At 59.4% G+C, this 112,421-nt stretch carries 105 protein-coding genes and 11 pseudogenes (1 of these 116 running past the window's edge); 37 read left to right on the forward strand and 79 right to left on the reverse strand.

Annotated features, from left to right (window positions below):
- Positions 1 to 183, forward strand: a 183-nt coding sequence (locus AC1Q7Q_RS30665; RefSeq protein WP_492371587.1) for a hypothetical protein, incomplete at its 5' end; no start/stop codon positions are given.
- On the opposite strand, the gene AC1Q7Q_RS30670 is transcribed toward AC1Q7Q_RS30665, so the two are convergent.
- From AC1Q7Q_RS30670 to AC1Q7Q_RS30695, 6 genes are read right to left on the reverse strand one after another with little or no spacing between them, the layout of a single operon-like run.
- The gene (locus tag AC1Q7Q_RS30670) at positions 178 to 639 is read right to left on the reverse strand and encodes a RidA family protein (RefSeq protein WP_492371586.1); all 462 of its coding nucleotides are present in this window, start codon (positions 637 to 639) and stop codon (positions 178 to 180) included. The genes AC1Q7Q_RS30665 and AC1Q7Q_RS30670 overlap by 6 nt on opposite strands.
- A 15-nt stretch (positions 640 to 654) precedes the next feature.
- On the reverse strand, positions 655 to 1,629 hold the full coding sequence (locus tag AC1Q7Q_RS30675) for a threonine ammonia-lyase (RefSeq protein ID WP_492371585.1): 975 nt from the start codon (positions 1,627 to 1,629) through the stop codon (positions 655 to 657).
- Positions 1,630 to 1,687: 58 nt separating this feature from the next.
- Positions 1,688 to 2,416 (reverse strand): amino acid ABC transporter ATP-binding protein, encoded by a 729-nt coding sequence (locus tag AC1Q7Q_RS30680; RefSeq protein ID WP_492371599.1) that lies wholly within the window; start codon positions 2,414 to 2,416, stop codon positions 1,688 to 1,690.
- A 56-nt stretch (positions 2,417 to 2,472) separates the two neighbouring features.
- Entirely contained in the window at positions 2,473 to 3,213 is a 741-nt protein-coding gene (locus AC1Q7Q_RS30685; protein ID WP_492371598.1) for an amino acid ABC transporter permease, read from the reverse strand.
- Between the two features lie 12 nt (positions 3,214 to 3,225).
- The gene (locus AC1Q7Q_RS30690; protein WP_492371584.1) at positions 3,226 to 3,918 is read right to left on the reverse strand and encodes an amino acid ABC transporter permease; all 693 of its coding nucleotides are present in this window, start codon (positions 3,916 to 3,918) and stop codon (positions 3,226 to 3,228) included.
- Positions 3,919 to 3,975: 57 nt separating this feature from the next.
- The gene (locus AC1Q7Q_RS30695; RefSeq protein WP_492371583.1) at positions 3,976 to 4,794 is read right to left on the reverse strand and encodes an ABC transporter substrate-binding protein; all 819 of its coding nucleotides are present in this window, start codon (positions 4,792 to 4,794) and stop codon (positions 3,976 to 3,978) included.
- 352 nt (positions 4,795 to 5,146) lie between these two features.
- Between AC1Q7Q_RS30695 and AC1Q7Q_RS30700 the strand changes: the two genes are divergently transcribed.
- Positions 5,147 to 6,043 (forward strand): LysR family transcriptional regulator, encoded by an 897-nt coding sequence (locus AC1Q7Q_RS30700; RefSeq protein ID WP_492371582.1) that lies wholly within the window; start codon positions 5,147 to 5,149, stop codon positions 6,041 to 6,043.
- A 46-nt stretch (positions 6,044 to 6,089) separates the two neighbouring features.
- Here AC1Q7Q_RS30700 and AC1Q7Q_RS30705 read toward each other — a convergent pair whose 3' ends face one another.
- The 5 genes from AC1Q7Q_RS30705 to AC1Q7Q_RS30725 form a co-directional block, all read right to left on the reverse strand.
- Positions 6,090 to 6,740, reverse strand: a complete 651-nt coding sequence (locus AC1Q7Q_RS30705) for an alpha/beta hydrolase (protein WP_492371581.1) — start codon at positions 6,738 to 6,740, stop codon at positions 6,090 to 6,092.
- Positions 6,741 to 6,827: 87 nt separating this feature from the next.
- Positions 6,828 to 7,922: a succinylglutamate desuccinylase/aspartoacylase family protein gene (locus tag AC1Q7Q_RS30710; RefSeq protein WP_492371580.1), complete on the reverse strand. Its 1,095-nt coding sequence runs from the start codon at positions 7,920 to 7,922 to the stop codon at positions 6,828 to 6,830.
- 3 nt (positions 7,923 to 7,925) lie between these two features.
- The gene (locus AC1Q7Q_RS30715) at positions 7,926 to 9,395 is read right to left on the reverse strand and encodes an aldehyde dehydrogenase (protein WP_492371579.1); all 1,470 of its coding nucleotides are present in this window, start codon (positions 9,393 to 9,395) and stop codon (positions 7,926 to 7,928) included.
- 30 nt (positions 9,396 to 9,425) lie between these two features.
- Positions 9,426 to 10,022, reverse strand: a complete 597-nt coding sequence (locus AC1Q7Q_RS30720; protein WP_492371578.1) for a thiamine pyrophosphate-dependent enzyme — start codon at positions 10,020 to 10,022, stop codon at positions 9,426 to 9,428.
- A gap of 2 nt (positions 10,023 to 10,024) precedes the next feature.
- Positions 10,025 to 10,558 (reverse strand): phosphonopyruvate decarboxylase, encoded by a 534-nt coding sequence (locus AC1Q7Q_RS30725; protein ID WP_459376764.1) that lies wholly within the window; start codon positions 10,556 to 10,558, stop codon positions 10,025 to 10,027.
- Between the two features lie 124 nt (positions 10,559 to 10,682).
- On the opposite strand from AC1Q7Q_RS30725, the gene AC1Q7Q_RS30730 reads away from it, so the two are divergent.
- Positions 10,683 to 11,612 (forward strand): LysR family transcriptional regulator, encoded by a 930-nt coding sequence (locus tag AC1Q7Q_RS30730; RefSeq protein WP_492371577.1) that lies wholly within the window; start codon positions 10,683 to 10,685, stop codon positions 11,610 to 11,612.
- 20 nt (positions 11,613 to 11,632) lie between these two features.
- Here the strand turns inward: AC1Q7Q_RS30730 and AC1Q7Q_RS30735 are convergent, their stop codons facing one another.
- From AC1Q7Q_RS30735 to AC1Q7Q_RS30750, 4 genes are all read right to left on the reverse strand, one after another.
- Positions 11,633 to 12,595: a tripartite tricarboxylate transporter substrate binding protein gene (locus AC1Q7Q_RS30735; RefSeq protein ID WP_492371576.1), complete on the reverse strand. Its 963-nt coding sequence runs from the start codon at positions 12,593 to 12,595 to the stop codon at positions 11,633 to 11,635.
- A gap of 594 nt (positions 12,596 to 13,189) precedes the next feature.
- Complete coding sequence (locus AC1Q7Q_RS30740; RefSeq protein ID WP_492371575.1) at positions 13,190 to 13,828, reverse strand: 4-carboxy-4-hydroxy-2-oxoadipate aldolase/oxaloacetate decarboxylase; 639 nt, start codon at positions 13,826 to 13,828, stop codon at positions 13,190 to 13,192.
- Between the two features lie 106 nt (positions 13,829 to 13,934).
- Positions 13,935 to 14,609, reverse strand: coding sequence for an RraA family protein (locus AC1Q7Q_RS30745; protein ID WP_492371574.1), 675 nt, complete (start codon positions 14,607 to 14,609; stop codon positions 13,935 to 13,937).
- A 113-nt stretch (positions 14,610 to 14,722) separates the two neighbouring features.
- Positions 14,723 to 16,030, reverse strand: a complete 1,308-nt coding sequence (locus AC1Q7Q_RS30750; protein ID WP_492371573.1) for an MFS transporter — start codon at positions 16,028 to 16,030, stop codon at positions 14,723 to 14,725.
- Between the two features lie 506 nt (positions 16,031 to 16,536).
- Here AC1Q7Q_RS30750 and AC1Q7Q_RS30755 point away from each other — a divergent pair.
- Positions 16,537 to 17,430, forward strand: a complete 894-nt coding sequence (locus AC1Q7Q_RS30755; RefSeq protein WP_459376758.1) for a LysR family transcriptional regulator — start codon at positions 16,537 to 16,539, stop codon at positions 17,428 to 17,430.
- Between the two features lie 156 nt (positions 17,431 to 17,586).
- On the opposite strand, the gene AC1Q7Q_RS30760 is transcribed toward AC1Q7Q_RS30755, so the two are convergent.
- Positions 17,587 to 18,510, reverse strand: coding sequence for a LysR substrate-binding domain-containing protein (locus tag AC1Q7Q_RS30760; protein ID WP_492371572.1), 924 nt, complete (start codon positions 18,508 to 18,510; stop codon positions 17,587 to 17,589).
- 204 nt (positions 18,511 to 18,714) lie between these two features.
- Here AC1Q7Q_RS30760 and AC1Q7Q_RS30765 point away from each other — a divergent pair, with 204 nt between their 5' ends.
- From AC1Q7Q_RS30765 to AC1Q7Q_RS30780, 4 genes are all read left to right on the forward strand, one after another.
- A complete protein-coding gene (locus AC1Q7Q_RS30765) occupies positions 18,715 to 19,698 on the forward strand; it encodes a tripartite tricarboxylate transporter substrate binding protein (RefSeq protein WP_492371571.1) in 984 nt (327 codons plus the stop codon).
- Positions 19,695 to 20,474, forward strand: a complete 780-nt coding sequence (locus AC1Q7Q_RS30770) for a class II aldolase/adducin family protein (RefSeq protein ID WP_492371570.1) — start codon at positions 19,695 to 19,697, stop codon at positions 20,472 to 20,474. The genes AC1Q7Q_RS30765 and AC1Q7Q_RS30770 overlap by 4 nt, the downstream gene beginning before the upstream one ends.
- A 181-nt stretch (positions 20,475 to 20,655) precedes the next feature.
- Complete coding sequence (locus tag AC1Q7Q_RS30775) at positions 20,656 to 21,567, forward strand: amidohydrolase family protein (protein ID WP_492387249.1); 912 nt, start codon at positions 20,656 to 20,658, stop codon at positions 21,565 to 21,567.
- 136 nt (positions 21,568 to 21,703) lie between these two features.
- On the forward strand, positions 21,704 to 22,933 hold the full coding sequence (locus tag AC1Q7Q_RS30780) for an MFS transporter (protein WP_492371597.1): 1,230 nt from the start codon (positions 21,704 to 21,706) through the stop codon (positions 22,931 to 22,933).
- Between the two features lie 517 nt (positions 22,934 to 23,450).
- On the opposite strand, the gene AC1Q7Q_RS30785 is transcribed toward AC1Q7Q_RS30780, so the two are convergent.
- The 9 genes from AC1Q7Q_RS30785 to AC1Q7Q_RS30825 form a co-directional block, all read right to left on the reverse strand.
- A complete protein-coding gene (locus AC1Q7Q_RS30785) occupies positions 23,451 to 24,752 on the reverse strand; it encodes an amidohydrolase family protein (protein ID WP_492371568.1) in 1,302 nt (433 codons plus the stop codon).
- Positions 24,753 to 24,924: 172 nt separating this feature from the next.
- Positions 24,925 to 25,647 (reverse strand): carbonate dehydratase, encoded by a 723-nt coding sequence (gene can, locus AC1Q7Q_RS30790; protein WP_492371567.1) that lies wholly within the window; start codon positions 25,645 to 25,647, stop codon positions 24,925 to 24,927.
- On the reverse strand, positions 25,634 to 26,065 hold the full coding sequence (locus tag AC1Q7Q_RS30795) for an acetyl-CoA carboxylase biotin carboxyl carrier protein (RefSeq protein WP_492387250.1): 432 nt from the start codon (positions 26,063 to 26,065) through the stop codon (positions 25,634 to 25,636). Before AC1Q7Q_RS30795 ends, can begins: the two co-directional genes overlap by 14 nt.
- Complete coding sequence (gene accC / locus AC1Q7Q_RS30800; RefSeq protein ID WP_492371595.1) at positions 26,062 to 27,429, reverse strand: acetyl-CoA carboxylase biotin carboxylase subunit; 1,368 nt, start codon at positions 27,427 to 27,429, stop codon at positions 26,062 to 26,064. Before accC ends, AC1Q7Q_RS30795 begins: the two co-directional genes overlap by 4 nt.
- Complete coding sequence (gene accB / locus AC1Q7Q_RS30805) at positions 27,422 to 27,901, reverse strand: acetyl-CoA carboxylase biotin carboxyl carrier protein (protein ID WP_492371566.1); 480 nt, start codon at positions 27,899 to 27,901, stop codon at positions 27,422 to 27,424. Before accB ends, accC begins: the two co-directional genes overlap by 8 nt.
- On the reverse strand, positions 27,898 to 28,683 hold the full coding sequence (locus tag AC1Q7Q_RS30810) for a LamB/YcsF family protein (RefSeq protein WP_492371565.1): 786 nt from the start codon (positions 28,681 to 28,683) through the stop codon (positions 27,898 to 27,900). The genes accB and AC1Q7Q_RS30810 overlap by 4 nt, the downstream gene beginning before the upstream one ends.
- 34 nt (positions 28,684 to 28,717) lie before the next feature.
- Complete coding sequence (locus AC1Q7Q_RS30815) at positions 28,718 to 29,695, reverse strand: 5-oxoprolinase subunit C family protein (RefSeq protein ID WP_492371564.1); 978 nt, start codon at positions 29,693 to 29,695, stop codon at positions 28,718 to 28,720.
- Complete coding sequence (gene pxpB / locus AC1Q7Q_RS30820) at positions 29,692 to 30,402, reverse strand: 5-oxoprolinase subunit PxpB (protein ID WP_492371563.1); 711 nt, start codon at positions 30,400 to 30,402, stop codon at positions 29,692 to 29,694. Before pxpB ends, AC1Q7Q_RS30815 begins: the two co-directional genes overlap by 4 nt.
- 50 nt (positions 30,403 to 30,452) lie before the next feature.
- Positions 30,453 to 31,427, reverse strand: coding sequence for a Bug family tripartite tricarboxylate transporter substrate binding protein (locus AC1Q7Q_RS30825; protein ID WP_492371562.1), 975 nt, complete (start codon positions 31,425 to 31,427; stop codon positions 30,453 to 30,455).
- Between the two features lie 1,065 nt (positions 31,428 to 32,492).
- Between AC1Q7Q_RS30825 and AC1Q7Q_RS30830 the strand changes: the two genes are divergently transcribed.
- The 3 genes from AC1Q7Q_RS30830 to AC1Q7Q_RS30840 all read left to right on the forward strand — a co-directional run bounded on the left by AC1Q7Q_RS30830 (position 32,493) and on the right by AC1Q7Q_RS30840 (position 33,630).
- Positions 32,493 to 32,858: an aldehyde dehydrogenase family protein gene (locus tag AC1Q7Q_RS30830; RefSeq protein WP_492371561.1), complete on the forward strand. Its 366-nt coding sequence runs from the start codon at positions 32,493 to 32,495 to the stop codon at positions 32,856 to 32,858.
- A gap of 459 nt (positions 32,859 to 33,317) precedes the next feature.
- Complete coding sequence (locus tag AC1Q7Q_RS30835) at positions 33,318 to 33,494, forward strand: hypothetical protein (RefSeq protein ID WP_492371560.1); 177 nt, start codon at positions 33,318 to 33,320, stop codon at positions 33,492 to 33,494.
- Between the two features lie 22 nt (positions 33,495 to 33,516).
- Entirely contained in the window at positions 33,517 to 33,630 is a 114-nt protein-coding gene (locus AC1Q7Q_RS30840; protein ID WP_492387254.1) for a hypothetical protein, read from the forward strand.
- A gap of 187 nt (positions 33,631 to 33,817) precedes the next feature.
- Here the strand turns inward: AC1Q7Q_RS30840 and AC1Q7Q_RS30845 are convergent, their stop codons facing one another.
- The 5 genes from AC1Q7Q_RS30845 to AC1Q7Q_RS30865 all read right to left on the reverse strand — a co-directional run bounded on the left by AC1Q7Q_RS30845 (position 33,818) and on the right by AC1Q7Q_RS30865 (position 38,800).
- The gene (locus tag AC1Q7Q_RS30845; protein ID WP_492371558.1) at positions 33,818 to 34,807 is read right to left on the reverse strand and encodes a Bug family tripartite tricarboxylate transporter substrate binding protein; all 990 of its coding nucleotides are present in this window, start codon (positions 34,805 to 34,807) and stop codon (positions 33,818 to 33,820) included.
- Positions 34,792 to 35,802, reverse strand: a complete 1,011-nt coding sequence (locus AC1Q7Q_RS30850; protein ID WP_492371557.1) for a tripartite tricarboxylate transporter substrate binding protein — start codon at positions 35,800 to 35,802, stop codon at positions 34,792 to 34,794. Before AC1Q7Q_RS30850 ends, AC1Q7Q_RS30845 begins: the two co-directional genes overlap by 16 nt.
- 39 nt (positions 35,803 to 35,841) lie before the next feature.
- On the reverse strand, positions 35,842 to 36,924 hold the full coding sequence (locus AC1Q7Q_RS30855) for a hydroxyacid dehydrogenase (RefSeq protein ID WP_492371556.1): 1,083 nt from the start codon (positions 36,922 to 36,924) through the stop codon (positions 35,842 to 35,844).
- The gene (locus AC1Q7Q_RS30860) at positions 36,921 to 37,598 is read right to left on the reverse strand and encodes an RraA family protein (protein WP_492371555.1); all 678 of its coding nucleotides are present in this window, start codon (positions 37,596 to 37,598) and stop codon (positions 36,921 to 36,923) included. Before AC1Q7Q_RS30860 ends, AC1Q7Q_RS30855 begins: the two co-directional genes overlap by 4 nt.
- Positions 37,599 to 37,660: 62 nt before the next feature.
- Entirely contained in the window at positions 37,661 to 38,800 is a 1,140-nt protein-coding gene (locus tag AC1Q7Q_RS30865) for an alpha-hydroxy acid oxidase (protein ID WP_492371594.1), read from the reverse strand.
- A gap of 259 nt (positions 38,801 to 39,059) precedes the next feature.
- Here AC1Q7Q_RS30865 and AC1Q7Q_RS30870 point away from each other — a divergent pair, with 259 nt between their 5' ends.
- Positions 39,060 to 39,962 (forward strand): LysR family transcriptional regulator, encoded by a 903-nt coding sequence (locus AC1Q7Q_RS30870; RefSeq protein WP_492371554.1) that lies wholly within the window; start codon positions 39,060 to 39,062, stop codon positions 39,960 to 39,962.
- 268 nt (positions 39,963 to 40,230) lie between these two features.
- Here the strand turns inward: AC1Q7Q_RS30870 and AC1Q7Q_RS30875 are convergent, their stop codons facing one another.
- Both AC1Q7Q_RS30875 and AC1Q7Q_RS30880 read right to left on the reverse strand, forming a co-directional pair.
- Complete coding sequence (locus AC1Q7Q_RS30875; protein ID WP_492387251.1) at positions 40,231 to 40,998, reverse strand: LysR family transcriptional regulator; 768 nt, start codon at positions 40,996 to 40,998, stop codon at positions 40,231 to 40,233.
- 223 nt (positions 40,999 to 41,221) lie between these two features.
- A complete protein-coding gene (locus AC1Q7Q_RS30880; RefSeq protein WP_492371553.1) occupies positions 41,222 to 42,382 on the reverse strand; it encodes a hypothetical protein in 1,161 nt (386 codons plus the stop codon).
- Between the two features lie 507 nt (positions 42,383 to 42,889).
- Between AC1Q7Q_RS30880 and AC1Q7Q_RS30885 the strand changes: the two genes are divergently transcribed.
- From AC1Q7Q_RS30885 to AC1Q7Q_RS30895, 3 genes and pseudogenes are all read left to right on the forward strand, one after another.
- Complete coding sequence (locus AC1Q7Q_RS30885; protein WP_492371552.1) at positions 42,890 to 43,207, forward strand: H-NS histone family protein; 318 nt, start codon at positions 42,890 to 42,892, stop codon at positions 43,205 to 43,207.
- A 388-nt stretch (positions 43,208 to 43,595) separates the two neighbouring features.
- Positions 43,596 to 43,840, forward strand: a pseudogene (locus tag AC1Q7Q_RS30890) (aldehyde dehydrogenase family protein); the annotation flags it as partial.
- A 146-nt stretch (positions 43,841 to 43,986) separates the two neighbouring features.
- Positions 43,987 to 44,349 carry a transposase gene (locus AC1Q7Q_RS30895; RefSeq protein WP_492371592.1) on the forward strand — a complete coding sequence of 121 codons (363 nt, stop codon included), beginning with the start codon at positions 43,987 to 43,989 and terminating at the stop codon, positions 44,347 to 44,349.
- On the opposite strand, the pseudogene AC1Q7Q_RS30900 reads toward AC1Q7Q_RS30895, so the two are convergent.
- Positions 44,291 to 44,466: pseudogene (locus AC1Q7Q_RS30900) on the reverse strand (aldehyde dehydrogenase family protein); the annotation flags it as partial. The gene AC1Q7Q_RS30895 and the pseudogene AC1Q7Q_RS30900 sit on opposite strands and share 59 nt — an antisense overlap.
- Positions 44,467 to 45,018: 552 nt before the next feature.
- On the opposite strand from AC1Q7Q_RS30900, the pseudogene AC1Q7Q_RS30905 reads away from it, so the two are divergent.
- A pseudogene (locus AC1Q7Q_RS30905) lies at positions 45,019 to 45,183 on the forward strand (transposase); the annotation flags it as partial.
- 113 nt (positions 45,184 to 45,296) lie between these two features.
- Here AC1Q7Q_RS30905 and AC1Q7Q_RS30910 read toward each other — a convergent pair.
- Entirely contained in the window at positions 45,297 to 46,271 is a 975-nt protein-coding gene (locus tag AC1Q7Q_RS30910; RefSeq protein WP_492371551.1) for a DMT family transporter, read from the reverse strand.
- Positions 46,272 to 46,355: 84 nt separating this feature from the next.
- Complete coding sequence (locus AC1Q7Q_RS30915; protein WP_492371550.1) at positions 46,356 to 46,985, reverse strand: TetR/AcrR family transcriptional regulator; 630 nt, start codon at positions 46,983 to 46,985, stop codon at positions 46,356 to 46,358.
- Between the two features lie 432 nt (positions 46,986 to 47,417).
- Between AC1Q7Q_RS30915 and AC1Q7Q_RS30920 the strand changes: the two genes are divergently transcribed.
- The gene (locus tag AC1Q7Q_RS30920; protein WP_492371549.1) at positions 47,418 to 48,128 is read left to right on the forward strand and encodes a Y-family DNA polymerase; all 711 of its coding nucleotides are present in this window, start codon (positions 47,418 to 47,420) and stop codon (positions 48,126 to 48,128) included.
- A gap of 106 nt (positions 48,129 to 48,234) precedes the next feature.
- Here AC1Q7Q_RS30920 and AC1Q7Q_RS30925 read toward each other — a convergent pair whose 3' ends face one another.
- Positions 48,235 to 48,507: a TIR domain-containing protein gene (locus AC1Q7Q_RS30925; RefSeq protein ID WP_492371548.1), complete on the reverse strand. Its 273-nt coding sequence runs from the start codon at positions 48,505 to 48,507 to the stop codon at positions 48,235 to 48,237.
- A 271-nt stretch (positions 48,508 to 48,778) separates the two neighbouring features.
- Here AC1Q7Q_RS30925 and AC1Q7Q_RS30930 point away from each other — a divergent pair, with 271 nt between their 5' ends.
- Both AC1Q7Q_RS30930 and AC1Q7Q_RS30935 read left to right on the forward strand, forming a co-directional pair.
- Positions 48,779 to 50,476: a hypothetical protein gene (locus AC1Q7Q_RS30930; RefSeq protein WP_492371547.1), complete on the forward strand. Its 1,698-nt coding sequence runs from the start codon at positions 48,779 to 48,781 to the stop codon at positions 50,474 to 50,476.
- A 392-nt stretch (positions 50,477 to 50,868) separates the two neighbouring features.
- Positions 50,869 to 51,336: pseudogene (locus AC1Q7Q_RS30935) on the forward strand (transposase); the annotation flags it as partial.
- A 207-nt stretch (positions 51,337 to 51,543) separates the two neighbouring features.
- Here AC1Q7Q_RS30935 and AC1Q7Q_RS30940 read toward each other — a convergent pair.
- From AC1Q7Q_RS30940 to AC1Q7Q_RS30950, 3 genes are all read right to left on the reverse strand, one after another.
- A complete protein-coding gene (locus tag AC1Q7Q_RS30940; protein ID WP_492371546.1) occupies positions 51,544 to 51,762 on the reverse strand; it encodes a hypothetical protein in 219 nt (72 codons plus the stop codon).
- Between the two features lie 65 nt (positions 51,763 to 51,827).
- A complete protein-coding gene (locus AC1Q7Q_RS30945) occupies positions 51,828 to 53,252 on the reverse strand; it encodes a hypothetical protein (protein WP_492371545.1) in 1,425 nt (474 codons plus the stop codon).
- 104 nt (positions 53,253 to 53,356) lie between these two features.
- On the reverse strand, positions 53,357 to 55,093 hold the full coding sequence (locus AC1Q7Q_RS30950; RefSeq protein WP_492371544.1) for an amidohydrolase family protein: 1,737 nt from the start codon (positions 55,091 to 55,093) through the stop codon (positions 53,357 to 53,359).
- Positions 55,094 to 56,425: 1,332 nt separating this feature from the next.
- Between AC1Q7Q_RS30950 and AC1Q7Q_RS30955 the strand changes: the two genes are divergently transcribed.
- Together AC1Q7Q_RS30955 and AC1Q7Q_RS30960 are read left to right on the forward strand one after the other, a co-directional pair.
- Positions 56,426 to 57,052: a hypothetical protein gene (locus AC1Q7Q_RS30955; RefSeq protein WP_492371542.1), complete on the forward strand. Its 627-nt coding sequence runs from the start codon at positions 56,426 to 56,428 to the stop codon at positions 57,050 to 57,052.
- 480 nt (positions 57,053 to 57,532) lie between these two features.
- Positions 57,533 to 58,336 (forward strand): glycoside hydrolase family 75 protein, encoded by an 804-nt coding sequence (locus tag AC1Q7Q_RS30960; protein WP_492371541.1) that lies wholly within the window; start codon positions 57,533 to 57,535, stop codon positions 58,334 to 58,336.
- Here AC1Q7Q_RS30960 and AC1Q7Q_RS30965 read toward each other — a convergent pair.
- The 3 genes and pseudogenes from AC1Q7Q_RS30965 to AC1Q7Q_RS30975 all read right to left on the reverse strand — a co-directional run.
- A pseudogene (locus tag AC1Q7Q_RS30965) lies at positions 58,326 to 58,469 on the reverse strand (H-NS family nucleoid-associated regulatory protein); the annotation flags it as partial. The gene AC1Q7Q_RS30960 and the pseudogene AC1Q7Q_RS30965 overlap by 11 nt on opposite strands.
- Positions 58,470 to 58,851: 382 nt before the next feature.
- Entirely contained in the window at positions 58,852 to 59,136 is a 285-nt protein-coding gene (locus AC1Q7Q_RS30970) for an H-NS family nucleoid-associated regulatory protein (protein WP_492371540.1), read from the reverse strand.
- Positions 59,137 to 59,401: 265 nt separating this feature from the next.
- Positions 59,402 to 60,145: a hypothetical protein gene (locus AC1Q7Q_RS30975; RefSeq protein ID WP_492371539.1), complete on the reverse strand. Its 744-nt coding sequence runs from the start codon at positions 60,143 to 60,145 to the stop codon at positions 59,402 to 59,404.
- Between the two features lie 453 nt (positions 60,146 to 60,598).
- Between AC1Q7Q_RS30975 and AC1Q7Q_RS30980 the strand changes: the two genes are divergently transcribed.
- Positions 60,599 to 64,246 (forward strand): hypothetical protein, encoded by a 3,648-nt coding sequence (locus tag AC1Q7Q_RS30980; RefSeq protein ID WP_492371538.1) that lies wholly within the window; start codon positions 60,599 to 60,601, stop codon positions 64,244 to 64,246.
- Between the two features lie 517 nt (positions 64,247 to 64,763).
- On the opposite strand, the gene tnpC is transcribed toward AC1Q7Q_RS30980, so the two are convergent.
- The 11 genes and pseudogenes from tnpC to AC1Q7Q_RS31035 form a co-directional block, all read right to left on the reverse strand.
- On the reverse strand, positions 64,764 to 66,290 hold the full coding sequence (gene tnpC, locus AC1Q7Q_RS30985; RefSeq protein WP_492371537.1) for an IS66 family transposase: 1,527 nt from the start codon (positions 66,288 to 66,290) through the stop codon (positions 64,764 to 64,766).
- Between the two features lie 30 nt (positions 66,291 to 66,320).
- On the reverse strand, positions 66,321 to 66,668 hold the full coding sequence (gene tnpB / locus AC1Q7Q_RS30990; RefSeq protein ID WP_492371536.1) for an IS66 family insertion sequence element accessory protein TnpB: 348 nt from the start codon (positions 66,666 to 66,668) through the stop codon (positions 66,321 to 66,323).
- Entirely contained in the window at positions 66,665 to 67,045 is a 381-nt protein-coding gene (gene tnpA, locus AC1Q7Q_RS30995) for an IS66-like element accessory protein TnpA (protein WP_492371535.1), read from the reverse strand. Before tnpA ends, tnpB begins: the two co-directional genes overlap by 4 nt.
- Before the next feature lie 220 nt (positions 67,046 to 67,265).
- The gene (locus tag AC1Q7Q_RS31000) at positions 67,266 to 68,213 is read right to left on the reverse strand and encodes a toll/interleukin-1 receptor domain-containing protein (protein WP_492371534.1); all 948 of its coding nucleotides are present in this window, start codon (positions 68,211 to 68,213) and stop codon (positions 67,266 to 67,268) included.
- 111 nt (positions 68,214 to 68,324) lie between these two features.
- Positions 68,325 to 68,594 (reverse strand): hypothetical protein, encoded by a 270-nt coding sequence (locus tag AC1Q7Q_RS31005; protein ID WP_492371533.1) that lies wholly within the window; start codon positions 68,592 to 68,594, stop codon positions 68,325 to 68,327.
- Entirely contained in the window at positions 68,591 to 69,352 is a 762-nt protein-coding gene (locus AC1Q7Q_RS31010) for a DUF5677 domain-containing protein (RefSeq protein ID WP_492371532.1), read from the reverse strand. The genes AC1Q7Q_RS31005 and AC1Q7Q_RS31010 overlap by 4 nt, the downstream gene beginning before the upstream one ends.
- Entirely contained in the window at positions 69,349 to 69,594 is a 246-nt protein-coding gene (locus AC1Q7Q_RS31015) for a hypothetical protein (RefSeq protein ID WP_492371531.1), read from the reverse strand. The genes AC1Q7Q_RS31010 and AC1Q7Q_RS31015 overlap by 4 nt, the downstream gene beginning before the upstream one ends.
- Positions 69,591 to 69,905, reverse strand: a complete 315-nt coding sequence (locus AC1Q7Q_RS31020) for a hypothetical protein (protein WP_492371530.1) — start codon at positions 69,903 to 69,905, stop codon at positions 69,591 to 69,593. The genes AC1Q7Q_RS31015 and AC1Q7Q_RS31020 overlap by 4 nt, the downstream gene beginning before the upstream one ends.
- Complete coding sequence (locus AC1Q7Q_RS31025) at positions 69,902 to 70,942, reverse strand: HNH endonuclease (RefSeq protein ID WP_492371529.1); 1,041 nt, start codon at positions 70,940 to 70,942, stop codon at positions 69,902 to 69,904. The genes AC1Q7Q_RS31020 and AC1Q7Q_RS31025 overlap by 4 nt, the downstream gene beginning before the upstream one ends.
- Positions 70,943 to 71,570: 628 nt before the next feature.
- A complete protein-coding gene (locus AC1Q7Q_RS31030) occupies positions 71,571 to 71,726 on the reverse strand; it encodes a hypothetical protein (protein ID WP_492371528.1) in 156 nt (51 codons plus the stop codon).
- A gap of 120 nt (positions 71,727 to 71,846) precedes the next feature.
- Positions 71,847 to 71,942: pseudogene (locus AC1Q7Q_RS31035) on the reverse strand (IS6 family transposase); the annotation flags it as partial.
- On the opposite strand from AC1Q7Q_RS31035, the pseudogene AC1Q7Q_RS31040 reads away from it, so the two are divergent.
- Positions 71,939 to 72,439 (forward strand): annotated as a pseudogene (locus AC1Q7Q_RS31040) (DDE-type integrase/transposase/recombinase); the annotation flags it as partial. The pseudogenes AC1Q7Q_RS31035 and AC1Q7Q_RS31040 overlap by 4 nt on opposite strands.
- A 139-nt stretch (positions 72,440 to 72,578) precedes the next feature.
- On the opposite strand, the gene AC1Q7Q_RS31045 reads toward AC1Q7Q_RS31040, so the two are convergent.
- Complete coding sequence (locus tag AC1Q7Q_RS31045; RefSeq protein ID WP_492371527.1) at positions 72,579 to 73,019, reverse strand: hypothetical protein; 441 nt, start codon at positions 73,017 to 73,019, stop codon at positions 72,579 to 72,581.
- Between the two features lie 179 nt (positions 73,020 to 73,198).
- Between AC1Q7Q_RS31045 and AC1Q7Q_RS31050 the strand changes: the two genes are divergently transcribed.
- Complete coding sequence (locus tag AC1Q7Q_RS31050; RefSeq protein WP_492371526.1) at positions 73,199 to 74,146, forward strand: hypothetical protein; 948 nt, start codon at positions 73,199 to 73,201, stop codon at positions 74,144 to 74,146.
- A 158-nt stretch (positions 74,147 to 74,304) separates the two neighbouring features.
- On the opposite strand, the gene AC1Q7Q_RS31055 is transcribed toward AC1Q7Q_RS31050, so the two are convergent.
- The 6 genes from AC1Q7Q_RS31055 to AC1Q7Q_RS31080 all read right to left on the reverse strand — a co-directional run bounded on the left by AC1Q7Q_RS31055 (position 74,305) and on the right by AC1Q7Q_RS31080 (position 78,732).
- Positions 74,305 to 75,357, reverse strand: a complete 1,053-nt coding sequence (locus AC1Q7Q_RS31055) for a hypothetical protein (RefSeq protein ID WP_492371525.1) — start codon at positions 75,355 to 75,357, stop codon at positions 74,305 to 74,307.
- 102 nt (positions 75,358 to 75,459) lie between these two features.
- Entirely contained in the window at positions 75,460 to 75,993 is a 534-nt protein-coding gene (locus AC1Q7Q_RS31060) for a hypothetical protein (protein ID WP_492371524.1), read from the reverse strand.
- On the reverse strand, positions 75,990 to 76,445 hold the full coding sequence (locus AC1Q7Q_RS31065; RefSeq protein ID WP_492371523.1) for a helix-turn-helix domain-containing protein: 456 nt from the start codon (positions 76,443 to 76,445) through the stop codon (positions 75,990 to 75,992). Before AC1Q7Q_RS31065 ends, AC1Q7Q_RS31060 begins: the two co-directional genes overlap by 4 nt.
- Positions 76,435 to 76,797, reverse strand: a complete 363-nt coding sequence (locus AC1Q7Q_RS31070) for a type II toxin-antitoxin system RelE/ParE family toxin (protein ID WP_492371522.1) — start codon at positions 76,795 to 76,797, stop codon at positions 76,435 to 76,437. The genes AC1Q7Q_RS31065 and AC1Q7Q_RS31070 overlap by 11 nt, the downstream gene beginning before the upstream one ends.
- A 400-nt stretch (positions 76,798 to 77,197) precedes the next feature.
- On the reverse strand, positions 77,198 to 77,503 hold the full coding sequence (locus AC1Q7Q_RS31075) for an H-NS histone family protein (RefSeq protein ID WP_492371521.1): 306 nt from the start codon (positions 77,501 to 77,503) through the stop codon (positions 77,198 to 77,200).
- A gap of 167 nt (positions 77,504 to 77,670) precedes the next feature.
- A complete protein-coding gene (locus AC1Q7Q_RS31080; protein ID WP_492371520.1) occupies positions 77,671 to 78,732 on the reverse strand; it encodes a DNA-binding protein in 1,062 nt (353 codons plus the stop codon).
- 144 nt (positions 78,733 to 78,876) lie between these two features.
- Between AC1Q7Q_RS31080 and AC1Q7Q_RS31085 the strand changes: the two genes are divergently transcribed.
- Positions 78,877 to 80,103, forward strand: a complete 1,227-nt coding sequence (locus AC1Q7Q_RS31085) for a tyrosine-type recombinase/integrase (protein ID WP_492371519.1) — start codon at positions 78,877 to 78,879, stop codon at positions 80,101 to 80,103.
- 274 nt (positions 80,104 to 80,377) lie between these two features.
- On the forward strand, positions 80,378 to 81,424 hold the full coding sequence (locus AC1Q7Q_RS31090) for a GGDEF domain-containing protein (protein WP_492371518.1): 1,047 nt from the start codon (positions 80,378 to 80,380) through the stop codon (positions 81,422 to 81,424).
- Between the two features lie 117 nt (positions 81,425 to 81,541).
- Here AC1Q7Q_RS31090 and AC1Q7Q_RS31095 read toward each other — a convergent pair.
- Both AC1Q7Q_RS31095 and AC1Q7Q_RS31100 read right to left on the reverse strand, forming a co-directional pair.
- Positions 81,542 to 81,850 (reverse strand): annotated as a pseudogene (locus tag AC1Q7Q_RS31095) (LysR family transcriptional regulator); the annotation flags it as partial.
- A gap of 120 nt (positions 81,851 to 81,970) precedes the next feature.
- On the reverse strand, positions 81,971 to 82,777 hold the full coding sequence (locus AC1Q7Q_RS31100) for a crotonase/enoyl-CoA hydratase family protein (RefSeq protein WP_492371517.1): 807 nt from the start codon (positions 82,775 to 82,777) through the stop codon (positions 81,971 to 81,973).
- Positions 82,778 to 83,009: 232 nt separating this feature from the next.
- On the opposite strand from AC1Q7Q_RS31100, the pseudogene AC1Q7Q_RS31105 reads away from it, so the two are divergent.
- Positions 83,010 to 83,123 (forward strand): annotated as a pseudogene (locus tag AC1Q7Q_RS31105) (CoA transferase); the annotation flags it as partial.
- 450 nt (positions 83,124 to 83,573) lie between these two features.
- Here AC1Q7Q_RS31105 and AC1Q7Q_RS31110 read toward each other — a convergent pair.
- From AC1Q7Q_RS31110 to AC1Q7Q_RS31145, 8 genes are all read right to left on the reverse strand, one after another.
- On the reverse strand, positions 83,574 to 84,611 hold the full coding sequence (locus AC1Q7Q_RS31110) for a 2-dehydropantoate 2-reductase (protein WP_492371516.1): 1,038 nt from the start codon (positions 84,609 to 84,611) through the stop codon (positions 83,574 to 83,576).
- A gap of 12 nt (positions 84,612 to 84,623) precedes the next feature.
- Positions 84,624 to 85,400 (reverse strand): class II aldolase/adducin family protein, encoded by a 777-nt coding sequence (locus tag AC1Q7Q_RS31115; protein WP_492371515.1) that lies wholly within the window; start codon positions 85,398 to 85,400, stop codon positions 84,624 to 84,626.
- A gap of 51 nt (positions 85,401 to 85,451) precedes the next feature.
- On the reverse strand, positions 85,452 to 86,417 hold the full coding sequence (locus AC1Q7Q_RS31120) for a tripartite tricarboxylate transporter substrate-binding protein (RefSeq protein ID WP_492371514.1): 966 nt from the start codon (positions 86,415 to 86,417) through the stop codon (positions 85,452 to 85,454).
- A gap of 176 nt (positions 86,418 to 86,593) precedes the next feature.
- Entirely contained in the window at positions 86,594 to 87,934 is a 1,341-nt protein-coding gene (locus tag AC1Q7Q_RS31125) for an MFS transporter (protein ID WP_492371513.1), read from the reverse strand.
- Between the two features lie 486 nt (positions 87,935 to 88,420).
- Entirely contained in the window at positions 88,421 to 89,872 is a 1,452-nt protein-coding gene (locus AC1Q7Q_RS31130) for an NAD-dependent succinate-semialdehyde dehydrogenase (protein ID WP_492371512.1), read from the reverse strand.
- Between the two features lie 192 nt (positions 89,873 to 90,064).
- Positions 90,065 to 90,850: an alpha/beta fold hydrolase gene (locus tag AC1Q7Q_RS31135; protein ID WP_492371511.1), complete on the reverse strand. Its 786-nt coding sequence runs from the start codon at positions 90,848 to 90,850 to the stop codon at positions 90,065 to 90,067.
- Complete coding sequence (locus tag AC1Q7Q_RS31140; protein WP_492371510.1) at positions 90,850 to 91,935, reverse strand: aromatic ring-hydroxylating dioxygenase subunit alpha; 1,086 nt, start codon at positions 91,933 to 91,935, stop codon at positions 90,850 to 90,852. The genes AC1Q7Q_RS31135 and AC1Q7Q_RS31140 overlap by 1 nt, the downstream gene beginning before the upstream one ends.
- 177 nt (positions 91,936 to 92,112) lie before the next feature.
- Complete coding sequence (locus AC1Q7Q_RS31145; RefSeq protein WP_492371509.1) at positions 92,113 to 93,024, reverse strand: LysR family transcriptional regulator; 912 nt, start codon at positions 93,022 to 93,024, stop codon at positions 92,113 to 92,115.
- Between the two features lie 274 nt (positions 93,025 to 93,298).
- Between AC1Q7Q_RS31145 and AC1Q7Q_RS31150 the strand changes: the two genes are divergently transcribed.
- From AC1Q7Q_RS31150 to hpaI, 8 genes and pseudogenes are all read left to right on the forward strand, one after another.
- Entirely contained in the window at positions 93,299 to 94,252 is a 954-nt protein-coding gene (locus tag AC1Q7Q_RS31150; RefSeq protein WP_492371508.1) for a PDR/VanB family oxidoreductase, read from the forward strand.
- A gap of 101 nt (positions 94,253 to 94,353) precedes the next feature.
- Entirely contained in the window at positions 94,354 to 95,112 is a 759-nt protein-coding gene (locus tag AC1Q7Q_RS31155; protein WP_492371507.1) for a fumarylacetoacetate hydrolase family protein, read from the forward strand.
- Positions 95,112 to 95,870 (forward strand): fumarylacetoacetate hydrolase family protein, encoded by a 759-nt coding sequence (locus AC1Q7Q_RS31160; protein ID WP_492371506.1) that lies wholly within the window; start codon positions 95,112 to 95,114, stop codon positions 95,868 to 95,870. The genes AC1Q7Q_RS31155 and AC1Q7Q_RS31160 overlap by 1 nt, the downstream gene beginning before the upstream one ends.
- A 17-nt stretch (positions 95,871 to 95,887) precedes the next feature.
- A complete protein-coding gene (gene hpaE, locus AC1Q7Q_RS31165; protein ID WP_492371505.1) occupies positions 95,888 to 97,345 on the forward strand; it encodes a 5-carboxymethyl-2-hydroxymuconate semialdehyde dehydrogenase in 1,458 nt (485 codons plus the stop codon).
- Between the two features lie 41 nt (positions 97,346 to 97,386).
- A complete protein-coding gene (hpaD, locus tag AC1Q7Q_RS31170) occupies positions 97,387 to 98,250 on the forward strand; it encodes a 3,4-dihydroxyphenylacetate 2,3-dioxygenase (protein ID WP_492371504.1) in 864 nt (287 codons plus the stop codon).
- A gap of 15 nt (positions 98,251 to 98,265) precedes the next feature.
- Positions 98,266 to 98,660, forward strand: a pseudogene (locus AC1Q7Q_RS31175) (5-carboxymethyl-2-hydroxymuconate Delta-isomerase).
- Between the two features lie 32 nt (positions 98,661 to 98,692).
- Positions 98,693 to 99,501: pseudogene (gene hpaH, locus AC1Q7Q_RS31180) on the forward strand (2-oxo-hept-4-ene-1,7-dioate hydratase).
- A 23-nt stretch (positions 99,502 to 99,524) separates the two neighbouring features.
- Entirely contained in the window at positions 99,525 to 100,328 is an 804-nt protein-coding gene (hpaI, locus tag AC1Q7Q_RS31185) for a 4-hydroxy-2-oxoheptanedioate aldolase (RefSeq protein WP_492371503.1), read from the forward strand.
- A gap of 282 nt (positions 100,329 to 100,610) precedes the next feature.
- Here hpaI and AC1Q7Q_RS31190 read toward each other — a convergent pair whose 3' ends face one another.
- The gene (locus tag AC1Q7Q_RS31190) at positions 100,611 to 101,135 is read right to left on the reverse strand and encodes a 2,4'-dihydroxyacetophenone dioxygenase family protein (RefSeq protein WP_492371502.1); all 525 of its coding nucleotides are present in this window, start codon (positions 101,133 to 101,135) and stop codon (positions 100,611 to 100,613) included.
- 45 nt (positions 101,136 to 101,180) lie between these two features.
- A complete protein-coding gene (locus AC1Q7Q_RS31195) occupies positions 101,181 to 101,972 on the reverse strand; it encodes an SDR family NAD(P)-dependent oxidoreductase (RefSeq protein ID WP_492371501.1) in 792 nt (263 codons plus the stop codon).
- A gap of 223 nt (positions 101,973 to 102,195) precedes the next feature.
- On the opposite strand from AC1Q7Q_RS31195, the gene AC1Q7Q_RS31200 reads away from it, so the two are divergent.
- Positions 102,196 to 103,098 carry a helix-turn-helix domain-containing protein gene (locus AC1Q7Q_RS31200; RefSeq protein ID WP_492371500.1) on the forward strand — a complete coding sequence of 301 codons (903 nt, stop codon included), beginning with the start codon at positions 102,196 to 102,198 and terminating at the stop codon, positions 103,096 to 103,098.
- A 224-nt stretch (positions 103,099 to 103,322) separates the two neighbouring features.
- Here the strand turns inward: AC1Q7Q_RS31200 and AC1Q7Q_RS31205 are convergent, their stop codons facing one another.
- The 5 genes from AC1Q7Q_RS31205 to AC1Q7Q_RS31225 all read right to left on the reverse strand — a co-directional run bounded on the left by AC1Q7Q_RS31205 (position 103,323) and on the right by AC1Q7Q_RS31225 (position 107,770).
- Complete coding sequence (locus tag AC1Q7Q_RS31205) at positions 103,323 to 104,252, reverse strand: alpha/beta hydrolase (RefSeq protein ID WP_492371499.1); 930 nt, start codon at positions 104,250 to 104,252, stop codon at positions 103,323 to 103,325.
- A gap of 63 nt (positions 104,253 to 104,315) precedes the next feature.
- On the reverse strand, positions 104,316 to 104,525 hold the full coding sequence (locus tag AC1Q7Q_RS31210; protein WP_492371498.1) for a hypothetical protein: 210 nt from the start codon (positions 104,523 to 104,525) through the stop codon (positions 104,316 to 104,318).
- Between the two features lie 4 nt (positions 104,526 to 104,529).
- Complete coding sequence (locus tag AC1Q7Q_RS31215; RefSeq protein WP_492371591.1) at positions 104,530 to 105,774, reverse strand: acyl-CoA dehydrogenase family protein; 1,245 nt, start codon at positions 105,772 to 105,774, stop codon at positions 104,530 to 104,532.
- 39 nt (positions 105,775 to 105,813) lie between these two features.
- On the reverse strand, positions 105,814 to 106,539 hold the full coding sequence (locus AC1Q7Q_RS31220; protein WP_492371497.1) for an NAD(P)H-dependent oxidoreductase: 726 nt from the start codon (positions 106,537 to 106,539) through the stop codon (positions 105,814 to 105,816).
- 43 nt (positions 106,540 to 106,582) lie between these two features.
- Positions 106,583 to 107,770 (reverse strand): acetyl-CoA C-acyltransferase family protein, encoded by a 1,188-nt coding sequence (locus tag AC1Q7Q_RS31225; RefSeq protein ID WP_492371496.1) that lies wholly within the window; start codon positions 107,768 to 107,770, stop codon positions 106,583 to 106,585.
- 152 nt (positions 107,771 to 107,922) lie between these two features.
- Here AC1Q7Q_RS31225 and AC1Q7Q_RS31230 point away from each other — a divergent pair, with 152 nt between their 5' ends.
- Positions 107,923 to 108,933, forward strand: coding sequence for a GlxA family transcriptional regulator (locus tag AC1Q7Q_RS31230; RefSeq protein WP_492371495.1), 1,011 nt, complete (start codon positions 107,923 to 107,925; stop codon positions 108,931 to 108,933).
- Positions 108,934 to 109,002: 69 nt separating this feature from the next.
- On the opposite strand, the gene AC1Q7Q_RS31235 is transcribed toward AC1Q7Q_RS31230, so the two are convergent.
- Both AC1Q7Q_RS31235 and AC1Q7Q_RS31240 read right to left on the reverse strand, forming a co-directional pair.
- Positions 109,003 to 111,780: a winged helix-turn-helix domain-containing protein gene (locus AC1Q7Q_RS31235; RefSeq protein ID WP_492371494.1), complete on the reverse strand. Its 2,778-nt coding sequence runs from the start codon at positions 111,778 to 111,780 to the stop codon at positions 109,003 to 109,005.
- 90 nt (positions 111,781 to 111,870) lie between these two features.
- Positions 111,871 to 112,421 carry the 3' portion of a LysR family transcriptional regulator gene (locus AC1Q7Q_RS31240; RefSeq protein ID WP_492371493.1) on the reverse strand. The gene runs 355 nt beyond the window's last position, so the window shows 551 of its 906 coding nt (coding positions 356-906); its start codon lies off the right edge, out of view; it ends in the stop codon at positions 111,871 to 111,873.

The following is a 112,421-nucleotide window of genomic DNA, read 5'->3' on the forward strand; positions in this document are numbered from 1 at the left end:
CTGACGAACAGGGTGTTCAAGGCGAAGGAGCCTGAGGCAGTCATGGCGCCAGGCGGGATCGGAGTGGCGGAACTGGCGGCCGAGAATGAGAGAATGCGCAAGGAACTGGCCCAAACGAAGCTGGTGCGCATATATGCGACCGAGTACTTCGCCAGGGAATCACTGCCCGGTATGCGTTCATGACGCAATCTGGATGATTGCCTCGATTTCAACCGTCATCCCATGGGGAAGTGAACTCATGCCAACTGCCGAGCGGGCGTGCAAGCCCCTCTGCCCAAAGACGCTCACCAGAAGGTCCGAGCACCCATCAATGACGCGGGAGTGATTCTTGAAGTCCGGAGTGGCATGCACCATGCCCAGTAGCTTGACTATCGCCTCCACGCGACTCAGGTTCCCAACAGCTTGCTTGATGCTCGCCAGCATATTCAAGCCCGTAAGTCGCGCATCCTCGTATGCCCCCAACGCCTGCTCCGGCGAATCAAGTCGTCCTAGCCGATAGGTGTTATTCGGCAGGCGAGGTCCGTGACCGGAGAGGTAGAGCATGTTCCCGGCCAAACGATAGGGGACGTACGTGCCATTGGGAGGAAAGGCCATCGGGAGTTCCAGCCCCAACTCCGATAGCTTTTCTTCAGGATGCATGAATGGCGCTCCCCATTACCCAGCGATAGCCCGCGCGTACACGCTGGCATCGACATTTCCGCCGGAGCAGATAACAACAACGTTCTTCCCTGTCATGTCCGCCTTTTTCTCCAACAGGGCTGCCAGGCCAGCTGCACCGCCAGGCTCGACCGCGAGCTTCAGCAGACGGAATGCCGTGGCTACTGCGCGCAGTGCCTCTTCGTCGTTCACGCTCAGTGCCTTCACATCGTGACGCAAGAGGACGTTGAGCGGTTTGCTGCCCGCAACGGGCCCAGCAATGGCATCCATGACAGTCTTGGGAACGGAGTTGCTCCTCTCTGGAACCCCACTCACCAATGACCGTGCCATCTTATCAAATCCGGTCGGCTCCACAATATACGCCTGGACATTCGGCCACGTTGCCTTCATCGCCGTGATTACCCCAGATGAGAGACCGCCGCCACTGCAGTTGACCAGCACGGCATCCGGCACAACCCCGCGTGCCTCCAACTGCTCGCAAATCTCCAATCCGGCCGTACCTTGGCCCGCCATGACGTCATAGTCATCGAACGGCGAAATAAAGGCCAGTCCTCGCTCCGTCATGATCTGGCGTGTTACGACTTCGCGGTCCTCCGTCTGCGGGTCATATAAAACAATCTCAGCTCCCCACCAGCGGCAGCTCGCAATCTTGATATCAGCTGCGGTCGTCGGCAGCACTATGACCGCTGGGCAGCCAATAAACTTGGCGCCAGCGGCAACGCCCTGACCGTGGTTGCCAGCAGAAAATGTGATTACGCCTCTGCTAAGTTCCTCCGCATCCAGGGAGAGCATCTTGTTCAACGCCCCCCTTAGCTTGAAGGAACCTGTACGCTGGAGCGGCTCGGCTTTCACGTATACGTTGCAACCGCACGCCTCATCCAGCATGGGCGAGTCGATGATAGGGGTCCGAATGATGTATCCAGACAAACGTTCTGCGGCAGCCCGTATGGCTGCGATATCAAATTGTTCCATGCCACATGATCAGATAGTTCAGCGAGATATGCGTAAAGCGCCACGCCGAGAGGGTGGATTAATGGGTCCGTAGGTCGCTTAAAAATTTCTTGGCACGGTCGCTCTGCGGGTTGGAAAAAAACGCCTCTGGTTTACCACTTTCGACCAGGCAACCGTTGTCCATAAACCAAACTCGATCAGCCACTTCGCGTGCAAAGTTCATTTCGTGCGTGACACACATCATCGTCATCCCATCGCGAGCAAGGCTCTTCATCACCTGCAACACTTCGCCCACCATTTCAGGGTCCAGTGCACTAGTGGGTTCATCGAACAGCATGGCGGGTGGGTCCATGGCAAGCGCACGCGCAATGGCAACGCGCTGCTGCTGCCCCCCGGAAAGTTGCCCGGGATAGGCGTCCGCCTTACTCGCCAAGCCGACGCGATCCAGCAATTGCGCCGCGCGTTGCCTGGCATCCGATTTCTTTTTCTTCAGAACAGACATCGGGGCAAGCATGATGTTTTCCGCCACGGATAAGTGGGGAAACAAATTGAAGCTCTGAAAGACAAAGCCAACGTGGCTGCGGAACTTGTTGATGTCAAGTGCGGGCGAATTGACATCTTGGCCACCGAACTCAATCGCTCCCTTCTGGATGTCCTCCAGACGGTTTACCGTTCGAATCAGCGTCGATTTCCCCGAACCGGACGGGCCGCATACGACTATCACCTCCCCCCGCGCAACCTCGGAAGTCACGTCATTAAGGGCGTGATAGCTTCCGTACCACTTGTTAACGCGTTTGAAATTAATCATGGGCATCTGAGATGCTGCACCGCTTTTCATTGAAAATACCTCCAATGGCCATTCGATTAGTCAACGGCGACCGCCGGCGACACCACTGATAAGCCTGCAGCATCTCGACGGACGCCCGCACGCTTGTTGGTGATGCGGCGCTCGACATAGCGCGCCAGAGATGTAAGAGCGAAACCGAGAATGAAATAGACTGCGGCAAGGATGAGGAACACCTCGAACGGCTTGGTGAGAAGTATGCTGTTCACCTGGTTGGCAGCAAAAGTCAGCTCGTTGACGCTGATGACATAGGCAAGTGATGTGTCCTTGATAATCGATACAAACTGGCTGATCATCGAAGGAATCATGTTGTACAGTGCCTGCGGAAGGACCACCTTCGCCATTGTCTGCATATAGGACAGGCCGACTGCACGCGCAGCCTCGGTCTGTCCCTTTGGCAGACCTTCCATGCCAGCACGAATGATTTCGGATATGTAAACGCCCTCGTAGATGACCAGCGTCACCAGCATCGTCGTGAATCCGCTCACTGTTCGTCCAATCAAGATAGGTACAAAGAAGTACACCCAAAAGATGAACATGAGCAGTGGAACGCCGCGGACGAGATATACAAGACTGACTGCAGGTTTGTTCAACCAACTTACGGGCGACACACGGGCAAGCGCAACGAAAATCCCCAGCGGAAACGCCAGCAGAAGACCAAAGAGAGAAAGGATCAGGGTAATAGCCAGCCCCCCGAGGGGACCGTTCGGATATTGCCCCACGAGCAGCATTTCGCCGTTTTCGCGAAGAATTGAAATAATGGATTCCACGGCCTACCTCGTCCTCAGTCGATAGTGGCGCTCAAGGGAAGCCCCGCCAGCCATGATTAGCAGTGAGACGCCGAGATAAGCGAACGTTGTGAACAGATAGACCTCGACAGTGCGGAATGTCGCGCTCTCGATCTCTCTTGTCACATACGTCAGCTCCATCACCCCAATCGTCATCGCCAGACTCGTGTTCTTGACGAGCAGCACCGTGTGGCTGATCATCGGGGGCAACGCGATTCGGGCGGCCTGTGGAAGGATCACCTTGCGGCACGCCTGGAGATAGGTCATTCCTAAAGCGCGGGACGCTTCTAGCTGAGCTTTGGGGATCGAGCGGATCCCGCCACGAAGATCCTCCGACATGTATGCGGCCATGCAAAGACCGATGGCGATGAAGGCGAAGACGAACTCGCTATGATTCTTGTTGAACCACATCTGGACCGACTCTGGAAGCAGTGTCGGAAGACCAAAGTACCAAAGGAACACCTGCACCAAGATTGGCACACTTTGGTGATACTCGACATAGGCGGCTACCGCCGCTTGACCCCAACGATTGTTGCTCAACCGGACGACCGCCAGAACAGTTCCGAGCACCATCGCGAGCAACCAGGATAGTGCGGCTAGCTCTAGCCACGTCGCGACGCCGCCTACTATCAGGCGTGGATACTCGCCCTGCAAGAGTATTGAGAAATCCAACTTCATAGGTAATACGCCAAATGGGTGTTCTTGAGGGGCCGGCTTATGCCGGCCTACATGTCGTTAGCCCTTGATCGGCTCAACTTTGAAGTCACGGCGCATCTTGTACGGCGTGCCGCTGCCCAGCCACTTGTCGAAGATACGTGACGCTTCGCCTGACTTTTCCATCGATTGCAGCACGCCATTCACGTGCCCCGCGAAGCCGGATTCCCCTTTGCGCATCCCAAGCCCCCAGTATTCGTGCATGACCGCCGGCTCGAGGATATCAATGGGCGTCGTCGCATCTGCCTGCATCTTCAGCTTGACCAGCATCATCTCGCCGAGTGCCAAACCGTCCACTTTCCCCTGCTGAAGCGCCAGGAAGGCAGCCGGCGCGTCCTGGTAAGTCACTGTTGTCGCCGTTGGTACTGTCTTCTTGACTGCCATCTCCGACGTAGACCCCTTGTTCGCACTCACGCGCTTTCCAGCGAGATCAGCCGTAGTCTTCAGTCCTTCCGAGCGCTTCACGGCCACTTTGGTCAGACTCACAAAGTACTGGTCGCTATAGGCAATCTGCTCGGCCCGTTCCGGCGTCCATCCAAGTGCGGCGGCGAGAATGTCCACTCGACCCTGTTGCAGCTCCGGAATCCGCGCCGCGGTCGCAATCAGTTTGAGTTCCAGTTTGACACCCAGGCTCTTGGCGATCGCGCTACAGAAATCGACGTCGTACCCTTGGACCTCCCTGGTCTGGGCATTGGTGAAGCTGAACGGCTCAATGGTGCCCAGCACGCCGCAAACCAGTGCACCTCGTTGCTTGATGTCTGCCAGTTGGTCCGCGAAAGCACTGACTGTGGTTAGCGAGAGGCTCACGGCTGCCATGGCGATTACCGACAACTTACGCATGAAATTCATCCTTTCAGGTCTTGGGGATTGAAGGCCTCAGCAAGCACTGAGGCTCAGAACAGCGGCGCACGCGCACGGAAAACGGACGTGTGGGGGGTGCGGGAGTCGCTAGCCTTGCTACCACCTTCCTACGGACATCCGGCACTTGAACGGAGAACGGTCGCATTCTCCAAAGGCCCTCCGCTGCCACATTCGACTCCTCAGGTTACGGCGGTCTTTTTTGTCGCCTCGAGGGGAGGATTTGTTGGATGGATTTTGATCCCATAATACAATTACAACAAACGAGTTTTATCGATGCGATTCGATGAACATAAGTAATGTGTTTTAGTGGTTATCCCTATCAAGGTGCACTATGGTTACTTTTAAACAACTTGAGGCAATATTCTGGGTCGTGCAATCCGGCGGATTCGCACAGGCCGCCATGAAATTGCACACAACCCAGTCAGCAGTATCCAAAAGGGTGCAGGAACTGGAACAACTCTTCAACACGCAATTGTTTGACCGCGGCACGCGAACTGCCAGACTGACGGAAAAAGGGGAGGAGATGTTCTTGTTGGCCAAGAAGCTCCTGACTGAGCGCGATGCTGCGATGGAGCAATTTACCCAACCTGATATGATGCAACGTCGGGTTCGCATCGGGATCACCGAGCTTTCTGCCATGACGTGGTTACCTCGCCTCGTCAATCAAATTAACGATCACTATCCGCGAGTTGTCATCGAGCCCGAAGTGGATATGAGCATCAATCTGCGGGACAAACTCTTGACGGACGAGCTTGATTTGATTGTGGTGCCTGATGCCTATACAGATTCGCGTTTTGCATCAAAGGTAGTGGGCAAAGTGGCGAACGCCTGGATGTGCAAGCCCGGCCTGCTTGACGCTCAACGGGCAATCCAGATACACGAGCTTGCCGCACGACGCATACTGGTTGACAAGTCTGGCACAGGGATTATTTACGATAGCTGGTTCAAGTCGATCGGGTTTCGTCCTGCCAACGTCATCGTTAGCAATAGCATCGTGGCATTGATAGCCCTTACCGTATCTGGATTTGGTGTGAGCTACTTCCCGAAAGATTGCCTTGGCCAGATGCAAAGCGCTGGACTTCTCGATGTGCTAGAAGTCAAGCCGCCGCTGCCGGATGCCACTTACGTGGCGATGTACAAGTCGGACCAACGAAGCACGCTGATCGCAGCTATCGTCATGCTCGCGCAGGAGTGCTGCGATTTTTCAACGATTTTCCAGACTGAGTGATGAATGTTAATCGGCCGTTACTCCAGCTGGGTTGGCTGTAGGCCAGTTATGGCGACTGGTCAAGATATGCGCCCACCACCCGCTCCACGATGGCCAATTTTCCAGTAAAGAAGTGGTTGGCGTTCGGTACGACAACGATAGGCAAGCCTTGTGGACGCGCCCAGTCGAACACGGCTTTGAGCTCTACGCGCAGGTCCTTCTCTCCGTGAATCGCCAGCGTGGTGGATGGCACGGGAGGCGTCTCGTAGGTGCGCTGGCCTTCGATCGTTCCCCATGGCGTGCCAGCGAGTACGATGTGCGTGCAATTGACCGCCCGTTCGTGTAGCACCATCGCTGTTCGTGCAATCACGTACGCCCCAAAGGAGAATCCTGCCAAAACAAGAGGCAAGGCTGGATAGGTTCGTCGCAAGTGTTCAATGACCAATAGCACATCGAGAGTCTCTCCGTTGCCAGAGTCATGCACACCTTCCGAATTGCCGACGCCCCGAAAATTGGGGCGCACCGCAACGTACCCACGGGACGCCAGTATCTTCGCAAACAGATTTGGAACCTTGTGCTCTGCGGTGCCCCCCTGCAGCGGATGAGGGTGTGCGATGACCGCGATGCCGCGAATCGGTCCCACTGGCACATTCACCAACAGCTCTATGTCACCAACGTTTCCACGTATCAAGACCCTCTCGGTTGCAGAAAAAGTCATCGTGCCCCTCTCATTGCGGCCAATTCTGCCAGACCCTGTTCGTACCGGCGGGCGTCTCTTGCGATCCGGGTTCGCGCTCTTAGCGGGCTAGATAGTCTTCCCCAAGTGGAGGAGACAGTCTCCTAGTTCGCACATCGCCATGGCTCGTTCGCAGACTACGACACCGCTTGCCGAGAAATACACAGCCTCAGGGACTCGGAGCGGGCTCTCAGGGAAATAGACATAGCCTGCGAGGTCACCCTCCTTCACACTATCGCCAAGCATAACGCTAGCTTCAAACAGGCCATTTGCCGGCGCATAGACAAAACAATCCTTGTCAACAGAAAGAAACCTGACCTCGGGCGGCGGAGCGAGCCCCTCGGAGCCAATCACGCCAAGTCGAGCCAATATGCGCCGTACCCCTGACTCGCACATCTCGCGGTAGGCAGTGTGAACCCACGCGCGTCCGCCCAGTTCAGTGCCCAGACGAGGTATGCCGTTGCGCGCCGCCGCTTCAGAAGAGCTGCCACTGCCTGGTGCACTCGAGAACATTAATCCGTATGGCGCTCCGAATGTGGACATCAAGGCTCGACGCTCCTCATCAGACGCAGATCCCGTTGATGAAACGGATGTCGTCGCGGGCAAATAGTTGAGCGATGAACCGCCGCTATGGAGGTCGAAGACGAAGTCCGCGCGGCTCATCAGTTCGCTCTCGATGAAATGGGCAATCATCTCGGAGGGTGAGCCGCCTGGATTTCCGGGATAGAGACGATTCAGGTTTCCCTCATCTATGGGCGATACGCGATGCCCTACTTTTGCCGCTGGGTAGTTCGCCATCGGCAAGATGATGAGATGGCCTTGAACGTCTTCCGCCTGCAGTTGCCGAGCCAACCGCGTCAGTGTCACTTGCCCTTCGAATTCGTCGCCATGGGTTCCGGACAACAGCAGCACTGTCTTACCCGTTCCGTTCCTTATGCTCACTACCGGGATGGGAAGCCAGCCGTACGCCGAGCGATTCACCGAATAAGGAAGCCTTGCATAGCCGGCGTGCTTGCCCGGCTTAGCCAAATCGAAGTCCAGTGAAATTCTGCTCTTTGTCATCTCGTCTTTTGTCAACACTGCACCTTTTCGCCCCGGTGCAGTTGAAGGCAGATAGCCAACCGCTGAAAGCGCAGCCGAGGCGTAAGCACTTTCGGGGGCCATGAATCACCGGATGGTGAACGGATTCCCCGAACCGGCACCAGTGTTGATCCATACGCTCTTTGTCTGAAGGTACGCGCGGATGGCATCAATTCCGTTTTCCCGACCCAGGCCTGAGTCCTTGTAGCCGCCAAAGGGGGACATGAAGCTGACCGCTCGATAGGTGTTCACCCACACGGTGCCGGACTGAATCCGTTCCGACATCCGGAATGCCCTACCGATATCTGCTGTCCACACCCCGGCGCCAAGCCCATAGCAACTGTCGTTGGCTATCTTGATAGCGTCGTTCTCGTCCTTGAACTTCAGAATCGAGAGCACCGGACCAAACACTTCCTCCCGAGCGATGCGCATCTGCGGCGTCACATTGGAGAAGATCGTGGGCTCAACAAACCAGCCATCTCCGCAGGAGGCAGGCTGACCGCCCAGAATAAGGCTGGCACCTTCGTCGTTCGCAATCTTGATGTACGAGAGAACCTTCTCGTACTGTGCCGGCGTTGTGATGGGGCCAACTTGCGTCGACGCGTTCATTGGGTTGCCGAGCTTTGCCGTCTTCGCCAGCGTCACGAGCTTCTCGACGAACTCATCGTGTATATCTTCCTGCAGGAGCAGACGCGACCCTGCAATGCAGGTTTGTCCGCTGGCCGCGAAGATCCCCGAAACAGCGCCGTTGACCGCATCCTCCATGTTGGCATCGTTGAACACGATGTTAGGTGATTTGCCACCCAGCTCCAGACTCACGTGCTTGAACTGTGCTGCGCATTGCTGGTTGATAGCGCGGCCGGTGGCGTCGGAACCCGTGAACGTTACCTTCTTGACAAGTGGATGCTTGACTAGCGGGGACCCAACCTCGGCTCCGAAACCCGTCACAACGTTGAACACCCCTGCCGGGAAGCCAGCCTCCTCGAAAAGCAGAGCAAGCTCCAAGGCGGAGACCGAAGTGAATTCGGACGGCTTTACGACTACTGTGCACCCAGAGGCCAGCGCTGGCGCAATTTTCCACGCCAACAGCATCAGCGGGGAATTCCAGGGGGTAATGGCGGCCACGACGCCCACAGGCTCATTCCGGGTGTAGTTGAAGTAGCCCTTCTTGTCGAGCGGAATGACTGTTCCCTCGATTTTGTCGGCAAGGCCACCGAAATAGTAGAACCACTGCGGCAGATACTTGACCTGCGCGCTCATCTCAGCGAGCAACTTGCCGTTGTCCTGGACTTCGAACTCGGCCAGGCGTTCGGCATCTCTCGCGATCAGATCTCCTAGCTTTCGCAGCAAAGCGCCACGCTGGGTAGCAGTCATTTCCGCCCACGGGCCAGCACGGAACGCATGATCGGCTGCGTTGACCGCACGGTCGACGTCCACCTCCGTGCCGCGAGCGACTTGGGCCCAGGCTTTACCGGTGAAGGGATTCTGGGTTTCGAACCAACGACCATCGCTCGCATTCACGAAGGCCCCGTCGATGAACATTTGATACTGCTTCATGGCGCAATGCTGTCCGGATAGGTTAGAAGACTAGAACGGCGAAAATCCCAAGTGCTGACGGAAGCGGTTCTTGACAAAAACCCCGTCGCGCGGGGGCAATGCCCGCTGATGCTCTTCCGCGGCGATGTACACCTGAGCCACGGTCATGCCATCGGCATTCTTGATTGCCTGAGTCAGCTTTTCGACTTCCGCAATATCGGAGATCTCAAGCGTCGAACGAACACCGCAGGCACTCGCGACCTTTGCGAGGTTGGTGCCGAGGCTGGTGTGGCTTTGCTGCATGCCGGTCTCACCGAAGTGGCCGTTGTCCAGAATCACTACGGCGAGGTTCCTCGGGTTTTGCGCTGCAGCGGTGGAAAGACTGCCGATTCCCATCAACTGCTCGCCGTCGCCGGTAATGGCAATGACCCGCTTTTCAGGTTGCGCCAGGGCCAGGCCAAGAGCTACCGAGGTAGACCCTCCCATCGCGCCCCAGAGATAAAAATTGCTGGGACGGTCGCCAGCAGCAAAGACGTCGTAGGAAGGCGAGCCGAGACCAGTCACGACAAGCGCGTCGGGAAACTGCTTCAGCAGCGCGGCAACGAAATCGCGGCGGTTGATCGCCGACTTGGAGGTCGAGGTAGTCATGTTCAGCGCACCCACTTTTTGCGGCCGATGAGGCTTTGAGAGAGAAGAATCGCGACGCGTTGCCCGGCGTCGAAGGCGGAGACGAGTCCCGCATCAACGAGCTCGGCAGCATCTTCCGGGGAGTCCACGCGATACACGGTAATGCCCATCAGTTCGAGCGCCTTGGCGGTGGCCAGGCCCATTGGAGCCTGCCAGGGATTGAACTCGGCGTACTCGCCGCGCATGGTCACGATGGTGAAGAACGGGAAACGGCAGCTGTCCAGCAGCGAGAACATGTTCACGCAGTTGCCAACACCACTGCTCTGCATGAGCAAGACCGCGCGCTCGCCGCCCAGCCACGCGCCGCTCACAACGCCGACACCTTCTTCTTCGGTGGTGAGAACCACGTCGCGAATTTCCGGGTCCGCCTTGGCACGCTTGATGACATGAGAATGGCCGGCGTCGGGTACATACGCGACTTGACGAACCCCGTTTTGTTTGAGGACTTGGAAAATATCCTCTTGCCAGGCAAGAGGCTCAGAATTTGGATGGGTCATGGAAGGTAGTCTCGGTGGGGATGACATCTGCTATCATAGAATTGACTGAATAAGATTATGAAATACAAAAAAGTGATTCCACCCATCAGTAATTTGGATAGCTAGAAAGAGACGCAATAGACCTATGGATATCAAGCAACTGCGGGCACTGCTGGCCATCGCCGAGACCGGGAGCGCTACCAAGGCCGCCGAACTTCTTCGCATCGTCCAACCTGCCGTTTCCCGGCACGTGAGGCTGCTTGAGGAGGAACTCGGCGCAGAGCTTTTTGAGCGCGAGCGGCACGGCATGGTCCTGACGGACGCAGGACGAACACTGGTTGAGTACGGCAGACGCGCGTTGCGCGAACTGGACCGAGCGAAGGCCGAGATTCAGCCGGTGAAAGGGGTTATTTCTGGCACCGCCGTCATTGGTTTGCTGCCGAGTACGTGCGAGTTACTGGCAGCGGAACTTGTGGCCACGGTGAAAGGCAAGCATCCCCAATTGGTCGTTCGGCTCAACGTGGGCTACGCGGGCAACCTCCTACAGTGGCTTGAAGCGGGCGACGTTGAAGTGGCACTGTTGTACGACATCAAGGCTTCGGCGGGCCTACATGTAGAGGCTCTGCTCGACGAGCAGCTCTATCTTGTCGGCCCTCCTGGCACGATTGCGCGCGGCAATGGCCACACCATCGAGAGTCTTCGAGACCTTCCGCTTGTACTTCCAAACTCGCCTCACGGCCTTCGCACAGTGGTCGAGCATGCGTGCGCTGTCGCAGGAATCAAGCCAACCGTCGCGGTCGAGACCAATTCCTTAAATGTCCAGAAATCCCTGGTCGCAAAAGGTTTTGGATACACGGTTCTACCCAGTTCGGCGGTATCCGAAGAGTTGGAAAAAGGCATATTGGCGGCAGCATCAATTACTGCTCCCAACCTCTCTAGGCGAATCGTGCTGGCGCATACGGCTACTCGCCGAATGTCCCCGGCCGCGAGCTTTGTTTCGGCGGAGCTAGTGACCCTGGCAAAACGGCTGGTGCTTGACGGGACTTGGCCAGGCGCCGCGTGGGTCGGCTCGTAGCATCATCCGTTGACGAATGGTTAGTCCGGCTGGATATTGCCCGCCTTGATCACCTCCGCCCATCGTCGCGTCTCGGTCTGAACGTATTTCCCCGCTTTATCGGGTGTGGAATCCAAGATGGGCTCTACTCCAATCTTGGCGAGCCGCTCGCGGACTTCCGGGTCCTGGACTGTCTGCAGCAGGGCGGCGCTTAACTTGTCGATGACAGGGGCTGGCGTGCCTCGAGGCACCATCACCATGTTCCAGATGGATGTCTCGTAGTTGGGGAAACCAGCTTCCTTCATGGTCGGCACATTCGGCAGCACACTGGACCGTGTGCCCGTCGTCACAGCAAGCGGCTTCAGTCGACCGGCCTTAATCATCGGCGCGGCAGTGGTGACCGCATCGGTGATGAACTGAAGGTCGCCGGAAATCACCGACTGAACTGCCTGGCTAGCGCCCCGAAATGGCGCGTGAACGATGTCGAGATGCTCCTGGTACTTGAGCAACTCAACGGCCATGTGCAATGCACTGCCCTTTCCTGCTGAACCGTAGCTGTATTTCCCGGGATTCTTCTTGATGTCGTCGACCAGTTCCCTGGCCGTGTTCGCCTTGACGGAGGGATTCACGGCGAGAACCATGGGCACTGCTGCCACCACCGCAACTGGCACTACCGTGCTGGGGTCATACGGCAATGTCTTGTACAAGGAAGTGTTGATGGCATAGGAACTGGTGCCAAAAAGCAGCGTGTAGCCATCCGCCTTGCTCTTGGCGACAGCGTCTGTGGCAATCGTGCCTCCCGCGCCCGCCTTGTTCTCCACGACGACAGATTGCCCTAGAATTGCGCCCACCTTGTTGCCCACGATACGTGCCACGAGGTCAGTGCTTCCACCGGCGGCGAAGCCCACAATCATGCGAATCGGATGGTCGGGGTATGTCGGCTGAGCATGTGCGCTAAAGGATACGAGCGCACCTATTCCAACTTGAACGAACAAGCATTTCATGTCTCTTCCAGGTTGTTATATTTGGCGGGGCGGCGTGCTTCGATACCCGTTGCAACGATGGTATCCAGTGCAGTGGTCGATGGTGAAATAGAAAATTACGCTGCTACCATCAATAAACTGCATGCCTGTTTAGCAGGCCCACCCATGTAGTGCTGACTACCTGGCGATGGAACAGAGGAATGGCTACGCCGAAAGCGAATGCGCCAATTGAGGAGTGCCCGGCGATACGGGGCGACTACCAGGATTTGGTCGGTGTATGCGCGCAATCCGGATCGGAACCTAATTGATATCCCGGAGATTGCGCAATGGGCGCCCGCGCCTCGCGGGTCATCCACTGTAGCCCGAAGCGCAAGGTTTGGTGGATGAAGAGGTACGCCATGGCCCCTGCAACGGGCAGCGCCCATTGCTCAGAGCGGTCGCTCTAGCGCCTCGATGTGGTGCCTGCAGCGACGGCCGCATTGCGCGACGTGCACACGATGATAACCAAGGGCGCAGCCGCAGTGGTAGTCCTGCACGAGTCAATGGCTCGTGCGAGAACTCCTCGCGCGTCAAAACGTTCTCACCCTGTGCCGGTCAACGCTGCTCGATTTGTCGTCAACACAGCCCCAAGCGTTCCAGAGTTGACGAGAGTCCCAACAGCTCCGCAGTGCTAACACCTCGCTCGACCGCGGACCGGAATTCGTCCTCTTTGGCTTCCCGCGCCCTCGCGCTTTCCAGCGCTGAGGCGGCCTCTTCGGGCGCCACGACGACCAGCCCGTCACGATCGCCGACGATGATGTCCCCGGGACGGATCACAACGTCGCCGATGCAAATGGGCACGTTCACTTTGCCGAGCTGCGCTTTGCCCGTGCTCTTGATCGAAAGCCCCCGGCAGAATACGGGGAAACCCATCTCGACGATCGCGCTGGCATCGCGGACGGCACCGTTGATGACAAGCCCCGCGATGCCCCGCTTCATGGCCGCGGCCGTCAGCACATCGCCCCAGGGGCCAGCTTCCAGGAAGCCCTTGGCATCGACTACCAGGACATCGCCAGGCCGCGCCTTCAACAGTGCGTAGTGCAGCATCAGGTTGTCCGCAGGCCGGGTGTCCACCGTCAATGCAGGTCCCACTAGTCGCGACGCCGGGTCGATCGGCTTGATCCCGCTGTCCAGCGCTCCCTTGGCGCCCTGTGCTTCGTACACCGTCGCTGCGCCGAGAGCGCGCAATTCGTCGTAAATTGCTTGTAATTCCATGTGCTTCCCCTAAGTTCACCGAGCCTACTGCCAGGAATCAAGCTGAGCTTGCACGGCCAGGCTAGTGGTTGTCCGGCTAGTGTTTCCCAATCGCGGTCGAACGTGGTCACGACCCCGCACGTTGCAGCGTGTGGTATGCCGCCTGGCGACGCGCTTCCTCGAGCGATGACCCAGACAGCGTGGCGTCGACGATGCGTTGCTCCGCGGCGCGCAACGCTAGCGCGCGCTCGAACACCTCGTTGACCCTGCCTCTCGGCACGACGACAATCCCATCTTCGTCGCCAACGATAAAGTCTCCGGCCGTGACGCGGACATCGGCCAGGCTAACAGTCTCGCCGACCGCTTCCACCTGAACGCGATCCTTGCCCGTGCGCATGAAGCGGCCGCATGCATAGAGCGGATAGGCCGCCTGCTCGGCTTCCGCCGTGTCGCGGCACACGCCGAAGATGACCGTGCCGGCGATTTTTCGGTGCGCGGCCAGTTGGCTGAGGATGCCGCCCCACACGGTGCAATCGACTCGGCCGCCGTTGTCAAGAACGACCACCGAGCCCTCGGGAGTGTCATCCAGGTAGTCGCCTACAGTCCCCGGTCGCGCCACATCAACAGGCGCGTACCGGACGGTAAATGCAGGACCGAACACGCGAGCGCGACCAGCGATATGACCGATGCCGAGCACGCTGCCAGGAAGGCGAAGCGCGTCGAGTGCATCAGAGACTTCCGCAGTACTCAGTTCGCGAGCACCGTCTGGTATGGCAATGGAATCAATGAGAGTGTTCATCATGAAGTTCAGGTTGTATTGTCGATAGGTCCGGCATGAAATCCATTTTCATCGATGGAAAAAACGAATTTCCTAGCGTGGTTTCATTTTTTATGAATGCTATTGCATTCCCCCTTCTACACGGTCGCCACTTCAGTGATCAGCCCGCGATTTGTCGTGACAAGCATGTAGCAGGCCACACCGAGAAGCGTCACCGCCGCGTTGAGGAGGATCACGGCATTCCAGCCGTAGCTCTTCCCGACGAGAGGGGCGACGGTCGGCACGATGCTTGCGGCTATAAAGCCCCACATATTCATCCAGCCGCCAACAACGGACGTGATCTTCCCGCCGATGTCGCTCACAATTGTCCAAGACAGCGTCTGGGCCACACCGGCCATTCCAAGGGCCAGACTAATCCAGAGAATGTCCCCAACAACCGTCTTTGCTGTGGTGCTTTCGAATAAGGCAATTGCGGCAACTGCGAGTCCCACCGCGCAGACAACATTTCGAGAAACGAAGAGTGATAGACCACGGGAGAGCATGTAGTCGGAAATCACACCTGCGAGCAGTACTGCTGCGACGATCGAGATCCATGGAATGCTTGCATAGATGCCTAGCGAACGAAAGCTTACGTTATGCGTGACCTGGAGAAAGTACGGTAGCCAGTAAACAAAGAACTGAACACACCAAAGCGTCGCGAAATATCCGAGCGCAAGCGCCCAAAACGAACGTTGTCTTAGCAGAGTTCGCATCATCGGCTTCTCAGACGAGCCGGCTCCCGCTTCACTGCGCGCGTCCGCAGTAATTTCTTCCAATTCCTCTGGAGAAATTCTCGGATGCTCGGAGGGGCGGTTGCGAGTCGAGACAAACCAGACAATCGACAGGACAATACCAACCACACAGAATATGAAATAGATGGACCGCCAGCCAAACGCCGTGACGATTCCCACGACTATAGGGGGACCGAATATGTTTGCGGAAAACGCCCCAGCATTCATCAGTGAGTTGGCTCGCCCACGCTCCGCACGCTTGAACCAGTTTCCGAAAAACTGATTGCCACCAGTAAATACGGGAGATTCAGCGATGCCGAACAGGCTGCGGACAAAGGCAAGACTTACGAGGCCTCCCACCAGCCCCGTGGCAGCCGTAAAGATCGACCACAAGGCCAGTGATCCAGCCAGGACGGGCCGCGACCCGAACCGCTGCAGAAGCGCCGCAGCTGGCATTTGAAAAATAAAGTAACTGGCCGAAAACAGCGAAATTACCATACCCAACTGTACTGGACTAATGGAGAGTGACTCCATCAACGGTGCGGCTGTTACTGAGAAAGCGATCCGGTCCAGATAGGCCGTAAAACAGAGGAGGAGGACGAGCACCCCGCCCGTCCACCTGAGGGGAATGCGGCGCGCCGAACGCGGGGCGGTCGCAGGACTAATTGCACGCATTATTGTCTCCTAGTTTTTTAATAAATTTCTAGCAAATTAATATTACAATCATTCTTTAATTTTCGATTTGACCTTTCTAAGGAATATCACCAATTAAGCCTTCGCATCGGGCAGAAGCCAGCTCAGTGGCGATGTTCTAGCTCCGCTCAACGACTGACTACTCCAGCGCGTACCAGATACGGAATACACTCGGACAGGGATGGTTGAAAGCAAAGTGCGTTCTCCTCGCCTGTGCTCGGAACAAATGAGACCGCGGCCGCTCTCTTGGCTCAGCATGCGCATGAAGGCAGAGCTTACGACCGTGAATTTCGAGCACAGACCTGCGTCGCGCAATGAAGCGACAAGGCATGGCGCGCGAGTTCGGCTTATGAACGCCGGCCGAGATGGCGATAGAGCCAAGGGGGGTGGTTCATGCCGGCGTCCAAAGATGTCGTGACGGTGAACCCAGTATAAAATCCACATCAGGCGACAGCAAACATCGATTTTTGAGCGTAGCATCTGTTTTTATGAACTTAAGGCAACTGCGCTACTTCTGTGAAATCGTCGAATCCGGCAGCGCGGTCGCGGCGGCGAGCCGGCTGCACGTGGCGCCAACGGCACTCAGCATGCAGTTGGGTCGGCTGGAAGACGAACTGGGAGGTGAGCTTTTCGACCGCTCACATCGTCCGATGGAGCTCACCTCACTGGGCCGCTACTTCCATCCGCGTGCGAAGTCCCTTCTGGCTGAGGCCAATCACCTTCAGATGGAAGCGCGCGGTGTCGCTGCAGGCCAAAGTGGTGTGCTAGCGATCGGCTACACGCGATCAACTATCTTCTCGATCCTGCCCAACGCCATCCGGGCGCTCCGGGTGAGCCATCCGAACGTGAAGGTCGAACTCATCAGCATGCTCTCGGAACACCAGCACGCCGAGTTGCAAACCGGTCGTATCCAGGTGGGAGTCTCACGCTACCTGGGTCCGGTGGAGCCAATCGAGGGACTTGAGTTCACCCCGCTACTGGATGACCCTTTCGTCGTTGCGCTGCCTGCTACGCACCCTTTGGCCAAGCGCAAATCGCTGCGCGCGGCGGAGCTAGACTCAGCCGGTCTGATCACGTATCCGAAGGATCCGCAGAGCCGCTTTGCAGAACATACGATCGCCATGTTGCGTGCAGCCGGAAGCCAGTCGACCGTGGCCTATGAGGCCAGCGACATACACACGGCGCTAGGCATGGTGGCATCAGGCCTCGGCTTCTGCCTGGTAGGTCGCTCTGTGGGACCGGGAAGTCGCCGCGATCTGGCTTTCATCCGGATGGACAACATGAAGGACAAGGCAGCGGTGTTCGCCGTCACCAAGACTGACGAACCGAGTAAGCTCGTCTCGTCATTCGTCGAAACGCTGGTGGCGACGAATCGGGAATGAACAAAATCTCGCCTTCGCCGCTGTCAAACAATGCGCCGCGCTGGGCGACAGCGGCCATCAATGCCTGCACCGTCTGGCGCGGCGGTTCAGGATCGAAGGATCGACACCGGCGGCTGGACTTGGCTACCAGATGGCTGGTATGGCTACCACAGCCGGTCATCCGGCAGGACGCTTCTCGCTCGTGGAAACTCGTCGGACAACGCCTATCAACCAATCTCTGATCTGCACAAACGGCGGATACGAATCACGGTTTGTCGCGACAACGAGGTAATACGCGCTCCCACTCAAGTCGTGATGGTCGTCCGCGGGGGAGACCAACGTCCCCGCGCGAAGCTCGTCCTCTACCAGTACTTTCGGAACTAGCCCGATTCCCATCCCGGCTGACACCGCTTGTATGAGGTGCGAGGTCAACTCGAATCGTGGGCCGAGATTCAGCGCGGCATTGACTAGGCCATGCTTGGCAAACCAATCTCGCCACGCTGTCGGTCGGGTGACCACCTGCAAAAGCGGATACCGCAGCAACTCATCAATCGTCTTGATTTTGTCTCGCTTCGCTTGCTTGGGACCGATGATAGGCACCATCACCTCATCGACGAGATGGTATGCAATCACGCCTGGCCAGTTTCCATCCCCCACTACGATAGCCGCATCCATCCCAGAGACATCAAGGTCTAAATAGGTCCGCGTATGTATGTGGACCAGAACCTCCGGGTGTTTGGCATAAAAGGCGGCCAGCCGAGGCATCAGCCACTTCGACCCGAACGTTGGCAGCACTGCCAGATGCAAGGTTCCTCCGCCGGCTTGAAAGGCAATCGCCTGGAGCGTCGCGCTACGGATTCCCTCGAGCGGACCAGTCAGTTCGCGAAGATACATCCGGCCAACGTCCGTGAGGACAACTCGCCTGCCAACCCGGTGAAAGAGAGCGACGCCAAGGAGTTCCTCGAGGGTCTGCACCTGCCGACTGACGGCGCTCTGTGTCAGTGAGAGTTGCTCCGCAGCCCTCGTAAAGCTCTCAGTGCGGGCCGAGGCCTCGAAGGCCAGGAGCGAAGACATGGAAGGAGTCAGGCGTCTCGGATTCATTCTGAATACTCATCAACAGGGCAACAAATTGTCGCTTGTGACAGTGAGGTTGGTCTCCCAGAATACCAGCACAGTATAGCCCCGCACGCTTTTCACCCGCTCATGTCTGGCAGCTGCGACTACTCGGCACATGCGAATACAACATTAGCGCCCCTTGCGGTGGCATCAAGAAGAATCGCTTTAAATAGCACTTTCGGAGACAATATGTGGACGCCTCTTCTACGCTGCGTGGCCTTGCCGCTCGCCCTGCTTTCATGCAACGCCGCGATGGCCGCCTGGCCCGATGACAGGCCTATCGAACTGGTAGTGGGCTTTGCGCCTGGAGGTGGAACCGACCAGATGGCTCGTCTTTTAGCCCCATTCGTCTCGAAGCGCCTTAGCCCCAATGCTCGCGTTGTGGTAACCAATAAGCCCGGTGCCGCCGGTGAGTTGGCTGTTATGCATGTTGTCCGGGCCAAGCCGGATGGCTACACCCTCGGCATCGTCAATGTCCCCGGCTTCATCTTCGTGCCCATGTACAAGGATGCACAGTACAAGGCAGATGACGTTCGACTCATTGCTCGCCTTGTCGACGACCCAACGGTCCTGGTTGCCCGCAAGGATAGTCAGTTCAAAGACCTCTCCGGTGTGGTTCTAGCACTCAAGAAGCAGCCTGGCTCACTCTCCTTTGCTCACAGCGGCGTCGGGACCAACGGTCACATCGCCCTGGAACAAATACAGAAGGTTGCCGGCGTCCAGGCGAACAGCATTCCGTTCAAAGGTGCTGCAGAGGTAAAGACGGCGCTTCTGGGCAAACATGTCGACTTCACTTTCATGAGTGCCGGCGAGATGCGCGAACTCAGCCTCGCAGGCGGCCCTTTCAAGGGCATAGCGCAGATGAGCAAGACCCGTCTTGGCGCAATCGGCAGCGTTCCAACTGCCCTTGAAGCTGGGGTGCCCGTCGCAATGAGTTCCGAGCGCGGGGTGGCGGCGCCGGCTCAGGTTCCTGCAGACATCGCCCACCGGCTTGAAACGGCCATTGAAGAGAGTCTGCGAGACCCCGCCTTTATTGCCGCAGCCAAGAACGACGCACCGGTACTCGCCTACTTGCCTGGTAAAGCCTGGACAACGGCCCTAGCTGCAAACAGAGCACAACTCCAACCCATCGCAGACGCTCTGCGTGAACCACAAAAGGTGACTCAAAAATGAGCGAACTCAAGACGAATCCGAACTCCCGACGCCCCGGCGACTTTGACGCAGCCGAATGGCAAACACGTGTCGACCTCGCAGCCTGCTATCGCCTCGTCGCACTGTATGGAATGAGCGACCTCATCTACAATCACATCACGGCTAGAATACCCGACACGCCGGACCACATCCTCATTAATCCGTATGGAATGATGTACGAGGAAATCACGGCTTCCAGCCTGGTGAAGATCGACCTCGACGGCAACATCCTTGACGGGGGCGACGGTCGGTTTGGCGTCAATGAGGCAGGCTATGTGATTCACAGCGCCGTCCACGCGGCGCGTCACGACGTCCAATGCGTCTTGCACACCCACACGCGGGCGGGCTCCGCAGTGTCTGCAATGAAGTGTGGCTTGCTCCCTCTTACGCAGACCTCGATGCGGTTTGCGCATATCGCTTACCACGACTACGAGAGCGTCGCACTGGAACTGGACGAACGAGAACGACTCGTGCATGACCTCGGCAATCACGAGGCCATGATTCTGCGGAATCACGGCTTGTTGACTGCAGGCGCCAGTGTGGCTCAAGCCTTCAACCTGATGTATTGGCTGGAGATGGCATGCAAGATTCAGCTCGATGCCATGGGTGGCGGGACCGAACTGACCATGCCCGCGCAGGCGGTCATCGAGAAGACTTACAACCTCTATCAGCCGAACGTGAGGCGTCCATTTGGCGAGATGGAGTGGCCTGCGATGCTTCGCTACCTTGACCGTAGGGACCCCACCTACAAGACGTGAGATGTCAAACTCATCCACCGCCGTGCGCGGCTTTACTTCACGGCGGCGGGCGTCGACGCGAGCAGGAACCTCGCGTCGATGGATTCCATCCCGCAACGGATCAGGTTAACGACGGCGCTCATTCGATCTGGACAACGCCTTCATCGGACGAGATTGGAACAGTCGACATAGAACTATGATAATGAGACAAGACAACCCCTACGAAGCTTCGGCCAACGCGCCGTACTGCCTCCCGCCCCCCAGGACTTTCGAGCGCGCGACGTTTGACGTACCCCGCCTCTCCTGTGACACGCATGCACACGTCATAGCGACCAACCCCTCATCCTTCCCCGTAGTCTCCGCTCGAAGCTATACACCGGTTCCCTGCCCGGAAAAAGACTACCTGGCCATGCTCGACGCCAACGGCCTGGACCGGGGCGTACTAGTCCAGATTAGCGTCTACGGCACTGACAATCGGTACATGCTTGACGTGCTCCGGCGCAATCCCGACCGATTGCGAGGAGTGGGTGTTGTGTCTCCTGACGTAACCGAACGGGAGCTGCGTGACATGCACGAGGCCGGCGTCCGCGGGCTTCGCTTGAACGTTCTCTATGGAGGTGGTGTCGGACTCGATGCGATGGAGACCTTGGCAGCAAAGATTGACGACATGGACTGGCACCTGCAACTGCTACTCGATGCACGTCAGCTTCCGGAACTCCTGCCTCGATTGCGAAAGCTAACGCTGCCGGTGGTAGTGGACCATATGGGACATATGCCAGTTGAATTAGGCACGAACCATCCAGGCTTCATGGCTTTGAAGCACCTCATGACTGAGCACGGATGGTGGACGAAGCTTTCTGGAGCCTACCGGATCAGCGAACGGCGCCCGCCCCATGAGGACGTCACCGCCTGGGCGCAAGAGCTCGTCCAGGCAACACCTGACCAAGTCGTATGGGGTAGCGATTGGCCGCATGTGGCCGTGTCGGAGATGCCCGATGCTGGCCAACTCCTCAACCTCTTAGCGACGTGGGTCCCTGATGCGGAGGTTCGTAATAGGATTCTCGTATCCAATCCGCAGCGGCTATATGGCTTCCCGGCTACTAGCAGTCAATAGAAGCACGTCAGCTTGCGCCGCTCTTCGGCGGAGGCAGATGACACGTGGGGGTCCTGTCCTCCACCTAATACAATAAGGAGTTGCAATGGAGACAACAACACGCGCCGACGGACAAGCGTCTGCGAAACTATGGAGCATGGCCTGGTACCGAGACATGGACCAGCAGGGGAGAAAAGCCTTCAACGCTTCCTTCGGCGGCTGGGCCATTGACGCATTCGACTTCATGGTCTTCAGCTTTGTCATCACGTCCCTGATTAGTCTTTGGGGCATAGACCGTGGCCAAGCGGGCCTGCTGGGAACCGTCACGTTACTGTTTTCCTCCATCGGAGGATGGATTGCGGGCATTCTAGCGGACCGCTATGGCCGCGCGAAGGTACTTCAAGCGACGATACTCTGGTTCTCCGTCTGTACGGTCGCGATTGGCTTCGCTCAGAACTTCGAGCAGGTTTTCGTGCTGCGTGCCTTGCAAGGCCTTGGCTTTGGAGGGGAATGGGCAGTAGGGGCTGTGCTCATCGGCGAGATCGTGAAGCCAAAGAATCGCGGCAAGGCAGTCGGCGTTGTGCAGAGCGGGTGGGCGGTTGGCTGGGCAGTTGCGGCGATTCTGTACAGCATCGCCTTCTCGGTGCTGTCCGAGGACATTGCCTGGCGTTGCCTGTTCTGGGTCGGTGTAATCCCAGCATTTCTCGTGCTGTACGTACGCAAAAACGTCTCTGAGCCTGAAGTGTTCATCAAGACCAAGGCTGCAGAGAAGAGCGGCGTCAAGAAATCGTCCGCGTGGGCAATTTTCTCCCCTTCCCTCCTGCGCACAACCGTGCTCGCTGCAATCCTCTGCACCGGAATGCAAGGTGGCTACTACGCCATGTCCACATGGCTGCCGACGTACTTGAAGGTTGAGCGCCATCTTTCCGTCCTGGATACAAGTGGCTACCTTCTTGTCATCATCCTTGGTTCATTTTGCGGGTACATTGGCGGTGCATACCTATCCGATTTCTGGGGCCGGCGCCGCAACTTCATCGTTTTTTCGGCCCTTTCTGTGGTCAGCATCTATCTTTACTTGCGCCTCCCACTGTCTAACTCACAAATGCTCCTTCTCGGATTCCCGCTCGGATTTTCCGCGTGCGGCATCTTCAGTGGAGTTGGTGCATACCTGACGGAACTCTATCCGTCGGCCAATCGAGCCAATGGGCAGAGCTTCACATACAACTTCGGTCGCGGCATTGGCGCGCTTTTTCCGAGTCTGGTTGGACACCTCAGTCAGACTACAGGCTTGGCAACCGCCATCGCCATCTTTGCCGGTGCCGCGTATGGCGCGGTGTTCCTGATGACTATTCTGCTACCAGAGACTAAGGGGCAAGCTCTCGATTAGCTGCGGAACGATGCGGATGGGACGGGTTCAGTATCTACCCGCCCCATTCGCTGAAGCAGTAGGCATCGCGATTCTTGACTGAGATTGGGCAGTTCCAGTCAAGGAACATGACCAAGACCAGGATGCGGCCCCCTGCCTTTTCCACAGTCAAATCCTTAACCCAGGCACGAGACATCGATCATGAGCGGCATCGACTACAAGACCTCGGCGGAATTTTCTCGTGATACACCCGAGCAAATCGAGCGCGCAAAGCGCCACGGGTACCGCCCTCCTGTGCGATGTGGCCGGCCGCAGCGGCACTCTGAACCCTTTATCCAGGCACAGCGCCACTCGATGTGGGTCATCGGCCCAGCGCTCACGGTAGAGGTCCGACCCGGCGACAACCTGATGCCCTCGGGTCGGCTCATTGGCGGGCACTCTGAGCCTCCCGGCGGGATGCGCATTGATAGCCTCAACCCCAACTGCCCAAGCTCGCGCACCCTGCCATGATGCTGAGGGCGAGAGCGCGAGTGTTGGGCTAGTGTGCGTGTGAATGCGCCGTCTCTACTACGGCGGTGCTGAAGTTCCACACATCATCATCTCCGTGTTGTGCTTCCCACGTGCGGACGCGCGCTCGCGCTGCGTCGAACAGCCTGACGTAGTTGCCGATGCGCACCTTCTGCGCGACTTCCGGCTTGAGCCTGTCAAACATCGGCACCGTCAGCTTTGGAACTGCCTCGTACTCCTCGACGGGCATGCGTCGGCCACTTGCCTTCACCTTACCACCTGGGTCCACGATGTTTCGGCTGTACGCCACCGTGTCCGACCCCCACAGGAGCCGGTCCTGATACTTGTCGATGAACGCCACCCACTCCTCGGTACTCGGCATACCTTCGCGCGGATGAATCATCCACTCTTGCGCGAGGTCCCACGAAAGGTCCACGTACCACGCAGGGCAAGCGTCAAGGATTCCCGAGACAATCGAGACGTGTTCGCGGGTTGGCTTAACGAAGCGGCCAAGTCCTGCATGCGCCCATATAACGGTGGCCTTCGGGTTCTTGGCACACAGGTTCCGAAGCGCCGCTTCATATGACTTCTCGGGGTGCAACGCTTCCACCGTCCCGTCCGGCCGCACGTCTGCAGGATAAATATCGTTGTGCAGCGTGCCAACAAGGCCGGTCTCGGACAGCAGATTCAAGATATCAACAAGCGCTGGGTTGTACAGGGAGAGCTTGTCGTCACTGTCGGCATCCGCCGGCAGCCCGACCGCACTGGTTCGGGAAATCGGCTCACCGGCGACCTTCTTCGAGACAATCTCTTTGTGAACGGTGAACTCACCGATACCCACAAAGGTGCCTGGGAACGTCAGAAGCGCCCTCTTGATATGAAACGGTGCATATTTATCCATCGGATTGAAACCTGTAATCATCAGGTCAATCCGCTGCTGCTCCTCCTTGCTCAACGAACGATACTCCTTCGCATACATCGCGTCCGCGAATGAATAATAGTAAAGGTCAGCCTTGGGACCCAGGTAATAGTTTGGGGCAATTTGGCCAGCTGCATAGTTTTCGAAACCATCCCATCGCTGCTGCAACGGCACCGGCATGACAACAGACCGCACTATGTCGTCCTTCATGTAGTCATGAATCAGTTGCTTGAGTGATATGCCTTGATAGGCGTAGTTGGACGTATGAAAGTGCGCGTCCGCGTATTTTGGATTCGACTTTCCCTGAGGGGCCACCGACTCCAAATTCTCGGTTGTTCCTACCGTCTGAATCGACGAGCAAGCCGCCGCGAGTAGCGCGCATGTCGCTGCGGCCGTCATCGCCAAAGTACGCATAACTGGATACCTCATTTATTCCCTCCGTATATTATGAGGAGCATCGCGTTCAAAAAAGAACGAGGAATCCAATCCTTAATAATGCCGGATGGCATTTATCTATGGAAAGGACTGAATTTTGACTGACCTAGCGGTACCTAGTGGGGCAGCACCCGCAATCCTTCAAGTGTTTTCAAGCCGTGTGCCTTCGTTGGCGACTAAAGCGGTGCTTCAAGTCCGCGAGTGCCGCGCGGTAAAGGCCGTCCACGCTGTCAGAGTTGCCGACGGTGAGCTGCAAGCTCTCCAGCAGCCCGTTCTGGAGGCTGTATATGAGACCGTGGACCGACACTGTCTGACCTCTCATCCAGGCATCTTGTAGAATCGTCGTCAGGCAGACGTTTCTTGTTTGCTCAAGGACGTTGAGTTCGCAGGCAGCGTCAAACTTCTGGGCTTCAGCCAATGTGTTAAGCCACGACGAGTGTTTCTCCACCACATCGTGGATGTGCCTGATCCAGTTGTCCGCGATACCGATACGCAAGCCATCGAGCGCGGCGCGTACTCCTCCGCAGCCGGAGTGGCCAACAACAATTACGTGTCGCACTTTGAGCATGTCAACCGCGTATTGAAGGACCGACAGACAATTGAGGTCCGAATGCGCGACGACATTGGCGATGTTTCGATGCACGAAGAGCTCACCTGGCTGGAGTCCCACGAGCTCGTTCGCCGGCACACGGCTATCAGCACATCCTATCCACAGGCATTCAGGCGCCTGCTGCCGAGTCAGGGACTGGAAGAACCCAGGCTTGATTGCGTCGATACCGCTTGCCCATCGCCGGTTGTTCTCGAGCAAACTATCCAGCTCTATTTCTGGCGTACCGTTCTCGAACGTGCTCATCGCTGATCTACCGAAGTTCATAGACTGCATCTCCGAAGCCGACCAGGCTGCCTTCGGATACCAGCATCTCCCCGAGGACACCGTCTGAATCCGCTTCGATAGAGCAAACGACGCTGCCGACTTGCAGGAATGCAAGTTGTTGGCCTTCGGCGAAAGTGGAACCAGGAGAAGCCGACGGCTGCGCGGACAGGGGATGCGCACCGAAAACGATGCCCGTCGCTGGTGCACGAACCACCCTCCTGTTGGACGCTGCGTTAACAGACGAAATGTCCTTCGCTGAGCTAGGGACTTGACCACCCTCCTCCCTGGCTCGCAACACCGAGTAAGAACGCATGAACCTGAGGACCAGTCTCTCTCCACCCGATTCGTACTCGACCTCCCCAATCGTCGCACACGCTTCGGACTGCCGTACCAAACGTTCGATGAGTAGGGGATTCATAGGTTTCCCTCCCGATTTGCCAGGCCGGTGGCCAGGAATCGCTCCAGATGGTGAATGTCGAAGCCGCCCTCGACAAATCCTGGCTCACTCATAAGGACCTGATGCAGCGGTACGGTCGACTCAATACCGCGAATCTCCATCTCCTGGAGTGCAACGCGCATTCGCGCGATGGCCTCCTCGCGCGTCGCCCCATGGGTCAAAAGCTTGGCAATGAGCGAGTCGTAGTTGGACGGGACTGAGTAGCCCGTGTAAAGGTGAGACTCGACACGAACTCCGGGACCACCAGGTGGCAGCCATTCAGTGACACGGCCAGGTGTCGGAGCGAAGGTCCAGGGGTGTTCCGCATTGATTCGGCACTCAATTGCGTGACCACGCAGGATCACGTCCTCTTGCGCAAACGAGAGGCGCGCACCCATGGCGATCCGGAGCTGCTCCGCTACGATATCAACGCCCGTCACAAGCTCGGTCACCGGGTGCTCGACTTGAACGCGCGTATTCATCTCGATGAAATAGAACTCGCCGTTCTCATACAGGAACTCGAATGTTCCGGCGCCACGGTAGCCGATATGCTGGCACGCCCGCGTGCAGCTCGCACCAATGCGCGCAATCACTTCGCGAGAAATCCCCGGGGCAGGGGATTCCTCAATGACCTTCTGATGGCGTCGCTGCATTGAGCAATCGCGCTCACCCAACCACACAGCATTTCCATGGGAGTCCGCCAAGACCTGAATCTCTACATGGCGGGGATGCTCAAGGAACTTCTCAATGTAGACGTTGGGATTGCCAAAAGCGCGGCTAGCCTCTTCCCGGGTCATCACGACCGCCTGAGCCAGGTCAGTTGGCTCGCGTACGACTCGCATCCCACGGCCGCCGCCGCCTCCAGCGGCCTTCACTATCAGTGGATAGCCAACCTCCTCTGCAATCCGTTCGACAGCGTCAGCGTCGTCGGATAACGCACCTTCTGACCCTGGCACGCATGGCACGCCTGCCTCCAGCATGGTCTGCTTCGCGCTAACTTTGTCGCCCATGCGCCGAATTGCCCGGCTGCCAGGGCCAACGAAGATGAGGCCTGCACTCTCGACAGCTTCAGCGAAGTCAGCGCTCTCGGAAAGAAACCCATAGCCGGGGTGTATCGCGCCAGCGTTGGTGAGTTTGGCCGCCAGCAGGATTTCATCCTTGTTTAGGTAGCTCCGCGCAGCTGCTGAGGGACCAATACACAATGCACGGTCTGCGAGCGATACGTGCCTTAGCCCTGCGTCAGCCTCTGAGTGCACAGCCACGGTCTTCAGACCTAGCTTGCGGCACGCACGCAGGATACGTAACGCGATTTCTCCCCTGTTGGCAATGAGCACGGTATCAAACATCATCACCCCTCATTGGTTCAATGACAAAGAGGGCTGCCCCTGCCTCCACTTCGGTTCCGTTCTCCACCAGTACCTCGACCAGCCGCCCTGCCTTGTCTGCATCAATGCTGTTCAGAAGCTTCATCGCCTCAACAATTGCCAATGGTTGGCCCTCTTCCACGATGTCGCCCACCTGCACAAGCTCCAGCTGATTGGCTGCCGGGGCGCGGTAGAAGATGCCCGTGAGAGGCGACGCGACGGTATGGTTCTGTGGTGCGCCCGCAGCAGTCTCGAGGTCTTGCCTCGCGGGCACCGCCTCAGCCGCGGAGTGGACGTCAATATCGGGTTGCCGTGCTGGGTATTGCACCGCGCCCTGTTCCCGCTGTGCCCTCACCACCCGGAGGCGCTTGCCATGGTCCGTGTACTCCAGTTCTGAGAGCTGCGAGCGCTCAACAATGTCGATAAGGCGGTTGACGAACTCAATCTCCATCATTCCCCCCTGGCGAACGGCTTGACCTCGACGCCTGCGGCCTCAAGCGTGCGACGAATCTCTGCGGCCATTTCGAGTGCGCCTGGGGTGTCGCTGTGGACACAAATCGTCTCAATCGGCACACGCAACTGCTTTCCGGAGATGGTCTCCACAGCGCCCGCCTGCACCATTCGCAGGACCCTAGCAGCGACCTCCTTGGAGTCGTGCAGTACCGCCCCCGGCAGCTTGCGTGAGACAAGCTGCCCCTCATCGGTATAGGCGCGGTCGGCAAAGATCTCGGCGCAGGTTCGTAAGCCGCGTTCCTGCCCGACCTTCTCCATCAGGCTTCCCGCGAAGGTCATGCAAATCAAATTCGCGTCCACTGCCTTGATGGCGCCGGCGATGGCCGATGCGACCTCCTCCTTGATAGCGCTGAGATTGCCCAATGCTCCATGTGCTTTCACATAGGTAATCGGATTCCCCGCATAGGCGGAGAGCGCCTGGGCAGCTCCAATCTGGTATGCGACAAGTCGCTCGATTTCGGCCGGGCTGCAAGGGATGACGCGTCGGCCGAATCCGGAGAGGTCGTCGAAACCTGGATGGGCGCCAACATTCACGCCCTGTTGCTTGGCCATCCCGAATGTCTTGGCCATGGTCTCCGGATCGCCAGCGTGAAAGCCACAGGCTACGTTGGCCGAGGTCACAATCTTCAGGATTCCCTCATCATCCCCCATCCGATATGGACCGAAGCCTTCCCCCATATCGGCGTTCAAATCGACGCACGGAATCTTTGTTTGCGTAGGCATTTTCACACTCGTAGTCATAGTTAAGCGCAGCGCGCTATGCGCGGGAGCTCATGAGCTCCAGGGATTGGCGCATTGCCACCAGTTCGGCTAGATGGGCTCTTCGCGCGTTCAGTGCCTCCTCCAAGCTGACCCGCTGGAAGCGCAGGTTGCATCCGACGGGGGCCTGGGCAAGGCGCCAGAGGTCAGCCTCGATCACGGCGGCAATCTTTGGGTAGCCACCACAGGTGTTCGCCTCAGCCAACTGGATGATTGGCTGCCCGTTCGGTGGAACTTGAATCGTCCCTGGAACAATGCCGTGGGAGAAGAGCTCCAACGGCTCGCTCAGCATCAACGGCACGCCTCTTAGGCGGTAGCCCATGCGGTTCGCATCCAGGCTTACTTGATATTCGGTTTCAAGGAACGCCGCCTTGGCCGATTCGGTAAACACGTCGTACTCAGCGGCAGATAGAACACGGACCGTTACGCAACCGGTGGAGAGATCTTTCCAGAACCGAGGAAGGTCTGCAGGAACGAGCCCCAAGCCTCGCCTCCCCAATGCCCTGTGGCCCGGTGTTCGAAGCGACAGCATGTCTCCCCGACGCAGTCCTCGACCCTCCAGGCCACCCAGCGTACTTTTCAGGTCAGTGGAACGCGAGCCGAGAACGGCGGGCACGTCAATGCCTCCTGAAAGCGCCAGGTAGGCGCGCGCGCCTCGCCGCGGGCGTTCGATGACGAGCGTCTGACCCGCGCGCGCCTGGCGACCCCACCAGGGTGCGAGGATTGTGTCGTCCAGCCGGACAGTGCAATCTCCGCCAGTACATGCAAAACATGTGTCGGCAAGGAACTTCAGGCGGAATGGGAACAGACTGATTTCGAGTCCAGCCGCGCCCTCGTCATTTCCTACCAGGATGTTCGCCAGCGACAATGCTCGGCTGTCCATAGCACCACTACGACTAACACCTGCGTTCAGCAGGCCCGTCCTGCCAAGGTCTTGAATCAGATTTGGGATACCGTTCGAGAGAATCTCAATCATGCGCAGACCTCTCTCACACGAAATTGCACGCGGTCGCCCGGGGCCAGCAGGCACGGCGGCGACTTGTCGGCATCGAACATATCCAGTTCAGTCATGCCAAGAATGTGCCATCCTGATGGTGCGGTGAATGGCATAACACCGGCTTGGGTACCACCGATGATGACCGCCCCCTTCTCCACCTTCGCGCGTGGCGTCGCGCGGCGCGGGACGTCGAGCTCGGGCGATAGTCCGGTCAGGTATGCGAATCCCGGCATCGCGCCAATGCATGCCACCGTGTAAACGGCTGAGCTATGGAGTTTCACGATGTCATGCACGGGCATGCCCAGAATGCCAGACAGCTCTTCCAAGTCTTCCCTGGCTGGGCCACCGTAAACGACGGGAATCTCGATGTCACGCCCCTTGGCTTTGTTCGCATCGACCGTCGTCCATATTGCAAGCAGCAGTTCGCGCGCGCGTTCGGGGTGAAGCCGCAGTGGGTCTATTGCCACCAACAAGTTGTTGACACCCGGCACGACATCCAGTACGCCATCTGGGCCATGATCATTGGCAAGTTGCTCGGCCATCGCCCACAGACGACGCTGTGTCGTGCTATCGAATACGCGTCCTGCTACGTCGAATGACAATGCACCACAGCCAGTTGCATGGATGCGTGGTACGTCTTGAGCATCGGAATCGATTTCCTCGCTCTTCTCTAATGTGCGACTCATAATTCACTCAAAACAGGGGGTGGCATTCCTTGACCGGACATGACGCGGTGTCATTCGAGCTTAATGCCCGCAACGTCAATGACCCTCTTCCACTTACTCGTCTCACTGTTGATGAGTTGGGATAGTTGTTCAGACGAGCCGCCTGCGGGTTCCATGCCCATCTCCGCAAGCTTCGCAGCGATGTCCTTTTCGGCCAGCACTGCGTTCAGCGAACTGTTCAGTTTGGCCACGATGTCCTTTGGGGTTCCAGTTGGAGCCATGAAGGCCGACCAGAAAACCATCTCAAAGTCCTTCACGCCAGACTCTGCGACAGTAGGCAGGTCGGGAAACGTGGGCGAGCGCTTCTGCGTCGTTATCGCCAGCGCCTTCAGCTTTCCGGCCTTTGCCATCGGCATGGCTTCCGGCATCAAAGCAAACATCACCTGGACCTGCCCGCCCATGAGTTCTTGGAGAGCGGGTGCGCCGCCCTTGTAGGGAACATGGACGACATCGACGCCGGTTGCCTTCTTATAGAGCTCCATTCCGAGATGGCTCGGCGTTCCGTTGCCCGCGGACGCATAGCTCACAGCGCCGGGCTTGCCTTTCAGATAGCTGAGCAATTCTGCCGTCGACTTTGCCGGCACTGACGGGTTGACCACCAACACACTGGGAATGGTCGCCGCGAGCATGATCGGCACAAAGTCCTTCTGCGGGTTATATGAAAGCTTGGTGCCATATAGACCGGGATTGACAGTGAGCCCGGTCATGGTTGTAAGCAGAATGGTGTAGCCGTCTGGCGCTGAGCGCGCGACGTACGTAGCCGCAATCATCTCACTGGCGCCCGGACGGTTCTCAACAACCACAGCTTGGCCGAGCTTCGCCGCCAGCTTCTGGGCAGCCATGCGCGCGAGCGCGTCCGTAGAGCCGCCAGCGGGATACGGCACGACAATGCGAATGGGCTTTGTCGGATAGTCGCTAGCCTGGGCGGGCAGTGCCGTGACTGCGAAAGCTACGCAAGGAACGATACACAGCAAAAGGTGTTTCATTTGGCTCCTCCACTATGGGAAATATATTGAGCGCCTCAGCTATCGAAGTAGGTACAGCCAACCGACCAGCGTGGTCTGCCGTGCGGCTACCTAAACTGATGCGACGCATATTATTGTTACAACACCACAATGAAGCCTATTCCTATCAACGATAGCTTCTCAGGCAATATATAAATATTGATTGATAGCTCAACTCAGACGAAATCACATTTCCATTTGACCTCATGGAAACAAAATAGTCCCGTCTCTCTAAATTCGAAGAATGGATTTCAGCTTCTGGACTGATGATATTTGTGCACTAGATCAGGCAGAAATAGAATTTTTGACTTCTGCCATAACAAATCGACATTCCCAGACATCGACTTCGACATTCGCTCCTCGGAGCCAAGTTCATGAAAATTAGCTGCAATAGGCGAACGTTAAGCCATATATGACATTTTTCGCCACCTTGCAGGTCAAACTATATGCTCACATTATGTGACCTATATGCCACTTAAACGATAATTCACCAACAAAATTATGGTAAATCACCGATGGTTTAGTATTCTATGTGCGCCGCATGGCGCACATTTTGTCTGAGATTTTTTGAAAACTCGCTTTAGCACACAGGCTCATAGCTCGATTGCTTGAAGCCGGATGCCTTGCGGACACTCCACGTCTCTCGTATTGAACTCAGGAGGAAATGAGGCACTGTTTGGCGCACAGTCTAGAGGCGCTATACGAGTGGGCACCCCGAATATTCTTTAATTAATTCTGGCTTTAAAATGAGCTTAAAAAACTACGCTTTTGGCGACCCGAAATCTACAATAGAATGCGGATATTGGCCAGAACGGCGGCGGATTTTGATGCGCCCACCAATATGAATTAATTCGCGCTTCTGCCGCCTCCCACCCGGAAACTCTCCACATTAATCGACCGAATATAGCGTCCGTTGGGACTCGACAAGATTTTTGCGCAGATTTTGCGCCGCCAGCTCAATTGGCGCACGCAGAGTGCTTTCCCACAAGCGTTTCAAGCTTAGGTCCGATCTGACAGTCGAAAATACGAGAAAGCTGTCGAAGGTGAATGGAAGACGCGAAAGCCGCCCACTTTGCCCAGACCGTGCTGGATTCGGTGCAGCCCGGCATGACTGCGTTCGATCAGGAAACCTTCGGTCCCGTGGCAGCGATCACTGTGACCAAGGATGTGGAAGAAGCCATCGACCTTGCGAACCAGAACACGTTTGGTTTGTCAGTCGCAGTGCGGACGAAGAATCTCGCGGTAGCTCGCGATGTGTCGCGACGGCTAGAGACCGGCGGGGTCTTCATCAATGGATCTTCCGCCTCGGATCCACGTACGCCCATCGGTGGCGTGAAGCTGAGCGGATACGGGCGCGAACTATCGCATTTTTTGTTATCCGCGAATTTACGAATGCGAAAATTGTCTGAGTAGGTCGCTGAAAGCACATCGACGTGAAATTCCTCGCAGTGCACCGTTCCAGAGGAACTGAAGCCGATTACGTGGTCCTGCCTAGCAGGGTCTACCGGGGCTTCCCAAACCTGGGCGCGGACGATCCGGCGCTGGCCGTGGCTATGCCGAACGGCGATACCCCACCACTGAGTGGAGAGCGTCGCCTGTTCTATGTCGCTTGACCCGTGCTCACCGTTTCGTCGCCATGTTCACTGTGCTGGGGCAATCCTCGTTCTTTCTGGGTGAGTTGGTAAAAGAACAGGCGGTGACGGTCACGAACATCAGGGGTGAGCCCATCCAAGAGCACCGTTGCACCGTGTGCAAACACGGGGGGATCGTGACGCGGAGCGGGCCCCGTGGGTTTTTTTAGTCCTGCTCCGGCTATCCCGAATGCGGGCACAGACCCAAGAACCAGCGGTTGGGCGGACTAGCACACCGGCGTTGAGCGAAGCTAGTCCTGCAGTGCTCGGCGAACGGAAATCGGGGCTGCGCCGCGAGAACAAAAAGGTCGAGCGTACGTCGGACGGCGGCACCCGCACCCGCCAAGCACTGCCGGATCTGCCGCCAAAAGCCATGCCCGTCATCAAGGCGCTGCGGCGCCTATGTCATTTTTCATGACCACACCTTGCACGAAATTGCCTTGTGCGAGCCCGAGTTCTTGGCTGAACTGTCGCAGACTACTGGCGTGCGAGTACGCAAGCTCGAGGCTTACAGCGAGGAAGTCATGCAGTGCGTGCAGCATCGGAGGCTGTAGCCGCAGGAAAGCGAGCCCGTGCTAGCGGTGAGATATTCTGCAAGATCTACTCAACAATCCTCCATGCTCGGCCGGGAGCGGTCCCTTGCGACCGCGCCGGGCGAGCATCTTAATGCTTGTCATTGTCGATCGATCGCGGACGCATGGTTGGCGTGGTGCGGAAAGGGCAAGGTTCCGCATCGCTGCCCTACTCCGCCTTCGCCCCCGAAATCCGGACCTGTTCCGCTGCTGTCGGCATCTGTTTCTTCACGAAAGCCCAGAACTCGTCCGCGCCCATCGGCTTAACCGGCAGCGAACCCTGTTCGGCGAACTGCCGTTGCAGGGCCGGGTCGCGTAGCGCCTGCGTCAGGGATTCATTGAGTCGCTCCAGCGCGAGACGGGGTGTGCCGGCCGGCGCTACCAGTCCGTACCAGGAATCAGTGTAGAAGCCCTTCAGCCCGGCTTCGTCGAAGGTAGGTACATCGAGCAGCGCGGGCAGGCGCTGGTGCGCGGCCACGGCCAGCGCACGGACCTTGCCGGAGCGGATGAAGGGCAGCGCGCCCGTGGTGATGACGAAGTCGACGCGGCCGGCCATCAGATCCGTCATGGCGGGCGCTGTGCCCTTGAAGGGGATGTGCGCGATGTCCAAGCCGGCGAGTTTCCTGAAGACGGCTCCCGCCAGGTGCTGGCTCGAGCCGACGCCGCCGGAGCCGTAGTTCAACTGGCCGGGCTGGGCGCGTGCCTTGTCGATCAGGTCGCGCACCGAGCGCAGCGGCGAGTCGCGCGGTACCAGCAGCACGCTTGGCGACGTGGTGATCAGCCCGATCGGCGAGAAGTCCTTGAGCGGGTCGTGGTTCAACCGGCTGTAGAGTGCGGAGTTCAGGCCATGCGAGGCCACGGTGGCCAGCATGATGGTGCTGCCGTCGGGCCGCGCGCGGGCAGCTACGTCGGTACCGATATTGCCACCCGCACCAGCGCGGTTGTCAATCAGGATAGTCTGTCCCAGCGCCTTCGACATGTGCGCCGCCGCCAGTCGCGCCACGGCGTCGGACGGGCCGCCTGCGGGCCAGCCGACGATCATCGTGACCGCCCCCGGCAGCAGCGGCGCCTGTGCGGATACCGACGCGGATACCAAAGCGGATGAGACCAGGACGGCGCCGACTGCCAGCGCCGCCAGCCAGCTTACTTTTCCTGCCATGGCATCTCCTTCCAGAGCTGGCGGAAGCCTGCATCGCCGCGTTCGAGTTCGGAGGCATACGCAGCGGGCGCCAGATAGCGCAGCGGGGCATACATGGCGTCGGCCTGCTGGCGGAACTGCGAATCGGCGGCCACGCGTGCCATGGCGTCGACAAGCTTCTTGCGCACAGGCTCCGGCGAGCCTTTCGGCGTGGCCAGGCCGCGCAGCGAGGCCAGTTCGATGTTGAAGCCCTGCTCGCGGAACGTGGGGACGTTTGGAGCAAGCAAGGCGCGTGTCATGCCCATCTGTCCCAGGAACCTGATCGGCGCGCCGCCCTTCTGGAAAGCCAGCGCTTCCCCCACGTTGATGGCGCCGATAGTGATCTGCTGGCTGGCCAGGGCGGCGCGGACCTCTCCGGCGCCCTTGTAACCCACATGGGTCAACGTCACACCCGACGCCTTCTCGAACAGCAGCATCGCAAGGTGGTCGTCAGAACCCACGCCGGTGGTACCCACGGTCACATGGCCCGGATTTGCCTTGGCGTACTTCACCAGGGCCGCCAGCGAATCAATGGCATTGCTGTTGTTCACGGTGAAGCCGCCCGGATCGTCCACGAGATTGCCGATCAGGTCGTAGCTCCTCCACGTAAACGTGGTTCTCCGTTCGAGCGGAATCGTCAGCAGGTTCGGCGTGTTGATGAAGCCGATCGTGTAGCCGTCTGGCGTGGCGCGCGCCAGTTCCGCAAAGCCGATGGCACCGCCGGCGCCTGGCTTGTTCTGGACCACGATGGTGGCGCCGAGCTGTTTTTCCAGATGCCGGGCCAGCAATCGTGCGACCAGGTCGGTGCCGCCGCCAGGCGCGTAGGCCACGATCATTTCGATCGGGCGGTTCGGATAGGGCGCCTCGGCATGGGCCGCACCGGGGATGGCGGCGCCGATCGTACCGACAGCGAGAGCGAATGCGGCAGCCAGGCGCAGGGGCAGGCGCCGAAGCCGAAATTCGGGATTGCGATGCATGTTGTGTCTCCTCGCCAACCCTCCAGGGGTGACGTATTTTTAGTTCAAACGATGCGTCGGTCGGGCCTCCTGTAGTGCGGCCTCAATACGCTGGCGCGCGCGCGGCCACACCTCGGGGTTCACCAGGCGCTCGGGCCGGGCGCCGGTCGCCAGCAACTCAACGATTTGCGTGGCGGCCAGCGTGGCGTTCCTGCGACGCGCCTCATGCGTGACGCCTGCCGTGTGAAACGTAGCGACTACGTTCTCCAGTGCAAGCAGCGGATGATCGTGCGGCGGCGGCTCCTGGTCCCACACGTCGAGCCCCGCCCCGGCGAGTTGGCCGCATGCGAGCGCCGCGTACAGCGCGTGCTCGTCGTGGATGCCCCCGCGGGCCGTGCTGACGAAGACGCTGCCCGGTCGCATCGCGGCAAACGCGGCGGCGTCCATCATGCCCAGCGTGGTGGCATCGCGCGGGCAGTGCAGCGATACCACGTCGGCGGTGCGCAGCAATTCGTCGAAGCTCACCCGTTGCGCGCCGCGTGCGGCCATTTCCTCCGTGTCGAAGGCTGGATCGCAGCCGATGACGCGCATGCCGAAAGCCCGACCCAAGGCCGCCGCCCTGCGTCCGGCGTGTCCCACACCCACGAGCCCGAGCGTGCGACCGCGCAGCTCGTGCCCCATCAGGTCCTCACGGCTCGCGGTGGTGTCCGTGCGCATGCGCCGGTCGGACTCGGTAATGCGGCGCAGCACGGCCAGCATCAGGCCCAGCGTCATCTCGGCCACTGAGTCGGCGTTGCCGCCGGCCTGGTTCATCACCGCCACGCCGGCGGCGGTGCAAGCGTCGATGTCGATGGTGTCGCAGCCCGAGCCGCTGGACGACACCGCCAGCAAGGCTGGGCAGCGCGACAGGAGGTCCGCGTCGACGAACCAGCGGCGCGGGATTTCGTCCTTGGCCGCCGTGATCTGGTAGACCTGCGCCCGGCTCAGTTGCGCCCAGGCTGCATCATCGGCGCCTTCACGTGCGCAGGTGTGCAGCGTCACGCCGGGCGCGTCGCCGACGATGCGGTCGAAGGACGGATCCAGCCAATAGTCGAACCGCACCACCAGATGGTTCGCGCGCGTGGGGAGTGTGGGTGCGCTCAAAGTACCCCCTTGTCGCGCAACGAGCGCTCCACCCAGCTACGGTCAGCGCGGCCTTGCGAGATCGATTCGAGCACAGCAGCCTCGGTGCGTTGCACCTCTTCCACGCGCGCGGCGATCAATTCGGCTTCCTCGGCAGGCACCACCAGCAGGCCGTCGCCATCGCCGACGACCAGGTCGCCCGGGCGCACAACCATGCCGTCGATGCAGACCGGGATGTGCAGCTCGCCAGGGCCATCCTTGTAGGGGCCGCGATGCGACACGCCGCGCGCATAGACGGGGAGCGGCTCCTTGCCGATGGTGTCGCTGTCGCGGATCAGGCCGTCGATCACAAAGCCCGCCGCGCCGCGCGCCATCGCCAGCGCCAACATGATCTCGCCGATGATGGCATTGGGTCCGGCCCCGCCGGCGTCCACCACGATCACATCGCCAGGCTCCGAGATGTCGATGGCTTTGTGCACCATCAGGTTGTCGCCGGGGCGCGTGCGGACGGTCAGCGCGCGGCCCACCAACGGGCCTTCGCGGCGATGGAAAGGGCGCAACTGCGTGGTGCCGACGGTCCGGCTCATGGCATCGCTGACATTGGCCACTGGAAAGCGCTTGAAACGCTCGAGCAGCGCGTTGCCGACAGTGGGCTCGGGCCGGGCGTGAATTCGGAAGCCGTGAGGCGTAGTCATCGGGATGTCTCCTGTGTTGGCCAGTGCGTCGGCGTGTTGGAATTGGGGTGGAGGGATGGTGCTCATACCGGTGCGCGCCGGATGCAGGCCGGGCCGATATCCGCCACGCGGCTCAGTCCGAGCATGGCCATGTCGCGCGAGATCTCGGCCTGCATCAGTGCGATGCCGTGCGACACGCCCGCGACGGACGCCACCGTCGCCGCATAGGCGAACGGGCGCCCGACGAACACGCAGCGCGCGCCGAGCGCGAGCGCCTTGATCACGTCGGTGCCACGGCGCACGCCGCTGTCGAGCATCACGGGCAGGTTTGGCACGGCGTCGACGATTTCCGGCAGGGCACGGATTGGCGCGATGGCGCCATCGAGCTGCCGGCCGCCGTGGTTCGAAACAATGATGCCGTCCACGCCGTACTGGCGTGCCAGCAGCGCGTCTTCGGCAGTCAGGATGCCCTTTACCACGAGCGGGCCCTTCCAGCGACGCCGGATCGTGTCAAGGTGAGCCCACGTAAAATGCGCCCGATCGGAAAAATCCCGCTCGACATTAGACGACAAGATCGGTGCGCCGCGATGGGCGTAGGCGTTCTCGAAATGCGGCACCCCATGCCGCGCCAGTGTGCGCGTGAAGGTGCCAAGCAGCCAGCGCGGGTGCGTGACGCCTTGCCAGGCCAGTGCGAGGCTTGGCCGAAACGGTGTGGAGAAGCCCGCGCGCAGATTGTTCTCGCGATTGCCGGCCACCGGCGTATCGACCGTGATCACCAGCGTCTCCACGCGAGCCGACTGGACACGCGACAACAGCCCGTCGATCTGGGCCATATCGCCTGGCAAATAGGCCTGGAACCATGTGCCTGGCTCTGCTTGCATGACCTCTTCCAGCCGGATCAGCGAAGAACCGCTCATGATGGCCGGCACTGCGGCGTGCCGGGCGGCCCGTGCCAGCACAATGTCGCCGCGATAGGCGAACAACGCGGAGATGCCCATCGGCGCAATGCCGAACGGTGCAGCATAGCGCCGCCCAAATAGTTCGATGCCGAGGTCGCGCGTGGCCACACCGGCCAGCACGCGCGGCCGCAGCGCGATCTCTTCAAACGCGCTCCGGTTCTGCGCCAGTGAAACACTGTCTTCGACCGCACCGCTCACGTAGGCGTACAGCGGTCTGGGCAAGCGGCGATTCGCGAGTGCTTCGAAGTCGTTCAGCGCCAACACCCGCCTTCTCAGCCACGCGAAATCACGTGCAGCCGAAGCAACTTGCTGCGGCGCAGCGGATGCGCCCCGGGCGGATTCCGGGTTGTGTGCTGTGGCCTGTGGGGCGCCATTGTGGGGGGCAACTGACATGTTCAAGGGGACAGAACGCTGTGATCTCGCGCCAAATCTAGCAATCGCGACAAAACGAGAAAAGCGAAAAATAACGAAGGTATAATTTCGCTTTTTGGAAACATTCACAGCGGCTGCCGGCCGCCACCCCATGACTCTTAAGCAACTGGAAGCGTTTTACTGGGCCGCCACCTGCGTCAACTTCTCCGTGGCTGCTGAGCGGGTGCACCTGTCGGTGTCGTCACTGTCTAAGCGGGTGGCCGAGTTCGAAGCATCGCTGGGCGTGCAGTTATTCGACCGGAGCGGCAGGCGCGCAGAGTTGACCGCACAGGGAGAGCAGATGCTGCCGCAAATTCGTGAACTGCTGCGCGCCGCCGCAGAGCTGGAGCAAGCGGCCGGGCAGCACCACGGGCTGATGGGACGTTGCCGTGTCGGGCTGGGCGAGTTGAGTGGCCTGACATGGCTGCCGAAGCTGGTGCGCGAAGTATCGGCCCGCCATCCTGGTCTGCTGCTGGAGCCTTATGTCGATATCGGCCAGGTGCTCGAGCAGCGACTGCACGATGGCGAACTGGACTTGGCTGTGCTGGCTGGGCCCTCAACGCGCAGTAGCCTTGCGGCCGAGCGGATCAGTCAGGTAGATTTCGCGTGGGTGGCCAATCAGTCGTTTCTTGATGAGGCCGGCACAGAAGATCCCCGGGCATTGATGCACGAGCATGTGCTGCTGACCTTGCCGGTGGGCGCGGGCGGTACGCGGGTCCTCGATCAATGGCTGGCGTGCCGGGGACTGATGGTGAACCGGCGGCTCATGTGCAATAGTTGGGGCGCGGTCGTCGGCATGGTCGCTGAAGGGCTTGGTTTTGCGTTCATGCCCGAGCAATGGGCCCAGGCGCTTGCGGCGCGCGGCGTGTTGAAGATCCTGCCGGGCAGCGATGCGCTGGAGCCGCTGCACTATGCCGTGCAATGGCGGCGCGATGACGCTCGCGTGGTGATCACGGCCATGCGTGACATTATCAAGGGCGTAATTGATTTCCAAGCGCCACGTTGCCTGGTCTAGGCGGCTTAGATCGTCGTTTGTTATGGAAATCTGGGCAAGTTGCCCCGATCGAGCGCGACGTCGGGCAGTAGTCGAATGCCCGGCCGTCATCAGCTTCCAGCTTGCCGTAGGCATTCCGATCTCGGGACGCGCAAACGACATTTTTCCGCCTCAGTCTAGCTCTGTTAGCTGGGACTCAATCTGACAGGTAGTCGGGGCGTTGAATTGAGAAACGCGTTTCAATAGGGGATCAGTGTTTGTAGAAGCTGTGCCGTAGGTCCGCAGAGCGCTATCCAAAAGCTGCCACCGCAAAGTCGAGGAAGCTTCGTAACTTAGGAGTCATTCGCCTATCAGGCGCATACAGAATGTGCATCGGCCGGGTCGGTACCTTGTAATCAGACAGGACGGCTACCAGGCGGCCGGCTTCAATCTCGGCCCTGACCAACTCCATGGGTTGGAGCAAGACTCCGAGCCCAGCGACCGCAGCGGAAAGTAGTGCCTCCCCGCTATCGATCATTAGGCGTCCCGATACGGGTACGGAAATGTGCCCAGCAGGATCCTCGAACACCCAGTGGGATCGCAATGAGGTATGCGAGAACCCAAGGCACTCGTGGTGCTGGAGATCCATCGGGGTCGTGAGCGGGCTTCGAGAACTCAGATAAGACGGAGCAGCGCACACTATCAGCTGATTGGGAGCGAGAGGCCGAGCCATTAGACCGCTATCAGCTAGCTCGCCAACTCGGAAGGCAGCATCGTATCCCTCATCAATCAGATCAACAACGCGATTGGACAGGGTAAGATCAACTGAAACCTCGGGATGTGTCGAGAGATACTCGGGAAGTCTTGGGGCCAAGGCATGAATGCCGAACGTTACAGGTGCATTGATCCTAATGCACCCACGCGGGATTGCACGGGTTTCCGCTGCCAGGGACTCTGCGGCCTCAACCTCGGCCAGGATAATCTTGGCCCTCTCGTAGAACGCTTTGCCGATCTCCGTGAGGCTGTGATGCCTTGTAGTTCTATTCAATAGGCGCACGCCCAAGTGCCGCTCGAGCACCTGGACTGTGGTGGACTAATTTCCTCGGACGGGTCGATAGGAGGGCATTGATCGGCCAGCTGCAGCGCCGGAGGCCGGGCCAGGCTTAGACAAGACGCCCCTGTGGGGTTGCGGCCGGCTCGATCGAGTCGCTCCTCGGCACCTGCAGGAAAAATGCCTTTTCCGTTACACTCTCCAGCGTGGAAGCAAGTGCGCCGCCTCTTCCGCCAGAGGGCAGCCGCCGTCAGAAGCCATATGGCGCACGGCTCCAATCTTTCAGGACACGGTAGTCGTGCTCGGGCAACACGATAGCGCCGGCCTCGGCAGCTGCCAGGATTTTCTCCCCCGCCCAAGACCCAAGCCGATCGCCGTGCAACATGAAGAAAAACCAGGCAAAGACGTGACCCGCACGCACGTCGAATCGGAGGAGTTCGTCCCATAGTGCGAACACGGATGCGCGACGCTTCTCCTTGACCTCCGGCAGCTTGCGCGTTGTGGCCCAAGCGGGAATCACCGTCAGGTGCCGAGACTGGTCTTTCGGAGTCGTATAGTCGCTGACCTCAAAGACCCAATGGTCAGTAAGCGTGGCACCGTTCCGGCCCGCGCTGGAGCGCTCCCAGTCGGCAAAGAAACGTGCCAGCCGCGGCTTGCGGTCGCGCAACTCAGGATACTTGTCGAAGTACCGAACTGAGTGTTCTTCGCCAGTCCGAGTGTTACGTTTCAGGATGATGACACGTTCTTGTCTGGTCTTTTCCGCGTCATCCAACTGGCCTTCAAGGCGCAACACCTCTGCGAGATCCTCGATCCCTTTCAAATGATAGGATGGTACTCCGACCGGTATACGCGCATCCAGCGACACGCCTTTGCAATTGGTCTGTTCCAAGAGGCCGTCGAGTGACCTGGGATGGGCGTAGATATCCGGGCCAAATAGCGCCCGTTCGATCCAATATTGATATCGGCCAACGATGATCTGGCAGAACTCCGCAGACCCAGTGCCGTAAGGTGCAACCAAGCAGATGCGCTGAATCTCCGCATCCGCAAACCGTAGCGCACCGTCTTTGTGCTTACGCCAGACCGCCACAGGATCGCCGCCGGCCTCCTCAAGTTCTCCCTCCAGCCAATCACGATACTCGCCGAGGGAAGTACCGTCTGGCGCGATGACCAGACAGTGAGGCGTCGCGAGCGAGAATCCGTCGCGCACATTGCCAAGCCGGACAGTGTCCAGACCCGTCGAGCGACGAAGCACTTCGATCAGCTTCTTGTGGCCACGCGAGTCCGTCGCGGCCGCAACAACGGTCTCAATAACATCGCGCGACAGCGGTGGATGTGAGATGGTCAACGTATCACCTTGAAAAGTGTATCTTCCGAGGTTGTCGGGTATGCGGCTAGCGGAAGATCTTGCCATCCCCGAACTTTCCAATCGAGTGTATCAGTTCCATGTAGCTTCGCTCGTCGGAGGGGATCAAGCGGCATCGAAGCGCTGTTATCCTCAGGCTAGGTTCATCCGCCCAAATATTCGCGAGTTGCAGGTGATAAACGGCCCCTTAATTCTTCCAATTCGAGCCCGTTGGGCAGTTGCAGGTGCGGCAATCCTGTTGGCGATCGCCGTTCATAACTTAGCCACTGATGCCCAACCAGACCAGCCTGTGGACGACCACGAGGCCGCTGGCAACGGCCACTGGTATTTTACGGTCGCGCCTATTGAATCCGACGTGCCCGCGATATCTGATTATTTTTTCTTTGGTAGCCAGGACGAGTGCGAGAAGCGCTGGCGAGAACTGTCGCATAAGAGAGCCGCGGTAGCATCGGCGTGCAGAATCACTGCGTTGAGGCGGATTTAATAGTGACCTTCACCCGGTCGCGCAAACGCTAAAAATACTGTAGGCTTAACCATTTCCGACGGAGAGCCAACATGGCGACATACAAACAACTATTGGCCGAGAAAGAAAAAATCGAGGCTCAGCTGGCTGAAGTGCGTGCGACGGAAGTCGCCGGCGTGATCGAGCAGATCCGTGCTCTTATGGCCGAGTACGAACTTACTGCCGACGATCTGGCACCGAAGCGCCGTCGCGGAAGACCGGCATTGGGCGCGAAGGCCGCTGCTGCCCCAAAGGCTGAAGTGCCCCCGAAGTACCAAGACCCCAAGACTGGTGCTACTTGGTCTGGCCGCGGACGCGCCCCGGCATGGCTCGGCAAACATCGGGATAAGTTCTTGATCCCTGAGGCCTGAGAGCAACTGCAGGGGACGCTCGCTGCATACGCTCCGGCGCACTAGCCGGTCCGGACCATGTACGCAGATATCACCGCATCCCAATCAGCCGCAGCCCCGTCCGTTCAGGACGGGGTGCACATCGGAATCCACGTCCACGGATAGCGCTCTCGACAGCGGTGCGGCCCTTAGAGCCGGAATCTAATGTTCGGACGGACATCGATCGAACCCACGTTCCAGACGTAGGCCCTGCTGAAGATGTCCGGCGTGCCTACGGCATTGTGAGACATCACCTGGGCGTTTTGCGGCAAGCGAACCTCGAATTCCCCATCCACCCTGATTCGCAGATCTCGCAGACCCGCCTTATCCTTCTCCTGTATGACCGCCGGCGTGATCGTGTATTCGTGCTGGCTTGCTGCATGTCCTGCCCGGAGGTAGCGATACGGAGCCGCGCTCACATCGGACAAGAACATCGCGATGGTCCAGTTCACGGCCTCGACGCAGGCGGGGCGCAAGGTTGGCGAATCAGCGAGCAAGAACTTGAAGAAGGTATCGCTCGAATTGGGTGGAAAGAACTCCCTCATAGTGCTGGATGACGCTGACCTCGATCTGGCATTAGCCAATGCGGCTTCGGGGAGCTATCTTCACCAGGGCCATGCTCGCACCGGCCCAGCCGGCCGAACTATGGATCGCCGATCGCAACTTCTGCACCCGGGCGATTCTTGCCGGGTGGCAGCGTCTTCATCGTGCGGGAGCACGGCCGCAATCCGAGTCCCAGCGAGCTGGAGCCGTTACACGAAATGGGCCGGGTCGAAACCGGCATCGTGTACGAGGAAGCGGTCAGCATCCCAGATGAATCGAACGTGCCGCTTGTGCTGCTGCGCATCGAACTGCATCTGAATGGCGCCATCGAGGATGGTGACACCGTCATCCGCTTGCTGCCCAATGTCCCGGCCGCCCATCTGATGGCAGAGGCAGTCGCCCGGCTATACCGGCGACGCTGGAGCATCGAGAATCTGTTTCAGCAACTGGAATCGGTGCTCAACTGTGAGATTCGCTCGTTGAGCCAACCGCGCGCGACGCTGCTGGCCTTCGGCGTGGCGGCGCAGGGCCACCAATGCTTGTTCCGTTGGCGGACGCCCCTACGCCACCGAACGTATTGATGGCCTCGTCATTCACAGTTTGGTCGTTGATATGCAAGAGACCCGTATTCAGAGGGCTCTCCCGATGTCTTTGGAGATGATGGCCATCGACAAGCCATACTCCGAATCATTGGCCAGTCGGAAGGGGAGCATGCCTTCTTGGCCTCGGATTCCTTTGCTTCTGGGGTATGATTCTAGGGTCCCAGCAGGTCAACTGCCCTCCCCCGAACAACTGCCCCATCGTGGAAGACGTCCCCTACCTTGAATTCGATGCCTTACAGGCTCTGGCGCTCCAGACTGACCGTGTAACTGCGGATTGCGCTTGCAATGCCCCTTCGCTGGCTGGCTGGGTTACTCTGCCGGTTAGCTTTCCCGAAAACCTGTTACGCAGGGTCGGCACCCTAGTGCGGGACAGCTATCAGGAGGCTACGTTCGAGGAGTATCACCCTGCTGGAACCAGCATCTGGGCTGCAGATGCCCCGATCGCACCATTGTATTTCCCTTACAACCGTTGCGAAGTGCATGAATGCTCGGTTTGCAAGCGAGCGTATTTGCGCTACGTAGAGGGCGGCGGATACTTCGTCGACCCTCGAATTCGCAGGCTTAGCGCGAGCGTCCTGATTGACGCACCCCTGCTGTAGCAGTGAGTTGATGGTCGCCGTCGCACCACACTTCAAAAGTCCCGCACGGAATGGCCTGTTGAGACAGTACTTCCCGAAAGGCACCGATCTCTCGGGCTACTCGCAAGCCAAGCTCAACGCCATAGCCGGAAGGCTCAACGAACGCCCGCGCGAAACACTAAACTTCGATACACCGGCTGAACGATTCCATCAAGCTGTTGCGTTGACCGGTTGAATCCGCAACCCACAAGCGACGTTCAACCGGACCGCATATCAACGGCCGTTGGCGAGGACAACGCTGCCGGTCATCGCTCGCACGGAATCGATGAGGAACGGCCTCCCTTAACGTCAGGTCAGCGCGGATGCCGCCATTCGTCGGGAGCGTCGCCGCAAATACAGGTTGTTGAGAACCAGCGCAGACGCAGTCATCACGGCGCCGACTACTTGTGCTCCGCCCGGCATAACTCCAGTCAATGCCGACACGGCAAACGCAGTAACCGGTACCACGTCCATAAACAGCACGCCATTCATCGGCCCGAGAGTCCTGTTACCAGATATCCAGCAGAGAATCGCGACAAAACCCGCGATCGGGCCCATGTAAATCAGATGCGGCGTGATTGTCCAAAGTGCAGCGAGCGTGGGAGCGGCTATTGCGTGCGTCACTACGAGCAGCACGTTCACGCTGACAATCGTGGTCAAACCAAGCCATGTCGTAATTGTCGTGTATTTCAGCGCCGACCATCGTGTGAAGTACGCGGAGCCGAAAGTATAGACAACCCAGCAGAGTGCACCCAGAACGATGAGGCCACTTGCCGCGTAGTGTTGTGGCGCGAGCAAAGCAGCCCGCAGATTACCCTGCGTGATGACTAGGGCGACACCGATAAATGAGACGACAACGAACAGAAATGAAGGCAGCGGGGGCGCGGATCTCCGTACTAGCGCATTGAGGAGCAACCCCATCATCGGCTGCGTGGCCATCATGATAGACGCGCTAAGCGCCCCTTGTTCCCCAGCTAACTGCTGCCCCAGAAAGACAAACGATCCGAACCCGCAGAAGCCAATCGAACCAAGGAACCAGGCGAACAGCAGCGACTTGCCATCTGCTCGTAACGCACCTATTCCTTCCCGTCGCAGCAATAGGACCACAAAGGCCACGCCTGCGATCACGTACCGGAACGAAGTAAACGTGAAGGGATCGATGTAACGCAGCGCATCAGTCATGACGGGAAACATCACGCCAAACAGGATTGTTGCAACGAGGCATGCAGCAATCCCGTTCCAATAGCCGGCAGACCTTGAAGCCAAAGCGGTTGATGAATTCATGAATGATCATTCTCAAAATCGTTAAAAATTCGGCATCCACTTTTTGCGGATGCCGCCAACCGAGCTACGAGACTCGGATATGCTTCATGTCACTGTGCGCAACGCCATGTCGACGATCGATGCTAGGGCAGCCTCATTCATGTCGACCTTACCGAGCACGCGTATTCCTTGAACCATGCACATTAGGAAACGCCCGACCTCCTCTGGGTCGAGACGATGATCGAATTCGCCTGCTTGTTGACCTCTTGCTATCGCGAGACTGAATTGCATCGTGATGCGCTGCAAAGTCGATTCAATACGTGACCGTAGAGCATGATCGCCCGGCAGGAGTTCGATCACCGTATTGGTAATGAAGCAACCATGCCGCTCAGATAAGTTTCCGCTCACCTTCGTATAGTGCAATAGCGCTTCGCGAAGTGCCTCCCGTGGAGGTAAGTCGGCGGTTAACCTCTCCTTCAGTCGCGCAACGGCCCCTTCTGCATAACGATCGAATGCCGCGACGAGGAGCCCATGCTTATCGCCAAACGTTCTGTACAAACTGCCGCGAAAGACTCCGGTCGCTTCGCATAGCGCATCGACGGGGGTCGCGTGGTAACCGTGTTGCCAAAATACTCGCGCAGCGGCCTCAACTGCTTCGTCGATGTCAAATTCTCGCGGTCGTCCACGTTCGGCGGCACGCCCCTTCCGGGGGCGGTGTGTATCAGTAGTGTTCATGCAAGCCATATTAGGACTATTTAGTCTCAAAATCAAGGTATCACGCGATGCTGATGAACATAGGTCGGTTAGTTCGTGCGAGGTGCGCTGCTCGCGACTTCACTGAGGAGACGGACTATTTGCTGGAGCACGTTTCCCCTTGGACCGTTGAACACCCTGTATACGACATTCGAAGGTCGCGCGAGGTCCTCCGTTGACCGGTTGAATCCGCAGCCGGTTGGCGACGCTGGCGGCCGTCAGGCGGTCTCGGTCGCGGCGGCGGGCCAAGTGTGGTAGCCCCCGGTGCGAGCCTTTTTATCGATCTTCCCGTGCGCGTCCTGCTGGAACCGTCGCCGATCCTGCTTCACCGTCATGTTGCGCCTCTGGATCTGCCTGCACCTCTCGTCCCTGCCACTCGAAGTCTTCCGGCCGAATTGGTCCACTGAGTTGGCTGTGGCGGTGTTGGACAAGGAACGCGTGCACCTCGCCTCGCGCCTGGCGGCGGAGGCTGACGTCCGCCTGCAGATGCGCCGCGGCGGCGTGCTGACCATCGCGCCGGGGACCCTGCTGTACGATCGAGCCCCGGAGAAGGAAGCCGACGCCCTGCATCGCGTGGCCATGGCGCTCCTGCAGTTCGCGCCCAACGTGGTGCATGCCGAAGAAGCGTCCGTGCTGGTCGACGGGTCGGCCAGCCTGCGCCTGTTCGGCGGCATCCGCCAGTTGCGCCGGCGCATGCGCGCGTCTGTCGCCGCGCTGGGCTTCAGCGCGGCCTGCGGCTGTGCTCCGACAGCCCAGGGCGCCTGGCTGTTGGCCCATGCCGGTGGCGCAAGCACCCTCAAGATCGAGGCATTGGAGCGCCGGCTCGGCGCGCTCGCCATCGGCACCCTGCCTGCCGCACGGCCATTCCTGGAATGGCTGGATGGACTAGGGTGCCGTTGCCTTGCCGATATCCGCCGGCTGCCGCGGGCCGGGCTGCAGCGCCGGTGCGGCCGCGAACTGAACGAGGCGATGGATCGCGCCCTGGGGCAGGCGCCAGAGATCTTCGAATGGCTACAGACCCCGCCAACCTTCTCCGCGCAGGTCGACCTTCCCGATCGCATCGAGCATGCGGAGGCCACCCTGCTCTACAGCCGCGGGCTCAACAGGAGAGCCGCCTGCAGCTAGGCTCTGCCCCTGCGCTTTCTGAGCAGCGCGACATCAACGACCTGCTTCGCCTGCGGCGCCCCGAGGTGGCAGTGCCGCAAATCGATGTGCGATTTCACCTTGCTGTTCACGTCCGCATTACTTTGTTCCAGTCGACGTCGTGGCCGGCCGCCTGCAGTTCTTGTCCCAAGGCCTGTTTCCAGCCATTGCCGGCATCCATTGCCACCCAAACCACGCCGAGGTAATCGCTCGGGATCTCGAGCTCGCCACGCTTGAGCGCGCAGACTTTGTTGCGCCCGAGGTGGCCGATGAAATAGCCGAGCTCGAGCAGAACGTTCTGCCGTGCGCGTGGCTGGAGCTGCTGTCGGATGGTGTTTGCTTTGTTCCATCGAGATGGCATCTGCTCCTCTCCTAAGCCAAAGGCCGTCTTTTCCCTGCCGCGCCCATCGGCATTACAACGGAGTGCCCCAAACCTACGCCACCCATGCAACCCCTACCGTCGGGTGCCTTTTCAGGCGCCCACTTCAATTTAGCACCGTGCACGCGCCGTCGTAGCTGACCATCCGCGACCCGCGGCCAATACCACCAAATATGATGTGGGACGATCTCGCCTAAAGAAGGCCAGAGCGGCGCCGTAAACCAATGGGCGTCAAACTACGGGAAAATGATCAATGGGACTCTTTGGCAAGGTCACCGCCTTTGGCAGTGGACTGAAGGACAAGGTAGTTGCAGCAGCGGAGGAAGCCGAGCTCGGTACAAAGATCGGAAGCCTTAAGGGGAAGGCGGCCGACAAGGCCGCAGACTGCCTTTCCGCTGGTAAGGAGCACACTGGAAGGCTGGTCGACGCGGGTATGGAGCGAGCCGGAAAACTGGTCGAGGCAGCCAAGGACAAGCTGGAAGACGTCGATTTCGAGGCATTGAAGCGCCGCGAGACTTACGCCAACAAATTCTCCGAGTACCGCGAGCTCAGCGCCGAGAAGATCTCAGGCTTCTATCGATCGACTTTCGAAGTCGACAAGACGACCTCAGAGATGATCGACGGCATTCGCGGGCGCCTTCCATCCAGGCCGAAGGACATCGACGACATCTTTGAACAGTGCAAGCGTGAGGCCTTTCAGCGCGCAATTTCGGCGTTTTGCTTGGCGCCGATCATGTCAGGCCTCGACAAAAAATTAGAAGACCGCTACGCAAACCTGTCCGTCGACTACCGAAGCTTCTCTGACAAGGAGAACGGCGGAATCAACGTTCGTGACGCGCAGGGCTTCGCGGAAAAGAAGGATGAGATCAAATTTGCGAAGGACCACTTCATTCTCCTGCAGAATGGGTACAACGGCGACGAATGGTTCGACCCTCGAAACAAGGGCGAGGCGTCATTCACCCCACACAGCAGCGGTGGTGACAGCGTCGGCAGGTACGACATCGAGCATGTCATCTCGGCCAAAGAGATCTACAACGACTGGCTGCTGCGACTGGGAACCAACAACGATGAGATCGTTGATGCTATCAACTTTGATGACAACCTTATCTTTGCGAGCCGCCCGCTGAACCAGTCGAAGGGAGCACAAGACCTGAAGGTCTACCTCGAGACCAACGGCATCCGTGATGCCGACGACCCGAATCTCATCCATATCGACGTCAACGGGAAAGATCTTGTTGTCAACGAGGCCGAGGCCCTTGAGAAGTACGAGAAGGCCCACAAGAAGCTCGATGAGATGCGGTTTGCCGCCGCAAAGGAGATTGGCATGACGGTCGCCAGTGCCGGCGCAAGAATGGCCGCCCAGCAGGTTGTTGGGTTGATCGTTATGGAGACAATTGATATCTTCGTGGACGAAATCAAGGACATTGTTAAGAACGGTAAGTTCGTAGATGAGAACGGCCTGCTCGCCAATATCCAGCAGCGCAAACAGAATATCTCTGAGAAGCTCACCCAGCGGTTCGAGGAGCGACAGATCTGGGCGCGAGCGAAAGCTGCAGGAATTGAGGGTGGCGTCGCAGGTGCACTAAGCGCGATTCCTCAGATTCTCATCTCGCTAATCATCAAGATGCCGGCGTTCGTGCTCACGATCATCCGCGAATGCACGCTCTCGGTCGTCAGGTCCGTACGGGTGCTCCTGAGCGACGATGAGAACAAGTTCGATAGCATCAAGGTCGTGATGCTTGGGACGGCGTCGGCGGTTCTCGGTGCCTACGTTGGAAACGTCATTTCCAAGGCTATCGCGCCGGTGCCGATGCTGAACCTGTTCAATGGTCAGGTAACCTCGGTGCTCAGCGGCGTCGTTGTTACCGCAGTCCCTCTTGGCGCCATCTACGTCTTTGACCAGAACAAGGCCAAGCTCACGTTCGCAGTCCTCGGACGGAAGGCGGCCTGACCCGCGGCACGCGCGCTGAACCTCAAAGCCCTGGCGCGCGTGGTCCCACAAATCGATCCCGTTCCGCTCGCGCAGCGTCTCGGCGGCCAGCGTTGGCGTAGCTGTCGCGGATCAGGCCGCGTGCCCGCGCCTCCACGCCTGGCGGGAGTTGGTTGTGGCCGGGCTGGCCCAGCGGCGGGATATCAGTCCCCACCGGCCGTCCTGCCCTTACCGTTCTAGCAGCCACCGAAATTGCCAATCGGTACTCTCCAGCCGCTCGGCGGCCAAACTGACCATCCACAACCGCCTGGACGGTCTTGAGCCTATCTAACTCACGCATGCTTACTGTAATAACCTCGGGTCTAGCCATCCTCTGGCGTCTCCATCGCATTCAACCGGGCGGGCTGAAAACCATGGACAGCCAGTCGGTGAGGGCTCCAGCGGCAAAAGAGCGCGGCTATGACGCCGGAAAGAAGATCGTCGGGCGCAAGTGGCATTTTGCCGTGGATACGAATGGCCACTTGCCGATGGTGAACTTGACGCCCGCGGACATCGCCGATAGTTCCGGGGCGTTGGCGGTTCTGGAGGCGCTAAAGAAGCGCTGGCCGGGACTGAAGCATCTGTTTGCAGATGGCGCATACGATCGTCGCACGTTGATGGATAAAGCCGCGACGCTCGACTTCGTCGTGCAGGTGGTGCGCCGTCACGAGGATCATGTTGGCTTCGCGGTGCTACTCCGGCGTTGGGTGGTGGAACGTACCTTCGGTTAGATGATTCGCCGGCGTCGCCTGGTCAGGGACTACGAGCGGCGTCCTGATGTGTCCGAGGCCATGGTCTATATCGCAATGGACGGACTTCTGCTGCGCAGAGTCGCCTATCCTTGGATTATCAAACGGGCTCATGCACCAGGTCAATCCCAGCTGCGCCAACCCTCAAGAAACGTTCTTCGGAAGGGGTAGAAGGCCGATGGGAAAGGTTGGCGTCGCTATCTGTTTCTGGCATATGGTTAGGTGGCCTGCTCGTCGTTCCGAGGCCGCCGATGGCGCCACCAAGGTCGCGTAGCATGTCCAACCTGAAACCGTCACCGCTCACAGCTCAACAGCGAGCGAGACAGGTCCGGAGTCGATCCACCTCGAAACTTCATCGCTCGCGCTGCCTGGCACCGTTCCGCTCAACACCGCGCCGGGCATCGCATCCAGCGCGAGCGACAAAGCTGTCCTGAACACCTCGTCAGTGAATCCGAAATGCGGCCCGGCGTCGATATTGGCGTCCGCCGTTGAAAGGCGGTCGATGGTGAGCGTCGGCACCGTGCCTTTCGTCGTTTGCGGATCGACTAGTGGCCAGGCCACGCCGGTGGCTTCGATCAGGGGCTCTACTCGGTCAGTCGGAGCGTGACTGTATGTGACGTCGAATCAGGACGCCCGACCGATTCCATAGTGGCTTCGCAGTGGTTAAGGTGAGACCACATCACACCTTCAGCAGTTTTTCGTGCGCCCACGGCAACTGCCGTTTGAATGGAACTCGCGAGCGCTTCGTTGTTGATCGAAAACAGCCATCCGCCTCGAATCGCGATCCCAACGGTAGAAAATGTCCCCGCCTCAACACGGTCCCCGATATTGTCCACCCGCTTGAGCTTTTCAGCGTTACCCGCGGTTGCGCACATGGCCTTAGAAGCCTTGCAAAGCGATGAGTTTTCCGCACCTGGAACACGAATTCGATCATCACCTACCGCCTCAAACAAAACACGTACTAAATCGGAAACGACGGCATTTGGGTCCACCTTGTTGGTAGATACCTTCTTATCGCCTGTCAAGTCCACCGTAGCCGCGAGGCCGGGAAAGCCGTAGCTCTTGCCAGCACGGCTCACGAAGGTTTGCTCACCGAGCACGCCGAGCACTCGACAGGGGGTCTGCTTGGTCTCTGCTTTGCATAGTTGCTCCCCCAAGTCTTTGGCAAGTTGATCAATCTGCGCGTTTGCTGCAGTGAGGACCGTATCGTCCTTGATCGATTGCTTGAGCTTCTCGATGAGTTTTGCCTTGAGGTGTGGGTAGTCAAAATCCAATGCCAAGATCTGCCCATTCCGAAAATAATCGGACACGTAGCGAGCAATGAGCACCCGTAAAGTAACTTGAGCGGCTTTCTCAGCCTGCTCGCCCGCCGCTATCGGGCGGATACCATATGCCCTAGCGTAGGGTGCCAGCGCCAGTGCCGCGGCACCAACCCATCCTTCCCCGCTGGTGGCAAGAGATACATCCTGGATCATTGTGATCCATTCCTGGCGGCCGATTTTTATCTCCCCATTTCCAAACTTTGAAGCAGCCACAGCGGGGTCCGCCGGCACCAATTTTCGAAACAGCTCGGAGGTCAGTACCTGATTGGCGCGGTCCGCCGCATCAAGGGTTACGGAGTCGAGATCGATATCGATGCCACTTGGATCAATGCCAAGCCTCGAGAAAAGTCCTTGCGAAAAACTCTGCATACTGGCGTCGTACACATGAGCCATCGCCGGTGAGAGTGGGCTTGACATGGCGGACGCGAGAAGACTCAGTCCCAACTGAAGGTCAGTACCGCCGCTTTGCGCGGCGGTCAAACTGACGATCGCCATAGGAGTAGGCCCGGCGGCCGGAGCTAGAACATAGCCCGCTTTCGGTGATGCACAACTACCTACTGCAGGCACGCCAAAAATCCCATCCGTTCCAGCGCTCTGAATATCCCTATTGAAGATCTTCGCAGTGGCGCACCCACCCAGGGGCGAGAGTATCATCGCGAAAACCATCCCTTTCAGAAACTGTCGCATTACTCCTGCTCCCGTATCACCAAAAACTGTTATAGGTGGCCCAACGCAATTGTGCGAACAAGGCAAATCGGATTTTCTTAAACCACGCGGGCTGATCGCTGCAACTAAGCCATATCGGTCAGCCACTTAGGAAGATCATTGGATGGAAAATTCAGAAATTTGGCAACTCGCACTCGATGTTCCTGCCCTAGCCCCAAGCCGAAGCAGTTGATAGCATTCCGATACATCACCTTATCAAGGGGCAATGTTCCTTTCAGATTCGACGCCAGCTCATCGGCATAGTTAGACCACTTTGTCTCTTTGGACAACATCAACCAATCGGTGCCGTACATGAGGCGGTCCACGACCCTCGGATCCGCCTTGATCGCAGCCTGAATGCGAGCCTTGGCGACCTCGCAATTGGAATCAGATGCCCCGTGCTCTGGGCATTGGCGGAGGGCAGACCAATATCCCAGGTCACCATAGAGTCTTTCGCCCTTTGGCGATCCCATGAGTTCACCGAATTGCCTTGGCCAGTGCTGCTCAGGGTGGTCCTTTCTAGGCGCGTCCCCGCCAAAGTGGGCTGCATTGATGGTTGGACTCGGCCAGTTGTTTTCCATGGCGGCATTCAAAAGCATCGCCCAACCTTCTGGACCACCGTAGTCATCCGAGCCGTCATCGCGACCCATCGACTCATTCGTATGCGCCATCACCGGAATGTTCCTTCTCCCCGCCCACTGAAACAGTCTCCCAAGCTTCTGGTCGAGGAGTTTCGCATCCGGCAATTGACCCGGGGAAAGAACAGGAAGCTCGGCGTTCCCATAAGGGTAATACCCCATCGGCGGATAAATCTTTATTCCGATAAAACCATACTTTTCGATGGCATCGACCACATAGTGGAACGACTCATCGTTTCGCTCAATATCCGACCAGGGGTTGTATGCTACCAGCGGCAACATGTAGCCACCGCTAAGCCGAGACAGCAGGGCATGCAGTCGAATCTGGTCGCCTCGACCAGATTTCGGCCGAGAATTTCCTAGCCAGTAGTCGAAATCTACAAGCGAACCAAAAACCCCATCAATACCGAACGCCTTCGGACCGGTGGTGTAGAAATACTGATAGTCCCGAATATTCATCCATCGTGGGGAGAGCATATGCCCAATGAATTCCAAGGCCCCCCCGACAGTTTGATAAACTGCTTCCAGATTTATAAACTCCGCCTCCTCCTTCTGGAAGCGTCGCATGGGGTCGATCGCGCTTAGTACTGATTCGTCGTTCAGAGCCAGATCCGCACCTGCCATCGCCGGTGACGCCAATGAAAGCTCACGACGCCGCAGTAGGATGTACTCCTGATCCATGCCCTCGGCCTTGATTTCCTTAGTCAGCTCCGTAGCGATTCTCCGTCTATGCGAATCGCTTTGTGTCTGCAAGGCGGTATCGATGGACATCAGACCCAGGTCTGGTGCCCGTCCGGAAATAGACGTCAAGCTATTGAATTCATCCGCTGCGGTTGGCGCAAGATAAGCCAGGCGATCCACTACCGGGGCGAGGCGCTCAACGAAGCGTCTGAGTTGATCGTTTGGAATGGTGTGTGCGACCGGGCCCTTTATGTAACCGCCGGCGTTGACATCAGCAGCATTGAAGAAATGTGCGTGAGCGTCGAGCGCAAACCGAGTCGTCTTCTTGACGCCAATCTTCGTGGGGCGAAGGAAGGCTTGATCGGGGGCAATTGGGGGTACTTCGCTAGTAATTTTTTCCTTTGGATAGGTACGCCAAAAGCAACAACCAGAAACACCGCTGGAAGCCATACCAAGTAGAGAAAACAACGCTCTCCGACGCGAAATACTGGTGTGCATTTGCATGGAACGCCTCAATTCACGGGTATTCTATCGCTGCCCGTCTTCGTTTTTGACTCGATGGGCGAGCGTCTGGCGACCTTACGTCGCCACCATTAAGGTGCGACCGTTGGATTCTGAGTGATGGGCCGAAATACTGGACGGGCGAAGCTGGCACGGTCGTCAACTCTTTGGGTAGAAGGCATGGCATTCCAAGTCGAGCGGGCCATCCTTGAAAGTGACACCACCACAACGGTCCAGGCCGTCGCGACTCACATATGTACCAGTACGGCAGGCGCCAGGCATTAGCCGCTTCCAGCGATGACCCCGACTGTTCGGGCCTCCATTGGACAACGCCTCATAGGCGCAGTCGTTCGAGCGCCGCTGGGAAGCCGGTTTGTCGAGGTTATATCGCTTTAGGGACACGCGCTTACATTCATCATATAGGGCCAAGTCGGCCTCGTGCTTTGCCTTGGAATCATCCATGATGGATTTGCAGTTCACATCTTCCGGTAGGCGGAAGCAATTGATCCGATCCTTCGCAGCTCGCCCCGGACACACAGGCCCGATATGGCTCAACTCCCGACGCGGGATCATGGGCGAACTCAGTCCGATTGAGAGAGGAATCGAAGACGACATGCGCGTCGCAGTTTCCTGGACACGACTTGCCGTCGTCATACATAGTCAAACGAATAGTCTTTGACGAGCCCAGTTGATTGATCGACTCAGCTTGTGCCTGGCTCAGTGCCGTGAGGGCGATAAACCATGCCAAGGCCAACCGCATCGCGAATGGAATGATTTTGAAAATCGTTCTCACGCTCGGGCTCCTCCCCCATTGGATCTTCGATGGATCTCCGATGCCAACCATGCCGCCCGGTAAAAGGACCGTCGTGGATCGCAGCATCTTGCCGGGCACTGATAGGTCAGTCTAGCTATTCAGTTGTGAGGCCACAAGCGAAATGACCGAAGTTCTGCGAGATCGTCACCCCCTCATTAAGAGGGGTATCCACAAAGACGCCCATCGCCTAACTGTCAGAGCTTGTCAGCGCAGTTACATAAAATGATTTTATGCTTTTCAAATCGAAATATTTATAGGTCTGCTTGATGGAATGCTCGACTACGATCTGGGAGATTCGCCGGCTTTTTTCGGCCATACCTAATGGAGCGATGCTCACTAGAGAATCCCGCATCTACCTTTGTGAGTCGATGTTTGGTTTTTCCCTTCTCTGCGGTTGTCTTGAGATATAGTCGAAAGAAACCGGTTGTTTATGCTCAAGGCTTCCTTCGAACTGCCCCGCGTTCCAAGCGAGACCGCTTCGCGGTCGGGCGTCGAGGCGAGAAGTCGAGTTGGGCGAAACAATGCTCGGTCGCTCCAATGTGCACGGCCTGAAGGTGGTAGGGGCATGGGCGAGCGGATACATATCGGCAGGAAGCCAGCTTACAGCTCGCAATCTGTGGGAGAAGCCATCGGCAATCCTCGCCGTTGGTCACCAGGTCTTCTGCATCCCGGATCTCCATGCCAAGGTCGTCATGGCGCCAGATCCCTTCGCAAGCGTTGGGAGCCAAAATCTGACCCGCGCTGGTACGCGTCGAAGGGAAATTACCGCAACCTTTACGGATGCGAGGACGGCGCAAGCGATCATGGAGATGATCGAACCGTGGATCGAGGAGGCGTGGGAAGTCACGCCGGAGTTCGTCGCTGCGATAGAAGAGGAATTCGAGGCGCTGCGCCCCGAATTCAAGGTAGCACAAACCAAAGCCAAGGAGCCGCAGGACCGCTTCGAGCAGCTATGTCAGGAAATCGCCGTGCGTCGGCGCCTCGAGGAGGAGCGCCGGCGCCATGCCGGCCTCTCGTGCCTACACGCGTATGCTGAAACTACGCGGATTCCCGCCGAAGAGGTTCTATGCACCGTCAACTGGACCTACTCCGAGGGTCAGGCCAACTCCATTCTCTACTCGCTGATGGCGAGGTCACGGACACCCTGACAGAATGGCTGACCGGCGGTGAGCCTGTCTCCTTGGCCCGAGAGCATTACTGAAGGACACCGGGGAGATCTGCGAGGGCACCTTCAGTCTCGTTTTCTGGGGGCTAAGAGGCGATGAACTCGGTACGGCCAACGTCAGAATTGGCATTTGCGTCCAGTACTTGTTCCGCCCCCATATCGATGTGCTTTCCTACTTTGACAGCGCATCGCTGCAAATTGTCGACATCTCGCCGAGCGATGAGCCGTTTGACAACCCGGAATGCAGCGACAAGATCGTCGCTTGACTCCGCGCGTACAGCCAGGAGTTCTGCGCCCATGCGCTGCACAGCATGATGTCCGCTTACCAGCCCGACGAAGTATTCCCGCTCGGTGGAGAGAGTGCCCCCCCCCGTTCGATGGGTTTAGGCGAGCGGGTCGTTGCCTCTAAAATCCCGCCAGCCGTCCGTCCCCGATAGATGCAGTCGCTTGCTAGGAGAAGCAAATGCGCGTGCAGTCGTTACATCTTGCCGCGATCCTCGCCGTCACCTTCGGCACGTCAGCATCGGCCTCACCACTTGACGACGCCAAAGCGCTCTTTGGAGCTGGACAAGCGAAACAGGTGACATTCTCCGATGGGACTACGCAATGGATAGGCATAGAGAAGTACGTGAAAGAAGGTGGCAAAACGAAGTTGAAGTTAGTTTTCCCGGTGGTCAAAACAGTGGATGGTGGCAAGGTAGTGATCCTCCGAGCCCCCGAACTGCAACTCGACACCGATGGCGCGTCCAAGGAAATCCGGGCTTGCGACAGGGGCGATGAGAAAACCAGCCTTCGGCGCCAGGACGGGAGTTCGCTGGACGCAAACGCGATACTCTACTTCGTGCTACCCAATTGTGGGCAGCACGCCCCGGCCGCGTGCAAAGATAATCCTCCGAATCAGCAACTTGGGCTACAGTTGGGCGATCTTGCCGTAGTCATAACCGGCAACAAGATTGCCTATGCAATCGCGGGTGATACCGGTCCAGAGAAGAAGTTTGGAGAAGGCTCCGTGGCCTTGCACCGTCAGCTGGGACACGAGACTGTAGGCAAGGACACGCGCAATCCGACGTGCGCAGCAGATAGGGCATTGCCCGACGAAACCTATCTCGTGGTCTTTGCAGGCAGCGCCACCCTAGACGAAGAGACGAGGAGGCCAATCTGGATCTCGAATGGCGATGTCGAGAGCGGTGCAAAGGCGCTTTGGGACCAACTGCGCGCACGTTCTGCACTCGGCACGCCCAGTTCTACTGGAATGACTAAGCCATAGGCGCTGGCCACGGGACAGGCCAACCACAACGAAAGAAGTCGGTAGACTGCCCCGCATTGACCGCTCGCTGAAGCCAATCGGGCATGGCACCATGCCCGTCCCAGGTCTCCCCTGCTGCGTTGCTATATCTCACCGCACGCTGAGCCGGCCTCCGGTGTCAGAACCATCCAGGGATCCCTTTGTTTTCGCTGCAGTTTACCGGGGTAACTGCCCCTCACGACCATGCGGGTTTCCGGGCGGTTACCTCGAAAAAATGCCAATAAATCTATATGTTGCTTTCTGACGTCATTCGATTATTGGCATGCTCGAAGCAGCACATCCCCAGGCTGAACATTGCGACCTCGTCTCATTGGCGCTACCCTCCGCAGCCCGTCTCACGCGTGGGAGAGCGCGACGGATCACTGGCGGTTGGCCTATCTCGGGATGCGGCTGATTCCACGGGAACTCAGCGAGTTCGAGCTTGCGACGTTCTTGAGGGATAGCCGGGCTTCGTCAAAAATCCGCCGCGCCTCCGGCTAGCCATTTGATTTCAAGTCGGAACTCCCCTTCACGGCGCGCCCCGTTACCCCCGCGATGGGCACGCGGAATTGTTCCGCGGTCTGCCCGGCGTTGACTGCCCGCTGCAACCAGTCCGGCATGGCACCGCAGCCGTCCCAGCCCTGCCCGTGCGCATTGCGGTAGCGCACCCCTCCTGGCGTTGGAGTCGGCGGCGGCTCGGCAAAGCAGCCGGCGGCCTGCAGGTCGGCCAAGGTCAGGCCGTGCTGGGCCATCTGGATGCGGATCCACGTGATGGCTTCCACGCGCTCGATTTCAATCGAAATGATGTGGGAGAATAGGCTTGCGGTGCCGTCGGATCCCGCGTGGTGCGTCTGGCGGCAGCGCTGGATTTCGGAATTGTTCTAGGTGATGGCTGCAGTGGGAATCCATGCCGGCGGGAGGACGTGGCCGCCCTCGTTGCTTAAATTTTAGTCAAATCTGCTGACACCGTCGACACTCGGCCCCCGCGTGGCTTGTCGACGGGCTTATCGCCGCGTGCGGTAGGCAAATCCTCGCCCCCTCCTCTCCTCAGGCCGGCCCCGCCTTGAACTTCAATTTGGTCTTGGTCGCTGGCACCTGGCGCCTGGTCGTTGCCAGGCGGCGCGACGCGGTGGCTTCGGCTTGTGCGCGCTCGGCCCGCCGCAGCGCCGCTGCCAGTTCGGCCCGCAGCCCTTCTTGTGCCGCCAGCCCAAGTCCGAGCGCCTGCTCGGCCGCCGCCAGTTGCCGGCTAAGCGTATCGCGCTCGGCTTGCAGTCGCACCTCCGCGGCAGCCACGGCGGCGTCTTGCACCCCCGCCTGCATGGCCGCCAGCTCGGTGCGCAGCTCCGCGACCGCCTGCTCGGCCTTCTGCCGCAGCGTGCGCTCCTGGTCGATTTCGCGCAGCGCGCGGCGCTCGGTTGCGCTGGCGCGCTCCTGTGCCACCACCACCTGCTCGCGGGTGCGCTCCAGGTCCGCCGAGAACTGCGTATGCGTCTCGCCCAGTTGCCGCTCCAGCGCCTCGACCTGGCGCTTGCACTCCTCGTGACGCGCCTGCGCGGCCGCGTGGGCCTGGCGCTCGGCGTCCAGTTCCCCTTGTGGCGCCGCGCGCGCGCAGGACGGCGTCGAGCTCGGCCTGCACAGCGACTGTTTCCTGCTCGGCCACCACCACAGCGGCCCGCGCCTGGTCGCGCTGCGCTTCCGCCTTGCTCGCCTGTAGCCGCACCTCCGCCCGCAAGGCGGCCAGCTCGCCGCTAGCGGCCTCGTTGGCGGCCTGCCAGATCGACTGCACGGCATTGGCGGCGATCGCCTTGAGCGCATCCGGCAGCCCGGGCTGGTCAATGGTCACGCGCAACCTCGTAGAACATCATAAGTTGGGCTTGTGCTTTACCGAATGGCACCCGAGCTTTCTTGCCACGGTCTTTATGGCACAACTTCCACTTCTTGTCAGAACCACACCAACGCGGTCCATAGGGATTGAGCGGTCGTTCAACCGCGTCCAACGGGTTCATCATTCCACCAGACGACACCATAGACATGAAGTCATCATGATTCTGAAGCAAGTCTGGCACGTTCACCACCTTTGATTTTTGCACTTTGGCGCAGGCCTCAGCTTAATTAACATCTAGCCACAAGCCACGCTTCCATTCCGAAACTTCAGCGCCCCTCGGCCTCCCACGGTCTGCCCAGATCTACCGTTGCGCTTCGGCGCGGGTGGGTTGCCGCGATTTTTTTGCCATAATCGGCGCCATGACTACAGACACTAACACCGCACGACGCCTTGCCGAGATGAGCGACGTTGCGGCTTTCGAACGCATCGCGGCGGCGGTGCTGCGCGCTGCTAATCCCCCGCTCTACGAGAACCTGTCCCATCCCGGCGTGCAACCCGGGGGCAAGACGGTGAAGGCCCCCTTTGACAATGTCGGATGGGTGCAGTCGGTCGAGGGGGCGCGATTTGTGTGCGCCGCGCACACCACCGAGCAGAAGGACTTGGAGAGCAAGTGGCTCCACGACCCGGCGAGGGTCAAACCAAGAAAGGCTGGAGGCAAACCGACCAAGCCTGCAGGTGACCTCGTCAAGGGCATTGCAGAAATCCAGAAGGTGCGCGAGGCCCACCCGGGGCTGGCCGTGACCTTCGCCCTGACGGCCAATCGGGAGACGTCGCTGGACTTGCGCGTTTCGGTGGAAGCGCGGGCCCACGCGGCTGGAATTGAGCTCGACGTGTGGCCAGTTTCCAGGATTGCCCATTTCCTGGATACGAATCCGACGGGACAGATCATTCGGCGAAACCACCTAGGCACACCCGTGAAGCTTATGTCACGGGAGCTTCTGCTCGAGATGGGGAAACGCAGTATCCGGGATCATCTCCCGCTTGCAGTGGCAGGGGAGAGTGTTCGCCGCGACAGCTTCATCCTCGGGCGTGGTCACACGTTGGTTGTCGGGGCTTCGGGGATGGGCAAGACAACCGCCTGCGCGACGACGCTGGATGCACATATCGAGCAGGGGCTGCCCGCAGTCGTTCTCAAGACGGAGTTTCTCGTCATCGCGGCGACCATGGAGACGGCCCTCGAGGGCGAACTGCGGCGTCAGGAGCCCGAACTCGAAGCTGGAGCCGGCGGAAAGGCGCTCTCGCTTTGCACTGATGAAGAGCCGCTGCTGGTGCTGGTGGAAGACGTGAACCGAGCCGACAATCCGGGGCTTTTGTTGAACAAGGTCCTGTCCTGGACACGAGCTTCTGCGGACGCACGCGCCTCTGAGCGACTCTGGCGCGCTGTATGCCCTATCTGGCCGCGGCATCTCGACGCGATCGAGGATCAGAAGCGTGTGTTCGAAGCCGTGACAGTGCTTCGTGTCGACAGGTACAGCTCGACCGAGGCGATCCGGGCCGTACGCAAGCGCGCGGACGTCCTCGGATTGCAGGTGGATGAGTACCGTGCGATGTCCATTGCTGACCGGTTGGGGCAGGATCCTCTGTTGATTGGTCTCCACGATCTCACGTCGGAAGGTGCTGCCGCGGGTGTCATCCAAACCTATGTTGAGGAACGCCTTGGGATAGTTGCGAGCCAGGCGCAGCGCACGAGGTCTGAAGTGCTTCAGGCGCTACAACAGTTACTACGCAGCATGTTGCAGCACCGGTCCCTCGGTCCCGGATGGATTGAGGTCAAGTCATGGATTGGTGACCAGGATGTGATCGCGCTGCTAAGGCATATCGCGCGCGAGGGCAGTATGATACGGATATCCTATGCGGGTGCGGCGGAGACACTCGAATTCAGACACGACCGGGTGATGCACAGTCTGTTCGGCGGAGCGCTTGCTGAAGTGCTCAAAACGGATGCAGTACCCGACTACGTCAGCGACCCGTTCTTTGCCGAGGTGGTCGCAGGCGCGGCAGTACACATTGAACTTCCGCTGCAACAAATGGTGCATCTGATGGATGCAACTCCCGTGGCGGCGGTTCATGCGTTGAAGTTGGCCTCTGAGCTGGGCAGCAGCTACACCGGCATCGCAGCGCAGGCGCTTAGTCAATGGTTGCAGCGGGAAGACGCGAAGGGGAAGGCCATGTCCAACCGGCGGTATGCGGTCGCCCACATCCTTGCTGAGACGACAGATCCACATGTCCGGCAGCTCGTCGCGCAGTTCCCGCCCGGCGATTACCCGTGGCATCCGCTTTTTGCCGCTGCTTTCAGAAACGGAAACGTCGGTGCAGGGCTAGCACTCCTATCGATGTATGAGCTAGGAACGACGGTCGCGGGAAAGCAAAGCCTTCTCGCTCTAGTCAAGAGAATGTATGGCGGCAACCTGGTCGCTGCCGTGGACGCCGTCCTACGCCGCGCCGACTTGAGCCAGCCTGGGCAGGCAGGCATGAGAGTGGGTGCCTTGCGATTAGCTGGGTATCTGGGAGACAGTACCCTCGCGCAACCGGTTCGAGTGTGTTGGGACCAAGACGAAAGCAGAGAAGGAAAACTGCGCTCGTACCTGTTTGCGGCTGCACGCTGCTGTGGCGGTGATCCCGAAGCAACGCTGGGGCCCGTGTGCGACGTATGGGAGGCCCTTCCAGACGAACCGGATTCCACGATTGGAAAGCCGGCCGAACGCCTAGCTGCGGACCACGTGGCATGGGAGTTCAGAGCTTACACACCGCGTGATGCTGTGCGCTATCTTGTCGAGCGGGCGAATGCATCCAAAAAGATCGGATGGCCGATCACGTACATGCTGCGCACCGTGGATCATCCTGATGCGGTGGAGCAGGTTGCGCGCTATGCGGCGAAGTCCGGCTTCATGGCGGCACATTTCCTGAAGTCCGACTGGGAACGTCATTCGCGGGAAGCTGGCAGACGCATGTCATCAGATTCCAAGGAGCGGCTCCTGAGCATTGCTCGCGACGAAGCCGAGTCCGACGACGTCCGGAAGCAGGCGTTCGCTTTCTGGGAGGTAACTCTAGATGATGCCGATCTCGAGATCGCACGCCAGATCCCTGCGGGAAGCCCTCTGCACGAGCGCGCGTTGTGGGCGCGAGCACGGCGGCAGGACAGGTCGGTCATTCCGGAAGTGCTCAGGAAGCTCCCAGAGGCCCCTGAATACTGGCTCCACATCGGACACCACCTCTGGTCAGACACCTTAACAGAAGCGCTCAATCCGCTCCTCGATCAAGTCGCCGAGGAGCAAGGCGAAAGTTACACCAACCTGGAGTACGCGGTTGCCGGGGCGCTTAGACACGTTGAACCCAAGCGCGCGGTCACCATGCTGCGCCGCCAGTGGGCAAAACTGATGACAAAGCCCTTGATGGTCCAAACCGCACTGCTCTCGACAGCTCCTGAGGCTGCGAGCTTGGCGCGTGAGGCCCTCACCACGTCTCAGAATCCAGGAGATCTTCTTAAGCACTTTTTCACGAACGCCACCATTGATTCGGGTGGAAAGGTCGGGTTATCCATTCCTGCTCAGTTGGACAATCTGAAGCCGTACCTGGATCTTTTTCCCGAAGACGAGATCGAGCAGCTATGGGAGACCTGCGCAAAGAGAGGTTGGCTTGATTTCCGCGCTCGGTATCTCGAACCGAGGATGCAGAAGGTCTCAAATCGTCGTGTGTGTCTAGCCGACGAACCGGTGGATACTGGGGATTTGGACCGAGCTCTGGCCGGTGAAATAGTTCACCAACACCGATGGCTTGATTGGCAAGTAGACCGTGGCGTGGCGCGTGACAGGATCGTCGCGGCGATGCTGGAATGGCTTCGTCGACATGACGAAGAGAAGGCGCTAGCAATTGTTTGTGCAATTGTGAGCAGCGCGGCCACTCGCCGGGAATTTCAGCTCTTCGAAGTAGCGGCCGGGCAGCGCGCTGACGCCGCATCATACGTGAAGGCTGCACGCTTTGATGTATTCAGTCGAAGCTTGGTTTGATCCCGATGCGTGCCCCGGCTGAGGTCGCTTCCCTGCCACAAAGCAGCCATCACTCGTCCGCAGCCGGCAGAGCTTTTGGGCCAATGCGGCCCTCGGGAAGGTCGTAACGGCCCGGCCAATACCGTATTGACGAGCCGCACTTTGGCGCTCGTGTGGCAGGAAGACTTGCACTGCAAAGCCGATGTGATAGCGTGTCGTGTGTCCATGCTATCTGACTACCGTGATGGAGCTTACCCTCGAACAAGTAAAAGAGATCTATCGAGACGCAATTGACCCGAAGGCACGTGACGGCGAAGGTCTCGATTGGTGGGCGTCAGTTGCGGCAGATGTGTTGGCCGTGGTCGACGCACCAAGCATCAGGGGTGCGGCCGACCGCCTCGCTTGGTGGCATTCTGAATGGGAGTGGGAACAGATCGGAGATTCTGCTTCGGCAACCGCCAAGCGGATACGTTGTTCAGCGCAGCGCCTAAGGTTGCGATAGCGCAGGCTCCCTGTATGAGGGTGTCCAACTCAGCGCTTACGTCGCAGGCAGAAGTTCATGCGCGACTGCCCAGGGCAGCAGTTCATCGATCCGGTTGATCGGATGATCGGCGATGTGGCTCAGCACGTGACGCAGGTATGCCTCGGGGTTGAGGTTATTGAGCTTCGCGGTGCCGATGAGGGTGTACATCGCGGCGGCACGTTCGCCGCCGCTATCAGCGCCCGCGAACAAGAAGTTTTTGCGGCCTAAGGCAACGGCGCGCAACGCGCGCTCCGCGCTGTTGTTGTCGATCTCCAGACGCCCATCGTTGGCGTAGCGCGTGAACGCCTCCCAACGCTCGAGCGTGTAGAGGATGGCCGCCGTGGTATCGGACTTGCGCGAGAGCTTGCTCGCCGTCTCCTCCAGCCAGGTCTTGAGCGTCGCGAGTCGCGGTACAGCCTCGCGTTGCCGGATCTCCCGGCGCAGGTCTGGTGGCTGCCCTCGGATCTCGCGCTCGATGTCATAGAGTTCGCCGATGCGCGCCAACGCCTGCTCGGTGACGGCATTGGGGCGCACCGCATGCAACTCGTGGAACTTGCGTCTGGCGTGCGCCCAGCAAGCGGCTTCTTGCACTCGCCCCGTTTCATAGACCGCGTTGAAGCCAGCGTACGCATCGGCTTGCAAGGTCCCGGCGAAGGATCGGAGATGGTGTTGAGGATGTTCGCCCTTGCGATCGGGCGAGTAGGCGAACCACACTGCGGGTGGCGCGGCATCGGCCGATGGCCGGTCATCACGCACATAGGTCCACAGCCGTGCCGTCTTCGTCTTTCCATTGCCCGGCGCCAGTACGGGGATCGGCGTATCGTCGCCATGCACCTTGTTGCCCCCCATCACATAGCGTTGGACGGCGGCCACCAGCGGGCTGAGCAATGCCGAGCAGCCTCCGACCCAGTCGCCCAGTGTCGACTCGGGCAGATCGATCCCTTCACGTTCCCAACGAACGCTCTGACGATACAAGGGCTGGTGGTCGCAGAACTTTGAGACCAGCACGTTGGCCAGCAAGCCCGGGCCAGGGATGCCGCGGTCGATGGGACGGCTGGGCGCGGAGGCCTGCACGATGCGATCGCAGCCAGTGCAGGCGAGCTTCACGCGGCGATGTCGGATGACACGTAGTCGTGCCGGCACGACTTCGAGCTGCTCCGAGACGTCCTCACCCAAGACCTTGAAGGCGCCACCACATGCGCAACACGTGGTCTCTGCTGGCGCGTGAACGACGTCATCACGTTCCAGGTGCGCCGGTAGCGGGTTGCGTCCACCGTTGCCATGGGCAGTGCGCGCGCGAGGCGCGCTTGCTGCGGCGACGCCTTCATCCGTCTGCAGTTCTTCGAGCTTGAGTTCGAGCTGCTCGATCTGCCGGTCCAGCTTCTCAGACCTGTGGCCGTACTGCTGGCGCTTGAGCTTGGCAATCAGCAGCTTGAGGTGTTCGATCTCGATCGCATGATCGCGCAGTGCGCTGTCTCGCGCGATGATCATCGCCTTCAACGTGGCGATGTCATCGGGAAGCGTGGCGGGGTCTGTCGGCATGCACAGCAGTGTAGGAAGCAACGCATCTGTTTACAAGGCGAGTGTCGGGCGCCAGGTGCGTTCCGGCTTGCGCCAGTCGATGCCTTCGAGAAGCATCGATAGCTGTGCGGGCGTGAGGTGGACCTTGCCGCTGTCAGCCTGCGGCCAGACGAAGCGGCCTCGCTCTAGGCGCTTGGCCAACAAACAGAGCCCATCTCCACTCCACCACAAGACCTTGATGAGGTCGCCGCGCCGGCCGCGGAACACAAAGACGTGCCCGCTGTATGGGTCTTCGGACAGCGTGGTCCGGGCCCTGGCCACCAACCCGTTGAAGCCGCAGCGCATGTCGGTGATCCCCGCAGCCACCCACACACGTGTTCCCACTGGCAAGCCGATCATCGTAGTGCCTCGATGAGCTCGCGCAGACCGTCCACGCCGACATCGTGCAACACAATCCTGCCCCTGGGCAGATGAAGCTCAACGGTCGTTATCGTTCCAGACGACGCTCGTTGCGGGGGGGAACTGGCTGTCGGAGCGATGCACACCGGAACGAACTCCACGGCCGCCTGGGCAATCGGTCCATACGTGCCTTGTTCGTACTCGCGCCGCCACCTGGCCAGTTGATTGTGGTTAAGGCCGTGCTCGCGCGCGAAGCGCGCCAGTGACATCGGGGACGACAGCAGCGCCTGCACTATCTGGCATTTGTACTCCGCTGAGAAGCGGCGCCTCGGTTCCCGGCGATAACCACTTTCCTGATCCTTAGCAGACGCTGACATAGGTCCCCACTTATCGATAGGTGGGGACCTATTGTGCTTATCGGTGCTTCAGTGTCTAGACGGTCATGACCGGGTGCTTACGGAAGGTCCTCTCGGACCGGATTGGATGTCGACAAATCAAAGTAGGCTCGGGATTTTCCGCTTCGCTACTTGGGGGTCATTGTACTTTGCGTGCGAATACCCGAGGTGGGGGCGCGGTTGCCGTGGCGTGTTCATCGGGTTACCTGACGGGCGGAGGCGGTTCCGGCGGCCGGCCAAGCGGCGGCAGCAGCGGCCGCTGATTGTGCAACGCACGCGCAAGCTCCTGCACGCGGTCCGGGTACGCGACCCCATCGGACAGATCGACGTAGGCGCGCGTGGCCAGCGCCGGGATGAGTTGGCGAGGCGAGGCCAACTGGCGGATCACGGGTATGAATTTGCCCGTGCCCAGCTGGCGCAGGAAATTGCCCATCATGAGCGTGTGCTCGAAGCCAGCGCCACCCGTGCCATCCTCGATCTTGCGCACATACGTCTCGGTGCAGACCACCACCACGTAGTCACTGTCGGTGATGCCCCGGCGCATAAAGACTTCCAGATCCTCGCCGGGTAGCGTATGCCACTGGTCGAGTCGCACATCCACGCCATAGCCGCGCAGGTCCATGGCCAGCTGCGCCACCCATGCCTTGTGCTGGGCCGAGTCATGCGAATAGGACAGGAAGACGACGGGCGTGCGCGGCGGCGGTGCCGGGATGGTCGCGTTCGCCGCCAGCAGACCCGCATGCTGCAGCACGGGTGCGAGCGCCACATTCTTGACGGCCCAGTGCGTCCGGTTGAGTTCATACTTCCGCTCAATATCCAGCTCGTGCACGAGGGCCTCAAGGCGGTCGGGCTGGATCGGTGCGATGGTCGGATCCAGTTCGAACGTGACGCCATAGCCATCATGACGGTGCGTGACCGCCGTGATCCGCCCTACACGAGCCGGCTTGGCGCACATGCGTTCGTAGGCGAAGACGGTGGGCAGCGCCTGCAGCATGGTAAACGTGGCGTCGCTCAGCGGCGGGATGCGGCTCTTGACGACAGCCGTGGTGTACTCGAAGAAGCGGTCTTTGTCGACGCTCCACGAGAGGCCTTCCCATGCCACCTCGTTGGAACTGACCAGCAGGTTGTAATGCGAGGCTTCAAAACTCACGATGTCTCCGATCCCGAAAATCCGCCGGCGGCGGAAAGCGGTGCCATTATGCCGTGATCCGTGGCGCCTCATTCCAACTAGTAGTGGCTACTGGGCGCTGGCGCGGCCGATTCACAGCGGGGCCACGGTTTCCATACACCAACGGAAGTCGGGCCCCTGCCCCGCCATCAGGGCAAGCACGAAGAGTGCCGCCAACACCTTGTCCTTCGCCTGCGTCAGAGCGTCCGCTGTCGCTTCGGGCTCATCCGCGACAAGACAGTCGAGCCAGAGGTCGATGGCAGCGACTGCCTCCTCGGCGAGCACTACGTGAAAGGGGTCGTCAAGCCCCCCCTTCAGTTCCCATAGCGTTCGGCGGACGCGCCACACAGTCTGATGGGTCATTCCGTGCGCGTTTCGCCTGCTTCGGCTCCGTCCCCGGGCGGTTGCAGTGTGAGGAAAATGCCGCTGCCCATCTGCAAGCAACCCACAATGTGGGCCAGCAGCTGCGGCAGGTCATCCATGACCTGTACGAACCGCAACTCGGTGAGCGAATCCCCGAGGCTTGCGCCGACACTGGTGAGATTCGCATGGGTGCCGATCAAAGACAACTGCCGGTAGGTTGTCTGGAAGATGGCGGCCAAGCCCGCGATCTCGGCGGCTTGAAATGCGCTGATGCGCAACGGACCGGCGGGCGTTTCCAGCGACTGCCGCAACTGTTCCCGCAGCTCGGCCGTAATGACGCTGCCCACATCTGAATTGGCCAGCGCCAGACGGATGGTCTTCTGCCGCTCCGCAGTATCCTGATCCCGCATCCTGTCCAGAACGGCCGGATCATTCACGAGGGCGCCCGCAAAGAACATGTGCTCATACCCCGTTCGCAGGAGGGCGCAGGCCTCAGTCACCATGCCGCGTTCGGCCAGCAGCACCGCCCCCTGACAAGCGCTGATACTCCGCACCCATGCAGCGCGTGCCGCGCTCATATTCTCCGGCCCGGCCACCCCCTCGCATAGGATCGCCATGGCGGTCCTTGAAGCCACCGCGCATTGCCCCAGTAGGTCGCCATGCGACTGACGGATGCTGTCTCGGAACAGCGCGGCTTCCCCCGAAAGGAAGCCGGCTTCTTCGACCGTTGTCAGGCGCTTCTGCGGAGCAACCGTCATGGCTTGCCGCTCACGACGACAAACAACTTCCTCGCCGTCTTGTAGATCTGGCGCGCCTTGCGACGGTCCACGGATTCAAGAAGGAGGATCTCCTGGCTCACTGGATCGAAGCCACAAGGCGCCAGGCTGGCGCCCATTTTTTCCCAAGCATTCAGCGCCTCAACCAACGCGCGCCCCGGAGGGCCGAACGCGCTCGCGCCGGCCCGCATGTTGTCGAAGTGGTTGGTGTACGGGGTTATCACTGCGAATCTCCTCTAGGCCACTGGCGCGACGCCTCGCGATCGGACAGGTATTGATCGACTGCCCGCTGAAATGCCGCTTCCAACTCGGTCACGGTCTGTCCTTCATAGGCAACCAGATCTGCGGTTCCGAGCAGCTTGCCATGCAGGCAGCCGTCGACCGGGCTCGGCGCGGCGAGGATCGACGCCACCGCCAACATGGCTATGGTGGCCACGCCCGTGTACGGGCCCGCCCGCCTGTCTGGACTGTGTCGGGCGCCAACCTGCGCACGGCGGCGTTCGGATATGGAACGGGCGATCGTTCCCATGGTCATGGCGTGCCCTCGGTCAGTATGGTTGGGGTACACAAATCGGCGCCGGCGAGTGCCGGCGCCTGCCGAGCCGGCTGGAATTGCTCGGCATAGGCAAGCAGCTGCGCGTTGATCGCCTCGGCCTGCGGCGAATAGTGGGCGTCGCGATGGCAGTTGGGACATAGCGCGACGCACGTCCACGCGCGATCGCTCACCTCCGCGCCGAGGATGTGGTGCACGTCGAGGAAACCGGGATAGCGCGAGCGCTCGTCGCAGCCATCGCGCTCGCAGCCGGAGGCCCGCGCGATCACGGCGCGGCGCACCTGCTGGTCGCGCCGAACCTCGGAGCGCAGCACCGTGCGGCGCTCGCCGCCATCGTTGCCGAGCTGCCACGCGTCGCTCACTGGGCAGTCGTCGTAGGTGTCGTCGCCGAGCGGCCCGCCGCCGGTCGACACCAGCGGCAGCTTGGCCAAATCGATCACGCCCGGCCAGCGCCACAGCACGTCGGCCACCGCGCGGCTGGCCGGCTTGCGGTCATCCTGCAGCCAGATGGTGGGACTGGTGCCGTTCATCGCATGGTTCGCCCGCATCCGGCCCAGCAGGCCCTTGCCGATCAGCTCGGCGCTCACGTCGCGCTGACGGCGCCAGATTCCGGCCAACGCTTCCAAGGGAATGAGTGCGGCATAGACGATGTCGTCGCCGTCGCGCTGCACCAATAGATGATGGGTGTTGCCTTCATCGCGGTCGCGCGCCACCACGAATTCGAGCGTGTCGTCCCAGCTGCCTTTGATGAGCTTCGCGCGCAACTGCGCCGCCGAGATCGTGCGCGCGGCGAGATGCTCGTCGGTGCGGCGCCAGCACAGGCGCACGCGCATCTGCAGGGCCGTGCCGTCCGGGGCCTGCACGCGCAGGAATTGCGCGATCGCGGTGCCGGTCTGCTTGCGCTGGTCGTGCAGCACGGTGTAGCCGCGTGCCGACAGGAAGGGCGCGATCGCGTCGCGCGTGCGCACCTCCTCGGCAAGGCTTTCGTCCGTGCGAAAGACGCGGCTTCCGTTGGCCATAGTGGTGTCTCATTCCGTAAATGCCGAGCAGTCTAGCCGATTCCGCGACGTCGGAGCGGGCAAAAGTGGGCCGCCACAAGTCACGTCAACCCAGCCTGCCGACAGCACAAGGGCAGCCGCCACGCTGCCGGCCACGTGTACCAGCAGGTGGCATGGCGTGGCTCATACTGCCCCAGAACGCCGTGGTGAAGAGCCCCAGCTAGACGCCCCGCGAAATGGGCCAGTCCAACGCTTGTTGGGCTGCCCAAGGCAGCACCAGCAGGCCAGTGGCCACGGCGGCGGCCAGCGTCACGGCCCAGAAGCTCGGTCGCGTGACGCGAATGCCAAAACATTGTATGGGTTCTCCGCAGATGGGTGCCCCCGGATTCGGCACCCCGGGTTCTTTGTGGCTCGTAATGGCGGTCTTTTCCCGGGGGCGTAACCAGCCCCAAGCCCGCCTCAGCCGGGCGCGAGCCAGCGCATAATCGGTTCAGATCCGAGCCGGCCGGCGCTACCCAGCGCGCTGTACCGGCACTGCGCCGCGCCCCCAGCGCTCGCGCCTGCTCAACCTCGACCATGGGCACCTGCAGGGGCGTGTCCCGGGGCGCCCACCGGGGCCGATAGGCGGCCCGGCTATGGCGGTCGTGGATCAGGTCATTGATGTCCCCATCGCTGAGGCCCGCCGCCTGTAGGCGCGTAGGCGCGCCTTCTGCGCGTGGATCAGCGGGCCGATCTGGGCGCCGGTGCGCGCCGCCTCGCTCAACAGGCTTTGGAACAGGGCCTTCTCTTCATCAAGATTCAACATGGACATCCTTCGCGCGACGCGATGCCGCCTTTTTCCCCATATTTGTAGCCCATCACTAGTTCGAACGGCGCTGTCACGTTGAAGGTCTCGGGCAGCAACATTGGCAGGCGGCGTTCCTACTCAGAAGGCAGCGGACGGATTTTTGGCGATGCCAGTGAAAATACGCCACGAATCGAACCGCGCGGCAAGCTGCTTGCGATAAAGCGAAGCGCGTACGCGAGCAGCCGGAGCCCTTGGCAGTGCCACAGTCGTGGAATGAAAGCTGGTCCATAGACTTCATGCACGACCAACTGGCCGACGGCCGCAGCATCCGGCTGTTCAACGTTATCGACGACTTCAACTGTGAAGGGCTGTGTATCGACGTGGACTTCTCGCTGCCATCGCCGCGGGTGATCCGTTCCCTGGATCAGATTATCGAGTGGCGGGGCAAGCCGCAGGCGATCCGATGCGACAACGGCCCGGAATACGTCAGCGAAGCGCTGAAGGACTGGGCCGGCAAGCGAGGAATCAAGCTGCAGTTCATCCAGCCAGGCAGGCCGCAGCAGAGTGCTTACATCGAGCGGTACAACCGGACCGTCAGGCATGACTGGCTGGTGCACTACTTGTTCGACACCGTTGCCGAGGTTCAAGACTACGCCACCAGATGGTTGTGGTCTTGCAATCACGAGCGCCCGAATATGGCGCTCGGCGGCATTACCTTGAAACAACGATAGGCCATCACGGCCTAGCCTCTACTTCCAACGACCGCTAGAAATGGGGGGAATACCGTGGCCACCCGCCCCGGCGCGGCTTTTCCACAGGCTTGTCCCCTCGCGCGGTGGATAAATGCCATCCGACGCCTCGGCGTCCCCCTCAGGCCGCCCCAGGCTTGAACTTGGTCCGTGTCGCCGGCGCCCGGCGCCTGGGCGATACCAGGCGGCGCGTGGCCGTGGCTTCCGCATCGGCCCGCTCGGCCCGCCGCACTGCCGTCTCCAGTTCCGCCCGCAGCTCGTCTTGGGCCGCCTGCCCGCGCCGGAGCGCCTGCTCGACCTCCGCCAGTTGCCGGCTGAGCGTATCGCGCTCGGCCTGCAGCCGCGCCCGCGCCTCCGCGCCGGCTACGGCGGCCTCCTGCGCCCTCGCCTGCCCGGCCGCCAGTTCGGCGCGCAGATCCGCCACCGCCTGCTCGCCCTTCTGGGGGTGATCGTCCTTTTGCTGCAGATTGATACGGTGACCGTCCGGAAAGCCGCTCGCAGCAAGGCTTTCCGACCTCCCCTTTATCGAGAATGTCGACTTTTTCGCAAGTCGTTGATTCACAGGAAATTCGGGAGCCCGACCGTATCAATTTGCAGCAAAAGGACGATCACCCCAGAGACCACAACGGCTGTGGCGCGTCGCTTGACGGAGAGGAAGAGGCAAAATAAATACAGCTGGCGTGGGGTTGAACAATGGCGGCACCAGACGGAACATCACGGATTGTTCCTGCTCCGACAACCATGGAAAAAACCGCCATCAGTTTCCTTGTCCCGCTGCTTGCCGGCTTCATCACCGCAGTGGCGACTTTCGTCAAGTTGGTCAATGACAAGGAAAGCAAGGTCACCCAGTTCCGCCAGCAATGGACCGACTCTGCCAGACAGGCCATGGCAACCTTGCTGTCACAGATTCGCAGCTATTGCGAACTGGCTATCGACCTCGTTGCCCTAGGAAACCAAAACTCGCGAAGCGCAAAGGCCTGGCTAGAACTGAAGCCAAAGACCGACGAAGCTCAAACGGTTTCGGACAGTCCGGAAGCCAAAATGGTCGAGATGGAGTACCAAGCTCAGACCAATGCTCGCGAGGAAATCTTTGACGCTCTCCGAGAGCACCGAGCGGTTATTCACAATTCTTACGCCCTAGCAAAGCTTCATTTCAAGCCGGATGACCCAGACTTTCCACACTTCCAAGCGAAAATTGACCAAGCTCTCGCTCTTCTGGAAGCATGGAAGCGCAGCGAAGAAAGGAACGCAGATACTCTCCGCGCGAGCGTGTCCGTGCTCGTCACGGAAGCTGAGGCTATCGGCCGAACACTTTTGAAGAAGGAGTGGGAGACCATCAAGGGCGGGGAACCGTCATATCAGAAGACAAAGGTCTGGGCAAAGGTGGGCGGGATTGTCGGAGCCGTTCTCTTGCTGGTACTTTTCGCCGTATCTGGCATAATGGCTTTGTTGGAACATAAGGAACAGGCGGTTCGCACAGAACTTGGTAAGTCGACAAAGTCAGGCGAGCATGAGAAGCTATCCGATGCCTCTTCCCAGCGATTTGATAAATCCTGTCCGTCAACGCCCGCTCAACTCACTATCGTCCAGCAGAACAGGGATGGTGGGGAGAGCAAAGAGTACGTGCGCGACTCAACTCCAGTAGTGCAAAAGAACTATAGGCCTCTTCGTTGCACACCCGTCAAGTGAGCCAACGCGCCGCGGCGACCAGGTAAGCCGCATCACCATGAGACCTTAGCACTTAGGCAGTGCACGGCCGGCAACTGAAGTTCCATGTGCAACTTGCAGTCGCCTCTGGAGCACTCACGATTCGAGGGCTCCAGCGCATTGACTAGAGCGCACTTTCTTCAGGAAGTAGGAAGCATGCTGCCTGGTGGCGCCGGCCACATGGCCTGATGTACTAAGAAGAGCGTCCGCAGGACATACCCGAGCACGTCCTTAATCTCATCTGCCGTTACCCGAACTTCGCGACCGTACCTGTCGCCGCTCTCTGCGCGCTGGATGTACTGCCGGTCCACCACGCCGAGATTATGTGTAATGGGATGGCGCTTCTCGAACGCGGCGCCGAGTTCATCCCACGGCACGTTCTCCAACGGCACCACACCTAGCACCCTGGCAAGAACCTTTTTCGTCCGCTCGATGTTCTGAAACGCGTTACCTTTGCCAAAGATTTCGTCGACGCCCTTCGAATCGTGGCCCAGCCCCTCAAGAAATCGACGAGTCATCGCTTTCATAGCCGCCTCGAAAATTGACACGGCGTCCTCCAGGCAGTTCTCAAGGTCCTTTGCTGCAACCCTTCGGCCGAGCTCTCGCTCTCGCCGGCCAATGTCTCCGACCATGCGATCCACGACGTTGAGCTCGCCTTCAATATGCGTAAGAAAGATGTCCTTGCCGCAATCCGAACACCAGGCAGCGAGCCCAAATACCGTCTGGTCAAGCGCGCAATGCGGACAAATGACATCCCGCCTAACTTCATCTTCCAATGGCGGACGCACACTGGGTATGGGCGATGACTTAACACTCATCTCCATTGAGATAAGCCCACCACCGAACTTGCGACGCCCTGAGGCACCTAAGTCCAAGGCGTCGCGAAGCATACTATTGACGCCAGCACGAACCTCATTGAGCACGAGCTCCTTGGCGTAACGGGCTTGCTCCTGTGTATGAAACTCACTTGTCCCTGCCTCCCTGCGGCAATAGGGACAGTACATGGACTGCTGGTCGGACAGGCCGGTACCAAGCTTTACTTTAAAATAACCAGGCGAACATTCTGTGTTCGGGCATTCACGCGCCGCACGGCCCGCGTCATCGGGCGGAAGCGTAATCGTTGCCTCATATCTGTCCGCGCCTGCATTCCGGATATTGAGAGCCCCGCCCGGCCGGATGATGTCACGACTCATTTCGCATTTGCCTCCAAAGCCTTAGACGCGGAAGCGCTTGAATCTTCGTTCCGTTTTTCGTAGTCGAGCGTGCTCCGCCTATTTATCAGGGCTTCGTTTGCTTCATTTCTTCTTGGGCTGATGTGTCTTGGGAACCCGATAGGATGGAATTGTCGGAATCGGTACCTGGAATCGCATCGCCAGATCTTGCGCGAACTGTCGGTAGTACGGCCAGAGGTGGTAGGGCATATTGTGCGAAGCGAACTCCGCAACACCGTCTTGCGGTAGGTCATCCGGCTGGACGTCCATAACCGCGTACTCCACCGCAAAGTCTGCTTGCAAGTCAAAGATGACATCATCGTCATTAAGATCATCAGCGTCGCCAGGCACGCCTGCGTCGCTCATGCGAACAATGCGGGTTCGCGTGCAAACAATGAACTTCATGAAGTTCGTACGCTTGGCGCTCTCATCGCCTTCGTCGCCCGGAAAAGCAATCTCCGCAACGGAGATATCACCCGTTGTCCAATTGACGCGAGTGAAACTTCCGAAGACCTGTCGCCGATCAAACCATTGCGCAACCTTGGCTTCCACCTTCGTCGGATAGGCAGCCTGGATATGCAAATGGGGTAGAACCTTTTCGAGAAGTCGCTGATTCATGCTGTGAGGCGTTGTCCAACAGCGGTTGCCATATTGCACCGTTCAACACCGGAGGTGTAACTATCGTTCGCGCACTTCACCAATTGAAACTTGCGGCTGCGAACAACGACTCCTTGGTTGGGAGTGGCATCATCTATCCCACTGGTTACACTAAACGATTGCCGACCAATCACATTGGAATTGCGCTCCAGTCTGATTTCAAGATGCATATCCAAGGCATGGGCGACTTCGGACGCCGTCGCAATGGTGACGTTGTGGCCACCCTTAAAAAGCCGACTCAGAAACGATGGCTTCTTTCCCATTTTCTCGGCCAGAGCCTTTTGCGTAAGCTCGGACTTCTTCATTGTCTCGACGAGTTGTCGAGAAAGCTCGAGCAGCGCTCGTTCTGTCCAATACTCATGAGATTGCCGTGCCCGCTGGAATGCATCCTTGTAGCGGTTGCTAATCTTCATCTTCCTCTCCATCGAGATACTTGAGGGTACCGTTCTGCTTGGCTTTCTGATACTCGGCGTACAGAGCCTGCGCCGCCTTGATCAGGGTTTTGGGAGTCTTCCCAGACTTACCACCAGCCTTGTAGAACAACTTCGAAAGAACAATCACTTTGCCCGCGTCGTAGAAGTAGAGCAAGCGCAGTGTCCCGGTCACATCAAACTGCCAGATCTTCGGATCGTCGCCCACGTGGTGCGTGCGGTTCTCCGCGAAGACCTCCGGACCATGCTCCGCCACGTGCTCAAGAAAGGCAGCGCAGCGGTCAAAGTCACCAGCTTTCATTTCGGCAAGGACGCCATCACCCCGAGCGGTCATGCACTCGTACACGGTCCACGTGTGTTGGATAACGGCGGCTATTTGCAAGATATTAACTTATAAGTGAATTTTCAAGGGGAGAAAAGTATCACACTCTGTGCCCGTACCCCAAAAGGTTTAGGTGAAAAGTGCTCTTTGATGTATATCATACAGTCAACTTCTTCAAAACTGCGCTCTGGGCTGCGCGCCAAGATAAGGGAAATCCACTATCACAAGGGATGCGGCCGACGGCAGATCCGCTGTTGCCGCGGTCAGATGGGTATCCCCCCTGTCCGTCCCTAGTCAGCCCTTCGGTGTTGCGATAGCAGACCGCCGGCGGTGGCGGTGTCGCCGTCGCCTACAGAGCACTTTGCCTAATCTGCCGGTGTGGGTAATCGTCAAAAATCCGCCACACCGCCAGCTAACCGACTGTTTTCAAATCGGAACTCGCCTTCACGGCGCGCCCCGTGACTCCCGCACTGGACACCCGGAAATGTTCCACCGTCTGCCCGGCGTGGACCGCCCGCTGCAGCCAGTCCGGCATGGCGCCGCGGCCGTCCCAGCCCTGCCCGTGCGCGTTGCGGTAGCACGCCGCCCCCGGCGATGGGATCGGTGCTGGCTCGGCAAAACAGCCGGTGGCCTGCAGTTGGGCCAGAGTCAGGCCATGCTGGGCCATCTGGATGCGAATCCAGGTGATCGCTTGTGCGCGCTCGATTTCAATCGACATGGTGTAGGTGAACCGATTCGGGGAGACGCCGGATTCCGCGTCGCCCTCTTTGCTTAAATTTTAATCAACGCCAACGGCGCCGCTGGCCACCCGCCCCGGCGCGGCTTTTCCACAGGCTTGTCCCCTCGCGCGGTGGATAAATGCCGTCCGACGCCTCGGCGTCCCCCTCAGGCCGCCCCAGGCTTGAACTTGGTCCGTGTCGCCGGCGCCCGGCGCCTGGGCGATACCAGGCGGCGCGTGGCTGTGGCTTGCGCATCGGCCCGCTCGGCCCGCCGCACTGCCGTCTCCAGTTCCGCCCGCAGCCCGTCTTGGGCCACCTGCCCGCGCCGGAGCGCCTGCTCGGCCTCCGCCAGTTGCCGGCTGAGCGTGTCGCGCTCGGCTAACAGGCGCGCCCGCGCCTCCGCGCCGGCCACGGCGGCGTCTTGCGCCCTCGCCTGCATGGCCGCCAGCTCGGTGCGCAGGTCCGCGACCACCTGCTCGGCCTTCTGCCGCAGCGTGCGCTCCTGGTCGATTTCGCGCAGCGCGCGGCGCTCGGTGGCCGTCGCGCGTTCCTGCGCCACGGCCACCTGCTCGCGGGTGCGCTCCAGGTCCGCCGAGAACTGCGTATGCATTTCGCCCAGCTGCCGCTCCAGCGCCTCGATCTGACGCCGGCCCTCCTCCTGGCGCGCCTGCGCGGCCGCGTGGGCCTGGCGCTCGGCGTCCAGCTCCCCCTGTAGCGCCGCGCCGGCCCGCTGGGCGGCGTCGAGCCCGGCCTGTACGGCGGCTTTCTCCTGCTCGACTACGACCAGCGCGGCCCGCGCCTGGTCGCGCTGCGCCTCCGCCTCGCTCGCCTGCAGCCGCGCCTCTGCCCGCAGCGCGGCCAGCTCGCCGCTAGCGGCCTCGTTGGCGGCCTGCCAGATCGACTGCACGGCGTCGGCCGCGATCGCCTTGAGCGCATCCGGCAGCCCGGGCTGGTCAATGGTCACGCGCATCTTGCCGCGCAAATCCTGCCAGAACTGCGCCAGCACCTCGGTCGGCGTGCCCATGCTGCCCTTGCGCACCAGCCCGTAGAGCTTGTTGGCGGTGGGGGTGATGCCATACCTGAAGAACAGCAAGGCGCAGACCTCGCGGTAGAGCGTGCGAGTCTCGGGGAACTGCGCACGCAGCGCGGCCACGTCGGCGGCGAGCTGGGCCTCTGGGGCGGCGTCGCCAGGCGTGGGCGGCGGGTGATCGAGCGGGCTGGCGGTCATGTTCTACGTGGAACGTTCGTGGAGTTTTCTATTATATTACTACGTAATACGTTAATTTACTGAATAAATCGTCAAATCTTTAGACATAAATGTCATTCTGTCTATAATTACGGCTACACTTACGCCATGATGCCCGACGCACCGATGGAACCCACCCCGCTTCCCCACGCTGCCTTCACTGCCCTGCCGGCCACCCCGATCGAGCGCCTGGCCCTGCCCGCCGCGCTCTCCGGCGCCGCCGGCAGCAACCGGGCGCGCGGCGGCACCCCGCAGATCTCGGCCGCCGACGATCTGGCCGCCGTCACCGCCTGGCTCGCCCGCTATACCGACACGCCGGCCACCCTGCAGACCTATCGGCGCGAGGTCGAGCGCTTGCTGCTGTGGGCCGTCCTGCAGCACGGCAAGCCGCTGTCGTCGCTCACCCATGAGGATCTGCTGCTGTACGAGCGTTTCCTGGCCGATCCCCAGCCCGCCTGGCGCTGGGTCATGGCGTCGCGCAAGAAGCTCGCGCGCGGCGCGCCGGACTGGCGGCCGTTCGCCGGCCCGCTCTCCCCGGCCAGCGCGCGGCATGCGATGGTGATCCTCAATACGCTGTTCGCCTGGCTGGTGGACGCCGGCTACCTCGCCGGCAACCCACTGTCCCTAGCACGCAGCCGGCGCGGCCAGTCCAAGCCGCGGGTCACGCGCTACCTGAGCCACGAGATGTGGCAGGTGGTCAAGGACACCATCGAGGCGATGCCGGGGACGATCGACAGTGCGACCGAGCGCGACCGCCTGCACGCCGCGCGCTGCCGCTGGCTCTTCACGGTGCTGTATCTTGGCGGCCTGCGTGCGGCCGAAGTGGCCGAGACCCGGATGGGCGCGTTCTTTTGCCGGCGCGACCGGGAGGGCGTCGAGCGCTGGTGGCTGGAGGTGACTGGCAAGGGCAACAAGACGCGGCTGGTACCAGCCACCGGCGAGCTGATGGTGGAGCTGGCGCGCTATCGCAGCGCTCACGGCCTGTCGCCGATGCCATTGCCCGGTGAGGAGCGCCCGATCGTGCTGCCGATCATCGGCAAGGAAAAGCCCTTGTCACGCGGCGCGCTGCATCTGGTGCTGAAGGAGGTGTTCGGGATGGCCGCCGCGCGCCTGCGCGCGCGTGGCCCCGAGTGGGAAAGCCGGGCCGCAGTGCTGGCCAGCGCGTCGGCGCACTGGCTGCGTCATACCGCGGGGTCGCATATGACGGACCAGCAGGTGGACCTGCGTTTCGTGCGGGACAATTTCGGGCACGCTTCCATCTCGACCACTAGCGCCTACCTGCACACCGAAGACGATGCGCGGCATGAGGCCACGCAGGAACGGCACCGGATCGGGTGGACGCGCGAAACGTGACGGGCGGCCCGCATGCCTGCTTTGGTCAATGCCCCGCCGCGGCGTTGGCGAAACAAGGCTACAGTGTAGCGCGTCTTCTTTGGACTCCAGACCGACTTCTCGAACGGCATCGATAGCCACTGAAGCGGGCTGATCGACGTAAAAATGCGTCTCGAAACCGAGCGGACGCCGAAGCCGCGAACGGCAGGATAGCCGGTCCAGCCCCCTTCAGGAACCGGCACAAGCTGTCGTTAATACAATCAGCGTCACTACAGCAACTGCAAGCACAACCAGCATGACCTGCCACGATAACCCGGAGAGCACGCTACAGGCCGCCTTCTTGCGGCATCAAGAAACCGTTGCCCAGCCGAACCGTGTGTTCGGTGACGACGACAGTGCCGTATACCGAACCCTGCTGGAATCGACCAAAGCCATCCCCTGGAGAATCGACTGGGCGACTATGGAATTCGTCTACATCGGTCCGCAGATCGAAGCACTCTTGGGCTGGGCGCCGTCGACCTGGAGGAACGTCAACGATTGGGCCGAGCGTATGCATCCGGACGACCGCACAGCGGTGGTCGAGTTTTGCGTCGCACAGTCGCAGGCGGGCACAGATCACGAAGCCGACTATCGCGCGCTCACGCGCGACGGCGGATACATATGGTTGCGCGACGTCGTGCACGTCGTGCGCAACGCCAACGGCGATGTCGATTCACTGATCGGCTTTATGTTCGACATCAGCGAGCGCAAGCGCACCGAGGAAAAGCTCGCGCAACTGCAGAAGGAACTCGAACACCTTTCGTTCAGAGACAGCCTGACGGGAGTAGGCAACCGCCGCATGTTCAACAGCGTGATGGAACGCGAATGGGCGACAGCGAAAGAAGACGGCAAGCCGCTGTCGTTAATCATGATTGATATCGACTTCTTCAAGTCGTACAACGATTACTACGGCCACCTGCAGGGGGACGAATGTCTGAAGCGGATCGCCCGCCTGCTGGGCGAAGTGGCCGGCCCGGGCAATGTGCTTGTCCGCTTCGGCGGCGAGGAATTCTTGCTGGTGTTGGCCGACACCGATGCGGAGGCCGCTGTGAGAATCGCCGAACGCTGCCGCGCTTTTATCGCGGAGGAAGCGATTGCGCATGTGCGCTCGCCGTACAACCAGTGCGTGACGGCGAGCTTCGGCGTCGGCACGATCGTGCCGACTGAGCGCATGGACCCGACCGCGTTCCTCAACCTAGTCGACGCGCAGTTGTATCACGCAAAGGACAATGGCCGAAATCGCATTTCCTGCGTCGATCGCGCGGGTATGCTGGGGGAATCGTTCAAGTTACATTCGCGCTGAAATATGCCCGTCCGCCTCTAACGTAGATACTGGCTGAAGCAAAAGCAAGTCAAGGCCGCGCCACGGGCCAAGACGCGTCGCGCCCCCCTAACTAAGGCTTCAGCCCGCCCGACTATAATAGGTCGCCGAGCCGACGAAGCCTACGTGTAACGTCCCCGCTATGCCGGCGGCAGCGGCGTTTACGGACGCTCGGAACTGCTCGGCATGGAACAGCACGCGCCGCGCCTCGGCCAGCGCCACTTCGCCGCTAGGCGTCAGCGCCACGCCGCGCGGGTCGCGGGTGAAGAGCGTAACACCAAGCTCGGCCTCCAGCTTCTGGATCGAGACCGTCAGCGCGGGTTGGGCGATGTGCAGCCGCTCGGCGGCGTGGCGAAAGTTGAGGGTTTCGGGCAATATCACAAAATGCCGGATGCGTCGGAGGTCCATGACTGGGGAGAAAAGCCGCGAAGGGAATCGCCAAGCCCGCATGTTATCCGTCGCCCGCCCGTCCGTCCTGCTTACGCTGTCGGCGCGGCGTTCCGACTTGGCCGTTCCCATCGTGCCGGATCAGCTGCCGGTGAAGCACGGCTTGCGCTTCTGCAGGAACGCCGACACCGCCTCGCGATGGTCCGCCGTCTGGTGCGACAGGGCCTGGAAGCTCGCCGACAGCTCCAGCAGCGTGTCGAGCCGCGTATGCATCCCCTCGCGCAGCAGCCGCTTGGCCATGCGCACCGCGTGCGGCGGATTGGCCGCCACGGCCTCGGCCAACTCGTTGGCTGCGGCAAGCAACTGATCGGCTGGAACCACCTGTGACACGAGGTTCCACTCCAGAGCCTTGCGGGCATCGATGGGGCGCGCCGTGAACGTCATTTTCGCCGCCCGCGACAGGCCAATGATGCGCGGCAGCAGCCAGGCCCCACCGTCGCCCGGGATGATGCCCAGTTTGACGAAGCTCTCGGCGAACAGCGCATTCTCCGACGCAATGCGTATGTCGCACGTGCAGGCCAGGTCAAGGCCCGCCCCCATGGCCGGTCCGTTGACGGCGGCGATCACCGGCACTTCGAGATTGAACAGCGCCAGCAGCAGACGCTGAATACCGCGTCGGTAGTCGTGCCGGATCTCCATACCCGGCACCGCGCCGGACGCCTGGCGCTCCATGTCGTTGATGCTGCCGCCGGACGAGAACGCCGTGCCCGCGCCGGTGATGATCACAGCGCGCACGCTGGCGTCGGACTCGATGCGGTCGATGGCGTCGAGGAATTCGTCCACCGCTGTATTGCCTGTCAACGGATTGCGCCGCTGCGGCTCGTTCAACATCAGCGTGACGACGTGGCCCCGCTGTTCATAACGGAGGAACTTGGGCGTGACGGACATCGGCGTCTCCTTTTGTCTGTGTCTGGTCCTGGCTGCAAAGGCTAAAGAAAACGCCGTGCGCTGTCCAATATGAAAACTGGCTTTGGCAATAGACGCTGTTTATCAACCACGAACTTCCCGGCGATACAAGCTATTTATCGCTAACTCACAATTCGATATTGGACGTCGATCCCTCAAACTCACTAACCTTACTCCTGCCGTCATATACGAGAACGCAAGGAGACCGACAAACATGAAGTCCGTGAAGTCGACGTTGGGACACATCAAGGTGCTGGACCTGACCCGCGTGCTAGCCGGCCCGTGGGCAACGCAGAACCTGGCCGACATGGGCGCCGAGGTTATCAAGACACCGGCATTTAAGGCGAAATCCTAATTGTGCACTGACCGGCCTGTGATACCGCTTTTGGGCGTGACGGCCGCTCGCCCCATTGCTTGCACCCTCCCGCCGTGCCACAACCAGCGCGCCAAAAAAGCGCCTCTTTGAGCACTGCAAAGCAGGCCATTCCACCGCAAAGGATTCACGACTGCAACGTTGACGCGCTCCGGAGCATAGTGGTTCTTCCTCGAGGCCAACTCGAAACTGACAGCGCACGGCAGTCTCCCCTGGACCGCGACAGCCGCGGCAGGGGGGCCACCAAGATCGATGCGGCGTGTTTAGGACAGAGGCCGACTTGGCCAGCTACCTCGCGTCGCTCCAGGCAGCGAGATACCAGCAAAGGGAAAGTCCTGCCACGACACCCAACTCGGCGGGCCTCAAAGAGTCCACAAGTCGCACCCTCAGGCACCGTAGCGCGGCTCAACCCTCATCCGGATATATGCCATGCATCCGCCCGTGCAGCCGAGACAAGCCGAACAGCGCATCAATGCGAGGCGTTGGAACGCCGACCAGCACCCCGATCTCTCGCACCGCGGCCAGTAGCGCGTCCAGTTCGATTTGCCTGCCAGCCTCGACATCCTGAAGCATCGATGTCTTGAACGGTCCTAAGCTCCTGCCAGCCGTCACCATGAGATCCTCCCCGCTCTGGTCAATGGCGCACCCGATCTTCGCCCCAATCGTGGATGCCTCCTCCATGCAATCGTAGATAAAGCGCATGACCAGCGGGTCGGCAAGCATTCTGTCGTAGGTGGCACCGGTCATTGCCGACACCGGGTTCGCGGTCATGTTTCCCCACAGCTTGTACCAGGCGTCCTTGCGCACATCGCTGGACTTGGCAATCTCAAAGCCGGCCCGAGTCAGAATCGCGGCCAGGCGTTCGACTGTGCCACTCATGCCGCCCATTGCCTCGCCCAATGTAAGGCGATTGCCCAAGCCCAAGCGAACAACGCCGGGAAAGGGGCAACTGCTGCTCCACATAACAACGCCACCCAAGACCCGCTCGGCTGGCATGTGTGCAGACAGAATGCCGCCCGGATCCACCGTAGACAGGCAGGTCCCTCTAAGCGGCCCGGGATGCCCGCTGAAGAACCACCATGGCACCCCATTCATGGCGGACAGAATGACTGTGTGTGGTCCCATCAGGTGCGACATAGCGCCAACAATGTCCTTCAGCGCTGTCGCCTTGACGGCAACAACAACCAAGTCCTGTGGCCCCAGTTCGCCTGCATCCGGAACCGCCCTCACCGGCGCGAGGTACGTGACAGTCTCTGCCGAGTTAGGCACTGGCTCAATAACACGCAGGCCATGCCTGCGCACGGCGTTCAGGGTGTCTCCGCGAGCAACCGAGGAAACGTCATTCCCCGCGCGCGCGAGGCGGCCTGCGATTAAGCCGCCGACGGCGCCAAGGCCAACGACCGTCACCTTCAGGGGCGATCGCTCCGGCTCTGTAGGATTCACCTTGTCCCCCAATCAAAGCCGATAGCTATCATCCAGCGCATCGAGCTTGCGTCGCATCGACGCGTAAGTCATCTCGCATACGATGGCCTCCGCCGCTCCGGCCTCCTTCTCCGTTTGCGCAAACACGGCCGACCCAAGGCGTCTGACACGCCCTGCGGCAGCCGCAGCAATCTGCACGTCACAGGCGCGTTGCAAGGTCCACAGCCACAGGAATGCCTCCTGAATGGTGCTCCCCAAACTCAACAGGCCGTGATTTCGGAGAATCACCACCTTCTTGTCGCCGATGCTGCGCAGCATCCTCTCCTGTTCCGCCGGATTGACGGTGACCCCTTCAAAGTCGTGGTACGCCACTCGACCATGGAGCTGCGCCCCATAAAAGGAGTCGTGCGACAGCCCATCCTCTAAACAGGAAACCGCACAGCCCGTCGTCGTGTGGGTGTGCATCACACAATGGGCACCGTTTACCCGCCCATGGATCGCACTGTGCGTCACGAAGCCTGCGCGATTAATGGGCTGTTGCCCCGGTCGAACCGGATGGCCGTCGATGTCAACCGCGACCAGGTTGGAGGCCGTCACTTCGTGGTACTGCAGCCCGAACGGGTTAATCAGGAAGACGCGCTCCGGCCCGGGGATTCGCAGCGTGATGTGGTTGAAGATCATCTCCGTCCAGCCCAGCATGTCGAAGATTCGATAGCAGGCAGCAAGTTCAACTCGAGCCTGCCATTCGGCGTCAGTTAGTGGAATAACAAGCTCACTTTCGCGCGCTTGTTCCTGCATATGGAGTGGCATGTTAGATCCTTATTGAAACATCGAAGTCAAATCGCGCCGCCGCCCGTCTCATCAATCGTCGGCGGAGTATCCCGTTGCTTTGACAATGGGCCCCCATCGGCTGAAATCCGCACGGACAAGATCGGTGAACTGCTTGGGCGACGCGGTGAAGACGTCATAGCCCAAACTCGACAGTCCATCGCGAACCGCTAGGCTCTGGCACGCTGCTGTGACCGCGGCATTCAGACGCTCGACTGAGGATGCCGGGGTCCTCCCCGGCACGAACATCCCAAACCATGCCTGGGATTCAAGTGCCGGATAGCCGGACTCTCTGAAGGTCGGGACATCCGCAAGAAAGCGCGAGCGCGAGGGGCTAGACACTGCCAGGATGCGAATCTTTCCGGTGGGCAGTAATGGCAGAAGCTCGCTAATTACATTGATGCAGGAGGCGATCTGTCCCCCCAACACATCCTGCGCCGCCGGCACTCCGCCACGATAAGGTGCATGCGTGTACTGCAAGCTATTGGCGCGCGCAAACATGACGCCGATGAAATGCAGCGAGGTGCCGGCTCCCGCTGAACCATAGGCTGCCAGGCTCGGATTCGCCCGGCACCACTTGGCAAAATCGAGCAGGGTCTTAACATTCGGAGGGACCATTGGCCCCACGGCGATCCCCATCGGCACAGAAGCGATTGGCGTCACGGCCTGAAAGTCGGCGATCGGGTCGTAGGGAAGCTTTCTGTAGACATGAGGGTAAATCACCATCATTGGATCCGGCGTTAGCAGGATCGTCTTCCCATCCGGTGTGGCGTTCTTGACGTCGGCGGCGGCCAAACGACCTCCGGCTCCAGCCTTGTTGTCGACGATATAGTTCCCGCCGCCTTTTTGAAGGGCGTGGGCAATGAGCCTTCCCATTGCATCGGTCGAGCCGCCGGCCGCGAATCCGACCACAATGCGCGTCACGGCGTCCTGCGCGTTGACCCCGAAGTTCGCTAGCGTCGCGCCAGTTCCGATCATGAATTGACGTCGTGTGATCATGCGGTCTTCCCCTCCTATTGTTTTCTCTGGTGTATCCCAACTATGGTTGGCATCGCCCGTGATAGCGCCAAGACCGCTCCGCGGACTGCCTGTTCCGGCGAGTTCTCGCTCCGGCTTCCTGAAGACAGAAGCCGCCGTCGCGCCAGGAGACGGTGCCTTCGAGCCGGTGCTGCGGGTCAGCCTTCTGCAGGTTTGAGGATCACCTCTTTCGCGCGCGTCCTCTCCAGGCTCCCCATGGTGATGAACAAGGCAACGCCCCCAAGAATCATCAAGGTACCCAGAACGAACAGACCGTTATCAAGCCGACCGGTCGTTGCCTTGATCCAACCGATCATGGTCGGGCTGAAGAAGCTACCCAACTGCCCGAGGCTGCTTATGACGGCGATCCCACCAGCAGCCCCTGCACCGGAGAGGTATCGTTGAGGAATTGCCCAGAAGATTGGCAGGGCGGAGAACGAGAACGTGACAGCGATGGCCAGTAACGCGAGCACGGTCGGAAGACTATCGGTGCGGAAGGCCAGCAAGAACAGCGCGATTCCGCCACACACCGTGCATGCCAGGTAGTGCCAGCGACGCTCCTGTGTCGAATCCGAGCTCTTGGAGATGAGCAGTATGCCAACTGCGCCGATCCCATAGGGAATCGCGCTCAGGTAGCCGACTTCAAATACCGTACTCGCGCCGGCACCCTTGATCACCGTTGGCAGCCAGAAGCTGATGGCCATGGTTCCGCACACCAGCGAAAAATAGACAGCGGACAGAAAGTACACCCGAACATCCTTGAGCGCATCCATCAGCGAATGGGATGCCCCGCCCAATTTACTCTTGTCCTCCTCGCTCAGGTGAAGCAACAGCGTGTCGCGCTCCTGTACGGACAGCCACGACGCCGTACGGGGACTATCCTCGATCATCCAGTAAGCCAGGATTCCGAGAATCACGGCGGGAATTCCCTCCAGGATGAACATCCATTGCCAGCCTTTGAATCCGCGCAAACCGTCGGTATTCCCCATGATCGCGCCCGAGACGATACCTCCCACCACGCCGGCCACGGCGACGCCGACGAACATCCATGATGTCACCGTGGCGCGCCGATTTGATGGAAACCAATAAGTGAGGTAGAGCACGATACCGGGAAAGAAACCAGCCTCGAACAATCCAAGCAGAAAGCGCATGGCGTAGAGTTGCCAGGGCGTGACCACGAATGCCATGCCAGCAGATACCAAGCCCCAACATGCCATGATCCGCATGAAGGTCCGGCGAGCACCAATCCGATGCAATAAGAGATTGCTAGGCACCTCAAAGAAGAAATAGCCAAGGAAGAAGATCCCTGCTCCCAGGCCGTACACCGCATCACTGAAACCCAGATCCCCTTTCATTTGCAACTGCGCGAATCCGATATTGATTCGATCGATGAAGGCAACAACGTAGGCGACAAAGAGGAAGGGGATCACGCGAAGGCTTACCTTCCGATAGAGAGCATCGTCCGCGGCACGCAAGCGACTTTTTTCTGTGGGGGTCATGGCTGTCTCCAAATGCTTCTACGTTTTAGCAGAAGTCGATTTATATTCGCCCGCTACCGATGCCATTCGGTGCGGCGATTCTTAACGCAAACTTTTGATTTCCGACCAGTGCTGAAGTTAGGATGAAGAAGAGAACGTCCTTGGTTAGTCCACGCCCGCACGATTATTTCGCCTGCGCTAGTTCTCGTCTCTTCAGTTAATTGATTTAGATTAGATGGCCATGTGTGCGTGGTCAACACGGTCAAATTAATTAATACAATGCGTGCGGTGCATTCACAACATCCGTATCACTGCGTGCAAGCAGATGAAGACCGTGCTATCGGAATCGATGCCCATCCCCACACAACCGGCATTGAGGTGGCCGGTGACCAATATTCAGAAAAATTCCACTCAAGGAGCGACTAGCGGTTGGCGAGCCCAGTCCGGGTGCACCACGCAAGCCAACTCCCGAGCCCCCCGGAATCAGAGGCAACTACCGCCAGCCTCCTAGACATGACCCACACACAGGTATTTGATAACCAAATAGTCATCGATCCCATAATGAGAGCCTTCGCGACCGAGGCCAGATTGCTTAACCCCGCCGAACGGCGCTACCTCGTTGGAGATCAAGCCGGTGTTGATGCCGACCATTCCGTACTCGAGTGCTTCGGCCACTCGCCAGACGCGGCCGATATCGCGACAAAAAACGTAGGCCGCCAGGCCGAACTCGGTATCATTTGCCAAACGCACCACCTCTTCATCAGAAGTGAACCGGAAGACTGCAGCCAGCGGACCGAATGTCTCTTCGCGTGCGACCCTCATCTGCGGCGTGGCGCCGGTCAAAACAGTGGGTTCGAAGAATCCCTGACCGAGGCGATGTCGCTTTCCGCCAGCGACGACTGCTCCGCCCTTCTCGACTGCGTCCTCAATATGCGCCTCCACCTTGCGCACCGCGGCCTCATCGATAAGCGGACCGATCGTCACCCCCTCGTCAGTTCCATTCCCGACTTCGAGCTGGCGCACGGCATCGACGAGCCCGTCGACAAATCGGGTGTATACGTGGTCGTGAACATAGAACCGGTTCGTGCAGACACATGTCTGACCGCTGTTCCGAAACTTGGAGGCGATGGCGCCTTCAACCGCGGCATCGATATCGGCATCGTCAAAGACGATGAACGGCGCGTTGCCGCCAAGTTCCAGGGACACCTTCTTGATCGTGGCTGCGCTCTGCGTCAATAACAAACGCCCGACGTTCGTCGAACCCGTGAACGAGAGCTTTCTAACAACCGGGTTGGTTGTCAGTTCGCCACCGATCGATTTTGGGTCTCCGGTCAAGATATTCAGGACGCCCTTTGGCACCCCCGCCCTCTCCGCCAACACGGCCATCGCCAGCGCCGTAAAGGGTGTGGCCTCTGCCGGCTTGACCACAATGGGGCAACCTGCCGCAAGCGCCGGACCGACCTTGCGCGTGATCATTGCCGCCGGGAAGTTCCAGGGTGTTATTGCACCACAGACGCCAATCGGCTCCTTGGTGACGAGTAGGCGTTTATCCGCCGCGGGGCTCGCTAAGGTCTCACCGGACACGCGTTTTCCCTGCTCCGCGAACCATTCGAGAAACGACGCCGCATAGGCAATCTCACCCCTCGCTTCGGTAAGGGGCTTGCCCTGCTCTGCGGTTAGAATCTGCGCGAGATCGTCTGCATGCTGCAACATCAAGTCGTACCAGCGCCTCAGGATGGTTCCGCGCTCCCTCGCGGTTCGCTTTCTCCAGGCATCCCACGCCACGTTGGCAGCGTCGATGGCACGTCGGGTCTCAATGGCGCCCATTCTGGGTACGCTGCCGAGCGATACGCCGTTCGCCGGATTGACGACTTCGAAGGTGGCACCATCGTCGGCAGATTGCCACTCGCCGTTAATGAAGGCTTCGTGACGAAGGAGGCTAGGGTCTTTCAGGTTCATGACTCAATCCTGTAGCTAGGCCACCGATGCATCGGTACGCGGGAGATCCGTGCAAGGGCACGCGTTGCCGTACAGTCCTGCCGGCAACACCGGAATATGTTCTGAGCGATCAATGAAACGATCGCAACCGCTGTCAACAGCGTTCGCCAGACGACCAGGGGGATGCGCAGCCTGGCAATCCTGGGCGACTCGCTACTGGTCGGACGCGAAGTTCAGGACGGCGCGCGTCAGGCCCGCCGGATTCTCGACAGCCGATAGATGGCCACCGTCAAGCACTTGCAACGACGCTCCAGGTATGCCTTGGGACATCGCAGCAACGGCCTCCGGAGGCACCGCCTGGTCGAGTTGGCTTCCCACGATCAGCGTAGGCACCGCTACCGATTGCAGGCTAGGCCGGAGATCCGCATCCCGGAGGGCCGCCATCCCGGCTGCATAGCCGAGAGGCGACATTTGTACAAATGTACTCACCGCCGTATGAAAGTTCGCCGGGCGGTCTCGGCGAAACTCGGCGGAGAACATCCTCTCGGTCATTCCCGCAACAAGACTTGCCATCCCTTCGCCTCTCACCTTCTTGATTCGCTCGTTCCATTGCTCGGGGGTCAATGGCAGCTTCGCGGCAGCATTTGCAACGATGAGGCGTTCAATCCGACCGCCGCGCCTAGCCGCCAACTCGAGCCCCGTGAGGCCACCCAGCGAGATGCCGCAAAACGAGAACCTTTCAATCTCAAGGGCATCTGCCAGACCGAGCAGATCATCAGCGAGACGGCCGACCGTGTACTCCTCGGCCACGATATCCGTGGCACCGTGCCCGTGCAAATCGTAGCGGACGACGCGAAAGTGCGACGTCAGGCCGGGCACCACAGCATCCCAGATCCCATGGTCTGAGCCTACCGGATGCGCAAGAATTAATGCCGGAAGCGCTGGGTCCCCTTCGGAGCGATAGAAGACGGGCAGATCTCCAACCAATACGCGCGGCATTATTTGCTGACCTCCATCATCGCGGCACGATGCAATGGCGCCGCCGGCACCGCTTCCGCCTGCTGGGCCTCTTCCTTCAGCATCGTACTCACAAGATGCCGGAACCGACCTAGTGCACCATCCGCGGCGATCGGAATCATCTTGAAATAGGGCTCCAAGGCCAAGCTCTCGGCCTGCGCCGTCACCATTTCCTTGTCTTCTTCGAAGGCAGTAATGACACTCTGATGAATCGATGCGGTGACGTCCGGCCGGTCGAGAGCGAAGTTATGTGGGTGGCAGAAGAAATAGTGTGTTGAGTTTTCCGTTTCCGGCGTCAAAGCCTGACAGCCGTGAAACTCGGCAGCATCGACGCGCACGCCATCGGGTGCGCCTGTACCCGCCGGTGAAACTCCGGAATCCATGATGAAGATACCAGGAACCAGAAACTCATAGATATTCCAGCGGTCGATCTTCCCGGCGTACGGCTTGACCTCCTGAATGAACGCAGGAACGCTCGTATTCATGGCCCAACGGGTTACGCGGACGCCGCGATCGACGGACTCGACTTTAGCGGGATTTTCCGCATAGTCCTCGCTACCTCCCAGTGTTGACGGATGCACGTACGGAAGGTGCGCCAGATCCAGCAGATTGTCAGCAATGAGCAGGTAGTTCGCGCCGGCATAGTGCGTATAGCCCTCCTGATAGCGCCATGCGGGGTCATCAAGCCAATGCGTATCCGGGATCAGGTCAACGTCCGCACGGGAGGGGTCTCCCATCCAGATCCAGATCCAGTTGTGCCGCTCGACGACTGGAAAGACCTTCACGCGTGCCGAAGGCGGAATCCTGGTTTGACCTGGAATCTGCACGCATGCCCCGGTCCTATCGAACTTCAACCCGTGATACATGCATCGAACGCAGTCGCCCTCCTTCCTGCCCTTCGACAGCGGCGCGCCCCGGTGACAGCATCGATCTTCAAATGCGACCGGTTCGCCGGCATCGTCTCGCCAGAGCACTACCGGAGTGTTCAGGATGGTACGGGCCAGAAAGCTCTTGGAAGGAACTTCACTGCTCCAGGCAGCAACATACCAACAGTTCTTGATGAACATGATGTCTCCTCTTGCGGGGTAATTTATGCAGTGACCTCATGGTAGAGACCACAGGAACCCTTCACAAGCTAATGGAGGACATACGCAGTATGCATGGCATCAATGCAGCGCCGCGGGCGCTGGTGGACTACGATCGCCCGCTCTGATCGGCCTCTCGTCCTATCGCCGTGAGGCGGCTTACTCTGCGTATGGATAGTCCGCAAAGGCGTCCTTCAGCATCTCGCGCAGCCAGACGATGGCCGGATCATGATGGAAGCGCGAGTGCCAATGCTGCTTGAGGGCGAAGCGTGGCAGCGCGATCGGGGGGGCAACGATCCGGACGGTGCCGTAGCTTGCAAAGACGTTCGCAAGATCCATCGGTACCGTGGCAATCAGGTCGGGAAACTGGTCGATCAACAGCGGTACGGACAGAAAATGTGGAGTGGACAAGAAGACGTTTCGGTTGATGCCCTGCTCATCGAACGCACTGTCGTAAGCGGCTCCCATACGATTCGAAAGTGCGACCACGATCTGCGGCATGCGTTGGAACTGCTCTAGCGAGAGCTCGCCCCCGACGTCAGCATTCTTGGTGCTGACAATCGTCACGAACGAATGGGTAAAGAGCAGTTGCTGGAACAAATCCTGGGGCGCTGCACGAATGGAACCCACCGCCAAATCGGCCTCCCCCGCTGCCAGCATGGCTTCTATCTGCGGCGGCGGTACCTGAACAGTACGCAGATTGCAGTGCGGAGCCGATTCGCGAAACCGGCGGATGAGCGGCGGCAGAAACACCAGCTCCCCCATGTCGGTCATGCAGAGCGTGAAGGTGCGCCGGGCTGTCGACGGCTCAAACCGTGCCTGAGACAAGACACCTTGGCGAACATCTTCCATGATTCGCACGACCGTTGAGCTTAGGGCTTCCGCGCGACGCGTCGGCATCATGCCCTCGGCGGTCTTTACGAAGAGCTGATCATCAAAGAACGTGCGCAGCCTATTCAACGAGTGACTCATTGCGCCCTGCGACAAGCCAAGCTCATTGGCTGCTCGTGTGACGCTGCGCTCCCTCAGGATGGCGTCAAAAACGGCCAAAAGATTCAAGTCAAGGTCCACGTCGCCTCCTTATGCACCACGGACATTCCGCGTATTAGTTGTATGTCGTTGACGAATAATCTGCCCGAACCTAATCTCCGGTCAAGCATGCAGAGAACGAAAAAAGTGGAGACAAGCTTGTTGCAGAGCACGGTTTGCGCTCGAGTGATAGGCGACCCGCTGTGCCTTCGCGGCCCTTCTGATACGCAGCGAAACGGGATTATCCGTGTCGGTTCGACACCACAATCTGGTATCCCTTCAGTCCTTGTTGTCCGCCAAGCGCGGGGTGGTAGCTATGTTGGATTTGCTCGTTTCAAAGCTTGAAGTAAAAGCCCATGAGATTCTCGGCGTCGAGCTGCGCCAGCCCGGCGGCGGAGCCCTGCCAGCATTCACGGCAGGCTCGCATATTGATGTGTTCTTGCCTGGCGGCAAGGTACGTCAGTATTCCCTCTGCAGCGACCCAAACGACCGTGAGAGATATTGCCTCGGAGTTGGACTGGCACCAGCATCCCGCGGTGGCTCAGAACATATTCACCAACGCTTGCACGTGGGAGACACGCTACGCGTCGGTTTGCCGCGCTCGCTATTCGGCGTGAACGAGCAAGCGACGCATCATGTTTTCATTGCCGGCGGCATTGGAATCACCCCCATTTTGAGCATGATCCGCTGGTGCGAAGCGCACCAGCACACGTGGCGACTGCTGTATTGCGTACGTTCCCGCTCGCGCGCTGCGTATCTCGAGGAGTTGGCGAGCTTCGGCGAGCAGGTCGTCCTGCATATCGACGATGAGGCAACGGGTGGGCTTGTCGATCTGCACGGATATCTGAGTCAGTGCCCTACCGAGAGCAATGTTTATTGCTGCGGGCCTGCCCCGCTCATGGATGCCGTCGCACGCACCGCCGAATTCATCGGCGTGCCGAAGTCCGCGATGCACTTCGAACGCTTTTCAGCCATGGAAGCCACGGCACAGCCTGCCTCCAGAAAAGAGTTCACGGTCGTGCTCTGCAAGACCGGTTGCCGTCTGCCCGTGCCCGCCGACAAATCCATTCTCGAGGTACTGGAAGAGAACAACGTATTCATACCGTACTCATGCCGGGAAGGCCTCTGTCGGACCTGTGAAGTCAATGTCGTGTCCGGCCGGCCGGATCACCTGGACTATGTTCTCACCGACGAGGAGCGCGAACAGAACAAATCCGTCCTTGTTTGCGTCTCGCGCGCACTGTCACACGAACTGGCATTAGACGTCTGAGGCCCTGGCCTGGCGCGCCCGTGCTCCGGCCAACGCACCGGGTGAAGCGACGCAGGGTCCTCACATCTCACCGAAATAACCCAAACGCAAGGGAGCGCTTAATGTTCCATGTTCACGATCACCGGTTCCGACTCAGCGGCGAGCCGCTTGCCCAGGACGCTACCCTGGGCGTCGCTCAAGCACTGCTGGACTCAGGCAAGTCGTTTGCGGCACCAGTTGCCGGCCCGGTCTATGGCACCTTACTCAACGATCGCGCATCGCTGCAAGCGCTCGGCGCAACGATGAACGAAGCGCCGTACAAGGCGCCGCCGCGCGCACCGATTCTGTATCTTAAGCCCCGAAATACCCTGAGGGGACATCGGTCAACCGTGGCCCTTCCCGGCGACACCGACCAGGTCGAGGTTGGGATCTCACTGGGCATCGTCGTTGGCCGAACTGCATCCCGCCTGTCGACGGATAATGCACTAGACCATATCGCCGGGTACGTGATTGTTGGCGATCTTAGCATCCCCCATCGTTCCGTCTACAGACCATCGGTACGCCTGCGCGCACGCGATGGCTTCTGCCCTGTCGGACCGCTGGTTGTCGCCCGCAAGCACGTGACAGCGCCGGACAACCTGCGGATGACCGTGGCTATCGATGGCAAGCTAGCTTTCGAGTCTACCACCGCCGGTTACCACAGAGATGTGCTCTCGCTGCTAGTCGACGTCACGGAATTCATGACGCTATCGCCTGGCGACGTTCTCACCCTTGGCGTGCCATACGGTGCCCCCCTAGCCGCGGCCAACCAGCGCGTGGAATTATCCATCGAATCCCTCGGAACCCTTGAAGTCGCTTTCGTGCTTGAAGGAGCCATCTAATGAAGCGAGCAAGAGTTGCCTATGCCGGTGGCTTCCATGAAGCCACGCCCCACGAGACGGGAGTATGCCTGACCGACGGCCGCGTCGTGAAGGAGGAGGACGTGGTCTGGCTTCCCCCGTTCGACGTCGGAACCATCATTGCATTGGGGCTGAACTACGCGGAGCACGCCAAGGAACTGCAGTTCTCTAAACAGGAGGAGCCCCTAATCTTCCTGAAGGGGCCCGGCAGCGTGATAGGCCATCGCGGCGTCACCTGGCGCCCGGACACGGTGAAGTTCATGCACTACGAATGTGAGCTGGCCGTCGTTATCGGTCGGACCGCTCGCAATGTAACTCGCGAGGACGCGCTCTCCCATGTAGCCGGCTACACCGTCGCGAACGACTATGCGATCCGCGACTACCTCGAGAACTACTATCGCCCCAATCTTCGCGTGAAAAACCGTGACACCGGAACAGTACTTGGACCCTGGCTAGTGGACGCAAGCGACATCGAAGATCCCGAGAATCTCAACTTGAAGACATATGTCAACGGAAAGCTTGAGCAACGTGGCAACACCGGCGACATGGTATTCGACGTGCCTGCGCTCATTGAGTATCTGAGCGGATTCATGACGCTAGCCGCTGGGGACGTGATCCTGACCGGCACTCCGGATGGGATCGTAAACGTCAATGCGGGTGACGAAGTCGTCTGCGAAATCGACCGTATTGGTCGTTTGGTCAACAAACTGGCCAACGATGCCGAGTTCGGCCGTAACTGAGCAACTGGAGAGGATAAATGCGTATCGATCATCTGATCAACGGCCGGCAGCAGGCCAGCCAGGAGTACTTCGAGTCGGTCAACCCCGCCGACCAATCGGTGCTCGCCGAAGTCGCCCGGGGCGGGGAGCAGGAGGTGAACGCTGCAGTCGCCGCCGCCAAGGACGCCTTCCCCAAGTGGGCGGCCACGCCACCTGCCGAACGAGCGAAGTTGCTGCGCCAACTTGGCGCGCTGATTACCCAGCATGTGCCGGAGATCGCTGAGACAGAGACACGCGACACGGGGCAGACAATTTCGCAGACACGCAAGCAACTGGTTCCCCGCTCCGCGGACAACTTCAACTACTTTGCTGAGGTGTGCACTCGTGTCGACGGTCATACCTATCCAACCGATTCACACCTCAATTACACGGTCTTTCACCCGGTCGGCGTCTGCGCGCTGATCTCTCCGTGGAACGTCCCGTTCATGACTGCCACCTGGAAGGTGGCACCCTGCCTGGCGTTCGGAAACACGGCAGTTCTCAAAATGAGCGAACTCTCTCCGCTGACGGCTGCCCGCCTCGGCGAACTAGCCCTTGAGGCAGGGATCCCACCCGGAGTACTCAATGTCGTACACGGGTTCGGGAAGGAAACCGGAGAGCCTCTGGTCTCTCATCCGGATGTCCGAGCCGTGTCCTTCACCGGTTCTACAGTGACCGGAAACCGCATTGTTCAGCGTGCAGGTCTGAAGAAATTCTCGATGGAACTGGGCGGCAAGTCCCCCTTCGTGATCTTCGATGATGCCGATTTTGAGCGGGCACTCGATGCTGCCGTTTTCATGATCTTCTCCAACAATGGAGAACGCTGCACTGCAGGGTCCCGGATCCTCGTCCAGCGCTCGATCTATGCGAAATTCGTGGATCGGTTCGCCGAACGCGCAAGGCGGCTGACCGTGGGCGATCCCCTGGCGGATACAACGATTGTCGGGCCAATGATTAGCCGTGCTCACCTGGAAAAAGTGCGGAGCTACATCGGACTTGGCCCTACCGAAGGCGCAACCTTGGTATGCGGCGGACTCGACTCCCCCGATCTCCCCCCCGATCTGCGGCACGGCAACTTTGTGAAGCCTACGGTTTTCGCAGATGTTGATAACAGCATGCGCATTGCCCAAGAGGAGATTTTCGGTCCGGTCGCGTGCGTGATTCCGTTTGAGGATGAAGCGGATGCGATCCGCATCGCAAATGATATTGCCTATGGCTTGTCAAGCTACGTGTGGACAGAAAGCACGGGCCGGGCACATCGCGTAGCCGCGAGGATTGAAGCCGGCATGTGCTTTGTCAACAGCCAGAATGTGAGGGACCTGAGACAGCCCTTTGGTGGCACCAAGGCATCCGGCGTCGGCCGCGAGGGTGGTACCTGGAGCTACGAGGTGTTCCTCGAACCCAAAAACGTCTGCCTTTCGCTAGGCTCACATCATATTCCCCGCTGGGGCGTCTGAGCCCGCAGCGCGGATGACGCCGGGGAACACAGGAGAATAGTATGGGCAAATTGGCCTTGGCCGCCAAAGTGACGCACGTTCCGTCACTGTATCTTTCAGAACTCGATGGGCCGCATAAGGGCTGCCGGCAGAAAGCCATCGATGGGCACCACGAGATCGGTCGGCGCTGCAGAGAACTGGAGGTCGACACAATCATCGTGTTCGATGTGCATTGGCTGGTGAATAGCGAGTACCACATCAACTGCGCCTCCCATTTCGAAGGAGTCTACACGAGCAATGAGCTACCGCACTTTATCAAAAACATGCGGTACTCGTACCCGGGAAACACCTCGCTGGGTCATCTGATCGCGGACGTGGCCAACGAGATGGGGGTCAAATCCCGCGCCCACAGCGATACCACTCTCGATCTTGAGTATGGCACCCTCGTTCCGATGCGATACATGAACGCCGACCAACGGTTCAAGACGGTTTCGGTCTCTGGCTGGTGCATGTGGCATGACCTCGAATCGAGTGCGCGATTCGGACGCGCAGTACGTCGCGCCATCGAGGAGCGCTACGACGGCACCGTTGCCATCCTCGCAAGCGGCTCGCTCAGCCACCACTTCGCGAACAACGGCACCGCCGATCGCTACATGCACAAGGTATGGGATCCCTTCCTGGAGCAGGTGGACCGCCGTGTGGTGGAACTGTGGGAGCGTGGAGAGTGGTCGACATTCTGCGAAATGCTTCCGATGTACAACGAGAAATGCTGGGGAGAAGGCGGCATGCACGACACCGCCATGCTACTCGGTGCCCTCGGATGGGACCAATATGAAGGCAAAGCGGAGATCGTCACGCCGTACTTTGGAAGTTCTGGCACGGGACAAATCAATGCCATCTTGCCGATCCTTCCGCTCGCAGATTGAGGAGACAGCCAGGCCATGCCCCACCTCACAATTGAGTACAGCAGCAATCTGGAAGGTGAAGGCCGTATCCAGGAGTCGTGCAGCACGCTCGCGAGGACGCTTGCAGCCCAAAGCGCACATGGAGAACACCTGTATCCACTCGGCGGCATCCGCGTTCGCGCCTTCCCGGCGGATAGTATTTCATCGCGAACGGTAGTGTCGACTACGCATTCGTCCACGGCCGCCTCATCATAGGCGCAGGTCGCTCCGAAGCGGCACGCAGGGCCACAGGAGATGCGCTCTTCTCCGCGCTCAAACAGCACTTCTCCAACGAGTATGCGAAGCGCGGACTCGCCCTGTCGTTCGAGATGGCGGAGTTCAGCGAGGCGGGCACTTGGAAAGACAACCTTCACGGGCGATTGAAGGACTGACGCGAAGACATTACCAATAAAGGAGGGGCACAGTGCTTACCCAAGATACGATCATCGAACTGGCGCAAAAGCTGGATGACGCCGAAAGAAATCGCACGCAGTTACGTCACTTCTCCGCAGCTCACCCGGAGATGACGATCGAGGACGGCTACGCAATACAACGCGAATGGGTAAATCTCAAGCTCGCGGCTGGTCACCGGATCAAAGGACGGAAAATCGGCCTGACCTCACGCGCGATGCAGAGATCGTCGCAGATCACTGAGCCGGACTACGCGCCCCTGCTCGACAGCATGTTCTTTGAAGGCGGTGGCGACATTCCAATCTCGCGCTTCATCGCGCCACGAGTGGAAGTTGAACTCGCCTTTGTACTTGGAAGGCCATTGAGGGGGCCGAACGTCACCCTGTTCGACGTACTCGATGCGACGGAGTATGTGACACCGGCCATAGAGATCATCGACGCGCGCATCGAGCAGTTTGATCGCGAGACCCGCGTGCCACGGAAGGTCTTTGACACCATTTCCGACTTTGCCGCCAATGCCGGCATCGTCATGGGTGGGCGCCCGGTACGCCCTCACGAGATCGACCTCCGCTGGGTCGGTGCCTTGCTCTACAAAAATGGCGCGATAGAGGAGAGCGGTCTCGCTGCGGCGGTACTGAATCAAATCATCCGGCGAACGGTGTCGCATGGCTTGCGAACAAGATCGCGCCCTACGATGAGACGCTCCGCGAAGGCGACGTTGTGCTGGCGGGCTCCTTCACAAGCCCCATTCCCGCGGCTGCCGGGGACACGTTTCACGTCGACTACGGCTCCCTCGGATCCATCTCATTTCGCTTCGCCTAACTGAGCCCAGGAATCGTTGAAGTATGCAGCTCCCAACTAACACATTCAAACGCGCGTTACTGGACGGCAGACCTCAGATTGGCCTTTGGGCGGCACTTGCCGACCCCTATTCGACCGAGCTCCTCGCTACGGCGAACTTTGACTGGCTACTGATCGATGGCGAGCACGCACCCAACGACCTGCGCAGCATCCTGCTCCAGCTACAGGCCGTGGCAGGCTATCGCTCGCATCCGGTGGTGCGGCCCGTCCGTAGTGACCCCGCTCTCATCAAGCAGTATCTCGATGTCGGTGCGCAGACGTTGCTCGTGCCGATGATTGATACCGAGGAGCAAGCTCGCGAGGCGGTCGCCGCAACCAGGTATCCTCCTCGTGGCGTCCGAGGGGTCGGTAGCGCTCTGGCACGCGCTTCGCGCTGGAACTCCGTGGGTGATTATCTTCAGACGGCCTCCACACAGCTTTGTGTTCTCGTGCAGATCGAGTCGCAGACGGGTCTGGAGAATCTCGAAGCGATCGCGGGTGTAGAGGGTGTTGACGGCGTTTTCTTTGGGCCATCCGACCTTAGCGCCTCGATGGGCTATCTGGGACAGCCTGGCGCTATGGCAGTGCAAAACGCAATTCTGTCAGGAGTCGAGAAGGTGAAGGCGGCTGGCAAGGCGGCAGGTGTATTGGCTACAGACAGGACGATAGCGCAACGCTATCTTGCCGTCGGCACCCAGTTCGTTGCCGTGGGCACGGACACTGGCCTACTGGCGAAAGCAGCTTCTGAACTAGCCCGCCATTACCAGGGTCTGGATGAAGCACTTCCGCCCGCTACCGGAGGTTACTGACTAGAGTTAGTAGGTGCGCAATGTGCTGCGAGCACTACGCTGCACCTGCGTTTGCCCCGTCAGACGATACGTTGCCGCTCGAGTTCGTTGGTCCGATGGTCCGTCGCGTGTTCGCCACTCCGGTCAACTCGATCTACACGCATTTGTCTTAGACCGCTTCCGGCGTTCCGGACAAAGCGGGTGATGGCGGTTCCCTGAGTTCTGGCACCTGAAGAGACGAACATGGCCGCCTTTCGGCGACCATGTCCAAGCCAGTCACAGCGATTCCAAAAAGTTCACCAGTTACGACTTCGCAAGCTGACTATAGGTAGCCGATCCGCCAGTGATAAACGGCGGGACGCCCTTGCGCTGTGTGATCAGTTCCCTAACCCAGTCCGATTCCTGGTTCTCTGCGTCGAGCACCGCAACCACGTTTTGACGTTCATCAAGAATAAGCATGGCTCCATAAATGATGAAGACCACATCAGTCTCACCTTCATTGTCGTCCGCGATTTTAAGGGTATGAGTAGACCCCGGAGGCTCGTAGAGATAAGAGCCAGCGGTGTTTGCTGGCGAGGTCGGGTATTCCAGGTAGGACCAGTTCCCGGCGAGAGTGAAGGCATGGACAGCGCCTGTGTGCTTGTGAGCAGGAAGCAGGATTCCTGGTGCAAAGCGGATGCGCACCACGAAGAACCCTCCCTCCACATCGGCCTGGAGAAGTTTCAATCTCAGGCCAGGTGTGAGGTAGTCGTCGACAAAAGGAAAAGTGTCACTGGCGACGTGCAGCGAAGCGGGTGGCGCGATTCGAGTAGTGTTGTGAGCGTTCATTGAATTATGTCCCATCATTAGATGTCAGTGATTTTGCTCTCCCCTTCAACCAGTATTTGACATTGTCGCGAGCGCGCCACCGTCGACTGGCAAACCAACTCCATTGAGGTAGCTCGCCCGATCGTGCAGCATGAAGACGACCGCAGCGGCAATCTCGTCAGGCTGCGCACAGCGTTTCAAGGGGGCCACCGAAGCAATATTCTGAATCCCCTTCTCGATGTCGCCTTGGAACGTGGTATCGATGATTCGCCGAAGCAAGGGAGTATCCACCATCCCGGGCAGAACGCAGTTCACCCGAACACCACAGGCTCCCAGATCTGCGGCAGCAGTACGGGTCATACCCAACACTGCATGCTTTGCCGCAACGTAGGCGATGCCGCCTGGCAAGCCGCGCTGGCTCGCTATAGACCCGGTGTTAACCACGGCGCCACGGCCTTGGCGAACCATGATCGGAAGGACGTGCCGCAGCCCCAGGAAGACGCCGCGCAGGTTGACTGCAATCACGCGATCAAACTCCTCCTCGGGAAACTCCGTTACGGGACACATGGGCCCGTCAATTCCCGCATTGTTAAAGAACAAATCGACGGTACCGAATAGATCGATAGCTCTCGCCACGTATGCCCGAGTGGACTCGCTGCTCGCTACATCAGCGACTTGCGTATCGACCTCGGCACCGATCGAGCGAATGGCCGCCGAGGCAAAATTCAACGCCTCCTCGCAACGGTCTACCAGAAGTACCCTTGCTCCGCCCTGTGCCAGCCTTATGGCAGTAGCGCGGCCAATGCCGCCACCGCCACCCGTGACGACTGCGCTGCGGCCTTTGAAATCCAAAATCATGTTTGTCTCCTTTAGTTTGACGGCGAAAAGGAATGTAGCCCAGCACCGAAGACTTTGGGGGGACGGCCAAATCATTCATCGATCCATTTTCGAAAGTTGCGACGAATCCGTAAATATGGCTACGCGATATCGCAGACTAAGAATAGAGACCAACAGAATTTCCCTAGTCGATGCTAAGATTTACTCAGTCCGAAGAGACGGGCGACTTGGTCAGGAGACAGCCATGAGCAACACGATGACCGAAAGCCACGGCAAGACGGCTTTCGAGGCTATGGTGAGCAATCCCAATTCCACGCTTCGATGGCGCGTTGATCACGAGGGCGGCCGGCCTCTAGCGGCAGGCTGGCGCACCAAGGATGTTTGGCTACACGAAGATGTTCGCGACGAAGCCACCTTGTCTTACCACATCGAAGGGACGACTCAAGTGGCAAAATTCGAGGGAACTCAATGCATTTCAGCCGGAATTCGCTCCCATAGCGTAGCAGTCACGTCTCCGGGGACACGTGATTGGAAGATCCGAGGCACACTGGAATTCGCGCACATCTATCTGCCAACCGATTGGCTTTCCCTGATCGAGTCCTCAAATGGCTCGTCAGAGCAGGTCAAGCTTACTAGCGTCGCGAATGCCGCGGATCCGTGGCTCTCTGGATTGTTTTCGATGCTGACAGCCTACTCGGAGACCAATACCGACGGTATGGCGCGACTACTCACTTCGTTGCGATCGCTGCTGACTGCGCACTTGCATCTACGATACACGTCGCCGCAAGGAGGCCGCCTTCCTATGGTAATGAGAGTTTCTGGCGGGCTGTCGCCGATGGACATTGAGCGAGTACGTGAGTTTGTGGCAGACAACCTCTCCGTCGATCTGAATATTGAAAAGCTTGCGGAGTTGGTTGGCTATTCCAGAAGTCACTTTTCCCGAGCCTTCAAGGAGAGTCTGGGATGCTCTCCCCACCAGCATCTGCTGGCGATGCGTTTGGACGCCGCTCGCCGGCTTTTACGCGAGACGAGCCTGCCGATCGCCGAGATCGGCAAACAAGTTGGCTTCCGAACTGCGACTCACTTCAGTACTGCCTTCTCGACGCGCGTCGGACGCACACCTGGTGAGTTTCGCCGCAAACGCTGAACACTGATGGCATCGACGCCCAGCCGCCGGCGGCGGAGGAGCATGTTGAGAAAGGAATGAACGCGAGGCGGATTAGAACAAATTTGGGGGCGCGGGGACCGGAATCTGGCGGGGATCGGCAGGCGACACGTGCACCAAAGACCCTGTGACAAGCACCCGATCAGCGGACCTATAAAGCATCCATTGATGCTGGCCGCCGAATCCACAGGTTCCCCCGTGGCCCGCTAGCGTTTGTCCGAGAACTGCACCGCTTCGAAGTGGCTCACGATGAACGAGGCAGCTTTGGCAAGGGCTGAACGTCCGTCGTGGAGTAACGGGGCAAACAACTGCCACACGTGTGGCATATGTGGCCAGATTTCCAACGTGACGCTTCCCCCGCCACTTCCCACCTTTTCTGCTAGACGCATCGCATCATCGAGCAGAATCTCGGCGGAGCCAACCTGGATGAGGAGCGGTGGAAGTCCATGGAGGTCTGCTGAAAGTGGCGAAGCCAGCTCGTCGCCAACGGCAGCACCAGCCAGATAGGCCTGAGCCAGAGCCTGCAACAGAGCCGGTGCGAGAAACAAGTCCTCTTCCTTCTTGGACTCCAAAGTGCGACCACTCAGGGAGAGATCCACCCATGGGGAGAACAGAACGGCCGCAGCCGGCAGCGCGCGTGAACTTCTCTTGGCCACCAGGATTGTCGATAGTGCTAGAGCCGCCCCAGCAGAGTCGCCAACCAGTACAGTATCCTTTGCGTCTATGCCAGTCTCCAGTAGCCACGCATACGCGTCCGTCGCATCCTCTATCGCCGCCGGGAACGGATGCTCCGGGGCGAGCCGGTAGTCAACCAGAAGCACGCGAGCTTGCGAATCAACGGCCAGCGTACCAGCCAATCCCCGGAAGCCGGCAGCGCGCCCAACCATAAATCCGCCACCGTGCAAATACAGAATCGTCCGTCGAGTACGGATGTCGGCCGGGGTTCCCCATTCCATCTGCAACGCAGGCTTCCCCGATCGAGGCACCGTCACGGGCTCAAACGCTAGCTGCGTGGGCGGCTGGAACAGCGCGTTCCGCTCGTCAACAACGCGTCGCAGATCTTCAAGCGACGTATGCTGATAGGCGCGCGCCTCCTTGAGGAGGGCATGGACGGCGTCAAGTTGTTTGAAATTCATGGTTCGCTCCGAAGCGTGTATGAGATCGGGGACCGTTCCACGCGGCGCGCCCGAAACCGGGCTTTACAAAATGAGCAAAATGCAGTATTCGATGCAAGCAACAACGAGTGCGATGGCCGCCACGAGGGCCACTCCCGCGTAGTATTGAGGTACCTCGTCAGGATGCAGTGGGACGGCACCCCAACAACCCCCAACCATCACGTCGAGGTCGGTCTCCGCAGGAATAATCGCGCTAGCGACGTGGATAGAGACTAAATCCAGATCGTCGCTCATGGCATCAGCCGGTAATCTCTTTGCCAAAGATGGCCCGAGCAATCACGAGCTTCTGAATCTCGTTGGTCCCTTCGTAGATTTCCGCTATCTTCGCGTCCCGATAGATCTCCTCGACACGATAGTGCGAGGCATCATGGGCGAGCTCCTTCATGAACCCATATCCGCCAAAGATCTGTACGCCATCCCGTGCAAACTCCCCTGCCAGGTTCGTTGCATACCACTTCGCCATCGCCGCCTCCGGCTCTGGAAAAGTGATGCCGGAATCCATGCGAAGGGCCGCCTTTAGGTAGAGGTTCCTCGCGTTCTCAATCTCAGTGGCCCGCTCAGCCAACTTAAACTGCCAGTGCTGGAACTGCGCAATCGCCTTGCCGAAAGCGCGGCGTGTCCGCAGCCTGTGGACGCTATGGTCGAAGATCGCCTGCGCCATTCCAACACCGCTGGCGGCGATACCAATGCGACCGTAGGTCAGCGTCTGCAGTGCAATCTTCAGTCCACTGCCCGCCTCACCAACAACATTGCTCACTGGCACTTCGACATTCTCGAAGTGGATATCGCTGGTAAGCTGGCCATGGTTGCCCAATTTTTGATCCGGCTCGCCAACCCGAACGCCAGGGGCGTTCAGATCAATGACAAGTTCAGTCATGCGCCCGTCATCCACGCAGAGCAAAACCACAAAGTCTGCAACGGGCGCGTTGGTGATGAAGCGCTTTCTGCCGTTGACGACATAGGTGTCCCCGCGCCGCACCGCATGCGTCTGCATGGCATGGACACTGAGGTCCGTGCTAGCCTCAGGCTCCGTGGTAGCGAAACTGCCTATCTTTTCCCCTGCCAGAAGAGGGGCGAGGTATTGTTCTTGCAGTGCTTCAGACGCGTGCTCAAGCGCGTGGCCCGCAAGAATACAGTGCACATCGACAATCGCAGCGACCGAGTTGGAATGGTACGCAAGTTCCTCGATCATTACGGCGGTCGCGGTAGCAGGCTGAGCAAGTCCAAGGCCGCCCACGCTCTTTGCAAATGGGATTCTGAACAAGCCCGCCTTCGCCATCTGGCGAAACAGCTCACGCGGAAAATTCTCGCGGGACTCGGAGCGGTGGCCAATCTCCCAAGCGACCGGCGCGATGTACTGGTCAGCGAACCCGCGTACTTGTCCGCGTATCTCCTGAGCTTCTGCGGGTGTACTCAGATCGTGATACAAAGCTGACTGGTGGCGTTGTACGACGCATTCTTGGTTGTCGGCATCCATACGCACGGTATTCAAGGTTGTCTCCAAAGGGCAAAGTTCAAAAGATCATGCGTTCGCCAAGTCGGCGACGGGCAGCCTGCGCGAGAGCGTCTCGTCAAAGTCGGCCAGCGCTGGCATCGGCATCACGGGTCTCTTATCAAGCGTAACGAGGGACGCCTGCCATCCATCCAGCATTTCCATACGCTCCTGGTGCCCGACGTACGGCACGTGATACGCAAAGAATGGCTCGAGGACGTCAAAGCCAACATAGCCGAGGGTGCCCTGCATAAGAGGACGCAACATCATGGCAAGGTCGCCATGGATCCCGCCGTCGCAAACCATGGATTGCCGCCCGCCGAGCGTTGCGCACACCAAGGCCTTCTTTCCCGTCATCCCGCCTTGGTCATAGATGCGTCGACCACCGTAGAACGCGCCTGAGACGAATACCCGATCGATCCAGCCTTTCAGGATTGCCGGCACCGAGAACCAGTAGATGGGAAACGTCAGAAGCAGCAGGTCGCAGCGGCGGACCTTCTCGATCTCCTTGAGAATGTCTGCTGACAACGTTCCCGTCTGGAGTCCATGCCTCTGTTCCAGGGCGTAGACCAGATACTCGTCGTTCTGGGGCACCAGGAAATCAGCAGCGCTGGCGACTGGATTGAAACTCTGCGCATACAGATCGGTGACTTCAATGCTGTGCCCGGCGGCCGTCAGGATGGCAACCGCCGTGTCTTTCATGGCCGAGGCAAACGAATTAGGCTCTGGATGGGCGTGGACAATAAGTACTTTCATATTCCTCTAGACCCCTGTTGGCACCCGTTGCGGGTGAGTAGGATTAAAGCCGTTCGATGACTACGGCAATCCCCTGCCCGCCACCGATGCACATGGTCACCAGTCCATATTTCCCGTGATTGCGGTGAAGCTCGTGAATGCATTTCACTGCCAGGATTGCACCGCTCGCTCCGAGCGGGTGGCCAAGCGCAATAGCGCCACCGTTTGGATTCGTTTTCTCGGGATCCAGATCAAGTCCCTGGCATACGCTGAGCGCTTGCGCGGCGAACGCCTCGTTAGATTCGATGACATCCATCTGACTGACGCTCAGGCCTGCCCGCTTGAGTGCAAGCTTCACCGCTGGGATCGGGCCGGTCCCCATCAACGATGGCTCCACACCGGCGACCGCATACGAAACCAGTCGCGCCATCGGTCTGGCATTCAGGCGTTCTGCGACCTTTTCATCCGCTAGCACGCAGGCCGCGGCGCCGTCGTTCAGCCCCGAAGCATTGCCTGCGGTCACAGAGCCGCCCTCCCTCTTGAAGGCCGGCTTGAGCTTGGCGAGCGAAATCAGTGTCGCATCCTTCTTTGGGTGCTCATCCACATTGAATGTATGGGTTCCGCTGCGCCCCTTGACCTCAATTGGGACAATCTGTGATGCGAAATGACCGGCCTCAATCGCATTGACGGCGCGACGTTGGCTCTCCAGAGCGAACTCGTCTTGTGCCTCGCGACAAATGCCAAATTTCTCGGCGACGTTTTCCGCTGTGATGCCCATGTGGCCAGCGCCAAAGGGATCGGATAACGCACCTGTCATCATGTCAACGAGCTTCGCGTCTCCCATCCTGGCGCCCCAGCGCGCCGCCGGAACGGCATAGGGAGCCCGCGTCATGGTCTCGACCCCGCCGCCCACCGTCACCTCTGCATCGCCAAGCTGGATGGCATTTGCGGCGGTAACAATTGCCTGAAGTCCGGAGCCGCACAACCGATTCAATGTGAGCGCCGTCGATTCTTTCGGCATCCCCGCCTGCAACGCTGCCACACGCGACACGTACATATCGCGTGCCTCGCAATGGATGACGTTGCCCAAGACCAGTTGCTCGGCGCGCGAAGGATCAATACCGGCGCGGTCCAGGGCCGCCCTCACGACAGTTGTGCTGAGATCGCCTGCCGAGAAGTCCTTTAGTGCCCCACCGTAGGTCCCGATAGCGGTGCGGGTGGCGCTGATAAAGACAACGCTCGAGTTGGCCATGTCGGCTCCTGTGCATGAAGTAAGTTCGGTGGGGTGACGTCGAGCGCGGCGCGATTTCCGTGCACTCGATGACAACATGCGACGAAGTTTACGGTTCACGAGCGCGATGCTACAGTGGCAGAACTGACACACTCCATGCGGATAATGCCAACATGCCACTGGCCGGGATCCTTGCACTAAACGGTTGCTACGCGTCGAGCCTCGGGGGCTTTGCCGACGTTCTGCAGGTCGCAAACGCGCACTTGCGCAAGCAGCGTGGTGAGGCGGCACACCCGTTCCAGTGGCGCTTTGTCTCTCTCACCGCCGAGACGGTGGTTGCGAGCAACGGGCTGCCGATCGCAGTGGATGCCAAGGCGCTGGAGAAGAAATTTGACCTGATCTTCATCCCCAGCCTGCACTACGGTGGGCACCGGGCCTTTGACCAACTCCTGAAGTCCCTCGGGCCAACCTACTCCTGGCTGATTGAGCAATGGCGAGCCGGCGCCCTGCTCGCGGCGAACTGCACGGGTACCTTTGTTCTCGCGCGCACCGGGTTACTGGACGGAAGAAGCGCGACGACAACATGGTGGCTCGAGCAGCAGTTCCGTGCTCGCTATCCCAATGTGAAGTTGGAGATGCGTCCGGTGGTCACTGAGGTGGACCGCCTCATGTGTGGAGGGGCGTCGGCATCCTATCTTCTGCAAGCGGTCCGCGTAGTGGAGAGATTTTGCGGCACAGCCATCGCATCCCAAACGGCTAAGACCATGCTGATCGACGTCAGCCAGACGAGCCAGACGCCTTATCTCCCGCTCTTGCCGGAGGCTACGCACACAGACGAGCTCGTAAGTCGTGCCCAGGCGTGGTTCGCCGAGCACCTGGCGGAGCCGCTGCGACTGGCGGACCTGGCCGATTCCCTGGCAGTGAGCGAAAGGACATTGATACGACGCTTCAACACCGTGTTGGGAGAGCCGCCCCTTAGCTACCTGCAAAAATTGCGGATCGATTCAGCGCGGGCCATGCTGGAGACTGGAACACTAAGCATCGAGCGCATTTCGAATTGCGTCGGATATAGCGATACAAGTTCGTTCTCCCGGCTCTTCCGTGAGCGCATTGGCCTCTCTCCCGGGCAGTACCGAACCCGCTTTCAGTTTGGCAAATCCGGGGCAGACACTGAAGGCCAGTGAGAATCCCGGGAGGCTATAGTCCAGCACAAGCCTCGGCCGGCTATTGCGCCGTGATCAATGCTCGGCAGGCTAAGCGATGAGCCCCCGCTGGCGTGCAGTACGGACTGCTGCAGTGCGGCGATGAACGCCCAGCTTCTCGAATATCCGTCGCCAATACCATTTGACCGTGCTCTCGGCGAGACCAAGCGCCTGTGCAATCTCAGGCGTCGCCAAGCTTTTCCCAGTCAATCGAAGAATTTCCAGCTCTCTTTCTGAGAGCACACCGACCTCCTCGAGATGCAGAGGTAGCGGATCCACAGGCTCCGAGGCCAGGCGCGGGTCTCTTCCCGCCGCGCGGAGCAGCATGTGCATGTGTTCGATCGCCAGTGCATCTGTAGTCAAGGTGGCAGATGCCGTCTCCTCGACTAGCTGGATGACAGCCGGGCCTTCATCGATATAGCTTCGTACAAATGGCCCACTCCTCCCCCATTGGAGTGCCTCAACCAAGGAGCGGCGTGCGGAAGCAACATCGCCGGCGCGCACGTATAGATTTGATAGCAGTGCAGCCAAGCGAATAGCAGAGCGATGACAATGGCGCGTGTGGGCCCAGGCAAGCCACCGTCGGATCAGGGTGATCGCTTGTGCGGTCTCACCCCGCTCGGAAGCCAGCCTCGCAGCCGCAATTGCGAACTGTTCCTTCGCCGTGTTCACATCGCCGCTCGGCGTAATCACCTTGAGCCCATCTGCATAACGGGGATCAAGGCTAACTCGCTCAGCCTCGCGAGCCTGTCCATCGGCGATCAGCATGCGCACACGCTGTGCGAGCACGTACGCATGCAGCCTCTCAAGGTGATAGCGATCAGCGATATGCGTGGCCGTATCGAGTGCGTGATGCGCGGCGTCATTGTTCTTGTCGTGTCGCGCAAGATTCGCTGTCGTTATTTGTCTAGCGATCACCGAGTCCACCACACCAAAAGCAGGGGAAAGCTCCGCATACGCCCCCAACAACTGGCGCACCTCTACCAGCCGGTTCTGCTCATAGAAAACGTCCGCAAGTTGCATCGCCGGCATCGCCGCGAGCATGGAGCGTTCTCCCTGAATCTGTTTGGCAAGCTCCTGAGCCTCTCGGAGAGAATGCTCGGCGCCCCTCAGGTCGCCGCGCATATAAGACGTGCTGCCCACCACCGTGTCCAGAAAGACGTTCCCGTAGGTGGCACGTCCCGCGAGAAACTGCTGGCGAATAGTGTCCGCTTCCGCACGTGTTAGATCGCACGAGAAGTTCTCCCTACGGGCCATAAGGAGCGCGGTAGCAACGGAGCCGCTCATAAACGGGCCACTCTGGCCAAACCGGTCTGCCCAGGCCATTCCTGCCCGGATCGTTCCTTGCAGGTCATCGGTAAACGCCTTAAGCATGACGTCTCGATGCTCGAGCTTCGCTTCGATCAGGGCCCATGGAACCCCAGCGCGCTCAAAGCCTTCCGTGTCTCGTTCAACCGACCCCGTTGCGGTGCCTAGGTAGGATCGCACATGCTCCAGACCTTCCCGCGCTTCATCAAACCGCCATTGGATCTCGTTCTCCCAAGCGAGCTCGAGCTGTAGGCGCGGGAGCGCCTTCAGTACTCCGTCCGGCAGACGTGAAGCGTAGGACCGCAATACAGCCGCCTGGCCAGCGGCAAACATTGCCGGGCTGACAGCGTCAAGGAGCGCGCCGGCTCGAGCGAAATCGTCCGTGGCAAATGCATGCCGTATCGCCTCGGTTCCGAAACCGTGCGACTCCAGCCAGTCGCAGGCTCGCCGGTGGTACTCCTGAGCCTCGGGCGCATAGCTCTCCCGAAGCCGTTTTTGCAGCAACTCGGAGAAAAGATGATGATACCGATACCAAGTCCTTTCTCTATCAAGTGAGAAGAGGAAGAGATTAAGAGATTCGAGACGATCGATGATTGCCCGGCTGTCACTCCGGTCAAGAACGGCGTTCGCCAGAGAGGAACTGAACCTTTCCAGAATGGAAGTCGCTACAAGGAACTGCTGGGTCTCCACCGGCAGCTTGGCGATGACCTCTTCCATGAGGAAATCTGCGACGCTGCGATCGGCCCCATTGAATTCGCTCAGGAAGCGCATCGGATCACCTGAACTCTGAAGTGCAATCGCGGCCATTTGCAGACTTGCCACCCACCCCTCCGTGCGACTACAAAGTTGCTCGGCCTGTACCCGGGAGATTGCGACGCTGCCGGCGCCGTCCATGAACGCGTTGGTCTCTTCACTCGAGAACGCCAGATCGTGCAGGGACACTTCGTGAACTTCACCCAGCGCGCGAAGGCGGGCTACGGGAAGTGCCGGCTGGCTACGGCTTGCTATGATGAAGTGCATTTTGTCGAGAGGCGCAAGCATCAGCGCACTGATGAACTCCAGAACATCAGGTGACGTGATGTAGTGAAGATCATCAAGGAACAGGAATAAGTCATGCTTCAGATTGCCGAGCTGATTCACCATCGTCTCCTTGAGGGCGGAAACCGCCGGCAAGTATCCGGACCCTTGGCTCAGGCTGCCCGTTTGGCCTACGTCAACGTCTACGTCACATGAGCGGATAGCTTGTATCAGGTGGGCAAAGAAACGGATCAGGTCGTTATCGTCAGGATCGATACTGATCCATGCCACCTGCCGCCGCTGGATTGCCAGGCTCTCAAACACTTGCGCCAGAATACTGGTCTTCCCATAGCCGGCCGGGGCGGAGACCATGATCAACCGCAGCCCCATGGCGCGGAAGAAGCCACGCAGCAGCTTTTCACGCTTGAGTAACTGACGCTTCTGCCGAGGCGGTCGCAGCTTGGTGCTTACTGTGGCAATATTTTGTGGGGCAGCGAAATTCACTTTGTCTCGACTCCTGCTTGCTGCTTCTCTTGGGAAGCCTTCTTGTGCTTGTGGAGTTGGCGCGACGCCGCCTCCCCGGCATACTGGGTACTAATCGATCTCGGACACCAGTTCCGGTTTCATCCTACGCACCACTTCCAAGAACGTCTTCAATATCGGCGATTGGTCATCACTGCGGTAAATGCAACTCAAGTCCACGGTGGCATGGGGTGCATCTCGCAGCGGGCGGTAGACCACACCCGGAAGCTGCAAGACCGTAGCCGATTCGGGCACCAGACAAATGCCAAAACCGCTCGCAACCAACGCGACCCCGGTGACCGCATCGCCAACCTCTTGTGACACGCCAGGAACGAATCCTTCGCTGCGGCAGAGTTCCATCACCTTATCAATGAAATTTGGCCGCATACCGCCTGGGAATAAAACGATGGGGTGATTCTCCAGCTCCCCAATGGAAACCGTTTCCTCCCCGGCCAGAGGATTGGACTCGCTGACCGCAACGAGCAGTCTTTCGGTCCGGACGAGCTCCGTCACAATATCCGGGAGCGGCCCCAGCAAGCGATTGAAACCCACGGTGATGCGGCGCTGCATAAGTGCATCGATTTGCTCGCGCTTGGTCATGGTGTGCAAAACCACATTGACAC

This window comes from Cupriavidus sp. GW823-FHT07A04 (genome assembly GCF_058794615.1).

Coding starts and splice junctions, on each gene's coding strand:
- AC1Q7Q_RS30755 (WP_459376758.1), top strand. CDS start 16,537: ATGAACTTAAGGCAACTGCGCTACTTCTGTGAAATCGTCGAATCCGGC.
- AC1Q7Q_RS30880 (WP_492371553.1), bottom strand. CDS start 42,382: ATGGCAAGATCTTCCGCTAGCCGCATACCCGACAACCTCGGAAGATAC.
- hpaD (WP_492371504.1), top strand. CDS start 97,387: ATGGGCAAATTGGCCTTGGCCGCCAAAGTGACGCACGTTCCGTCACTG.
- AC1Q7Q_RS30680 (WP_492371599.1), bottom strand. CDS start 2,416: ATGATTAATTTCAAACGCGTTAACAAGTGGTACGGAAGCTATCACGCC.
- AC1Q7Q_RS30930 (WP_492371547.1), top strand. CDS start 48,779: ATGGGACTCTTTGGCAAGGTCACCGCCTTTGGCAGTGGACTGAAGGAC.
- AC1Q7Q_RS30700 (WP_492371582.1), top strand. CDS start 5,147: ATGGTTACTTTTAAACAACTTGAGGCAATATTCTGGGTCGTGCAATCC.
- AC1Q7Q_RS31025 (WP_492371529.1), bottom strand. CDS start 70,942: ATGGCCAACGGAAGCCGCGTCTTTCGCACGGACGAAAGCCTTGCCGAG.
- AC1Q7Q_RS30815 (WP_492371564.1), bottom strand. CDS start 29,695: ATGATTGAGATTCTCTCGAACGGTATCCCAAATCTGATTCAAGACCTT.
- tnpA (WP_492371535.1), bottom strand. CDS start 67,045: ATGTCAGCGTCTGCTAAGGATCAGGAAAGTGGTTATCGCCGGGAACCG.
- AC1Q7Q_RS31005 (WP_492371533.1), bottom strand. CDS start 68,594: ATGACCCATCAGACTGTGTGGCGCGTCCGCCGAACGCTATGGGAACTG.
- AC1Q7Q_RS31080 (WP_492371520.1), bottom strand. CDS start 78,732: ATGACCGCCAGCCCGCTCGATCACCCGCCGCCCACGCCTGGCGACGCC.
- AC1Q7Q_RS30830 (WP_492371561.1), top strand. CDS start 32,493: ATGGAAGACGCGAAAGCCGCCCACTTTGCCCAGACCGTGCTGGATTCG.
- AC1Q7Q_RS30980 (WP_492371538.1), top strand. CDS start 60,599: ATGACTACAGACACTAACACCGCACGACGCCTTGCCGAGATGAGCGAC.
- AC1Q7Q_RS31195 (WP_492371501.1), bottom strand. CDS start 101,972: ATGATTTTGGATTTCAAAGGCCGCAGCGCAGTCGTCACGGGTGGCGGT.
- can (WP_492371567.1), bottom strand. CDS start 25,647: ATGAACTTCGGTAGATCAGCGATGAGCACGTTCGAGAACGGTACGCCA.
- AC1Q7Q_RS31060 (WP_492371524.1), bottom strand. CDS start 75,993: ATGAATCAGCGACTTCTCGAAAAGGTTCTACCCCATTTGCATATCCAG.
- AC1Q7Q_RS30950 (WP_492371544.1), bottom strand. CDS start 55,093: ATGCAAATGCACACCAGTATTTCGCGTCGGAGAGCGTTGTTTTCTCTA.
- AC1Q7Q_RS31205 (WP_492371499.1), bottom strand. CDS start 104,252: ATGAATTTCAAACAACTTGACGCCGTCCATGCCCTCCTCAAGGAGGCG.
- AC1Q7Q_RS30765 (WP_492371571.1), top strand. CDS start 18,715: ATGTGGACGCCTCTTCTACGCTGCGTGGCCTTGCCGCTCGCCCTGCTT.
- AC1Q7Q_RS30735 (WP_492371576.1), bottom strand. CDS start 12,595: ATGAAATGCTTGTTCGTTCAAGTTGGAATAGGTGCGCTCGTATCCTTT.
- AC1Q7Q_RS30715 (WP_492371579.1), bottom strand. CDS start 9,395: ATGAAGCAGTATCAAATGTTCATCGACGGGGCCTTCGTGAATGCGAGC.
- AC1Q7Q_RS31130 (WP_492371512.1), bottom strand. CDS start 89,872: ATGAACCTGAAAGACCCTAGCCTCCTTCGTCACGAAGCCTTCATTAAC.
- AC1Q7Q_RS31120 (WP_492371514.1), bottom strand. CDS start 86,417: ATGATCACACGACGTCAATTCATGATCGGAACTGGCGCGACGCTAGCG.
- AC1Q7Q_RS31160 (WP_492371506.1), top strand. CDS start 95,112: ATGAAGCGAGCAAGAGTTGCCTATGCCGGTGGCTTCCATGAAGCCACG.
- AC1Q7Q_RS30760 (WP_492371572.1), bottom strand. CDS start 18,510: ATGAATCCGAGACGCCTGACTCCTTCCATGTCTTCGCTCCTGGCCTTC.
- AC1Q7Q_RS31070 (WP_492371522.1), bottom strand. CDS start 76,797: ATGACCGCTCGGGGTGATGGCGTCCTTGCCGAAATGAAAGCTGGTGAC.
- AC1Q7Q_RS30915 (WP_492371550.1), bottom strand. CDS start 46,985: ATGAACACTACTGATACACACCGCCCCCGGAAGGGGCGTGCCGCCGAA.
- AC1Q7Q_RS31220 (WP_492371497.1), bottom strand. CDS start 106,539: ATGAAAGTACTTATTGTCCACGCCCATCCAGAGCCTAATTCGTTTGCC.
- accB (WP_492371566.1), bottom strand. CDS start 27,901: ATGATGGAGATTGAGTTCGTCAACCGCCTTATCGACATTGTTGAGCGC.
- AC1Q7Q_RS30720 (WP_492371578.1), bottom strand. CDS start 10,022: ATGACTACCTCGACCTCCAAGTCGGCGATCAACCGCCGCGATTTCGTT.
- AC1Q7Q_RS30945 (WP_492371545.1), bottom strand. CDS start 53,252: ATGCGACAGTTTCTGAAAGGGATGGTTTTCGCGATGATACTCTCGCCC.
- AC1Q7Q_RS31020 (WP_492371530.1), bottom strand. CDS start 69,905: ATGACCATGGGAACGATCGCCCGTTCCATATCCGAACGCCGCCGTGCG.
- AC1Q7Q_RS31135 (WP_492371511.1), bottom strand. CDS start 90,850: ATGCCGCGCGTATTGGTTGGAGATCTGCCCGTCTTCTATCGCTCCGAA.
- AC1Q7Q_RS31190 (WP_492371502.1), bottom strand. CDS start 101,135: ATGAACGCTCACAACACTACTCGAATCGCGCCACCCGCTTCGCTGCAC.
- AC1Q7Q_RS31115 (WP_492371515.1), bottom strand. CDS start 85,400: ATGCCACTCCATATGCAGGAACAAGCGCGCGAAAGTGAGCTTGTTATT.
- AC1Q7Q_RS31140 (WP_492371510.1), bottom strand. CDS start 91,935: ATGTTCATCAAGAACTGTTGGTATGTTGCTGCCTGGAGCAGTGAAGTT.
- AC1Q7Q_RS31225 (WP_492371496.1), bottom strand. CDS start 107,770: ATGGCCAACTCGAGCGTTGTCTTTATCAGCGCCACCCGCACCGCTATC.
- AC1Q7Q_RS30795 (WP_492387250.1), bottom strand. CDS start 26,065: ATGAATCCCCTACTCATCGAACGTTTGGTACGGCAGTCCGAAGCGTGT.
- tnpC (WP_492371537.1), bottom strand. CDS start 66,290: ATGCCGACAGACCCCGCCACGCTTCCCGATGACATCGCCACGTTGAAG.
- AC1Q7Q_RS30695 (WP_492371583.1), bottom strand. CDS start 4,794: ATGCGTAAGTTGTCGGTAATCGCCATGGCAGCCGTGAGCCTCTCGCTA.
- AC1Q7Q_RS30730 (WP_492371577.1), top strand. CDS start 10,683: ATGGATATCAAGCAACTGCGGGCACTGCTGGCCATCGCCGAGACCGGG.
- AC1Q7Q_RS31030 (WP_492371528.1), bottom strand. CDS start 71,726: ATGTTGAATCTTGATGAAGAGAAGGCCCTGTTCCAAAGCCTGTTGAGC.
- AC1Q7Q_RS30710 (WP_492371580.1), bottom strand. CDS start 7,922: ATGGCCCCCGAAAGTGCTTACGCCTCGGCTGCGCTTTCAGCGGTTGGC.
- AC1Q7Q_RS30810 (WP_492371565.1), bottom strand. CDS start 28,683: ATGCCTACGCAAACAAAGATTCCGTGCGTCGATTTGAACGCCGATATG.
- AC1Q7Q_RS30885 (WP_492371552.1), top strand. CDS start 42,890: ATGGCGACATACAAACAACTATTGGCCGAGAAAGAAAAAATCGAGGCT.
- AC1Q7Q_RS31230 (WP_492371495.1), top strand. CDS start 107,923: ATGCCACTGGCCGGGATCCTTGCACTAAACGGTTGCTACGCGTCGAGC.
- AC1Q7Q_RS30750 (WP_492371573.1), bottom strand. CDS start 16,030: ATGCGTGCAATTAGTCCTGCGACCGCCCCGCGTTCGGCGCGCCGCATT.
- AC1Q7Q_RS30925 (WP_492371548.1), bottom strand. CDS start 48,507: ATGCCATCTCGATGGAACAAAGCAAACACCATCCGACAGCAGCTCCAG.
- AC1Q7Q_RS30870 (WP_492371554.1), top strand. CDS start 39,060: ATGACTCTTAAGCAACTGGAAGCGTTTTACTGGGCCGCCACCTGCGTC.
- AC1Q7Q_RS30725 (WP_459376764.1), bottom strand. CDS start 10,558: ATGACCCATCCAAATTCTGAGCCTCTTGCCTGGCAAGAGGATATTTTC.
- hpaE (WP_492371505.1), top strand. CDS start 95,888: ATGCGTATCGATCATCTGATCAACGGCCGGCAGCAGGCCAGCCAGGAG.
- AC1Q7Q_RS31065 (WP_492371523.1), bottom strand. CDS start 76,445: ATGAAGATTAGCAACCGCTACAAGGATGCATTCCAGCGGGCACGGCAA.
- AC1Q7Q_RS30770 (WP_492371570.1), top strand. CDS start 19,695: ATGAGCGAACTCAAGACGAATCCGAACTCCCGACGCCCCGGCGACTTT.
- AC1Q7Q_RS31090 (WP_492371518.1), top strand. CDS start 80,378: ATGACCTGCCACGATAACCCGGAGAGCACGCTACAGGCCGCCTTCTTG.
- AC1Q7Q_RS31200 (WP_492371500.1), top strand. CDS start 102,196: ATGAGCAACACGATGACCGAAAGCCACGGCAAGACGGCTTTCGAGGCT.
- AC1Q7Q_RS30670 (WP_492371586.1), bottom strand. CDS start 639: ATGCATCCTGAAGAAAAGCTATCGGAGTTGGGGCTGGAACTCCCGATG.
- AC1Q7Q_RS30745 (WP_492371574.1), bottom strand. CDS start 14,609: ATGATGAACACTCTCATTGATTCCATTGCCATACCAGACGGTGCTCGC.
- AC1Q7Q_RS31010 (WP_492371532.1), bottom strand. CDS start 69,352: ATGACGGTTGCTCCGCAGAAGCGCCTGACAACGGTCGAAGAAGCCGGC.
- AC1Q7Q_RS30780 (WP_492371597.1), top strand. CDS start 21,704: ATGGCCTGGTACCGAGACATGGACCAGCAGGGGAGAAAAGCCTTCAAC.
- AC1Q7Q_RS31150 (WP_492371508.1), top strand. CDS start 93,299: ATGTTGGATTTGCTCGTTTCAAAGCTTGAAGTAAAAGCCCATGAGATT.
- AC1Q7Q_RS30705 (WP_492371581.1), bottom strand. CDS start 6,740: ATGACTTTTTCTGCAACCGAGAGGGTCTTGATACGTGGAAACGTTGGT.
- AC1Q7Q_RS30955 (WP_492371542.1), top strand. CDS start 56,426: ATGCTCGGTCGCTCCAATGTGCACGGCCTGAAGGTGGTAGGGGCATGG.
- AC1Q7Q_RS30675 (WP_492371585.1), bottom strand. CDS start 1,629: ATGGAACAATTTGATATCGCAGCCATACGGGCTGCCGCAGAACGTTTG.
- AC1Q7Q_RS31125 (WP_492371513.1), bottom strand. CDS start 87,934: ATGACCCCCACAGAAAAAAGTCGCTTGCGTGCCGCGGACGATGCTCTC.
- AC1Q7Q_RS30860 (WP_492371555.1), bottom strand. CDS start 37,598: ATGACTACGCCTCACGGCTTCCGAATTCACGCCCGGCCCGAGCCCACT.
- AC1Q7Q_RS30975 (WP_492371539.1), bottom strand. CDS start 60,145: ATGCCGTGCAGTCGATCTGGCAGGCCGCCAACGAGGCCGCTAGCGGCG.
- AC1Q7Q_RS30850 (WP_492371557.1), bottom strand. CDS start 35,802: ATGCATCGCAATCCCGAATTTCGGCTTCGGCGCCTGCCCCTGCGCCTG.
- AC1Q7Q_RS31100 (WP_492371517.1), bottom strand. CDS start 82,777: ATGTCCGTCACGCCCAAGTTCCTCCGTTATGAACAGCGGGGCCACGTC.
- AC1Q7Q_RS31075 (WP_492371521.1), bottom strand. CDS start 77,503: ATGTCGATTGAAATCGAGCGCGCACAAGCGATCACCTGGATTCGCATC.
- AC1Q7Q_RS30845 (WP_492371558.1), bottom strand. CDS start 34,807: ATGGCAGGAAAAGTAAGCTGGCTGGCGGCGCTGGCAGTCGGCGCCGTC.
- pxpB (WP_492371563.1), bottom strand. CDS start 30,402: ATGAGTCGCACATTAGAGAAGAGCGAGGAAATCGATTCCGATGCTCAA.
- AC1Q7Q_RS31085 (WP_492371519.1), top strand. CDS start 78,877: ATGGAACCCACCCCGCTTCCCCACGCTGCCTTCACTGCCCTGCCGGCC.
- AC1Q7Q_RS31055 (WP_492371525.1), bottom strand. CDS start 75,357: ATGAGTCGTGACATCATCCGGCCGGGCGGGGCTCTCAATATCCGGAAT.
- hpaI (WP_492371503.1), top strand. CDS start 99,525: ATGCAGCTCCCAACTAACACATTCAAACGCGCGTTACTGGACGGCAGA.
- AC1Q7Q_RS31050 (WP_492371526.1), top strand. CDS start 73,199: ATGGAAAAAACCGCCATCAGTTTCCTTGTCCCGCTGCTTGCCGGCTTC.
- AC1Q7Q_RS30825 (WP_492371562.1), bottom strand. CDS start 31,427: ATGAAACACCTTTTGCTGTGTATCGTTCCTTGCGTAGCTTTCGCAGTC.
- accC (WP_492371595.1), bottom strand. CDS start 27,429: ATGTTTGATACCGTGCTCATTGCCAACAGGGGAGAAATCGCGTTACGT.
- AC1Q7Q_RS31210 (WP_492371498.1), bottom strand. CDS start 104,525: ATGAGCGACGATCTGGATTTAGTCTCTATCCACGTCGCTAGCGCGATT.
- AC1Q7Q_RS30785 (WP_492371568.1), bottom strand. CDS start 24,752: ATGCGTACTTTGGCGATGACGGCCGCAGCGACATGCGCGCTACTCGCG.
- AC1Q7Q_RS30775 (WP_492387249.1), top strand. CDS start 20,656: ATGAGACAAGACAACCCCTACGAAGCTTCGGCCAACGCGCCGTACTGC.
- AC1Q7Q_RS30910 (WP_492371551.1), bottom strand. CDS start 46,271: ATGAATTCATCAACCGCTTTGGCTTCAAGGTCTGCCGGCTATTGGAAC.
- tnpB (WP_492371536.1), bottom strand. CDS start 66,668: ATGATCGGCTTGCCAGTGGGAACACGTGTGTGGGTGGCTGCGGGGATC.
- AC1Q7Q_RS30895 (WP_492371592.1), top strand. CDS start 43,987: ATGGGCCGGGTCGAAACCGGCATCGTGTACGAGGAAGCGGTCAGCATC.
- AC1Q7Q_RS30690 (WP_492371584.1), bottom strand. CDS start 3,918: ATGAAGTTGGATTTCTCAATACTCTTGCAGGGCGAGTATCCACGCCTG.
- AC1Q7Q_RS30960 (WP_492371541.1), top strand. CDS start 57,533: ATGCGCGTGCAGTCGTTACATCTTGCCGCGATCCTCGCCGTCACCTTC.
- AC1Q7Q_RS30740 (WP_492371575.1), bottom strand. CDS start 13,828: ATGGAATTACAAGCAATTTACGACGAATTGCGCGCTCTCGGCGCAGCG.
- AC1Q7Q_RS31155 (WP_492371507.1), top strand. CDS start 94,354: ATGTTCCATGTTCACGATCACCGGTTCCGACTCAGCGGCGAGCCGCTT.